Consider the following 115,343-nt stretch of genomic DNA (forward strand, 5'->3'; position numbering starts at 1 on the left):
AGTTCCTGAAGTTGCTTCAACCCAACCTAATGCTAAGATTAAGGCAGCTAACCCTTTAATCATACCTGTTGCAGCCAAAACACCCAGGATTGGAGTGAAAACGCCTGAAATCATATCAATGAATTTTGCACCCATACTAAGCTTTTCATCACTGCTTGAATCACTGTTTTCGCTAACAGCACCGAGATTGCCTACTTGCAAAACAGTCGCATATACATCAGGGACATGGTTTCCAATAACAACCTGATATTGTCCTCCACTTTTCATGACGGTTACAACACCATCCATATTTTTTAACACTTCTGTATTTGCTTTGCTTTCATCCTTTAATTTAAAACGTAGACGTGTGACACAGTGAACAACACTGGAAACGTTTTCTTTTCCGCCTACATTGGCAAGAATATCTTTAGCTAATTGCTCGTATTTCATTTTTGACCCTTCCTTCTTTTATTTGATATTTATTTTTCCAAATAAAAAACCTGAGCCAGTTAGGAACACACACAGCTAGCGATAGCGTGTTTCTAATCGGATCAGGTTATGCCCACTTAAGGTAACATTCCTTCAAGGAATTTATTAAGTTTTATTTGATACGTGTAATTTATCACGGGGATTTAGTAGGTGTCAACGCTTTCTTTTAAATTTTTTTAATATTTTTATAGATTGCCGACTATTATCTTATATATATAAAAATGCAAAAAATGTCCATCCTGGATCCCATCCGACAAGTTTTTAAAATAACGTTTACAAAGTTATTGCTTCGACAAAATATTCATGTTATAGTTAACGCAATTAAACAAACAACCTTTTTAGGATTGTTACTGGTTATGCAGGCAAAACCTAAATCACGTAAACTATGAGACTAGTGTGTCTCTTACGTGGTTTAGGTTTTTTATTTTGCCTCAGTGAAAGCGTAGCCATAAAAACATAAATGGAGGTTTTTCAAATGACAAAATATCAATTTCCAGAAGGATTTTTATGGGGCGGTGCTACAGCTGCCAACCAATTAGAAGGTGCGTATCTTGAAGGCGGAAAAGGTATGAACTTGGCAGATGTAATGCCAGGTGGAAAAGTAAGATTAAAAGTTATTGCTGAGCCTGGATTCGACTTTAAAATTGATAAAGAAAAATATGTCTACCCAAATCATGATGGTATTGATTTCTATCATCGCTATAAAGAAGATATTGCCCTATTTGCTGAAATGGGATTCAAAACATACCGAATGAGTATTGCATGGAGCCGAATTTTCCCTCAAGGTAACGAGGTAGAGCCGAACGAAGAAGGTCTGGCTTTCTATGACCGTGTATTTGATGAATTGAAAAAATACAATATTGAACCAGTTGTTACAATCTCTCACTATGAGATTCCACTATATCTAATCACGGAGTATGGTGGTTGGCGTAACCGTGAAGTGATTGGTTTCTTTGAGCGATATGCAACAACATTGTTTAAACGATATAAAGACAAAGTGAAATACTGGTTAACTTTCAATGAAATTAATGGAGCAACACATTTGCCAATTCTTGGACTAGGTTTTTCTCCTGAAACAGAAGAAACAAAATTACAGGATAGCTTCCAAGGTCTACATCACCAATTCGTGGCAAGTGCGCTTGCCGTAAAAGCAGGACACGAAATAATTCCTGGAAGTCAAATTGGTTGTATGCTTGTTTATGCACCGACTTACTCTTTTGACTCAAATCCAGAAAATGTAATGCATGCTTTACAAGAACAGCGTTTATTTAACAACTACTGTGGGGATGTACAAGTTAGAGGAGAATACCCTGCTTTCGCAAAACGTTTCTGGAAAGAAAACGGTATTAATTTAGATATCCAAGAAGGCGACTTAGAAATCATTAAAGAGGGTCCTGTTGATTTCATTTCATTAAGCTATTACATGTCACGTACAGAAAAGAAAAATAAAACTCCAGAAGAAATTGGACAAGGTAACTTGATTGGTGGCGTTAAGAATCCATTCTTACGAGCAAGTGACTGGGGCTGGGAAATTGACCCAACTGGTCTACGAATTGGGTTAAACCAATTATATGATCGTTACCGTGTACCTTTATTTATCGTAGAAAACGGACTTGGTGCGTACGATAAAGTCGAAGAAGATGGAAGCATCAACGACGACTACCGCATCAATTACCTTCGTGAGCATGTTGAAGCAATGGGTGAAGCAATTGAAGATGGAGTAGAACTAATGGGTTACACTCCATGGGGCTGTATCGACCTAGTGAGTGCATCTACTGGTGAAATGTCCAAGCGTTACGGCTTCATCTATGTAGACAAGCATGACGATGGAAGCGGTACTCTTGAACGTAGTAAGAAGAAGTCATTCTACTGGTTCAAAAACGTAATTGCTACAAACGGGCAAGAGCTATAATAAATAAGAAAGCATTGGTCCATTTTGGTGGGCCAATGCTTTTTTGTTAGGGTCGAAAGGTTTTTATGGCTGGCTACTTTGCCAATTGTTGTGGGGAATGAAGGACGGTTCTTCTGAAATCTCCACAGTTATGTCCTTCATAAGCCCGATGAAAGACGTTTCCTCGTAAATCTCCCTTGGTTTCATCCTTCATTAACCCTATGAAAGACGTTTCCTCGGGCTTCTCCCCTGGTTTTATCCTTCATTAACCCTATGAAAGACGTTTCCTCAGGCTTCTCCCATGGTTTCATCCTTCATTAACCCTATGAAAGACGTTTCCTCGGGCTTCTCCCCTGGTTTCATCCTTCATTAACCCTATGAAAGACGTTTCCTCAGGCTTATCCCCTGGTTTCATCCTTCATTAACCGATGAAAGACGTTTCCACCGAATTCATCTCTAATTTTGCTCTTCATAATCTTTATGTAAACTGCGATAAAACCAACACCAACGGTCCGACAATAAAACAATAATAAGCGAAATACTTGAGATTTCCTCTCTCCATAATCCCCATAAACCACTTAAGCGAGAAATAGGATAATATGAGAGACATCACAAACGCCACGATATAAGGAATAACCATGTCTCCCAACTGCATGTCACCTACTTTTAACACTATTGCCCCTAAGCTAACAGGAATATATAGAAGGAATGAGAATCGTAAGGCTGTTTCTCTTTTCATCCCTATTCCCATCGCAGCTACAATCGTGGCACCCGAGCGGCTAATTCCAGGAATTAATGCCACTGCTTGAGCGAATCCAACAATAAGGGCATCTCTGACCGTTAACCCTCTATCGCCCTTTGTTCCTTTAAGATTTCTAATGAGCCAAAGTGCTATCCCTGTGACAATTAGAGCTCCACCAATCGGAGCAACTCCCCTGAAATAACCAGAAATCGTATCTTCTAGCAATATCCCGATCACACCAGCAGGAATAGTACCAATGATTAAATAAATGATAAAAAGAAAATCATTCTTATCACTCGGATCCTTTTTCACCATATAGTTGCTTCCGTTTTTCACTAATCTTATGAGATCGTCTCGATAAATAAGTAATACAGCCAAAAGAGAAGCGAAATTCATTAATACTTCGAAGCTAAAATCTCCTTCAGCCACATTAATACCTAAAAATTCCTGAACAAGCACCAAGTGTCCACTAGAGGAGACTGGAATGGGTTCTGTAAAACCTTGTAGCGCTCCTAAAAAGGCATATTTTATTATGATTAATACTTCTTCCACCGACTCACTCCTTCATAAAAATTGAAAAGGACTTGGAAAGATCCAAGCCCTACATTATTATACTATTAAGCTCTCTTAATTTCCAAATATTGAATATGGTGTCCATCCTTTTTCTGGACTTTAAACACAAATCCTTCTGCTTCTAGCTCAGTACCCACCTGTGCTTCCATATCTTGAGTCATAAACCATCCACCAATAGTATCAACATCTTCATTTGATAAGGTGGTTTCCAATAGATGGTTTACATCCTCTACCAGCAACTTAGAATCTACGATATAGTGATTTTCATTTAGTTTACGAATGTCAGGTAATTCATCTTCATCGAACTCATCGCGAATTTCCCCAACAATTTCTTCTAGAATGTCTTCAACAGTAACTAATCCGGATGTTCCACCATACTCATCTATTAATATTGCAATATGTGTACGTTCTTTTTGCATTTTTACGAGTAAGTCATGAATTGGAACGGTCTCAATCACGCGGATAACCGGGTTGATAAAGGACTCAATCGTAAAGACAGCCCGTTCTTCATCTGAAATATCAGCTGTCAACAACTCTTTTACGTTAATGAATCCAACAATATTATCTTTGTCACCATTCACAACTGGGTATCGCGTATAATTTTCAGATTTAACAGTTGCTAGAATATCAGCATACGACTCATTGATAGAGATGGATACCATCTCTGTTCGAGGAACCATAATCTCTTTTGCTATTCTTTCGTCAAATTCGAAAATATTGTTCATGTATTTCAGTTCGTTTTTGTTAATTTCTCCACTCTTATAACTTTCAGATAATAAAATCCTAAGTTCTTCTTCAGAGTGAGCTACTTCGTGTTCGGAGGCAGGTTTCAGACCAAATGCGCCAACCAATAAACGAGCAGAACCATTTAAGAACCAAATAAATGGATACATGATACGGTAAAACCAGATAATTGGTACCGCGAACATCAATGTAACTGCTTCAGCTTTTTGAATTGCCACCGTCTTAGGTGCAAGCTCACCAACAACCACATGCAGGAATGTAACTAAAGCAAAGGCAATCCCGAATGATAAAATTCCAATCAACGATTCATTAAAATGAAAATGTTCAAATACTGGATGTAATATTTTTTCAACAGTCGGTTCACCTAACCACCCTAAGCCTAACGCGGTAATCGTAATCCCTAACTGACAGGCTGATAAGTATTCATCCAAATGGGTCACCACTCGCTTAGCTGATACAGCACCCTTTTTTCCTTCCGCAATCAATTGGTCAATTCTCGACACACGAACCTTTACAATAGCAAACTCTGTAGCTACGAAAAAAGCGGTTAAAGCAATTAATAAAGCAATTAAAAGTAAATTTATAGTTGTCAACGATCGGTCTTACAAAGTAAGACCTACACCTCCCAATATAGTAAAACAAAAGTTTAATTAATCAATAACAAAAGTGTCTGTATTAATGAAAGACTCTCATTGGATACATTCTTTTTTACATTCTTTAAATTCTTTTGATCCAGATGTGCCAACACATCTGTGACCTCTTTTTCCAAACCTTGAATCTTCAGTCTCAGTTCAAGAACATCGATTTCTTCTGCATCTTTTTCTACGACTATTTCTTTTATTTCTTCCAGTGACATTCCGTCTTTTTTACATTTTTCAATATAATGCAGTCGTTCGATCGCCGACTTATCATAATAGCGATAATTCGAAGTGGAACGTTCTACTTTTAACAGTCCTAGATTCGTATAATAATCAATGGTCCTCTTAGTAACATTTGCTATTTCAGCTAATTCGCCAATTTTCAATTTCTCAGTCCCAATGGAGTCCCTCCAAACCGTCACGTGATAGTTATGAAATGTATTATACATTGAGTCTAGCCTTATAACAACTAATACGCACAATATGGAATAAAGTTTCATAGAAAAACCCCCTACTAGAGGGGGCAATTCCTTATGATTGTGTAACGGAAACCTTTCGAGCACTTGCTATCGCCTTTTTCTTTTTCATACGATAAATCATGTAAAAAGTTGAGCACAATACGACCAGGAAGCTTGTAAAATAAAGCCATATCGCCCAACTCGTACTTGAATCTGAACCAAGGAATAGTCCATGAGCAAGTGAAAGGAACCAAACAAGAAACACTAAATAGTGCGTTTTCTTCCAAAGAGATCTTCCTATTACCTTCATAAAATTCGAGGTTACTATAACGATCACTAATAAATATGCGGCTATTGTGCCCATTGCACTTAAAATAGGATGATATGATGCCATAAACGGAATAAGAATTTCTTCTATAGTATAAGGCTCGTATTGGTCAAAAATGAGCAATGCCGCATGAATTCCGATGGTTACTAACGCAACTTGTCCAATCGCCTGGTGAAATTCTAATATTCTCCACTTCTTCCCTGGTATATGCTTAATAATTCCTGCCAGTATTGAAAGGGTCAACAACACATAAGCGGTTAGCCCAGTAACACGTATTAAGATCCAAATCCAAATCCAACTCATGATGATACCTCCAATTTTTCAAAAAGGGTCGTGTCTCCTCCGACCGTAACTTGGTGATTATGAAAATAAACAATATACGCCGTATAAGGAAACTTCTTAAAAACTATCTTCTTTGCCTGCTCAAAAGGTACGATACAAAATAGCTTAGAAATCGTTTCTGCTTCCATCGTTGTTCGAGCAATGGCTGTTGCTTGTAACACGTTATTAGTGGCGACCTGTCCATTTTGTCCGTTCACAATATGATGAATGGTTTGATTGCCATTCGACCATTTCCGGTAGTTTTTGCCCGACGTGGCCATCGACAAATCTGTCAGAAAAAACCGCATCATATCTTTTCCAGTAATAACCGGATGTTCAATTCCGACTTGTTGTGTACCGATGACCGCTAGATCTCCACCTGCATTCACGATAGCTTCCGTTAGTCCTTCTTTCAGCAAATACTCTTTAGCACGATCCACCGTATAGCCTTTTCCAAAGCCACCAAAATCAAGGAAGAAATCTTCATTTTTTATCATCCATTGCTTAGCTAAGAGTTCATATGGTTCATTCACAAATCCTCTTGAGGTAGAATCTTTGAAAACAGGTGAATAATCGGTAGTGTAAGAGGCAGTATAGCCAATGGACTTCATCGCATCTCCTAAAAAAGGGTTCACATAGTAATCTACCTTTCTTGACAGCTGCATGGATCTTTCAAATAAATCAGCGATTGTTTCTTCGAGGAACACTGGCACATGTAGAGGACTGTTGTTGATAAAATCGAGTTCATTTTCTGAGATGAAACGACTCGCTTTGCGTTCAAAGGTAGTAAAATCATTCATTAAGTAGTTCTGTAAAGCTTGATTCATGCCCTTCAATTTGATCGTAGAGTTCATGGCTGTAAATGTGGCTTCCATTATCTTGACGACCCCGAGCTACCTGAACCTTGTTCGTACCCACTCGAAGGAGCACTAAAGGATCGATCCTCTCGTGGTGACTGACTCCAACTTGATTCTTCCGTCGTTTCTTCGACGGTTTCACTGTCCTCTGAGGGAGAACTTGAATTTTCGTTATTTATGGCGACAGATTCTTCTGATGTAGAAGTTCCATTTGCGTTTCCAGTGACAAGGCCAACAAACGTTAAAAATGTAAGGGAAGTAGCTGAGATCACAGACCATTTAGCTTTTTTCTTCTTCATCTTTCATTCTCCTTTTCTTCGTTCTTACTATACTGTACTTGGAAATAATGAAAATTTAATGACAAAAAGAAGAAGAAAAGCGTAAGTCCTTTAGATGGACTTACGCTTTATTCACTCAAAATAGCTCTTCAATGAAATCGAGGGCGTTCTTCAACCGATTCTCATAGCTACCATGTAACGTTTTATAGTTAATTTGATGCTTCTCTAACAGCCTTTTGAGATGATGATTGTTTTCATTTCGTGCTGTGTGGTCTCCATGTATCCGCAACCCATCATCCACCCATGAGATATCTGGCTCTAAAAATAACCATAAATCATAGTCTTGTAGCTTGGCTATTTCGTCTAACACTGGCTGGTACACCTCGTTATATAGATGAGAATAAAATTGAGTCACGATTGCTTCCGTATCAATAAACACCAACTTATTTGCCACATTAATCGCTTCTATTTCTCTCATTTTATGTCCATATGCGATCTTCAAATAATCTTCCTCTATTATAATACCGTCACAGCCGCCAATCTCTTCACATACGGTCCGACCATATTCTTCTACATAGCTAGTATTATAGATTTTGGCAAGATTTTTCGTTAATGTCGACTTCCCGCAGCTCTCCGTTCCGACAATCACTACCTTTTTGACAAAGTATGGCTTCACTAAGTCTGGTAAGAAGGCCCAGTGGTGAAAAACTCCTTCTTCTCTAATTTTTGTCGCAGAGATTCCAACTTGTCTGCGAGTAGGATCGATCAGAATATGCTTAGAAGTAGGATATAACTTATCAAAAATCTTGCTGTACTCAAGTTCTGAACTAAACACAAAGTCAATCGGCTTTCCTATCTCTTCCTTGATTATCTCCGCTCCTTGAACCCAATTGTAGTCTGCATTCCCTTGATTATCTTCAATAGAAATGACTTTTACATGGGGCATATCCTTCGTTAATTGAGAAAGCCACCGCAAACGAATACGTGCGGGAATATAGCTCATTTGTGTGCCTTCACATAATTCCAGGTCCCGCTTTTCACTGTGAGATAAAACCACGTACAGTTCATCCACCATTGAGGATGCATGAATAATCGCATACACATGACCAAGATGTAAAGGAAGAAATTTGCCTCCAATGAAACCAGTTGTCAAGATTTACACCCCACTTTGCTTTCTGTAAAGCTTTCGCCAATTGATATATCCATATATGCTATTCACTAGGAACGCCGACCACATAACGAGCATCGAAAAATCATTTCCTCCTTGAGAAATAAGGGCACTTAACCAAAGGAAAATTGATAATACATTTACAGCAATCCATAACAACCATTGTTCTGCAAACCGTTTTAACATTAAAATTTGCGCTGTCACAGACAGGACATTGGTTGCTGAGTCAGTCCATACATTGTTTCCACCTAAATATTTTAAGAAAAACCCATACGCAATCGTGAATATCGTAACGGTTAGAACCGTAGTTGCCCAGCCTGACTTGGTAAGACTTTTAACCGTAACGTCTTCCCCTTTTACTCCATGCCGGGTCTTGTTTTTACTCCATAAATATATCCCGATGAATTGAACGGGAAAATAAAACAACCCATTCAACATGGCTTCCCCGTAAAGACCATAGCCGTAAGCAATATACGCGTAAGTAGCTGTCTGAACGATCCCAAAATAATAATTCGAGATCTTCCCTTTGGCAACTAACACGACACACAGCATACCACTAATCGAGGATATCAGTCCTATAAGGGAATCCTCCCAAGCAAAGAAAAGGTAAATATTGATCATCGTAAATATAGCCAACCATCCCAACTCAAAACGAGTCCAATCTTTCATTTTACTCTCCCCTTAGCCTTTTAATTTTGGGTTGTACACCGACACCATCGGTTGGAAATCTGTAAATCGATACAGCTGCGCAGGTGTTTTCGAATAACGATTTGATTTCTTAGGTTTCCCATCCTCCATCACTGCCTCAAGAAAAGGAAGGGTAGGAGCTTTTCTAAAAAAGGCAGCATCTGATGAGATTGCTGGGTCATCTAGCACCGTCAGCAACACCCCTTGCAATTCTGACAAAACAAACTCCTCTGGTAAAAAATGCTTTGCCAATATGGTCAAAGCCATATCTTTTTTAATAAACCAAAGGGCATCATCGATAATGTTTCGGTGATCAAAAGCAAGATCTAAAGCTAATGCCTCTTCTATTGAAAACAGTTGAATATCAGATGCATCCTTTGATACTTTCCTTTTTTCTAAAGATTTTTCACTCGCTATTACATAATGTGCATTTGATATAATCCAACCCCTATTGTCGCGTTCGGGGTCATCATATATTCCAAAATGCTTCATCTTTAACCCATCGATTCCTGTTTCTTCATACAGTTTTCGTTCGGCAGCTGTCATTGCTGTTTCCTTTGGTTGAACAAATCCACCCGGTAAAGCCCATTTTCCTGCCTCGATATTGTGATTACCTTCATGATTATGTTCGCTTCTTTTTATTAGTAGAATTTTTAATGTTTTTTTCGGTGGTTTATACTCTCCATTGCTTTCAGATGTGATTGTGAAAACAGCAATATCACTTGTGTATCCATCTGGGGATCTAAAGGCCATGTCTCTTCACTCCTTTTAATTAACAATTTATTAATTGTTAATTAAAATATAAACTGCATCCACTCGATAGTCAAGAACTAAAATGGAAAAAAATAGCGTAACCATCAATATGATGATTACGCCTAAAGGTAATTATATAATTTGTGCATTCATGCTTCCTCTAAAATGTCCTAAAGCCCAATCATGTCCGGCTTGATTAAAGCTAGCTACCGCTTTTTCATGTATGACGATTTTAAAGCCTTTGTTATAGGCATCCACTGCCGTATGTAGCACGCAAATATCGGTGCAAACACCAACTAAGTGAACCTCTGTAATGCCGCGCTCTCTTAGCTTAATTTCTAAATCCGTTCCAGCGAAAGCACTGTAGCGTGTTTTATCCATCCAATACACATGTTCCTTCTCCAGGTTTTGAAGATACAGTGTATTTAGCTTCCCATACAAATGCCTGCCATCCGTTCCTTCAATATTGTGAGGAGGATACAGCTCTGTTTCTGGATGATAATGATCTCCCTCTTTATGCAGGTCAATCGCGAACACCACATACTCGCCATTGTTGATAAATTCCTCAGTAATCTTGGTGATTTCTCCTTCGATGGCAATACCAGGCTCTCCACATGGCAACGCACCCACAACAAAATCATTTGTATAATCGATATTAATCAAAGCTCTTTTCGTCATCGTTTACACTCCTCAAGAATCCGTCGTACCTTCATTGTAAGGTTATTCCTCTTGTTTTGAAAGTTTGAAACCAGTTATTCCAAATATCATGGTAATGACTGGACTTAACAAACAGAAAAACGTAAAAGGAAGATAAGATAGTGTCTCTACTCCTAATACTCCCGTTAAAAAGACTCCACACACACTCCATGGAACGAGTGGATTGACTACCGTTCCCGCATCCTCTAGGATTCTAGAAAGATTTTTCCCATGTAACCCCATCTTTTTATATCTTTCTTTAAAAGAACTTCCTGTTAGAAGGATCGAGAGGTATTGTTCCCCTACTAAGAAATTAATGGTAATGGCTGTTCCTGCCGTCCAAACCACCAGACTCCATACTTTATTCAACATTCCACTAATTCCTGCAAGTAAAGCTGGAAGAATTCCAAGCTTAAAAAATAACCCACCCATAGCTAATGCTAAAAGAATAAGTGAAACAGAAAACATCATGCTGTCCATCCCACCTCTAGAAAGCATAGAATCGATTTCCTCCACTCCTGTATTGGAGGAATATCCAGAAAATAGAGTGTTCATTAGTCCCTGAAGATTGATTTCCTTTTGTACAAATAACGTAACAATAAGTGAAGTAGCAATTCCTGATGCTAAAGTGATAATCGCTGGCACTTTTTTGATCGCTAACAGTGCTAACACTACAAATGGCAATAAAGAGTACCAATGTACAAGGTCATGGTCTTTCAAACTTGCTTTCAAAAGATCTAAATTGGCAAAGTTCGCCGCCGATTCCGCCGGTGACAACAGAACAAATAATAGAAAGGACAGGATGAACGCTGGGACGGTTGTCCAAGCCATGTTTCTAATGTGGTCAAACAAGTCTACGTGAACAGTAGAAGATGCCAAAATCGTTGTATCTGATAGAGGGGACATTTTATCTCCGAAAAACGCACCAGAAATCACGGCCCCTGCTGTTATAGCATCTGAAAGTCCAAGCGCAGTGGATACACTCATGAAGGCAACGCCGATGGTTGCTGCAGTCGTTAATGAACTTCCAATACTCATGCCAATAATAGCGGTCACGGCAAACACAATCGCATAGAACCATCTGTCACTCACAACTTCAAGCGCTAAGTAGATAAAAGTAGGAATCGTTCCACTTTCCATCCAACTACTAATCAGCATCCCGATAAAGAGAAAAATAAATACAGCTCCAGCTCCAGATTTCGCTCCATTAATGATCGCCTCTTCCAATTCTTTAACAGATACCTTCTTACAAATACCGTAAACAAACAATCCCATGATCGCTAAAACAATTGGAATATGAGGAACGGCACCAGCAAATATAAGAGAATAGCTGATTCCCCCAATAACGATCAAGGAGATAATAAAAGCTTCAATTGGTTTTAATGTAAGAACGCTGTCTTGATTCATGATGTTTTCCTCCAATAAGGGTTTTGAGCAAAGAAAAAAGCCCTCACGCCAATAGGGACAAAGGAGCTCCGCATTACCACCCTAATTTATATAAGAATAGTAGATTTTCCGCCTTTCAATCATACGGAAATGCTATTTCACTTAAACGCTTTTTAGCATTAAAGTATGTTTCTAATATAATAATTTACTAGGTTTCTGTCAAGAGAAATAAATGTTGGCTTGATTTCTGTCGCTCGCTCTTTCTGTTACCGGAGAGGGCGGAATTTTTCGCCCGCGGGCACTCAACTCTCCTTTCAGTTCCCATTGAACTCAAAAACTAGGCCATAAGGTAACTAAAAACAACCACAAAAAAGCAGTGAGTCCTAAAAAAGAACCTCACTGCTTTTTACCCCATTAAACCTCTAATCGAATTCGATTTCCTGAAGGATCTGCCGTAATATATACACCGTTCTCCTTCGTAACTGCTACGCCCATTCCTTGTAACTGAGAGATAATCTGCTCTCTCTTTTCTTCACTAGGAAGCACCATTGTATAAGATTCCATGCCAACGCTGTTTTCAGCAGCAGGTGGGGCACCGACACCATTCCATGTGTTCAATCCAACATGATGATGGTATTTCCCAGTAGAAATAAATAATGCCTGGCCTCCGTATCGAGTAACAACCTCGAATCCGAGTCCCTTTGTATAAAACTCCTCTGTTTTCTGTAACTCTGATACATGAAGATGAATATGCCCCATAATCGTACCAGCTGGCATTCCGTTCCATGCCTCTCCTTCTCCCTCTGCAAGAAGGCTTTCCGCATCTAACGCAACCGTTGCCATTTCCACTTCTCCATTATTCCAGCTCCAACCAGAAGCAGGTCTGTCCGCATACACTTCTATTCCATTCCCATCTGGGTCAGCTAAATAGATCGCTTCACTTACCAAATGGTCGGATGCGCCTTGTAATGGATAACGCACCTGTAGAAAATGCTTTAGTAATCTTCCTAAATCGGCACGAGTTGGTAAAAGTAAAGCGAAGTGATACAAGCCAGTCGTTCGTCCTTGCTTAGAAACGACATCATCCGGTTGTTGCACAGAAACAAGCACGGTTTTACCATCAGCTGTTAGTTCGGCGGTACTGTTTGTTTGGTTTAACACCTGTAGTCCAATGACCTCTTGGTAAAATGTAATTGAACGTTCTAGGTTTGCTACTTTTAAGTTTACTTGGCTAACAAATGTATTTGGTTCACGATGAAATCCCATTTGTGATCTCTCCTTTGGTATGTTTCTTCATGTATACTTATCATTTACTTTTTTTCTATTAAATACCTGATCATCAAAATTGTTAGTAACTTACTTTATGTAAGTAATTATATTTTCATAACATACAAACGTCAAGTAAGTATTTTATAAAAAATAATTTAATTATGAAAAAAAGGGGTTATAATAGAAGGAGGGAGTGATTGTTATGGATAAATCCATTTGTCCTAGATTTGAAAAAGCGATGAGTATTTTAAGCCAAAGATGGACGGGTTTAATTATTTACCAGTTACTAGGTGGTCCACAGCGCTTTTGTAGCCTAGAATCATCGATTGGTGTAAGTGGTCGTGTGCTTTCAGAGAGGTTAAAAGATCTGGAGAATGAAGGCATTGTGAAGCGCGAAGTATTCCCAGAAACTCCTGTTCGAATTGAATATTCACTAACTGATAAGGGAGTAGCCTTGGAGCCTCTTATGAGAGATATAGAAAAATGGTCACAATCTTGGCTGCAAGCATAACAAAAAGGGTTGCAATTCAATGATTGCAACCCTTTTTCATTAGTTCATCACGGTTTTACTGTCTTTGCCTTTGTTTGTTAACTTACGTAAATAAGGTAATGCGTAACGATCTAGTCCGAATACACCAGCATTTGCACCAGCAGTGATAATCAGGAAGCCCATTAAAATATCTGTTGGATTATGAGAAACCGTACCTGCTAATAAGAATGAAAAGTTCATTACCATTCCGAAGAAAGAAGCAGCTGTTGTTAAGCATCCTAAAATTAAACCTAAGCCTACTAGAAATTCACCCCATGGAACCATAAAGTTAAACAGCTCCACATTCGGTAGAGCGACACTTTCTAGGAATGAAGTATAAGCACCAAACACGGTACTACCATCTGGACCTACCACCGGATTTTTAATGGCATTTCCAATAAAGCCACTTGCATCAAATGCCCCTCCGCTAATTTTCCCCCAGCCTGCTGTTAGAAAGCCGTATCCTAAATACAATCGAATCACTGTAACAATCCCTGCTGCAATTCTGTTATTTCTCCACCACTTGTTTATCATATGAATCTTCCTTTCAAGAATAAATGTATTATTTCTATGCACTTAGATTAACATTCTCAATTTCAAATATCATTGCTTCAAGGGATTGTTCAAATAATTGCTACAAAGTTATGGACTTTTTGTGAATGAATTCACAATATATGATGAAAAAGTACAGCCAACTATACGTAGCTGTACTTTTAAATTAAGCGTTCGGGTAAATCCTTTTCAGTGCTGCCTTCATCTCTGGCTTCACCTTAATTTTCGGACGAATCCCTTGCGCCATTTCTTCCGCCTTGTCGATTTCCTCAGCATGCCCTAATCCTAACAAAGTACCAATCGCTACTGTACCTGTTCGATTGCTGCCACCACCACAATGGAAATACACTTTCTTGCCTTCGTTATAGGAAGAAATCACTTCATCAATGGCCTTTTTCACAGACTCTTCTTGGTGCTCCTCATCATCAACAATTGGCTGATGAATTCGGTTATATTTAGACTCTTCTGTTGGAGCCTCTGCGCGCAAATCATAGATCACGTCAACTTTCTCATTTTCCATGACCTCTTCGACTTGATCCGCTCCACCGATAAAAATTCGATCCTTAATTAAAGCATGATAGTTTTTTTCGCTCATCTGGGGTATCCTCCTATTAGCAACAATCGCTTTCGTTTCCAACAAGCACAAAAGCGGTTCGCTCTTCGTTAAGTCCTAAAATCAGCTCTCCGATGTGATCCTCAATATGCGGATCGATTGCTACTTGTATCTCATTAATGGTAACCACTTTATCATCTTCTTCCGGCTCATCCAGAGCCAGTCCTACTTGTGGTCGTCCTCAGCCAAAGCCCGCAAAATATACGCGGAGACCATTGGCCGCTTGTTCTGCAAATACTTGCTTTAATTGATCACGTGCTTCATTCGTGATTTGCATCGTATTCATCCTCTCATATGTTTTTACTTTACCAATGCTTTTAAGTGTTCGTAACCAGATCGTTCTTCATTCATCAGTGGAACAATGGCACATTTTGCTGAAATATCTTCTACCTTCTGAATCCACTGCTCCTCTGCTATGGCTCGTCCCTTTAGCACCGGATCCTTTGTATCTGTTGCATAAAGACTTTGGTTAATCACCCACCACTGCGGAAGAATCTCTGCTCTTTTCAAATCCTCCTGCAAACGCTGTGCTTCCAAAACGGGAGTTGCTTCCGCTAACGTCACGATAACCACCGCTGTTTCTTGATTATTTCTTAGGCGTGGCAAAAGCTTTTGAACACTCTCTGGTACTTCTCTCGTTGATCGAGAAAGCTCTTTATGATACGACTGTGCCGCATCTAATAATAGCAAAGTATGTCCAGTTGGGGCTGTATCAATCACTACGATTTCATCCTTCGATCGGTCCACCACTTCAGCAAACGCTCGAAAGACGGCAATTTCCTCTGTACACGGTGAATTTAGGTCTTCTTCTAAATAAGCAAGACCCTCATCATCCAAGTTCTGACCCGCAGTTGAAAGCACTTCTTTTTTATACATCTCCACCTCATGCTTCGGATCAATTCGGCTAATAGATAAATCGGGATATTCTTGATTTTCAAACATTAGCTCCAAATGGGCGGCCGGGTCTGTTGTGGTTATATGCACTTTATGACCTTTTTCCACTAAGCCCACCGCGATGGCCGATGCAATCGTCGTTTTCCCTACTCCCCCTTTTCCCATCGTTAAAATAACCCGGGTTTGTTGAGTAGAAAAATGGGTCACTAGTTGTTCTAAGTCAGGAAGTGTGTGTCCTTTTTCAAGTTCTCCCGCCAATTGAACAGGTGGAATCGAATAATGCTTCAACAGATATCGTAAATGCTCTAACCCTGTTAAAGAATACGAAACATATGGCAAGGAGTAGATGACCGCTTGCTTTAATTCATCTGGCAACTGACTCACCGCGTTTCGTTGCTTTTTATAAAAAGCGGTAGAAATCTTATCATCTGGGAAATGCGTTTGAAGGATTCCGTTAATGATTAACGCTTGATTTTGTATGCCAATTTCCTTTAGTTCCTTTGCTGCTCGGTTGGCCTCATATAGTGATGATTCATCCGGTCGAGCGACAAGAACGAGCATTGTTTGAGCAGAATCGGATAATACCTGAACCGTTTTTGCATATAAATCCTTTTTCTCTCCTAATCCTGACAGTGGTCCTAAACAAGAGGCCCCATGAGTACTTTCCTCTAAAAAACCACTCCATGCGGATGGCAATTGAAGCAACCGAAGGGTATGTCCCGTTGGAGCCGTATCAAAAATGATGTGGTCAAAGGCATTTACTAGCGCTGGATCGGCTAAAAGACTCGTAAATTCATCGAATGCCGCTATTTCTACCGTACATGCTCCGGATAATTGCTCTTCCATCGTTGCTACGACGGAATCGGGCAGTACCCCTCGATACGGTCCAACAACCTTTTCACGGTAGGCCTTCGCTGCTTGCTCCGGGTCTAAATTACAAGCAAATAAATTTTTCACCTGTGGTATTTCTGCTGGAATATTTGTGAGTTCAAGTTCTAAAACATCTTGAAGATTAGAAGCTGGATCGGTGCTTACAAGCAGAACCTTCTTTCCTTCATCTGCAAGCGCGACAGCCGTTGCACAGGCAGTCGATGTTTTCCCTACTCCACCTTTTCCTGTGAAAAAAAGAAACGGGGTATGAATAGCAGTTTTGGGCTCAAATGGTTGGAACATCACCTTTCACCTTCCATCGGTTAAATTAGGTTGATTTTATTTGTAACCTTCTTCTTCTCTAATTCGGACATATTGATACCAAACCACTGAGCAAGTGTTTCATTTGATGGATAGCTTCCTGATTGAATGATTTCCCCATTGACTAACGTAATTGGAAGCGAATCTGGACCTTTTTCATGTAAAAATTGATTCACCTTCGAATTTTCAGCAAACTTCCCAGGGTCACTCGCCAAGTTATGCCTTGTAATATCGAAGCCCTTTTTTTCTAAAATAAAGACTGAAGTAGCCATTCTTGTTAATTCAGGATCAACACTCGGTCCACACACACCCGTTGGACAGCAAAGAGCAGGATCAAAGATTTCAACTTTGGTCATTCTGAAACACTCCCTTTTAATTTTATAAGCATATACTTATATACAAGGTAGAAAACACCCCAGAGATGGATTCATCCCCGGGTTTTATGCTTATTTTCCTGTTTCAGCAAATGTTTTGATTCGATCGCCAATTTCATCACGAACACGTTGGAAAAATGCCCATTTCTCTTCGTCTGTTCCTTCTGCTTTCGCTGGATCATCAAAGCCCCAATGCTCACGCTTCACATGTGGAGGAGTCACTGGGCAATGGTCTGCCGCGTGCCCACAAAGAGTGACCACTAAGTCCGCATTATTTAGGATTTCAGGGTCAATGGTGTCAGATGTTTGATTGGAAATATCGATTCCCGCTTCTTTCATTGCCTTCACTGCATTCGGGTTCAAACCGTGTGCCTCAAGTCCAGCACTTTTCACATCCCACTCTTCTCCTAAGTGTTTTTTCGCCCAACCTTCTGCCATTTGGCTTCTGCAAGAATTTCCAGTACATAAAAAGTAGATTGTATTTTTCGTCATGTTTTTCTTCTCCTTTTAGTGGATGATTAGTAACCAAATATATAGCCCAACCAACGTAATAAATAATGTTGGGATGGTTAGAATGATACCTGTTTTAAAATAAGTCCCCCATGAAATTTTGACTCCCTTTTGCGATAAAACATGGAGCCATAAAAGAGTCGCAAGCGATCCAATCGGAGTAATTTTCGGTCCAAGGTCTGAACCAATGACATTCGCATAAACGAGTGCTTCTCGAATAACTCCTGAAGTATTTGTATCAGCGATCGCTAACGCATCAATCATCACGGTCGGCATATTGTTCATCACAGATGATAAAATCGCAGCAATAAAGCCCATTCCTATAGTGGCTGCGAACAATCCTTGATCAGCCGTTACCTGAATTAAATCTGCTAATAGATTGGTTAAGCCTACATTTCGCAAACCATAAACGACCACATACATCCCAATCGAGAAAAACACAATCGCCCATGGTGCTCCTTTTACAACGGAGCGAGTGTTGACAGCCGGACTTCTTCGGCCCATAAATAGGAAGAAGATCGCAACCATTCCAGCGATAATGGAAACCGGAATTCCAGTAAACTCACTCGCAAAATAACCAATGAGAAGAACCGCTAAAACCAACCAAGAAAGACGGAACATCTTCTGATCTCGTATCGCATCCACCGGTTGTTTCAGCTGCCTAAAGTCATAGGTTTTTGGAATACTTACTCTAAAATAAAGATAAAGAACCAGAATGCTCGCTGCTAACGAAAAGAAGTTTGGAACAATCATCCTTGAGGCAAATTCAGCAAATCCAATGCCAAAAAAGTCAGCAGAAACAATATTCACCAGGTTACTAACGACAAGTGGTAATGAAGTAGTGTCAGCGATAAATCCACTCGCGATAATAAATGGAAACACCATACCCTCGTTGAATTGTAGGTTTCGAACCATCGCTAGGACAATAGGTGTGAGAATCAATGCTGCTCCGTCATTCGCAAAGAATGCGGCAACGATCGCACCTAAAATGGAAACATACACAAACATGAGCACACCGTTTCCCTTTGCAGCTCGTGCCATATGAAGAGCCGACCACTCAAAGAAACCAATTTCATCAAGAATCAAAGAAATGATAATAATGGCGATAAACGCTAAGGTCGCATTCCAAACGATGCTCGTTACATCAAGAACATCCTTAAAATCCACCACACCAACAAGCAGTGCCAGGATTGCTCCACCACATGCGGACCATCCAATCGACAATCCTTTAGGCTGCCAAATAACTAATACTAGTGTCAGCAAAAAAATCACTGATGCAAAAACAATAGATGTCACAAATGAACCTCCTTATTCACAACAAGAGATACGTAACCCTTGTTTTTCTAACTCATCCAGTCTGTAGCCTTGATCGGGTAAATGTTTGAGTACATCCTGCAAGAATGGATAGTATTCACTTTCCTTATTTAAGGAATAAATAATCCACTGTCCTCTTCTTGATTCCTTTACAATTCCCTTATCCTTTAGCTTCCTTACATGCTGGCTAATCGCAGGCTGACTGGTTTTAAACATTTCAACAAACTCACACACACAGCAGTCGTGTGAATCTAATATCTTCACGATCGTTAATCGTGTTTTGTCTCCTAGCAGCTTTAAGATATTAGCAACTTCTTCAATCTCAATAACAGATTCTTCTTGCATGGAAACACCTCCTAATTGGCCATTAGAATACGTTTATCTTTCCCAAATGTATGTTGCTAATAAGTATATAATCGATTACTTATATAATAATACACTTATATATCTAGCTCAACCGGTTTTTTGTAAAGCTTTTGTAAAATGTAAAATCAATTTTTTTTGATTAAACGGTTGCCAATACCTACCACTGGAAGTATAATACAGTATATCAAGTATTTTTGATTAAAGGAGAACGAAAAGTGAAACAGTTCATTCCCTTAACGGACGTCACTCGTACAAAAAATGCAACTAATGAAGAGATCCCACTGCAAAGCAAGCTTGAAACATACGAAGCAAAATTTAAAGCCCTTGCAGATCAAAAACGCCTATACATCTTACACCTTTTGGTTCAACAAAACTCGAGCTGTGTTTGTGATTTGAGTGAGTTGATTGACATGCCTCAATCCAAGCTTTCGTATCACTTAAAGATTTTGCTTGATGCCGGTTTAATCACGAAAGAAACAAAAGGTACGTGGAGCTATTACCAAGTAAACACCGAAGAAATCAATCACCTATTGTCCCCTGAGCTTTGCTGCCTATTTCGACCTAGCTGCGGTTAGGTTTTCTCTTAAACGGTTAAATCAATTTTTTTTGATTAATAAATCAATATATTTTGATTAAAGGAGACGATCACATGTTTTATCAAGACTATCATGCAATCGCAAAGCTAAAGCAACAGGAAGTAGAAAGAAATGCTAGACACGCTTGGAAGTTTTTCGAAAGAGAGGCAGCGAAAAAAATCTCCATGCCCCCTCCCCGAAAAGACCCAAATTGCTGCGTCACGCCAACTAACGCTTAAGATTAAAAGGAGGTGAATCCAATATGAGCTTTTTGAAGAACCTAATAAGAAACAATAAGAATTCAGATTGCTGTGGTGTAGAAATCAAAGAAGTCAGTGAGAAAGAAGAGAAGAATAGCGCATGCTGCGGTGGTGGTGCCGATCAGACGAAGTGTTGTTAATATAGATATATAGGGAATGGCACGAATGTTATGTTCGTGCTATTTTTTTAGATGCTGGTATTTGAACTTTTCCCTACAGATTTCCACTCCCCTTGTCCAAATCTTCACCGCATTTGGACTCACTCCTCCGTTTTCCTGCGCCTTCTGTCCAAACTTCCTTACCCCACCAATCCTTCAGTAAGTTAACAACACCCACGACTTATTAATTGACATTCTCTAAAATTCTAACTATATTTATATAGACCGATCTCTATAATTTCTAAAAGGATGACTTCATACGATGAAAAACAAAAAAGAACATACAAAAGAGATTATTTTACAGACAGCTTCTCGTTTGTTTCAACGTCAAGGATATAGCGCGACCGGAGTTAATCAAATTATTGAGGAGAGTGGTACACCCAAAGGGTCATTGTACTACCATTTTCCAAAAGGGAAAGAAGAAATTGCGTTAGAAGCGATTAACCTGATGAAGCAGCATGTTCTAGAACAAACGGCAAAAGATCTTGCTTCCACAGATAATTTGATTCAAGCCTTTCAACAGCATGTGAACAATATTGCTTTGGTTTTTGATTCACCATGCAGCTTAGATGGATTAAAAATTGGTCTACTAGCTGCAGAAACAGCGAATACACATGAAACGCTTCGACTTGCTTGTGAAAAAACCTTCAAAGAATGGCAGGATCTTTACGCAGAAAAGCTTGAACAATATGGCTACGAAACCACTAAGGCTCGAGAGCTCGCCGTAACCATTAACGCTATGCTAGAGGGTGCAACAACACTTTCATTAACTAGTAAAAATGGGGATACCTTAAGGTTGATTGCTAACCAAATTCCCACTTTACTCAGCAATAAGAACAACTAGGAGGATAAAAATATGAATATGGATACCCAAATGGGCCAAACAAAGGAAGTGGAAGCGGGAGAATACAAAGTACTTCCCATTCTTGTCTCCTTCCTGATCGCTGGCTTTATTGGTCTGTTTAGTGAAACAGCTTTAAACATGGCACTTGGTAGTTTAATAGAAGACTTTGCAATCAAGGAAACGACCGTTCAATGGTTAACGACCGGTTACCTCCTTACACTTGGAATTCTCGTTCCCGTATCTGGTCTGATCTTACAGTGGTTCACGACCCGACAATTGTTCATTGCTTCACTTACCCTCTCTATTATCGGAACGTTTATCGCAGCGATTTCCCCTACCTTCGCTTTCTTAATGTTAGCACGTGTGGTGCAAGCGATGGGAACGGCGTTAATGCTGCCTTTAATGTTTAACACGATTTTATTAATCGTTCCACCGTATAAACGTGGAAAAATCATGGGGCTGATGGGCCTTGTTATCATGTTTGCCCCTGCAGTTGGACCAACACTTTCTGGTCTTATTTTAAAAAATCTTACATGGCACTGGATTTTCTGGATCTGCCTTCCGTTATTAATCGTTGCACTTGTTTTTGGATACTTTTATATGCAAAATGTATCCACACCAACGAAGCCAAAGATTGATGTGTTATCGATTGTTTTATCAACAATTGGATTTGGCGGAGTGGTGTACGGATTTAGTCATGCAGGTGAAGGTGGCGGCTGGGGAGATCCAACCGTGATTACTGCCATTTCAGTTGGTTTAATCGGACTTCTTTTATTCTGTATCCGCCAAACAAAAATGAATCAGCCAATGCTCAATCTTCGTGCGTTTAAATACCCGATGTTTGTGGTTGGATTATTATTAGTTCTGATTTGTATGATGGTTATTTTATCGTCTATGATTCTATTGCCACTTTACTTACAAACATCCCTTGCGTTAAGTACGTTTGCTGCTGGACTTCTTCTCTTACCAGGTGGAATTGTGAATGGCTTACTCTCACCTGTCATGGGTAGCTTATTTGATAAATTTGGACCAAAGTGGTTAGTCATCCCTGGTCTTGTGATTGTCACTGGATCCCTATTCGGTTTCTCAACGATCGACTTAGAAACATCTTCTGCCTTTCTGATTGCGATGCATATTTTGATGATGGTAGGCGTTTCAATGATTATGATGCCAGCTCAAACGAATGGGTTAAACCAATTGCCACGTGAATTATATCCAGATGGAACCGCCATTATGAACACTCTACAACAGGTAGCTGGTGCGATTGGAACAGCTATCGCGATTTCGATTTTATCATCTGGAATGGAAGATTATTTGAAGAACGTGACAGATGCAACGAATCCGCTCAATCCATTACTAGCCTTCACTTCAGGAGTACAGGATGCCTTTATTTTTGCGATTATTATCGCTGTAGTTGGGGTTATCGTTAGTATGTTCATCAAAAGAGTTCATGTGGAGCATCAAGCTTCATAACCAAAGAAACAGAGCTAATTTTTCCATTAGCTCTGTTTCTTTTTCTATTCTTACAAAAATTTTGAAATTCTCTTAGCTCAAGAGTAGAATAACGAAATAGAATCCAAAAAGTAAAACGGGGAATAAGTATGAAGTTACAGCAGTTAAAATATGTGATAGAAGTGGTGGCGTGTGGTTCGATTAATGAAGCTGCGCGTCGGCTATATATCTCGCAACCTAGTTTATCAAAGGCGATAAAAGAACTTGAAAGAGAAATAGGAATTACCATTTTCACTCGTACATCTACAGGAATTACGCTGTCTACCGATGGAGCCGAGTTTCTTGGGTATGCTAGGCAGGTGGTGGAACAAGCGGAATTGCTAGAGCGCCGTTATTTTAACACGGCCCCTTCTGAACAGCTCTTTTCCGTTTCCACCCAGCATTATGCATTTGCTGTGAACGCTTTTGTTGAAATGATCAAGAAACATGGCGAGGAAAAATACCAATTTACACTAAGAGAAACGAGAACCTATGAAATCATCGAAGACGTCAAAAACCTACGAAGCGAAATTGGCATTTTGTATGTAAGTTCCTTTAATGAAAAAGTCATGATGCCATTATTAAAAGAACGAGGGTTGGATTTTGAAGTTCTTTTTCAAGCAAAGCCTCATATATTCGTCAGTACTCAAAATCCTTTAGCTAAGAAATCAATGGTCACATTAGAGGAGTTAGAAGAATTTCCACGTCTTACGTTTGAACAAGGAGAGTATAACTCGTTTTATTATTCAGAAGAGCTTTTCAGCACCATTCCTTGTAAAAAAAGCATTCAGGTGAGTGATCGCGCGACCCTATTTAATCTGTTAATTGGGTTGAATGGGTATACGATTTCTACTGGAATTTTAAGTGAAGATTTGAACGGATCCAATATTGTATCTGTTCCCTTAGAAGAAGGTGAACTGATTACGGTCGGCTGCGTCGTTAATAAAAAAACACAACTTAGCCGGATCGCTAAATTGTATTTAGAGGAACTCAAGCAAATCATTGATCTTTATTTGAAGTAACCTAGAAAAGGGGAATGATCATATTCCCCTAGCGGTTTAATCTATATTTTTCAATCAAATACTGGACGGCATACAATAGATACGCTTTATAGTGTAAGTAGAAAAAGAATTGGACACGATTTAGCCCATTTAAACTGATAATTTTAAACTTTTTCAGGACATCCATCCAAACAAATGCGAAGAGCCCATCTGCAATGACATTAAGTAAAACAAATTTCTTAAAGTTTCCGTACGAAAATTTAAGTATCCACATAGTAAGAGGCATATAAGGACCCACACTAAAAGGAAGTTCATCCTTAAAAAATGATTTATAACCATCGTAAAACTTCCACCAATTCCTTCTATGACCGTAAATATGATTAATGATTTCAAATACCACAATAAATATACCGGTGAAAGAATAGCGCTTGAAACTTTTCTTCCCGATAAACAATAATGATAACCACGGAATGACTATGATAGTTAGATTAAAAAGCAAGTGCCTCCTCTTAATCATGCAACGATTTCACCTCAACCAGTTTTAGCTATTTTTATTAAATTGTCCATATCCCTCAAAAAAATCCATCATTTAGGGAATTAAAAAAAGACAACCCATAAGGCTGCCTTCAATCGCTATTTAGAAAGGATGTTTGTGATCACCCGCAATAATAAAACAAACAATATACTACCGATTAATGCTGGTAAAATGGCAATGCCTGCAACTGCTGGTCCCCATGTTCCTAGGAGCAGCCCACCAATCCAAGCACCTATAATTCCGCAAATAATATTCCCAATGATTCCATAGGGGAGATTGTTTCCTGCAATTAAACTTGCCAACCACCCGATGATACCGCCTACGATCAAGTAAAGAAGTAATCCCATATGTATGTCCTCCTTTGTGATGGTAGTAGACTAGTACCCGGAAGATCAAAGAGTTAAACTTAAATCATTTCTAATACTCTTCCCTTAAAGCTCTCATACACGTATGACCAAAGGGTTTGGTCTTCAACATAGCTTTTTCTTAATTGGCCAAAGAGTTCTTTTTGTTTTTCAGCGAAAGACGGATCTTCTTTGTCCGGCAGGGTGGCACGAAGCTCGTCAACCATTTGTTGAACTTCAGGTGCGCGTGGTCCCCATTTTCCTACTAACTCACCTTGCTCATTTAAAATCAAAATGATTGGGATCGCACGACCGCCGTTTGTTAGGTGTCGGTCAATCAAATCGGTGTCAGCGTCACGTAAAGTCACACGCATCTCTATGTTTGCCGCTTCGGCTAATTTGCGAATGACTGGGTTGATCATCATGGCATCTCCACACCAATCTTCTGTAATGGTTAAGAAGTGAAGTGCATGTTGCTTTAATGTGTCTACCAAGCCGTCTTCAGGTAATTGAAATTGCTCATACACCGCAAAGCTTTCCTCTTTTAATGTACTCATTTCGTCCATATATGCTTGAATTGACTTACCTTCTTCGAAATATTGCTGTTCTGATTTCATTGTGGCACCTCTCTTCTATGTTATGTCCTTACTATACCAAAAAAAAGCAGTGTGATTCTTGTTAGAAGCACACTGCTTTTCGGATATTATTTAGACTGACTTGCTAGCCATTCCATAAGAGTGATTTCTTTTCCATCAATTGTTGTTTTTACGTCATTGTTGTACACGTAAATCCAAGACCAGTGGCCGTTGTACTCGTATGGAGTGCCGTCAGTATTTTTGTATAAGCCTGAAGTATCTACCACGTTATTGAATAGAGATAAATGTACATTCGGTGCACCTGCAGCCACTAAACGCTCATACGTTGGAACCGTATAATTGTTCACATTTACAACTGGATCGTTCTTAGCAGTAACAAACCAAGTTGGTACGTTTTTCATATCTTCAATTTGCTTATCTGTAATTAATGTGTCAGCTAGCGCTTCACAAGTTGGAATAGCCGCTGCGAAATATTCTGGATAGTCACGAATCATGAGCATCGTCATGTATCCACCGTTTGAGTCCCCACCGATATAAATACGGTCCGTATCAATGTCTTTATTGTTAGACACATAGTCTTCAATCAAGCTCATTAATGCATCTTCATATTTTGACGTTCCATCGCCAAAGCCCGTGAGACCGTCCATCCAGAATGTTGGTGTTTGAGGAGCTAACACATACGCTCCACCAAAGTAGGATTGAATGTCTTCAGAAGCCCAGTTCACAGCCTTGTTTCCTGAAATTGGAATCGTTGGATCTGTTCCACCTTCACCTGCACCGTGCAGCCAGATGACGAGAGGATTTTTCTTGTTATCCTTCTTCGGCTCAAAATCTGCATACGTTAGGGTTACATCGTCATATGTAGCTTCACCTGTAGAGAACTCATCCACTAGCTCTCTTACACCGCCTGAGAAATGATCAACCACAAGGTCTGAGATCGTTCCTGCTTTTGTAACAATATCTTCTTTCTGTGTGATTGTATATTCGTTTTCTGTCCAATCATTAAAACCAGTTTTCTGCCAGTCATAATTCATAGCATTGCCTAGCGGTTCATTAGGTCCAATTTTCATTTCTAGCACTACGTATTTTCCTGTGGCCACGGCTGGATTGCCATCTTTATCAGAAACATACGCTTTTGTAATTGTACGTTTATCTTCATTTAACACTGGTTGTGCTAAACGAGGATCACTGATTTTTACATTGACTTCAAAAGTATCCGTTGTTACAGAATTAACCGGAACAGGTCTTCCTAAATCAACAATCACCTTCGTAATCGCTGGTCCCCAGTCTTCAATTTCTGTGACGGTTTGATAAGAGGTTGGTTGCGTCTTCATTTCCTTTGCCATCACTCCACTACTAAAAGAAAAAGTTGTACATGCTACTAGTGATAATAGAAATGCCTTTCGTGCTTGTTTCTTCATTCTTTTTAACAATGACAATTCCTCCTACAAAATCAATTATTTAAGCGTTTACATTTTTGATTTTAGTAGGAATGAGAGTTTTCGTCTTGTCCTTTTCTAGCTAAAAAAACGTCAATTCTTGATTAGGTACTTTCGACTCCCTGCGATATTGACTAGGTGCGAGCTTATAAACCGACTTGAATACTCTATTAAATGACTTCTCATTCGGAAAGCCATTTTTTAAAGCAATCTCTAGTATAGAAAGGTCGGTATTCACAAGATCGCGGTGCGCATATTCGAGCCGAACCGCATTGATATAATGCAGAAGGGTCACACCAATATGCTTTGTAAAAAAGCGAGATAAATATTCTGTCGTAATCCCAAATTCATCGGCAATCATCGTTAAAGATAGTTTTTGATGATGGTTTTCCTTAATAAATTCAAAAATCTGCGCCAACCGGTCTAGATGCTTTTTTGAGTGAATGTTCGGCTGACTTTCCTTAGGTACTTGAAAATACTTTAATAACACGTACAGTAACTCATACGATAAAGCAGTAATTTTCACATAAGAAAAATGTTCTTTCTCCCTGTTCAAGTACGCGTCTGTCAATTGATCTAAAATCATCCGTAACTCATGAAGCTGTTGAAGTCGGTCTTCGTCTCGTTCTCCGACAGATACACAGTTAAAAGCCACTTCATCTATTTTTACACCCTTTTCTTTCAACAACTCAGGAGGGATAAAGACCGATATAGCTTTTCGCCCCGCACCTCTATCAACCGCAAAGGAATGAATGGAATTTGAATTAATAACCACAATATCTCCTTCACGGGAAGTATAGGTCCTCCCATCAACATAAATCTCCTCAATCTTTCCGGAAAGAACATAGGAGATTTCAATACTTTCATGCCAATGGTTTGGGATAAACCCTGCTTCGTCCAATGCGTGATAAATGATTTTGATTGGGAAGAGCCCTTCTGTTTCCACCCATTCATATGCGTATTCCATCTAATCCCCCCTCGATAAATACAAATAAATCTAAAAAACTTTCTTATTTAGGTTTCGCTCGAGAGCTAGGAAAACCCTTTTTTAGGAGTGTGAATTTTTACTAGTATGATAGGGAAATCTCTTTGTTAATGCCTGATGAGCGAGTTTGAGCGAAAAAAGGAATACCAGCTTCTTTCCTAGCTTATTCGTACCTCCCTCCCTTCCACCTATACAAAATAATATGATGATAGACAGGGTCAAACAATGAGTTTGAGGAAAACTCTTCTACTACTTCCACCTTACCTGTTAGATCTATTCCTTGTGATATAAATCCTTCAAGAACACTATTGGTCAACAAGATATCCTTATTTTTATAATACGATTGATCATGTAAGAACTTAGAGTATGTGTTAATTTCCTTATGAGGAAACGATGTATCTAAATACGTAAAAACCCTCGATTCCTCCCAAGCATAAAGAACAAAAGGTTCTTTATAATTCTCTAAATAAGCCCCCAATTGATAGGTTGCTGGAAGTACACTAGCCTGCTCTTTTAATAAAAGCGTTGTTTGGTATGCTTGAACAGACAATAGTAATAATGAAAAGACGATCATAAAGGTGGTTTTCCATTTCGAAAAAACCATTGAAAATAAACTGAATGTCCCAAGAGTAATCAGGGGAATAATATGCCTTGGCTTTTCTACATTCTGTGCAAATAACACCCATAAAAAATAAACAACGATCAGTAGGGTGAGAAGTTGGAATAAATCGTTTGTCTTGATTCTTTTCCAACTGATTGCCCGAAAAAAGTAAAGAAGCATGATTGCAAACATACTTAGTAGAAAAAAGGACTTTATCCCAATCCCTATCCAGCCTATATTTACGATAATTAGTTGATACACACGACTAAAAAATGATTGGTCGCCCCTGGTAGCTGTACCACCCCACTCATTGAAATGACCGCTCGTAAAAGACAGAGCGAGTTTCATAAAATCGACGAAGCCCCCCTCCGTAAATGCGACTCCACTAACCCAAAGCAACTGAAATAGAATAGCTAGAAGTCCTAGGGACAACATGTCCTTCAGAGGCAATTGTTTCTTTTTCCATAGCTTATAGAAAAGAAAGAGTACACCAATGGCAAACGGAAGGTAGGATAATCGAATCCCTAATAATATACTTAACAAGAATAACGGTATAATCTGTGACAAAAAGCTTTGTTTTTTCCAAGCAACATGGATACTCCAAACATACCACCACAATACCGCTATCGCTGCTCCTTCCGACATCGGCTGATTAACCATAAGAACAACAAACCCTGAACAATAAGTTAAGGATGCAACTAAAACACTTATCGCCCCAGAAAAATGGGTTCGCGATAGTTTATACATCGGGATAATCGCACTCGTGTATAGAAGAATATTAAATACCGTTAAGGATGCCGCTTTATCTTGTACCCAAAGGTGAACGAGATAGCCCCCTAGAATAAAATATGGATATCCAGGAAAATGAGGCTGCATAGCTAAAAGATCATAGCGCTCAAGTGCTAAAGCAAAGTCAACTTGATCATAGGAAGAAGCAAATGAATTTAGATTTGTCACCTGTGATAGAAACATCCATATGAGGAACACAAGACTCAGAGAAATAATGATACTTGGTTTCAAATTTTCCAACATTAATCACACCTTTATTTCAAGCAACTTCTAAAGAAAAAGTACAAGACATGTGCCTTGTACCCTTACCAAATTATTTTACCTGTGCATTGAAAGTAGTTACTTCCGCAGCACTTTTTGTCTTCCCTTTAGGTTGATATCCTGTTAATAGATAGATCACTACAAAGTAACCAATATAAGCAATCACTTCTTCTATTGAAGGCATGGATGAATATCCGAATAATGCTTTAAGGAAGATTCCGATATCTCCAGATAAAAGTGGTTCAGTCCCATGATCTCTAATATAATGGGCATGATCAATGGAGTGCTCCGGCAACAACCACGTAATATCGTATACATGGGGAATGACACTTCCGATCATTCCAACATCCTGCATCATAGAAATTGCTTGAACGAGTAATCCTGCCGCAATTAAAATAATAAACGCTCCCGTGACTTTAAAGAAGGTTTTTAATGAAATGTGCATCGTACCTTTAAAGAAGAAGTACGATACAATAGCCGCGATAATGACTCCTGTAAGAGCACCCCATCCTTGGAGGGCTGCTCCAATATTACCACCTGTAATAGCCGCAAAAAAGAATACTGTTTCTACTCCTTCACGGAGGACAACTAAGAAAGAATGAATCACCATCCCAACAATATTACCAGTTGAAATAAATTTGTTCATTTTTCCTTCCATGTTTCCTTTGATATCCTTACTATGTTCTGCCATCCAAAAAACCATCTGGGTCAAGAGAATGGTGGATATGAGCATAATACCTATTTTTAAATAGATTTCGTTCCCCATCGCTGCAAAACCTGTAAACACCACTTGAAATAGCATAGCAACCCCAACACTCGCTAGAACTGCTAGACCTGCACCGAGCCAAACATACTTATTGTATTGTGCGTGATCCATTCGTTTCAGATATGTTGTGATGATTCCGATAATGAGAAGTGCTTCAAGTACTTCACGAAATGTAATCAATAATGCTTGAATTTCCACAGTCTTTCACCTTCCCCAGGATGACTTTTACTTACGGTTTCTTTTTCGAATCGTAAAGACAATAACCCCTACAATCGCTGCAGATATCAGAATTAACGGAATCCAATTTCGGATATTAGAGATGTCCGTCCATTCTTTCTTTCCAGTAGACTCTGTTTCTGTTGCACTGTCAGAAAAATGTCCTACCTCCAAGCTTTTTAACTGAAATTCCTTTTGCAAATGGGATAAGATTTTTTCCTTATTTGTCTTAAAAGCCTCTAGATCTGATTCCTTCTTCCCAACCCCGAACAGCCCGGGATTACCAAGTGCATTTAACGCTTCATCAAAGCTCGCCTTTAATTCTTTGTCTATTTCAGGATTTTCCGCTTCTACTCTAGGTGACAATGCTTCATATGTAGCAAAGGCCTTCGCTAATAACTTTTTACTTGTATCATACTCGGTAAAATTGCCCTCGATACTTTCCATTCTTCTTGCAATGTTCAGTACTAAAAGTTTTTCCATATTTTCAATGGTAGCTTCTTTGTCTTTGGAATCCATTCCAGCAAGAATAATCTCCGACGGCTCAGCTCCCATATGCATATCTACTTCTTTCTTTACTGATTCATAAATCTCTCTCGCCTCAACAAAATTTGGTGGATCTTGATCCAACTTTAGGAGAATTTCTTTATAAGCTTCTGCCACCTCTTCTTTGTTTGGATCTCCGTACGTATAGGCACTAGCTGATGTTGTAAACATACTAGTAAAAGTAAGGACTACTAACAAGCTAAAAAACAAAAGCTTCTTAAACATATACCTGCCTCCTATCCTCAATGATAATGATAATCATTCTGAGTGTCAATTTGAACTTTATGTCTCTTTGTGTATAGTTTCAATGGATAAATCCCATGAACGAACTTGATTTCTAGCCTCTGATGATTGACTGATTATGTGAGCTGAGGAATTGAGCTCTACTTTTTGAACGGGTCTACTCATTTCCTTTATAATTGCTGGAAGTACCGTTGAAAGATACCCTCTGAAGGTGATGAATGACTCTCCTGTCGTTCGTACTTGATATTGAATAGGTACTTCTTGGACACGAAATCCCTTTCTCACTAAATTCAATGTAATCACTTGCGCATAATTATAATCATGAATGATCTCCGCATGCTCAAGAGCTTGTCGGGAGAAGGCTCTCATTCCGGACTGGCCATCGTATATCCACTTTTTCAATAACAGACTTTGAATGAAGGTGAAACAATAATTGCCCAATCGACGATGGATTTTCATCCCTTTAATCGAGCCTAAAAATCTTGAGCCCATCGTGTAATCCGCTTCTCCTGAAAAAATAGGTTGTAACAATTCAGGTATTTGCTTGGCAGGATATTCCCCATCTGCGTCAATCATGACTCCAATATCCGCACCGTGCTTATAGCATGCCTTGATCCCTGCTCGAACCGCGGCTCCAAGACCCTGATTTTTCTCAAAGCTTACGATATAATCAGCACCTGCTTCTTTCGCTACTTGTACAGTATCATCTGTCGAACCATCGTCTATCACTAGGACACGAACCTCGACCGCATGATGGAAGTCACGGGGAATGCCTTTTATGACTTCCCCAACCGATTCTTCCTCATTATAGGCGGGTAAAAATACGATTACCTTCTGTCTATTCATTTTTACTCTCTACTTTCCTTAATCGCTTCGTTTAGTACTTTTCCACGGCTGTGGCTAGGAAATGGTGCCCCTAAAAGATGTGCTAATGTTGGAGCCATAGAAACAAGACTATGCTTTTGCTCTACTTTCTTGCCTCTCTCAATATGTGGGCCGTGCATAAAAAATGGAACGAAGCGCTCCCCTTCATCGAGGTGACCGTGTCCGCCAATTCCATCTGCCTGCCCATGGTCCGCGCAAATAAATAATGTCGTATTCTCCATTTTCCCTTCTGAATCAAGCCACTCAACAAAGTCCTTAACCAAAGCGTCTGCTTCTTCAATTTTTTGAATGTACTCATCATACAGGACCCCTCTTGAATGACCTGTTTGATCCGTTGCAATCATTTGTACTATGAATAAGTCCGGATCCTGTTCTTTCATGATTTTTTTTGCTCTTTTCATAATGTTCGGATCTGCTTCATCATTATGCATAACAGCTGTAACGGTTTCGACATCGTCTCCCATCGAATCAACCAAATGGGCAATTCCTAATAGTCTGCCTTTTTTCCCTACCTTACGTAATGAGTCAAAAATGCTCTCTACCTTGATCCCCAGTTTCCAAACCATGTTGGACGTAATACCATGCTCAAATGGATACGTTCCTGTAAACATCGATGTAAAACAAACGACCGTTCTTGCCGGATACACTGTCTCCATATTCGTATACTCCGTCCCGTTTTCCTTCAGATAGTCGAGGAAAGGCGTATTTGCCTCATAAAACCGTTCTTTTCTCATCCCATCAATAACAATAACAACGACTTTATCAGAAAGAGCTTTCTTGGGTGGCTCCGTAGAATCCTTTGTATAGTCCGCATACATCGCCGGCTTCCAATCAAACAAGTAACGGTGTAAAACCCAAGCAAAAATAAAAATAAAACCATAGAACATGAAGATGGAAAGATACTCAACAGGCTCGCCTGAACGATGATTTTCATAAACTAGCTGCCAAATAGATAACACGAGTAAAAACTTTGGCAATTGTTCCTGCGCATTTCCACTTGTTGAATCACTATTTTTCATAACTAGCTTCCAAAAACGAGTGAAATTCAACCACGATGTTCCAATTCTTAAATGATAATAAAGAGTACCCCAGAAAAAGACGGTAAAAAAGAAATAAAGACCAATCGCAAACAGTAATAATGGAAGATGAACATTATTCCATACAATTAAATAGGCAATAAAAGGAATCCACAAATAATTTCTTAAAAATAAAGGGAAATCAAAGATAAAATACAGTGCTAATATCGGGATAATTACCAGTAATGATAGAAAGATGGAAGATAGATTCGCGGCCGAAGCCATATCCCTAAAATGAAACAAAAGAAACGTTCCTAATACAAATATCGGGGTAAAGGGCTTGCCTTCGTTAAGCAAGTTCCAACATCGGGCGGCCACTTTTTCAAATTTTGAAGCACTTTTCACTTTCTACTAACTCCTCTCGATTTTGCCAAGCTCTTAATGGTGTCTAATTTGATTGGATGTATCCATAAACAAAATGCTCCAACGATATAGGAAAAAAAGAACTTAATGGCATGATTAAATACAGCAATTGTATATCCCACTTTCAACGAAATTCCTATGAAACCTAAACCAAAGGTCATAACACTTTCGTAGTTCGCGATTCCTCCTGGGGTCACTTGAAATATTTGCCCAGCAATCGTCAAGCTGTTTACAAATGCTAACTCTAGTAAGCTCCTTTTTTCAGTAAGAATATTCACCGTACCGTATAATACCCCTGCTTCTAATATCCAACTAATCAATGTGGCAATAATAATAACGAATCCGTTCCATCCTAATAAAGCACTCTTCATTAAAACAAATTGCCTCTGTAAAAACTTACGGAAAAATTGTCTACTAATAATTAGAGCTAGCAAAACAAGCAAGATCCCACCGAGAATCAGCCATGTTGGGATACGGTAGATGATGTCTAAAGCAAGTAACCCAACAAGAGTGATACTGATTAAACAGACCATGTCCATCGCCCTTAGGACGATTACAGAATGATACGCTTCTTCTCTATTAACTAGCTTTTCTCTGTTGATCAATACTTCCGCTCGAACCAAATCTCCGACCTTAATTGGAAGGAGGTGATTAATAAATAAGCTATAAAGAATTCCTAGTAAGCAAGTGAAAATGCTTGATTTCCCTTTTAGGTAAAGCTTCCAAGCTACCGCTTTTAAACAAAAGGAAAGAAAATATAAACCAAACATGAAAAGAAGCCAAAATGGATGTTGAGCAAGTAGTTTACCTGCATTCCATACATGGCTACCATCAAAAAACATGATGGTTAGCACACCAAAGATCAAAATGCTGATCAACGAGATGCCAGTCTTAACGAATTTTTTAGAGAGAAGCTTCATACTCTTTCGCCCATTTCACCGTTTCCTCTATACCTAAAGAAAACTCGACCTTTGGTTGATAGCCTAACTGATTTGCAGCTTTTGAGATGTCTGCCCATGTTTGATGTACATCTCCTACTCGATTGCCTTCCCTTTTCACAACCATGTTCGGAAAATGGATGCGTAACTCAGATAATAAATGTTCCATCGTAATCGGTCTTCCTGAGCCAATATTAAACGTTTCACTTTCTTTGCTTTTGATCATCGTCAAGTTGATTCCTTCAACAATATCTTCAATATACGTATAGTCACGTGCACTCCCTGAACCAAACACATGAATGCTTTCACCGTTCATAAGCTTTTTAATAAAATGTCCAATCGCCATATCTGGTCTTCCCCATGGGCCATATACCGTAAAGAACCTCAGAATATTCATTTGGAATCCATATAAATGTTCGTACACATGACAGAAGGATTCAGCAGAGTATTTGGCAGCCGCATATGGAGATATAACTTTTCCGATCGCCATTTCTTCAAGGAACCGCCCTTCTTGATTTCCATAAACCGAGGAAGAGGAAGCAAAAATCACTTGTCTTGTTCCCGCTTTTCCTGCTCCTTCTAACACATTAATCGTTGCTTTGATATCATAATCCACGTATTCGAGTGGTTGATCTATGGAGTATGCAACACCAGGTAGAGCCGCAAGATGAATCACGACATCAGGAGAGATTTCCTTGAAAAGCCGAATGGTCCCCTCTCGATCAAGCAGGTCTAAATGATAAAAATGAAAGGCACCCAGTTTTTTTATTTCATTCAGATGCGTTCTTTTTCTATCTGGAGAATAATAGGAATGAAGACAATCAATGATAAACACTTCATGTTGCTCTAATAATAATCTTCTAGAAAGATGACTTCCGATAAATCCTGCTCCACCCGTTACAATAATCTTCATAACACAACACCTCTAGTTTTACACTTTACTAATCATTATATCTTAAGTAAGAATGCAAAGCAGTTTTGCTAGGAGAGGATGAATGAAAAGGAGAAAACCTTGATCATGACAAGGTTTTCTCCCTACTATTTGTTTGCATTATTTCGCGTTGTTAATGACTGAATTTAGAGTCGCTTGAATTTCAGCTAGCGTAGCATCTGCAGTCGCTTTATCTTGTGCTTTTGCTGCTTCTAAATATTTTTGTGCCTTTTCAGTTAAAGCAGTAAACTCCGCTTCACCGATCATTGTCTTAATATCTTCACCAATAACATCAATGAATAGAGCACCTTCTAATGCAGTGATAACTGATTTGTCTTCACCCCAAGTTTCCACACTCTCTTCATATTCATGTAATGCAATTTTTGAGAAACCACGTACAAACGCTTTGTTTACAGCTGTAGGATCAAGTGTTGTTACGTCTGTTTGCAGATCGAATTGGCTTAGAATGAATGCAGCATCTTCTTGAGCGTGCTTATCTAGATAAGTGAAAATTGATTGATAAAATGCCCAACCTTCAGCTTGCTCAATTTTTGCTTCTTCCGCATTTTCTTTCGCTGCAGCAGCAGCTTTTGTTGCATATCCGTTCGGAACTGCCCCAGTTGCAAAGTAGAAAGTCTTCATCAATGTTTTGTCCACTACTTGCTTTCCAAGGTTGAAGCCTAATTGATCGTCCGCTTCTACTGCTTTCTCAATCTCATCAAATCCACCTGCGATCGCATCTACCATGTTTGTACCGTAAGCAGCATCACGCTTTTCAACAGTCGATTGAATAATGGAGTAAAATTCTTTTGCTTCTTCAACTTCTTCTTTTACGGCTTCCTTATCAGCCCAGTTTTCCGTTACTTCTGTAAATTCATGCTTAATCGTTGTATAGAAAACCTTTTGCATTAATTTATCAAAAAGTTGTTTTACAACTACTTTGTCCATGGAGCCATCTTTACCAGCCGCTAATGCCGTTGTAATATGTTGGTCAATCGTATCTTCAAATTCAGCATCTCTTTCTTTTACAAGACCTTGAAGGTTTGCCGTATAAAGTTCAGTTACTTTATCGAAATCTACTTCTTTATCTTCTTTCGCTTTTTCTAATTCTGTAACTGCTTCTTGAAATGCCTGTCCATAGCTTACTTCTTCCGTTTGTACTTCTTCCTCTTTCACTTCTTCTTGTTTCTTTTCTTCTGTCTTTTCTGTAGAAGTAGTTGAGCTACATGCTGTTAAAACTGAACTAGCTAGTAAGAAACCTGCAAAAATTTTCTTTAACTCTCTCTTTTTCATGAAATAATCCCCCATTAATCATTTTTATGTTTAGTTTATTGATAATGATTTTCATTCACAATTGTGATTATAATAGAGAATGATTCTCATCGTCAATACTATATATTAGATAATTTTTAAAATTAGGTCATCGTTCATAGTTTCGACCTACTTTAAGGGGAAAAAGGCATAAAAAAACAGTAGATCCTTCCCGAATCTACTGCTACCTATTAGCAAAAAATGTTTTTCTCTATATAATTATTTTTCTCTCAAATACCAACTATAACTCTGAAAATCTCCCTTAAGCTCCACTGGAATACTCAAGCCTACATACATAAGTTCATCTCCACCAAACACTTGATCCGATCCAACCAACTGATATTGCTTGTTTGGATCGATTCCTGTTACCTTTAAAAATTTCAGCGGTGCCGCAGGTTCTGCTAAAACCGAGAAATAGAAAACGAGAGCTTCCGATTGGTCATCATTTGTAAATAACCATGCAGTTTCGTTTCCTTCGAACGGACTTAATAGGCGGTAAAACTGTCCGAATTGAACCAGTCCTCGGATCTCTTTGTATGTTTCCACCTGCTTTTTAACCACCTCTTTTTCACTTGCCGGCAGCTTGGTTAGGTCGAGTTCATATCCCAAGTTTCCTGACATCGCCACATCCCCTCTAATATCTAGCGAGGTGATTCGGTCTACTTGATGGTTCGGAACAGCCGATACATGGGACCCCATTGATACGATTGGATATACAAGACTCGTTCCATACTGAATTTTCAAGCGAGAAATGGCGTCTGTGTTGTCACTCGTCCATGTTTGTGGCATATAGTACAAGATACCAGGGTCATATCTGCCACCCCCACCGGAACAGCTCTCAAATAGCACCTCTGGGAAGGAAGAAGTAATCTTCTCCATCACCTGATACAACCCAAGCATGTATCGGTGGGCAGTCTCTCTTTGACGGTCCGGTGGAAGAAGTGCGGAGCCGATTTCGGTCATATGACGGTTCATATCCCATTTCACATAAGAGATAGGGGCGCTTGCTAGAATATCACATACCCTTTTCGTAATTTCCTCGCACACATCCTCCCTTGAAAAATCAAGGATTAATTGATTTCTGCTTTCTGAATTCGGACGATTGGGTACATGCAGGCACCAATCTGGATGTTCGCGGTACAGGTCGCTATCCACAGAAATCATTTCAGGCTCGAACCATACTCCGAACTGCATACCTAATGAATTTACTTCATTAGCTAGATGCCCTAATCCTTCAGGGAGCTTATTTTGATCAACAAACCAATCGCCTAATGACGTTTTGTCATTGTCTCTTTTTCCAAACCAACCATCATCCAATACAAAAAGCTCGATTCCTAACTCACTTCCTGCTTTGGCAATATCTATAATCTTTTCTGCATTAAAGTCAAAATAGGTTGCTTCCCAGTTGTTTACTAAAATCGGACGTTCCTTATCTCTAAATGTTCCTCTTACTAGGCGTGTGCGATAAAGGTCATGGAAAGTTCTAGACATCTCTCCTAAGCCTGAAGAGGAATACACCATAACAACTTCAGGCGCTTGAAACTCTTCCCCACCTTCAAGCTTCCAGTTGAAGTCGAATGGATTGATACCCATCGTTACTCGGGTGGTGCTAAACTGATCCACTTCTGCCTGAGCCAGGAAATTCCCACTGTATACGAAATTAAACGCGTACACTTCGCCTACATCTTCCGTTGTCCCTTTTCGTAACAAAGCGATAAACGGATTATGCTGATGAGAGCTTGCTCCTCTTGCACTTTCGATTGATTGAATGCCATGACGAAGAGGTTGTCTGGCAATATGTCTTTCCTTCACATGGGCACCGTGGAGATGTAAGAAGTCAAAGTCTGCATCCATAAAATCAACGCTCATACTTAGTGCACTCAAGAGATTCATATGTTCTGAGCTCTCATTTTTAAACCTGACCGACCTTGTAATCACATTCAGCTGTTCAAAAACCGTATAACTCAGGATAACAGTCAGTCCTGCTACTCCATCCTTCATGGTGATTTCTAGAGTTTCCGCTTCATTTTCGTCCTCCACATAGGTAGCTGGCAGACCATCAAGCTTCTTTTTCCCTTTAAATATCTCATGCGAATCATAACGCAAATCCGAGACCGTCGACCCGTTTGGCAATTGAATTTGATAAGCAGGCTTTCTAAAATCTGTATTTCCGTATTGCGGGTATTCTTGTGGCAGAGTATCTAATGAAAACGTACGATCCTCCTTTTGTTCATAGGGATTGCCTGAGAAACCACGGTCAACCTGTTGGATATAGTTCGAATAACGGTATGTCTTAATTCTCGTACCCCAGTACAAATGCAGCAAATAGCCACCTTTTGCGATTTGTATGACATAACTTGTATCTTTTGCCTGCAAATGAAAGAGGCTATCTTCCGAACGATATTGAATTCCCATGTTGAGTACAACTCCTAACTGAATAGTTTACTTGATCGCACCTTTTACCACTCCGCCAATAATCCATCTTTGTGCAAATAAATATACGAGAACCATTGGAGCTAATGCTAATAAATAGGAAGCAAATGCCAAATTATAATCCGTTCCAAATTCCGTTTGGAACACGTACTGCACGAGTGGAAGTGTCGCGTCAGCTGAATCACTTAAAATAATTAATGGGAGCAAGAAATCATTCCAAGCCCATAGGCAGGTTAAAATTCCTACTGTTGCATTAATTGGTGTCAGTAATGGGAAAATTACCTTCCAGAACACTCCCCACGTACTGCATCCATCAACAATGGCCGCCTCTTCAAGCTCTTGTGGAATGGAACGAATATAGCCTACATAAATGAAGATATTCATGGCCATTCCGTATACGACATAAAGAAGAATCAAACCAGCCGGATTATTCAAACCTAATGCAGATGTTTGTTTCACAACTGGCAGCATGATAATGGGAAACGGAATAAACAAAGCACTAACGAAATAGAAATAAAGAGTTTTAAACAGCTTACGATGCATATTTCTAGCAATCGCATATGCAACCATGGAGTTTGATAGGATCGTGAACACTAATGTAAAAATCGTAATGACCGCACTATTTTTCAAGGCACTAAAGAAGTTCGTCGCTTCGATTGCTCTCGTGAAATTTTCCCAGTGCAAGTTAAATGGGAAAGACAAGGCTGACTGTGCCAGCTCTTGAGGATTTTTCAGCGCAATGGAAATAGCCATGTACAACGGAAAAAGGATGAGTATGGAACCTAAGGCGATGAGAATCGTAACCGGCCAATTTGTTCTTTTTTCCATCACATATCCATCTCCCTTTTTTGTAGTATCTTTAACTGAAACACTGAGATTAGCATAATCACAATAAAGTAAATCACCGCATTCGCAGACTGGAAGGCAAACTCTCCTCCACTAAACCCACCTGTGTAGATTAATAAAGAGATCGACGTAGTCGAGTTCCCCGGACCTCCTCCGGTCATCGCTACAATCTGATCGAATACCATTAAGGAATTCTTCATCGATAACACCATGTTAATCGTGAAAAACGGAGCAATCATGGGGAAGGTCACCTTCCAGAATTGTTGCCATTTATTTGCTCCATCCAGACTAGAAGCTTCATAAAGCTCGGAAGGAACCGTTTGTAATCCTGATAGGTATAAAATGATATTAAATGCACAAGCCTGCCATACAAACACAAGTAAAATTCCAATCCAGGCAAAGTCTGCGCTACCAAGAATATTGGTTGTTAAAAACTCAATTTTGTATTCTTCACCTAGATCAGGAAGGATATTGGTGAAAAAGAAGTTAAAGATAAAGCCGACGATCAATACACTTAATACATTCGGTAAAAAATAAACGGCTCTAAAAAAGTTTCGTCCCTTAATTTTCGAGTTTAATCCGATGGCAACTGCCAAACTAATGATATTGACAAGAATGGCAGCAAAAATAGCGAACTTAAAGGTGAAAAGATAGGAATCAAGTACGGTTACATCTTTAAATAGATTGATATAGTTCTTCAATCCAACAAAATCATAATCTAAGCTGATTCCATTCCAATTTGTAAAAGAATAATAAATTCCTTGTAGAGCCGGGAATGTGTGAAATGCTGCAAATAGAATAACGGCTGGTAATACCATGAAGTAATAGGCCATTTCTCTAGACTTCATTTTTCGCTTTGTTTTACTAGCAACCTTAGGAGAAATATTCTGCGCTTGAATAGCAGGGTTGTCTTCTTTCATCAGTTTTTCACTCCCTATGTAAGGAAAAAGAAATTGGGAATCCCAATTTCTCCTCCTAAAAATTTATTTACGATCCTGTACTTTTTCCCAGTCTTTCTGCAGTTTTTCAAGGAACGCGTCCACATCTTTCTCAAGTACTAACGTTTGTAGCGTTTTCTCTGGGGCCACTCCTGTAGGAATATAGTGGTCAGGGAAATCCGTTAGAGCACCCTTCTCAAAGCTAGCTTTTAGATCTGCAACAGATGGGTCATCCTGTGTAATCCCGTTTAGAGCAGAAAACGAGTTTTGTTCTTGAATATACTGCTTCGCATTTTCTTCTTCTAATAGGAATTCAATGAACTTTTTCGCTTCTTCAGGATGTTTAGATGATGCCGCTAAGCCTAAGATTAAGTCCACACCAGAAATTACTTTCACTTCGTCCGCATGGTTGGTCGCAGGGAAAGGAAATACTCCTAGCTCAAGATCAGGGTTGGCTTTTTTGATTTCAGGAATCGCCCACACCCCTTGTAAGTACATGGCTGCCTCTCCGTTAGCAAAGGCGGTGTTTCCATCATTGTAGCCAACACCCTGTTGATTTTTATGACCATATTCCGTTAATTGAACCATCTTTTCTGCCGCTTCTTTGTATCTTTTTCCCGCAAGAATATTGCCCTTATTTAATTCTGAGTAGAAATCATCACCCTGAGTATTCGCAACTAGTGCATTAAATGAAGGCAAGGTTGTCCATGCATCCTTATATGTATGGAAGAAAGGAGTTTTTCCTGCTGCTTTAATACTTTCAGAAACCTCAATGAACTCATCCCATGTTTTCGGAATCTCTAGACCAAGCTCTGTGAAAACAGCTTTATTGTAAATAACGCCTACCGCATTCGTGGCAAATGGAATGGCATACACTTCCTCAAGGCCAGACACATCTTTTAGCATCTGTACGTACGCAGGCTGAACCTTTTCCAGACTTTTATCATCAGAGATATCGGCAAAAACTCCAGCTTCGGAAAGATCCTTATAAGTCATATCCCCACCAACGCCGATAATATCCGGTATATCACTCTTTGAAACTCTTGTTCTTAAAACAGTGGATGGCTCAGGCGGGCTCGCTTGCTCCACATCGATATTTGGATTTTCTTTTTCAAATTTAGCTATCAGCTTATCAATGGTTTCCATACCTTCTCGCTTATGATGGAAAAACTCAATCTTTACTTTGCCGTCAGAAGAATCCTCTTCCCCTCCACCACAACCAGCTAGAAGAGATAGTGATAATACACCAGCAGAAAGAATGGCAATTGTCTTTTTCATGAAAAAAATCCCCCTATAATCAATTTTTATTAGGAACCAACATCATGTTCATGCTTTTTTCATTCCTGTGCTTTCCCTTAGGATGAGTTCAGTCGGAAGAATCACTTTCATCGGAAGCTCTCTTCCTTTTATTCGATCTTGTAGAAGTTTCACTGCTGTTTTCCCCATTTCAAACGAATGGATCTTCACCGTTGAAAGGGCTGGTTGAAGATAAGCTGCTGCATCAATATCGTCGAAACTGATGATGGATATGTCTTCAGGCACCTTGATCCCCGCTTCATGCAAAGCTCTAAAAGCCCCTAGAGCCATAGGATCAGAAGCACAAACCACCGCGCTTGGTAACTGGCCTGACTGAATGAGTTGATTCATCAGAACATAGCCCCCATTGGGACTCCAATCTCCTACTAGCACACGTTCTTCTTGATAGAAACCTTTTTCTTTCATGATTTTTTCATACGCTAGCTTCCGAACATCCTCATCACCAACAAACTCTTGATTGTATAAGCCCTTAAAGTACACGCCTCCACCCATATAGGCAATATCTCTATGTCCCAATTCAAATAGATGTGTGAGCACTTCATCAGTTGCATTTTCTAAATCAGAAATTAGAACGTCATAGCCCTTTTGTTCTGGAACAGAGTCAACAAAAACAATTTTCTTGTTATCGAAGTAAACATCTTGCAGTTCTTCTACGTTTACTCTACCGATTACGATTAACCCGCTTAATCCAGCCAAGACCGCTGGGTTTATGTCACTTAACCCAACAGTAAACACAGAAGTAATATTTAACCCGTATTCTTCACTAGCCATTTCAACCCCATTACGGATTGACATAAAATACGGATCTCGCGCCTCCTCCTCCTTTGTTGTAGTGAGTAAAAGCCCAATATTGTGTGTTTCCGTACCCTTTTCCGCTTTCACACTTTTTTTTCTTGCAGGCTTATAATTTAATTCATGAACAACTTCCTGAACTCTTTTACGTGTGATATCAGAAACAGAAAGCGTAGGGTCATTATTTAAAATTCGTGAAACCGTTGCCGTTGAGACATTTGCTTGCACGGCAATGTCTTTGATTGTCGTCATTTTGATCACAGCCTTTTATTAAGTAAACTTTACTAAACTTCTTGTTATGAATATATCAATAAAAGCGGTTACAATCAATAGTTTTTTATAAAAAAGTTGGGTATTTATCATAAAATGTAGTAAACAGCTAGTAATTTAACCTGTTATTTTAGTTACGTTAACTAGTTATACACATAAAAATAAGATCTCCCAATGGAAGATCTCTTTTTGTTTACTAAAAACCTACCTTTTGATTAAGCTGTTTCTCCACAACAGGCTTCTTTAGCGACCACATCACCACTGGTATAAGTAGTAATGAAAGAACTCCTCCCGCAATAGAAAGTGCGGCGTAGCTTGAATACGCAACGACTACCCCAGAAAGCACTCCACCTGATGCACCTGATAATGCAACAAGAACATCGATGGTTCCTTGTGTCTTCGCACGGGTGGCAAGACTTGTTGCATCCACTAAAATCGTCGTCCCACTAATCAAACCGATATTCCAACCGAGTCCCAAAAGAATAAGAGCGACCGTTAGAACCACCATGCTATCCGTCGGAGCGAACGCCGCCGTAAACCCTGCAGCAAGTAAAATGCTCCCGGCTGCAATTGCCATGGAGGTCCGCCCTACCTTATCAACAAGCATACCCGTTAGAAGAGATGGAAGGTACATGGCACCGATATGAAAGCCGATAACCATCCCTACTTCTTGTAAGCCATGGCCATGATGCCCCATATGAATGGGAGTCATCGTCATAATCGCTACCATGACTATTTGAGTGAGCACCATGATGGTTGCAGCGGCAATAATTCCTTTTTTATTAATGGCTGTTGTGGCAGTCTCACTCTTAAGGTGATGGTTTTGACTCTCTCTCTTAGCAATCGCTTTTGCTACAATAAGAGGATCGTGACGTAGAAACATAAGAATCATGAGCCCTGCTAAGATGAAGGCCGCCGCACCTAATAGGAAGGGACCAGCTAGTGTTGGTACACCGATGGATGCAGCAAACTCTCCCATAGGACCAACCAAGTTCGGTCCCGCAACCGCTCCAAAGGTCGTGGACACTAGCGCAATACTAATAGCTGTTGCTCGCTGTTTCGCATTGGCTAAATCCGTACCCGCATAGCGGGCCTGTAAATTCGTTGCCGTTCCTGCCCCATAGATTAATAGGGAAGCAAAAAGGAGGAGAATATTGCTAGTAACCGCTGCCAGGACCACACCGATTGCTCCAAGTCCTCCCGCTAAAAATCCGGCTGCTAAACCAAAGCGGCGTCCATATTGGTCAGAAAGATAACCAACTATCAAGGCCGAACCCGCAGACCCTAATGTCAGCAATGCGACCGGCAGACCCGAGAAACTATCCGTCCCAAGCATATCCTTGGCAAGAAGCGCCCCCACGGTGATGCCCGACGCAAGCCCTGCCCCTCCAAAAATTTGAGATAACACAACGATAAGAAGCGTTCGTTTATATAACGCTTGTTGCTTTTCTGTGGAGTCGAGGTATGGCTGCACCCAGGATGGATGGTTTTCAGTTTTAGTTGACATATTTTCTAATCCCCTTTCTCCCAATGTTCTGGTTCCATTATTATACCACTGTGGGTATACACGGTCATAGTACCACTATTATATAAGACTACCATAACATACAAAATATGTATTTTTAGAGAAAGGAATTTCTTTTCACATTAAAAAACGGCTGTTTACGAAACAGCCGTTACTCCGATAACATTTACTTTATTAATAATAAGGATAAGGATAAGGCGGATAATATGGGTAAGGGTATGGATAAGGATAAGGGTATGGATAGGCATATCCATAGCCAGGACCTGGAGTTAGTAATGCACCAGCAGCTAAACCTCCTAAGAACCCTAGACCAAAACCTCCAAATCCAGGACGACCGAAACCTGGTCTACCAAATCCAAACCCTGGTCTGCCGAAACCAAATCCAGGACGAATTCTTACATCATTATTCAAGGTAATTCCTCCTCTATTGTAATGTAAATACAATAAAAGGATATGCGACGCCAGCCTATTCGGTATGGGTGAACGCCTTTATGAAGAAGATTTTGTTAGATCTGGATCTACAACAGAAAAGCTGACTCATCATAATTTAGGTGATTACGTTTTGAATGGTATTAAAGAAATAAGCGGAGATTTTCCGGCTATTCAGAGCAAAACCACGTATTTTTACGTTTTTCGAGCCAATAGGCGGAATTTCTCCGTCTATTTAAGCATTTTTTAATGATAATTTCTAATTAAGCGGAATTTCTCCGTCTATTTTCAGATAGGGTGCTTAACCTGATCTCCCACCCGATAAGAGCGAACCCTCTTAGTCCCAGATGCGGGAATCAGCATTTTTTTATCGACCAGTTGAGAAAGTATTCTTTTTACCGTCTTGTCACTTAGCTTTAAGTATTCCCCAACTTCTTTAGGGGAAATGAGTTCTCCTTTTCGAATCGCTAGCCGAAGTACTTCCTTTTCGAGAAAGGACAGAGATGACTGGTCTAGTTCATCACCCAGCAATCGGCCAATTACTTGCTGAACAATCTGTTGGCATCGACGGGGCTGCTCATTTACTTGGTCATAGGAAAAGCGGATGACAGTCCATCCATCAATCACCAGCTGGTTTTGACGTTCCAGGTTGTCAGAAAATTGCCATCTACTTATGCTCTTTAGGTGAGGGCCATACCCGTCGACTTCCAGGCAAATCCGGATGGCGGGACGAATATAAGCAAAATCCAAATACCTTTTGCCATCCTTGAAATCATCCACTTCATATTCTGGATGAAGATACTTGAAATGGTGATATAAAGGCCACCACACTTGCTTCAAAAACAACATTTCAGCCTGATTGTGACCTTCTTGTAAGCGCCGCAACCGTTCACCGTTTCTTGCTTGCAAGTGAACATTCAAAAAGGCCTGGTATTCTTCTTCAAATCCCATAGCTTCCCTCCTCCTATCTAATGGTCATATCTTTTTAAACTGATGTAGAACATCCACAACATGGGCATTTAATAATCGGTGCTACGAAAGAATTATTCAATTGAACTTCAGACAGTTATTAACAATAATGCTTGTTAATGCAAGTGAAAAAGAGATTTAATGTGACTTGAATGGGAGAATTGTAAACAACAAATAAAGACTTGCGGAGTAGCTAAGAAAGAATAACTTGGGGATAGAACTATTTTTAGATTAATAGAATTCTTACATTTGTCAATCCTTTTTTTACTTCCTACAATACGAGAGGCATTCAGCATGCAATAAAATGAGGTTATCTTGGATTTTTGTAGATTTTAAATAAATTTCTTGTCCTTAATCGAGTGACCAGCAAAAATAAGCGGAGAATTTCCGGTTAGATGCAGAATGGAGCCTCGTTTTGGGGTAAATAAGCGGAGGTTTTCCCATTAATTAAAGCAAAATCGCCTATTTTCGAAGTTTTCAAGACAATAGACGGAATCTTTCCGTTTATTTAAGCGTTTTTTCATAATAATTTCTAATTAAGCGGAATTTCTCCGTCTATTTATCAGCGCGGGTGCCGCCAACCCGATAAGTTTAGAAACGTTAATAAATAAAGAAAAGACGTATGACAAATCCCATACATCTTTTCTGAAGAAAGCACCCGAAAATACTTACGCAGTTATTTCCTTTTTATTCACCTGAGCCTCAACCTCGTGAACAGGGTTAAACTCCCCTTCTGTCTTTGAAACAACAACCGTTGCCACTCCGTTACCGATTAGATTTGTGATGGCACGCGCTTCAGACATAAAACGGTCAACCCCAAGGATGAGAGCCATTCCTTCTACTGGAATTGATGGGAATACGGCTAGTGTGGCAGCTAGCGTGACAAAACCTGAACCGGTAACACCAGCGGCCCCTTTAGATGTAAGCATCAATACCCCTAAAAGGGTCAGCTGTTCCCAAATGCTTAGGTCTACCCCATAGGCCTGAGCAATGAATAATGCAGCCATCGATAGGTAAATGGATGTTCCATCTAAATTAAAGGAGTACCCCGTTGGAAGAACGAGTCCTACTACTGGCTTGGAGCAACCATACTTCTCAAGCTTTTCCATCATTTTTGGAAGAGCCGCTTCAGAAGAGGAAGTCCCAATAACAAGAAGAATTTCTTCTTTAATGTAAGCAATAAACTTAAAGATGCTAAAACCGAACATTTTGGCAATTCCACCAAGAACAAGAACAATAAAGAGAGCCATAGTGATATAAACGGATCCCATCAGCTTTCCAAGATAAACAAGGGAGCCAATTCCGAATTCACCAATCGTATACGCCATCGCTCCAAACGCTGCGAACGGTGACACCTTCATGATGATATTAACAATTCCGAAGAACACTTCTGTAATCTTTTCAAAAAACTCAATAACCGGTTTCCCTTTCTTTCCTAAATGAGCAAGAGAAATTCCAAATAAACAAGCCAATAAAAGAACAGGTAGCAGTTCACCATTCGCAAACGCACCGATAAAGCTATCAGGAATAATAGAAACCACAAAGTCCATAAATCCGTGACTCGTTTCTTCAGCCGCCTTCGTAAATTGAGTGATATCACCGGTTCCTGCCTTCGCATCAATTCCCTTACCTGCTTTAATCACATTCGCAACGATAATTCCAATCGCTAACGCAATCGTGGAGACAATTTCAAAATACAGCAAGGCTTTTCCACCAATTTTACCAACCTTCTTTAAATCTCCCATCCCTGCAATTCCGATGACAATCGTTAGGAAAATAATTGGTGCGATGACCATCTTTACTAGCTTAATAAATATATCAGCGATTACCTTTAACTGCGATCCTATCTCTGGAAACACAAACCCGACAGTGATCCCCAAGATAATACCTAGTATTACTTGAGTAGTAAGACTCTTAAAATTAATTCTCATGTGGTCTCCTCCTAAAATAAAATTATTTTGAAAACGATTTCATTCACTTTGTTAACCACATGTTACAATTTTGCGAAAAATAAGAATAGTTAATAAAACTTATAAAACCTTTTTGTAATTAATGTAAGTAACATATTAATGAGGTTATTGAACTGAACACTCCCCTTTCCAAAACAAATTCTTTCTTTTAAAGCGATTTCATTTTATAGTGGAAAAATAACAATTTGTCCTTGTGTTGGGAGGTTATGTAGTGCGTTTACGGCAAGTTCGTTTTAAGCTTAGTACGGTGATCATTTTCTTTGTCTGTCTGGTCGTTCTCATTTCACTGATGATTACTGACCTATTAATCAGCCATTCGGTTAGTAAAAACATACAAGCCCATTCAGAAGAAAAAGCAAGGATCGTCGCGAGGACCGTATCAAAATCTCATATAGTTATAGACGCGTTAGAAAACAGAACGTACTCCAACTCCGTTCAAGACTATACAAATGATATTCAAACAGCCACAGCTATGCTGTTCATTGTGGTTATGGATATGAAGGGAATACGGAGAACACATCCAAACCCTGACGAAATTGGGAAGCCCTTTGTGGGAGGAGATGAAAAGCAGGCTCTAAAAGGAGAAGAGTATGTTTCTATCTCAAAAGGTACGTTAGGTGAATCAGTACGAGCATTTACGCCCATTTACAATAAAAATAATGAACAAATCGGAGTCGTGGCCGTGGGAATATCGCTAAAAAGCGTAGAGACTGCACTCGGACGAAGCCATCGGAGCATATTGATCGTTACGTTTTTCGGCCTATTCGTCGGTGTGATAGGAGCTATTTTACTAGCGAGATATATTAAAAGAACCCTACTTGGGCTTGAACCCTTTGCTATTGCAAAGATCACAGAGGAAAGAAGCACGATGCTTCAGTCCGTCCACGAAGGAATTATTGCCGTGGACCATCAATCAACAATCACACTCGTGAACAAGTCGGCTCTTCAAATTTTTCAAAAAGCTGGACTAGACTCCAATCCAGTCGGGAGGAACATTCACGACTATATGCCGTCTACCGGATTGGACAGAGTGTTACAGACGGGTGAGCCCGAACTAGATGAGGAACAGAACATAAACGGCGTCTCCATTCTCGTCAATCGTGTTCCACTGTTGGTTAATGGACAAGTGGTCGGAGCTATTTCCACCTTCCGCGATAAAACGGAAGTCAATCAGCTCGCCGAACAATTAACAGGCGTTCGAGCTTATGCAGATGCCCTACGTGCCCAATCACATGAATTTATGAACCGCCTTCATGTGATTCGAGGAATGATCGAGTTAAAATCTTACAAAGAACTCGCAGACTTTATTCGTACCTTGGTTAATTACCGAAACCAGGAATTCGGAAACATTACTGAACATTTCAAGGACCCTGCTCTCGGAGGCTTTATTCTAGGAAAACTGAGTTATGCTAGGGAACAAAACGTGGATCTCACGATTGAAACGGGGGCAGTCATTCCTGAACCAGCTGATCAAAAAACCACACATGAGTTGATTACGATTCTTGGCAATGTGATCGATAATGCCATCGAGGCAATGGCTGATAGCGCGGAAAAAACGCTTGAAGTGAGTTTTACTTATGATGGTGAGTGGCTAGACATGGAAGTGATGGACTCCGGACCGGGAATACTTGAAGAAACGCAGGAACGAATCTTTGAAAAAGGCTATTCCACAAAAGGAGACAATCGGGGCTACGGACTACATTTAGTAGAAAAAAGCGTCCAAGCTCTCAGTGGCGAACTCCAAATCGACTCGAAATGGATGTTAGGAACCAATGTTTATATAAAAATACCTTATAAAAGCAAAGAGGTGGAATCGTGATTAAGGTTCTAATTGTTGAAGATGACCCGATGGTTGCTGAAATTAACAAACGTTATCTCCATGATATGAAAGGATTTCGTCTTTCAGGCATGGTCCATACGGTAAAGGATGCGATTGAATTTTTGCAAAAGGAATCCGTTGAGCTTATTTTACTAGATGTATATATGCCAGGTGAGAATGGACTACTCTTGTTAAAATATATTAGAGAACATCAGCTAGAAATAGATGTAATCCTCATTACAGCAGCTGGAGAAAAGGATAAAATCCAAGCAGCTCTTAGGCTCGGTGCCGTTGATTATTTAATCAAACCATTTGAGTTTGACCGATTTCAACAAGCACTGCTGAAGTTCCAAGATAAATATCTTTTCTTTGCAAGTCATGCCGTGCTTAAACAAGAAGATCTTGATGATCGAATTTTGAGTACAGAGCAAACCCAATTCGATGAGCCGATTATTGATCTGCCTAAGGGCTTAACGAGCAGTACTCTACAAGTTGTAGTAGAAGTGATGAAAACCAAAGGAACGAACCCGTTCTCTACCGATGATATTTCTGAAAGTACGTATATCTCACGCGTATCGGTAAGGAAATACTTAAAGTTCTTAACCCAGCTTGGAGTACTGAAGGAATCGTTAACCTACGGAATTGGTAGACCGGTATATCTATATACTCTACAAATAGAAAAACTAAACCAAGTGGATATGTATCTTTAAAAAGTGCATTTCCACTTTTTTTAATTTAATAAAGTTGTATAGTTACAAAATCTATCAAACCTTGGTCATTTTCTTTACGATGTAGAAAGAATGAAAGCGATTACCAAAGGGGTAGATATCATTGATAAAAAGCAATCTTAAAGAGGAAGCAATCAAACTTCATAAAGAACATTTAGGAAAAATTGAGATTGTCAGCAAAATTGATGTAACATCTGAGGAACAACTGAGTCTCGTATACACACCTGGAGTTGCTGACGTATGTAAAGCGATTGTAGAAAATCCTGAACAAGTCGACGTGTTAACGTCCAGAGGACATATGGTTGCTATCGTGACAGACGGAACAGCCGTTTTAGGCTTAGGAGATATCGGACCAAAGGCAGCCCTTCCTGTCATGGAAGGAAAAGCTCTTCTTTTTAAAAAATTTGCCAATGTGGATGCTTTTCCACTTTGCTTAGATACGAAAAATGTGGATGAGATCGTTGGAATCGTTAAGGCACTGTCACCTAGCTTCGGAGGAATAAATCTTGAAGACATCTCTGCTCCTCGTTGCTTCGAAATTGAAGAACGATTAAAGCAAGAACTGGATATCCCCGTTTTTCATGATGATCAGCACGGCACAGCCATTGTCGTTCTTGCTGCGTTAATCAATGCGGTAAAAGTAGTTAATAAACAGCATCGATCTCTTAATATTGTAATTAACGGTGCAGGAGCAGCTGGAATTGCGATTGCCAAACTGCTGATGCAAGCAGGTTTTAAAGACATCACCCTTGTAAGCCTTGAAGGCGTAGTTAGCAAAGGTGAGAAATGGATGAATTCAGCCCAAAAAGAGATGGCAGAAGTGACCAATCTAAAAAGAGTCCGCGGAACACTAGCTGATGCGATTCATGGTGCAGATGTGTTTATTGGAGTATCTGGGCCAGCTGCTATGAAGCCAGAACACATCCAATCGATGGCGAAGAATCCGATCGTGTTTGCCATGGCAAACCCAATCCCAGAGATTTACCCAGAAGAAGCGCTTGCTGCAGGCGCCGCTGTAGTTGGAACAGGCCGCTCCGATTACCCGAACCAAGTAAATAATTTACTTGCCTTCCCTGGCATTTTCCGAGGTGCCATGGATGCTAAAGCAAAAGATATTACAACAGAAATGAAATTAGCTGCCGCTTATGCGATTGCAGAGGCTGTTTCTGATAAAGATTTAAAAGCCAACCATGTCATTCCAAGCGCACTGGATGAAAGAGTGGCAAAAATGGTGGCCAAAGCCGTTTCGCTCGCTGCTATACAGCAGAAAAAAAGCAAAGGTTCGGTATCAGTATCGTAAAACACCCTTTCTGGGTCACAGATTCCGTTACCTGTTGCAAAATCAAAAATGTAGCCCCATTTGTACTGCATGGCTCAGTATTGTGAACTGAGCCATTTTTGGTTGCCTGTTGAACTAAGCTCCCTTCCCAACCATAAAAGAGCGGATATCAAGGAGGGAATCAGCAGGGTTTGATAATTAAGCGGAGAAATTCCTCCTAATTATCTAATAGCAATGAAAATAGCATAAATAGACGGAGAGATTCCGGTTATTTGCTCAAAAAACGTAAAAATGGGTAAATTTACTTCGCTTAATCGGAAAATCTCCGCTTATATACCCTGAACAGAGCTCTACTCTGCAGTTTAACCGGAAAACCTCCGCTTATTTTTATATTTTTTGTAAGATAAATTGTATATGTTATTCCCACAATATTTTTCATATAAATGTATATTTTTTAAAAAGGTGCAAAATATATAGCTACACCAACGAAAAGGAGAGATTGAAATGGACAGAAATAACCGTGGAAATAACTCTAACCAATTATTAGTACCTGGGGCAGAACAAGCTCTTGAACAAATGAAGTACGAAATTGCTAGTGAATTTGGTGTAAATTTAGGACCTGAAACATCTGCACGTGCAAACGGATCAGTAGGTGGAGAAATCACAAAACGCCTGGTAAGAATGGCCGAACAGTCAATGGGCGGCAGCTTCCGCTAATTTTGTAATAATTTATCCTTAGAAATATGTAACGGGAGAGGTAATCTAACTTACCTCTCCCATTTATTATGTTGAGTTTCCTATTATCGTGTAAATAATTGAGGAAATAAGTCGTAATTTCCTTGGAAATATTCGACACGTTTCTTAATACAGAAAATTAGTGATGAAGTTCATTCTTTTCTCCTTTTTATTTTGTTATACAAAGCTATGATACCTGCACAAATAATAGAAACCACTAGCAATGAAATGAGGTAAAAATAGGGGGAAATCACCATACCATAAGCTACTTCATTTTGGAGCAGGTATACCTCCCCTTGCCTGCTCGGTTTATAAAACATGGTTTTTAGATAACCTATTCCAATCGTGCAAAATATATAAATGATATGTAGAATGATTGAAGCTATAACAGCTTGTAGAATTGTTTTCATAGATACCTCCTAAGTCCCAAAAAAAGTCCTTTAAGAATATTTTCTTAAAGGACTCCGGATTAGACAATATTTCCCACTAGGTTTTCAAAAAGTTTTTAAGTGCTCCTCTTATAATTTAAACTTCCCTGTCAATTCCTTCATCGTGGAAGCCATCTTAACAAGCTCTTCAATAGACTCCGTCATATGTAACACTAATTGTTCTTGTTCTAATGTAAAATCAACGGTTTTCCTTACTTCAGTTGATGCTTGCTCGGCTATATTTGCTGTCTCTTTAGCTGATGCTGTGATTTCTTCTGTTGCTGCAGACATTTCTTCAGAAGTTGCTGTCACTTCTTGGATTTTTACGTTCACTTCCTGAATAGCACCAAGGATGTTTTTAAAAACCATTCCCGTTTCTCCAACGGAACTGATTCCCTGTTTTACATCCTCTAAAACAACCTTCATTTTCTCTGCTGTTACATTCGTATCATTATTAATTTTTTCGATAATGTTTCGTATATTAACGGTTGAAATTTCGGATTGTTCAGCTAGTTTACGCACTTCATCAGCAACGACCGCAAAACCTTTACCCGCTTCACCTGCACGCGCTGCTTCAATCGCTGCATTTAATGCAAGTAAATTCGTTTGAGATGCTATACCTTGTATAATTTCTACAATTGACTCAATATCCTTTGAATGTGCTTGTAATGCCATAATTGAACTGGATGATTCATTAACTGAACGACTTATGGTATTCATTTGCTCTACTAAATCATTCACTTTTGAATTCCCTATCTCTATTTCTTCCTGTGTATGGGAAGATAGTTCAGTAACACCTGATGAATTAATGGCAATTTCGTTAATACTCTCTGACATTTCTTCTATAATTTTTGCACTTTCATCAAGACTCTTATATTGGGTGTCTACAGAAGAAGCCATTTGTTCCATAATTACCGAAATTTCATTACTAGCCCCTTTTGTTTTGTTAGCACTTACTAACAATTGAGACGTTGTTCCACTCATTCTTACCGAGCTTTGATTTATTACCCCAATCATCCTCTTTAATTCTTGAAGCATTTGATTAAATGAATCTGTTAAACTTCCAATCTCATCTTTCCTATTGGATTCAATCGTAACCGTTAAATCGCCTTTTCCAATTAATTCGACCTTCTTGGCTAAATGTTTTAGTGGATTTACAAGTGACATTGTGGCGATGAAAATTAATAATATACTCAATAATACAATTCCAACTGTCATCCATATTAACTTTATTTTGCTCGCCTGTAGAGACGAATACACCATACTAGCATCTAAATCTGCACCCAATATCCCGACTAATTCTCCAGATTCCGATTTGATAGGTATGTAGGCTGAAACTAAGGCACCGTACTCTTCCGAATAAGTCAATTCCCCAACTTGTGACTCTCCCGTTTCAAAAGCCTTAACGAGTAATGGGTAATCCTCAACTCCATCCTCAACTTCTCCTATTGATGAAGCATCATCTGTATCTAATGGCATTCCATCGACCATATAGATATATTCATACTTGTTATCCTTTTCCTTCCTACTCATTGTATATAAATAGACTAACCCATTGGTTTCTCGTATTTCATTTAGACGTTCTCTCAATTCCAAATAGTAATCAGTTTCTCCTGACTCTAGTGAGATTTCCTCATATTGATCCAAATCAATCACTTGAACCGCATTTTCAGTAATGGATAGCGCTTGGTCTCCTAATGAACTAGTAATGACATTTTCTGATGTTTGAAAAGATACATAACTAGTTACGATTCCAGATAGCAATATTAAACTTGAGAAAATAACGATCATTTTCAACTTTATACTTTTACTCATAGACGTCTCCCTCTTCGATATAAATAATAGGGCTATTATACTAGAAAAGGAAAGTAATCTAATTCTTTATTGTTCGACAAATAACGACTTTAATATCATATAAGATATCTACAATTATATTGAACAGAACCATAAAGTAAAAAAGACTACAACAAACTTTTAGTTTGTTTGTAGTCTGACACCTCTATTAAAATAGAGGTTTGAAAATTAATTTAGTTAATCTTTTCTGAAAGAGCTTTAAATCTTTCTGCAACATTCTTGGCAGTAAATCCATATTCTTCAAGCAACTGGTTTGCTGGTGCTGATTCGCCAAAGTGGTCAATAGATAAGACCTCACCATATTCTCCGATATATTCTCTCCAACCAAAGGAAGATGCTGTTTCTATTGCAAATTTTGCTAAAAGTCCTTTAGGAAGGATGCTTTCCCTATATTCCTTCGTCTGCTTCTCAAAACGATCCCAGCTTGGCATGCTCACAACGGAAACATAGATGCCTTCTTGATCGAGAAGCTTTTGTGCATCGATTGCGAGGGCTACTTCTGAACCACTAGCTAATAGTAAGCCCTCTGCTTCTTTAGCTGCCTTAGATACCACATAGGCACCTTTTTGAACACCTTTATATACTTCATCTTCAGACATTTCAAGTGTTGGTAAATCCTGACGAGTTAGTACTAGAGCAGTTGGGTTGCTCTCACTTTCCACAGCTAATCTCCAGGCTGCTGCAGTTTCCTTTGCATCAGCAGGGCGAATTAATGACAATCCTGGCATAGCACGTAATGATACTAGATGCTCAATCGGTTGATGTGTGGGCCCATCTTCACCAACTGCAATACTATCATGAGTAAATACATAGATAACAGGTAACTTCATTAATGCAGACAGACGCATTGCTGGTCTTAAGTAGTCAGAGAAGACAAAGAATGTTGCCCCAAATACTTTAACTCCTCCATGTAAAGCCATTCCGTTTAACGCCGCACCCATTCCAAATTCTCGAACTCCAAACCAAATGTTTCGTGCTTGATATCCGTCCACACCAAAGTTTCCTTCAAAGGTTAATGTTGTTTTATTTGAGCACGCGAGATCAGCCGAGCCTCCAATTAGTTGAGGGACTTTTTTTGCGATTGCATTTAGCATTTTCCCTGAAGAGGCACGAGATGCCATTTTTTCACCTTTTGAAAACTGTGGTAGATCTTGTTCCCAGCCTTCAGGCAATTCACCATTGATTGCACGCTCAAGCTGCTGTGAAAGCTCAGGGTATTGTTGTTTGTAGCTCTCGAAAAGGGAGTTCCATTGATCTTCAAATTGCTTACCAATGCTTGCAAATTGTTGGAAGTGCTCTCTCACTTCATTTGGTACATGGAATGGCTCTTTTTCTTCCCATTCATAGGCTGCTTTCGTCAGTTCCGTCTCCTTCGGACCAAGCGGAGAACCGTGAGAATCGGATTTCCCTCCTTTATTAGGAGAACCAAAGCCAATGGTTGTTTTCACTTCAATAAGTGTTGGTCTTTGATCATCAAGCTTTGCACGTTCCACAGCATTTTGGACGGCAGTTACATCATTTCCATCCTCTACTCTGAGCACTTGCCAGCCATATGCTTCAAAGCGTTGTTGGACACTCTCGGAGAATGTCAGGCTCAAGTCGCCGTCTAAAGAAATGTTATTTGAATCATAAAGTACTACTAAGCGTCCAAGCTTTAAATGACCTGCTAATGACGCAGCTTCTGCTGATACTCCTTCCATCAGATCGCCATCCCCACAGATGCAATAAGTAAAATGATCGACAATGGGATAGCCTTCACGATTGTAGGTTTCTGCCAAATGACGCTCGGCCATAGCCATCCCTGCTGCCATCGCAATCCCTTGACCAAGTGGACCCGTTGTTGCATCTACACCAGGTGTATGCCCGAATTCAGGATGACCCGGTGTTTTACTCTTATATTGGCGGAAATTTTTCAAATCATCTAGCGTGACATTATAACCAAACAAGTGCAATAAGCTGTATAAAAGCATGGATCCATGACCCGCTGATAAAACGAAGCGATCTCGGTTGAACCAATTAGGATTTTTGGGGTTATGAATCATTTCCTTTGCCCAAAGTGCGTAAGCCATTGGAGCAGCACCCATTGGCATTCCCGGATGTCCTGAATTTGCCTTTTCAATAGCGTCGATGGATAATGTGCGAATGGTGTTAATTGCTAATTCATCTACTGTTTTTTTCATTTCTATTGAACTCATAATGACACTCCTTTTGTTAGCGGTCCGTCGTAATATTTATATAGTTTTATATTTTAAAGATCTTTCTAGCTGTTCAACTAAATCGAGTCGCTCTTGGTGTCGACCACCCTGAAATTCTGCTTCGAGCCAGGTGTCAACAATTACAAGTGCAAGTGATTCCCCTACTACTCGCTCACCTAGGCAGAGCACATTGCTGTTATTGTGCTCTCTGGTTGCTCTCGCGGAAAATGTATCACTTACAACTGCTGCGCGAACACCTTGCATTTTATTAGCAGCTATGGACATTCCGATACCTGTTCCACAGCAAAGAATTCCTAATTCACATTCCAGATTAGCAACTGAATATCCCACTTTTTTGGCATATAAGGGATAATTAACACTTTCTGTAAAGTGAGTTCCGTAATCTAGGCATTCGAATCCTTTTTTCTCTAAGTGATTCTTAATAGACTCTTTTAACAAATATCCACCATGGTCACAGCCTAATGCAATTTTCATGCGGTTGCCCCCTGTTTGTTTATTACTCTAGTTAGCTGCTCTAAATTCTCTTTAACATCACCATGAAACGTGTATGAACCTGCAACGATTACATTGGCACCTGATTCTACACATAGCTGTGCTGTTTCGAGGTTAATTCCCCCATCTACCTCGATGTCTATATTCCTACCTTCTACAAGCTTTTTTGCTTCCTGAATTTTCGGTAGCACACTTGAAATGAAGCTCTGACCACCATAACCTGGATTAACGGTCATAAGTAAAATCATATCAATTTCATCTAGAACATGCTTAATCGTTTCAATGGGGGTAGCAGGATTTAGGACTACACCGGCTCTTGTATTGTTTTTCTTTATTAATTGCAGACTTCGGTGGAGATGCGTTGTTGCTTCTTGATGAATGGTAATGATATCAGCCCCTGCCTCAGCCACAATCGGAATAATCCAATCAGGATTTTGTACCATTAAATGAACATCAAAAATGAGCTTTGAACGTTGCCGAAGCATTTTGATTTGATCTGGTCCAAAGGTAATATTGGGAACAAAGTTTCCGTCCATTACATCAATATGAAGCATGCTAATATTGCTTTGTTCTAAAAGCTTCATTTGGTCCTCTAGATGGCAAAAATCTGCTGCCAGTATTGAAGGCGCTATTTTCATTTGAACCTTCTCCTTTTCTCTTTGTTCATTACTTCACAAAGAAATGTTTAGTCAACTAATACTTAAATCGTCTCTTCTTGATCAATGGCTTCTTGCCCATTAGGTAAAATTAATACCTTATTAAATGATTCTTCTCGATTTATGATCATATTGAATGCTTTTTGAGTTTCCTCTAAATTAAACCGGTGAGATATAAGATCACGTATTTGAAATCTTTTCTGTAAAAGAAACTCAATACTTTTCGTCCATTCCTCACCAGGAAATGGTGCAGAATATGAATTCCAAAAGCCCTTTAAAGTAAGTTCTCTTCGAAAAATATTCTCGAATGCTTTTTCGGAAAGTAAAACATCGGAATAAGCAATTCCTAGATAACCAACTTTCCCCTGTTTCCTTATCACAAGTAAGCATTGTTCCTGCGTAATTTTTGATCCGGCACATTCTAAGGCGATGTCCACACCAAGACCCTTTGTGTATTCTTTGATTTTTATAGCTAAATCCTCTTTTAATGGATTGATGGTACGGTTACATCCGATTGACTTTGCGTAATCTAGTTTCTCTTCCGAAATATCGATGGCAATGATTTCTTGTACACCAGATACTTTAAGCCATTCAATTACGAGTATTCCAATCGTCCCTACACCAAATACCGCCACCACATCACCTATACGTGGAGAAATATGCAAAACACCATGCAAGGCTACTGCTAAAGGCTCTATCATGGCTGCCTCTTCAAATCTCATATTTCCTACTGGAAGAACATTGGTTGCTTTTATATTGACATATTCGGCAAATGCACCTGGAGACTTAGAACCAATCATTCCGTAATTATCACATAATGAAAATTGCCCTCTTTTGCAATATTCACAAGAATGACATGGTAGAAAAGGGATACCAACTACTCTCTCCCCAAGATTTAAATGGCTAACGGCACTACCTTTTTCTACAATTACACCAGAGAATTCATGACCCATGATAGCTGGAAGATCATACTTCCATTTGCTTGTCATTTTATGTGTATCTGACCCACAAATGCCCGCAGCCATTACTTTTATTTTCACTTCATCTTCTTGACAAGGCGAAATTTCAACTTCTTCGTATACAAAATGATTTTCAGAATAAAGAACTGCTGCTTTCATCTTCGGCCTCCCAATCAGTCAACTTTTATGTCTTCGAGGCCCGTAGCACGTGTGGCATTCTGGAGCTTTCTTTTTTTCAATTTGGATACAGTTAACCGATAGACTGCAATAGCAAAAACCGCACTGTTGATAGGAAATTGATATTGCATATAATACTCACTTAAAAATCTGCCATGTGGTCCTAATGCGTAATCGATCATACTCTCTACCATACTATTCACCTTACTCCTTCAATTTTTCACACGTAAACTACGAGCTAGTCCACGGACTCGAAGACTAGCCTGTATTCCTTAATAGTTTCCCTGTGCGTATATTCATTCAACAGGTGTTAACACTACTTTAATTGCTTCGCCACTTTTGATCGTTTCATACGCTTTTTGCCATTCCGAAATCGTGAATTGATGGGTCACTAGTGCATCCGCTTTTACGCATGATTCGTTCATTAATCGGAGGGAAGGCTCCCAGTCAAATGGGTTTTGGCTTCTACAACCAATGACTTCAATTTCTTTCTGAATGATTTTTTCGAAGTCAACTACTATTTCAGGGGTAGCAAAGATACCTACTTGGACGTAACGCCCTTTCTTTCGTAGCAAATCTAATCCCATGGAAAGGGCAGGTGGTGCACCGGTACACTCTAGAACCACATCAGCACCATAGCCCTCTGTTATTTCATTTACAATTTGCTTTACATCTTTTGCTTGGATATTAATAATGTGGTCGATACCAAGCTCAGCGGCTTTTACTAAGCGGTGTTCATCTTTTTCTAGACCTGTAATTACCACTGTTGCTCCTTTGTGCTTTGCAATTTGTGCTGTAAGAAGTCCGATTGGTCCAGGACCTAACACGACAACAACTTCACCTGGTTGGATACGACCTTTTTCAATCGCATGATGCGAACATGCTAAGGGCTCAGTTAATGAGGCTGATAAATAACTAACATTTTCAGGAAGTTTATGAACACTTTCCTTCCTAGCAATTACGTATTTTGCAAATCCACCATCTTGCTGTGTACCTAATCCCTTTCGATCACTGCATAGATTATAATTCTTTGATTGACAATACTTACATTTTCCACAAATAGTAAAGGTCGTCTCTGAAGTCACACGATCTCCAACTTGAATGTCTTTAACATTCAAACCAACCTCTACTACTTCACCAGAAAACTCATGTCCTAGAGTGACTGGTGCATTCACTTTATATTTACCCTCATAGGTATGAAGGTCCGTTCCACAAACTCCAGCATATTTTACAAGTATTTTCACCTGATTTTCGCCAACTGTTGGCTCCTCAACTTCAATTAATTCAAGGTGTCCGAAGCCTTGTTCTAATTTTACAAGTGATTTCATTTCGTTTCCTCCTAAAAGGATTTCTTTTAAAAGGCTTTTTTCTAATGACTACTCTTTGTCAATAGCCAATCCTTGTCTATACGGCATACAACTGTCCGTATTACATAAAAAACTAAGGTTGAAAATAGCCAATTTTGACAAAAGGTATTAATTATAGTATTGTTAAATCAAATTATATTTTTTAGAGATTCCCGTCTCTAAGCCTCTCGAATTAAACGCCAATTTAAGTCGAGATTGTAAGAGCTAATGCTGCATTTTTGCATGTATTAGCTCTTGCTATTTATAGCCCTAATTGAATAGCGCAAAGAGCTTATAAACAACATAGTTTACTAGGTTACCACCTTGGTCAATACTAGAGATCATGTTGGTTCCTTCAGGCATATCAAAGTGTGCATCAATTGCCATTTGGGTGTGAAGCGGAGCAAGATCTGTTGCCATGTAAAGTGATAGGGCGATAACTACAGTACCTGCGATAACTGAGTGGATAATATTCCCTCTTGCAGCACCGACGATAAATGCAACGATAAATGGAATGGTCGCCAAGTCACCGAATGGTAATAGATTGTTACCAGGTAAAATAACTGCTAATGCAACGGTAATAGGCACAAGAATAAGAGCTGTTGCTATAACTGATGGATGTCCGATGGCTACAGCTGCGTCTAATCCGATGTAAATATTATCTGCACCAAACTTTTTACTTAAGAAATTACGAGCAGCTTCTGATACTGGCAGTAAACCTTCCATGAGAATTTTAACCATTCTAGGCATAAGGAACATTACCCCACCCATTGCCATTCCGACCTTTATGATGTCTCCAGCGCCATAACCAGCCAGTGCGCCAAGTCCTATACCTAAGATAAGACCCATAAAAATTGGTTCACCGAAAACACCAAATCTTTTTTGAATGGTTTCTGGATCAGCGTGAAGATTTTTTATACCAGGAATTTTCTGAATTAACCAAACTAACGGAATACCAATTGGTGCATATGATGCTGTACTTCCTGTTGGAATCGAAATTCCTGGTAGTTGAAAGTAGTTTTCTAGCATAGGCGCTGTCCAGTCAGCAATTTTAAGAATGATAATTTGGAAAATAACTGCAGCAATTAAAGCTTGAACGATACTACCTGATAATGCATAAACTACTGCTCCGGCAAATGTGAAGTGCCAGAAGTTCCAAATATCTACCATCATCGTTTTTGTCGTTTTTGTTACAAGCATGATGATATTAATGACTAACCCTAAAGGAATAATAAATGCTGCGATTGGTGATGCCCATGATATAGTTGCTGCACCTGGCCAACCAACGTCAATCACGTTTAATTCTATTCCAAACCTCTCTACCATCCCATTAGCGGCAGGTCCAAGATTATTAACTAGCAAATCTACGACCATGAAAATACCGATAAATCCAACCCCGATCGTTAAACCTGAACGAAACGCTTTCCCTGGCTTTTGACCAAAAAGCATACCTAGAAGAAAGATGGCTACTGGTAAAATAACCGTTGGTCCTAGTCCTAAAAATGCCTGTAAAGCTTCAACCATGTCCTTCATATTTCTTCCTCCTCAAACTAAGTACAATACTTATCTACTACTCTGTTTTCGGATAAGTCGTTTCACATGAGCCTATCTTTTACCCATAGTTAAGAAAGTCGCGTTTTCAAAACCTTGATTTTCGTTAAGGAAACAACTGCTTTCGAAAACAGTTATAAAAAATGACTAAATCATTTTTTAATTTCCTCTAGAATCTGCTGCTTCACATCATCTAATCCAATTCCTGTTAAGAAAGCTCTTGCGTTGATGACTGGGAATGGGTAATCCTTACCAGTTATAGTTGTTGTCACAAGTAAGTCAGCAGAATCTAAATATCCTGATACCTCAGTTATTTTGCACTGAATTAAGTTAGCCTGAATGTTATTCGCACTACACATATCTAGAATTGCCTCATTTACCACTGTAGAAGTTGCAATACCTGCACCACATGCTACTAAAATCGTCTTTTTCTTCATATTTAACCCCTGCCCCTCTAATGATTTAATTTACTTTCAAGTAAATCAATGATTATATCTTTACGATGTTCCCTTGATATTTCATTTAATGTTTCTTCATTTTGAAAGATTTGCATTAAGCTTTGAAGTAATTTTAATTGCGCATGCTGTTGATCCATTGCTAGCATAAAGACAAGCTTCACTGGAGTAACGGTTCCGATTTCCCCCATAATTCCAAAATCCACTTCATTTTTTAAAACAGCCACACTAATAGCCTTTCTATTCACATGCTCAATATCCGTATGTGGAATTGCGACAGAACATCCTAGTGTTGGTAGGCCTGTTGGAAAAGTCTTCTCTCTTTCGATCACTGCATCGATATAGCTTTCTTTGACGACACCTTGTTCGTATAAATTTCTAGCCATGTTTTGAAGAACTTCTTCGTTTGTTGTACCAGCCAAGTCTACCATTATGAGTGATTCTTCTAGACAAACGGTGTCCATTTTCATTCTTCTCCTTACTTTCGTTTATAGTGTTACTAGGTTGTATTTTTAAGCATCCCCCCTTTCAAGAAATACACTATTAGACAGCTGAGTATTTCGAAATCACCTGGAGAAGTTCATCTGACGTCTTTGATTCTATCAGCCTCTTAGTATCTTCCTGATTACTAGCCAGCTTCATGAGCTGCATCAATGCTCTTAAATGTTGGTGCTTGTCTAAAGCAGCAATTGTAATAATGATTTGGACTGAATATTCATTATATTGAACAGGTTCTTCTAACCTAAGAAGACTCATACTAACCTCGTTTACACCACTTTCAGGATCGGCATGCGGTATGGCTATATTGTTCCCGATAATAATGTATGGGTCTTCGTTGTCATACAATCGAAGCATTTCCTCTACATAAGAGGGTGTAACACTGCCACTCTCAACTAAAGGTCTTGAGCAAATTTGAAGTGCTTCCTGCCACGAATTCATTCTTTTTTCTAAGGTGATCGTTTCAGGTACAATTAGCTCATTTAATTTTCTCTTCGGTAGCTCCATAGGGTTCGCCATATGCAGTGAATGATCTTGGCGAAAATGTGATTCAAGCTCCTTTTGTAGCTGCTCTCGATTTTCAATGATCGCATGTTTTTCAATAATATCGATAACGTGATACATGTTCATAATCGATGGTGTGTAGCCGTTTAGCTCCTGCATCACCTGTTTTCGTAACCGATATTTTTCTTCTCTTTCTAAAAACGTTTTAACTAGGATTTGCTTCCTATTCGTTTGTAGAAAAGTGGTAGTAAAGACAAGATCATAATCAAGTGGATAAACTTGAAATTCTCGGACTGACAAAGCATCAATAAATACAAACTCTGGGAACAATTCTCGCAAGGTGCTTTCGAGTAATCTTGATACGCAGATACCCTTCGGACAAACAACGAGAGCTTTTATTTTCTTCTGGAGGCTATCCCCTTGCCTAGAAAGCCAACCACCGATAAGCATCGTAAAATAAGTGGATTCACTCTCCGGAATACTTCCTCCAATAAGCTGTTCTAATGGTCTCATAGATTTTCTTACAAGATGATGCAGCTCCTTAAATTCACTACTTACTGTATTTTCTAAGGGATTTGTAATCGATAGCTTATATTTAATTCTGTAATACGCTGGTTTAACATGTAGAAGGATTTTATTTAAGAGCTGATCTTTCTCTTGTAATCGTACACATGCATTTTTCTCAAATAAAGAGAGCATTAGACTAATAGAGTGATATAATTCAGGAAATGTTTTGTCTGCATTGCGTTCGGAAGAGGATACATTTGTTGTTAAAAGGTGCAATGTGATAAATAGTCTTTCTTCCATCGGGATTTCAGCTAAATCCTGTAAAAGCTCTTCTGCTGCTTGAAATTCCTTCGTATCAGACAGTTCATAATAATGAATGTGAAATGGTTCGATTAATTTCCCTTGAGTAATGCGTCTTAGAAGTAGTATGAGTATGTAGGGCATTGATTCGATTTTTTCATCAGTAAACTTCAGATTTAATTTTCTCTCAACCTCTTCCACTCGTTCATGAAAGATATCAATCTCTGATAGTGGAATAGAAGCTAACTCCTCAATCCACTTTTTCCCATTTGTCATTTCAATCGTTTTAAAAATGATGTTAATCAATAATTGTCTCTTATTAAACTCCTTACCTTCGATAAGGTAGCCATACTGCCTATAGTACTTAATAGTTAACTCAAAGATATCAAGCTGGAGTTGAGCATTTTTCAGATCGTTAATTACAGTATTACGACTTACACCAAGGCTCGAAGTAAAATGGTAAAGTGAAAGTTCTTCACTTCTGCTTAATAGCATGAGTATCAATAGATTTACTCTTTCGTTTTCAGAAAGAATGTATGCATCTGTTTCATTTAAGGTACTTTCATTCATGAGAGTTGTATAAAGCACCTTATTTAGAAGAAATAATCCAGACTTTGTTCTTTTGATCACAGGTAGACCTGACGCCGTTAACCAATCATTAATTTTGTTAATGCTATACCCAACCTGTCTTCTGCTAAGAGAAAACTGATCTTCCAGATCCTTGTTTTTTATACTCGGATTAATAAGAATTTCATGAAGTATTTGACTGCTTCTCTCGTCTAAATCCATTGTCATGTCCTCCTTGGTTACATAGTATCATTCATAAAAATAAAAATGTACACGTTTTCATTCCAATTTATTACCGCGATGATGTACATCAATGGGATGTACAATGTGTATTGTCTCACATTGTACATTCTGCCGATAGGTATCGTTAATTGGGTTTTGGCAATAGGTTGCTGACAACATAAAAAGAACGCAATGATTAATTGCGTTCTTTTTATAGGTAGTATTCTTTTGAATTTAAACTGCTAACTTATTTGTTCAAGGTATATTTTCAATTTGGCATATTCCATTTATGAACAATTACAAATCAAACCGCTTCCGTTCCCCACTTCTTCTCATCCTGAACAAACAGGATACCCAACTCATGATGATCGCCTTCGTAGAGAGCTCGCTGGACAAAACGAACCTGTCCATTGACGTCTAATACCTCAAGCTTACAGTGAGCACGGTTCCGTTGCAGTGCCTCATAGACCTCTGCTTCGTTATGCACGATTGTTCCATTTACCTTAGAAACAATCTCCCCAACGGATAGCAGCATTTTTTGTGCAGGAGAATGAGGAAGAACTCCTAAAATCATGACCCCTTGATTGCGCTTGGAAAAATAGAATGGACCGCTCTCTTCCTTCGTTTTTTGACTAAAATAGATTACCTCTCGACCAAGGATTCCGATGGCAACAACGGCTAATGATAGAATCGGCAGCCAATACGACGCGATCGCGATGGCTGTTAGAACGAAGCCATGAGCCATGATTTGCTTTCCTACATGTGTGACTGCTTGGGTTGGCAGTGCTCCTTGGATGTGCTGATAATGCCCGAGGGCAAACGGAACAAGCAATAGTCCGTAACCTTCTCCACCCACATCAAACAATGGCCACCATCCAAACGGCATCTGCTGGAGGGCATCTCCAGGGATCAACAGAAGAAGCGGCAACATCCATACTCGTTTGAGTTCGTGCACGCCTACTCGTTGGCCGCGCTTGCTCGTCATGAGCTTTGGCGAGGTCCCCTTCTTTCCATTTTTCAAAATAAGAGTGCCTTCTGCTATGACTAGTAGAGCTAGAAGGACCGTGATGGACGGATAGAGCTTGTCTTCTAGACTTCTGAAGAGCTCTGGAAAAAGCGGGATGCTCCAGTCTTTGCCCGCTGTGAAAAAAATGGCGAAGAAGGTGAGACCCACTGTGTATACCGATGATAGCAGGCGTACACGAATGCTCAGGATGATCGTGATTGCTGCGATAAACAGGATGGCCGCTAGTGGAATGACCACTCCTGCGGTGATCATGATGATCGACAGTATGGATCCGAGCATTAGTCCGAGCGGTAGTAATTGACGAAGCTCATAATAAGCATTTTCGGCGCGAACGTGAAAATGACTTCGCTCCCTCTTTACTCGAGAAACTCCTAAAAATGCCGCGAGTAGGAATGTGAAGTAGAACACTGGATGAATTAATAGTTTTGCGAATCCCCAAGCCATTTCTAATAGCCACTCTAGAACCAATCTAGCCACCAACCTTATCAATCTATTTCCGAACTTTCCTATTAATCTTTATTTTACCAAATGAAAGGAGAATTCGATATTAGAAATATTTTGGATAATACTGGAGATGAGGTTTTTAGAGGAGAATCGGTCTTGGAATGTACAGAAAATACCCCCTCACCTACCAGGCAAGGGGGCACTCTTCCATTATTTCGCCAGCAACCGGAGTCCAGTCTGCAACTGCGTGTCATTGCTATCCTTCTTCATTTCTTCAACCACCGCACTCTGGAGAGCACTGGCTGTTTTGCTGTCAATTTTCCCCGTCATCTCTAGATCGTGTTGACGTTGGAAAGCCATGACGGAGGTCTCGGTACGGTCGTTGAAATAGCCGTCCTCTCGACCCGGATCAAGTCCAAGTGCCTTCAGCATTTGCTGGGCATTTTTAATTTGCTCGTTGTTCATATCCTTCTCTAGCGCTTCGGTGATCTGAAGCGGATGCGTGTGATACAAGTCTGATTGGGCAATCTTCACATCAGGTTCAATCCCCTTTTTGTGAATCCAGTTTCCATCAGGAGTTAACCACTTAAACAGTGTGAGCTTAATATTGCTGCCATCCCCCATCGGCACGGCTTGCTGAACGGTTCCTTTTCCGAACGTGGTCTCACCGATAAGTTGGAATCCTTCCGCTTCCTGCAAAGCACCAGCAAGAATTTCTGAAGCTGAGGCGCTACCTTTATCAATCAGTACCGCAACAGGATAGTCTTTGTCCTTCGTTAGGTTTGAAAAATAACGCATCTTTTCGCCATTTCGTTTCTCGATCTGAACGAACGGCTTTTCCTTTGACACGAATTCTTTCAAGATTTCCTCTACACTCGATAAAAGTCCACCCGGATTGCCACGCACATCAATCAATAATCCGTCAATGCCCTTATCTTCAAGGGCCTTTAACTCCTTCTTAAACTCTTTAGCCGTTTCTTCTGAGAAAGAGGTGATCTCAAGATACCCGATTTCCTTCCCATTCTGTTTTTTCACATCACTATGCACCGTGATCTGAGGAATCTCATCACGCTTAACATTGACAACAAGCGGCTTGGTTAGGCCACTACGAGCGATTTCCAACTTCACCTTTGTTCCTTTTTTTCCACGGATTTTGAGGGTTGCTTCATATAGGTCCACCCCGTCCAAGCGTTCTCCATCCACCGATAGTATTTGGTCATTTGGACGCAAGCCCGCTTTTTCCGCTGGAGAATCTTTAAATGGAGACACGATGACAATTTTGCCATCGACTAAACCTACTTCTGCACCGATCCCTTCAAACGAGGATTCTAACGTGCTGCTAAATTGCTTGGCTGTCTCTTTATCCATGTACACCGAATACGGATCGTCAAGTGTGGTGAGCATGCCTTGAATCGCACCCTCAATAAGCTTTTCTTGATCCACACTTTCTACATAACTATTCAAAATTAATTCGTAGGCTTTTTCGACTTTGTCCAATTCTTCTAGATTAATAGTCTGAGGCGTTCCCTCGTCGTTGCTTTCGGTATGTAACTCTACCTTGGACTCCGCCGCTAATGCACCAGCAAAATGCAAATACCCATATGTTCCTCCAGCACCTGTTAGCAATGACCCCGTCATTAGCAAGGCGACCCATTTTCGTCTCATGAAAAAAATCCTCCTCTGAAGTAGCTTGCGTGTATGTATAGGGTGCTATCTCTCCTTCCGAGAGCTGGGATCACTTTGCGACAAAGGCTCACTCCAGAAGAAATAACCCCTATATTTTACTAGATTTATACAAAAAACACCCCACAAAGGTGTGAGATGTCTTTGTATAATCACTATATGTGTGTGATGGACGAGTTATGAATTATTTCCGGACAACGAGTGTGGCGAGCTGTTCGGTTAAGTTTTCTAATTCTTTGAATGACTCGACTACTTGGGTGATTTGGTGGGATTGCTCTTCAACGCTTGCTAGTACTTCTTCGACTGCCGCACTGGACTGCTCGGACACACTAGATAGCGACGAAATTTCGTCGATCACTGCTTCTGAGTTTTTAGAGAAATGAACGAGACTTTTTTCCACTTCTTCTGCTTGCTGTAGTCCTTGCTTTGAAGAGGTGAGCATCGACTGGAACGTTTGGCTTGTTTGCTGGGTCATTTCTAATCCTTTTTCAACCGCAAGCTGGCCACCTTGTACTTGGCCCGTGACTTGCATCGTCTTTCTTTGGATTCCGTCTAGAATGGCTTCGATTTCATGGGTTGAAGCCTGAGAGGTTTCTGCCAGCTTACGAACTTCCCCTGCTACCACTGCAAAGCCTTTACCTGCCTCCCCCGCACGCGCTGCTTCAATCGCTGCGTTTAATGCAAGTAAATTCGTTTGGTCGGTTACTTCTCTAATCTTTAAAACAATCGCCCCGATTTGCTGAGTTTGGTCGTTTAATTCTTTCATTAATTGACTGGTATTTTCGACCGATTCATATACATCCTTCATTTCCGTTTCAAGCGTGTGAATCTTTTCTGTGCCTACCTGAGATGTGTGCTCTGTTTCTAGCGAGATTTGGTGAAGCGTTTGGGCAGATGTGACGACCCTACGAATCATATCTCCTGACAATTGCATCGTCTCATTCATCCCGGTCACGGAGCTTGCTTGTGTCTCTATTCCTTTTGATATTTCGGAAAAAGCAGAGGTCAACTCAACAGAAATTTGATTGGTTTTCTCGATATTTCTTTTAAAAGAATGACTAAAGTTCTGCAGCACACCTACAGATTCCTTTACTTTTTCTAGCAACTCATCCACCTGATCTTTTCCTTGCTTTAACTGTACTCCGTCATCTTCCATCATTTGAGTTAGCTTTGAAGTGAGTCGTGCCTGAGTGAGGAACATCATTAGCGTCACAATATTAATGACATTCAGTGAGATTAAGATCGAAACGTCCGCTCCGTAAAACATTTGCTCATTAAATTTAAAAAAGAAATAATTGCTCAGAGCTAATCCGATCACTCCCGTAATAGCCATAGATCCTACTTGGTTATAAATCATAACAACCGCTAAAGCAAAATAGATCATTAAATAACTTGATAGCTTCGGAGAACTTGAGACCATAAAGAAAATAAGAATCGCGATCCCAACAGCCACTATGTAATGAATATGTAGCGTAAATTTTTTCGTTACAGTTAATGTCGTAATTATCGCAACAAGTATAAATCCAACAATCGCAAACGTAAGAATTCCCTGTGTGCTAACGTTTGCAGCAAAGTTACTAGCAAGACCTAAGGCGAAGCAAATCCATAGTAAAATCGTAACTAGCTTGTTTCTATCCTGCATGTACTGAATTCTGTCCATATCATTTTCCCCCCATAGTTAATATGAAACAACATCCTGTAATGAACGAGTGACGTCATAGCGTAAATCCACATAATGATTATTCCCAAGATACACAAGTGGACAATGTGGCATATCCTCATAGACCGTAATGATTGTCCCTTGCTCCCCTGTATTTAACACGACTTTTTTCCCAATAAACTGATCCATTAGGTATTTGGTAAAAGGTATCGTAATTGTAGGGTTGAACTTTCCCTTTTCTGTTTCCTCCATTAAAATCATGACAGCAACAATCGGTGACTGCTCCCCCTTATAAGGACGGACAGCTGTGATGGCGTCATACGTATCAGCAACTGAGATGATTTGGGCATGCAAAGGGATCACATCCTCTCGAACACCATAAGGATAACCAGATCCGTCTAATCTTTCATGATGCATAAGCGTTCCCATAATCACCTTTGAGCGAATTTCACCCATACTTTTTAAAATCTGTACCCCTTCAACCGTATGGTTTCGGATCAGCTCCCATTCTTCTGGATTTAGTTTTCCCTTCTTTTTTAAAACCGAAAGTGGGATGGCTAGCTTTCCGATATCATGCAGTATCCCAGTTTCGCCAAGAAGGAGGATTTCTGCTTTATCCATCGCTAATAGCTTTCCGATAATTGAAGAGATGACGGCTACATTTAAGGAATGAACATAGGTGAATTCATCATCTTTCCTAAGGAGCTTAAGTAACTCAAAATGCTCATCTTCCGCTACAATCGTATTCAGCATGGGTGTGTACATATGCTCGAGCTTTTGTAGCGGCTGTTTGGAAGCGTTACCATTAATTGTTGCTTCCAAATCTTCGAAAATCGTTTTTAACTGCCCAAGAGATTCCTTGTAATTCTGTTCTAGTTTTTCAACACTAATAGACGGTTGGTTAATTGAACAAGTTTCCAATCGTAAATTGTCCTGATTCATGTGACTTTGTAAAACAAAGATATGTCTTTCATTTAATACCGTACCTTTTCGTAGTAGCGGAATGGATTTGTTCTTTGCATATACATCTTCCGCTAGCACCGATCCTACTAATTGTAAGGAAAGACTCCCCTCTGTTAACATTTCAACACCCCTGTAGTCCGAATTACCTGTGCAATTATTACTATTATAATGCCAAATATTAGTTTTGAGTATAGGAATAGAGGAGGATTTATTTCGTAATGCTCAAAATATTTCTACAAATTTCTACATTAAGATTTTAGAAAAGGATATGATGTTCCAAAACATAAAAAAAACCAAAGGGAGCATGCATATCATGTCATATCCTTTGGTTTTTTTATTCTGTTATTATATAAGCGCTTTTTAACTACTTCTTAAATAATGATTTTCTATTTGGTGAACGAATTTCACCCCGACTGTCAAGAGCTTCCCGCTTTTATATGTTTGAATAATCTTTCCTGTTACATTTAGCTGTAAATTAGGTATATTTATTACCAAATCATTATTATAAGGAATTTCCTTCATGTTCTTAAGTACCAATTTACAGCCATTCATGCTAAGATCGATAATTTCTCCTTCACAATAAGGGATGTCTTTTGATAAGACTACACCTTTATTATAATTTGTAGTAGCTGCGGTTTCTTCCATTACTTCTTTACCAACTGAGTAGATTTTACAATCGAGTTTTACGTTGACTCTTGGTGATGTTCTTTTTCTTTCCATAGGTTTTATTCGATATGATCTAATATACTTAACAATTACACTGAAAAAACCTGTTTTTTTATCATATTGAAATTCCTCTTCATGAGTTTCAACGCCATAAATCTCGAGCACCCATTTTTGCATCTGTTCTAATGATGTCTCGTTAAACTGGAAACTTGCTCTAAAACGATTAAGTATTTTATCATAATCATAATAAACTAATTTAGCCTTAAATTTATGTCTCTCATTGCCGTAAATAATCAATTCAACTTCTGAATTAAGATTCTCTAAACTTTCAAATCCAATACTACAACCATTATCTGATATATCAATGGATTTTGCTTTAATTTGGCTCAAACCTGATTTTACGTTGACATTATATTCTCGTTTAAAACGCTCGGAAGTCCTATAACGAGGGCGTTCATATGCAATCATTAAAGAACTCAGTAACATAATTAAGTTGAAAATTGACCAAAATAAATTAATTAATAGTCCAGATGTATTTTCTGATGAATTATATAAATCCCAACCACCTTTTATGGTTGCTAACACTGATAATATAGTTAGGATTAACACCGGTTTTATAAGACCTATACTTAATGATGCTTTATTGGACTGTACACCTTTTGGGGTAACATTAAACTTAATTGGTTTCTTTAAGAATGTTTCAACAAGAGCTCCCCATGCTAAAGAGGGTGCCATTAGAGTTTCATGGAGATTATTCCAAAAGAATGACTGTTTCTTGTTGCTTATTAAGCTACTAGTCAAGTTTGTTAGCAGAAAGTAGGGCAACCAAAACGCTAGTATACCTTCTAAGGATGCATTTAAAAAGGGGACTCCTAGTAATAAATAGATGATAGGGGCAAGCATAAATACCATTTTAAAAACACCAAAATACCAATAAACTGCAGAACTTGTATACAGTATGCGTTGCATAATAGATAATCCTTTAATTGATAAAGGATTCCATATCCTCATAGTTTGAATAGTTCCTCTCGCCCACCTGACCCGCTGTTTAATAAGGTCAGATAATGATTCAGAAGCTAAACCTTGAGCTAGTACTTCACTGTAAGCAATTGTCCTATAGCCTTTTGCCTGCATCAACATACCTGTTGCCATATCTTCTGTAATCGTTCCAGTAGCAAACCCACCAATTGCCTCCAAAGCTTTTCGATTAAAAATAGTATTACTCCCTACATATATAGCTGCGTTATACCGGTCTCTACCCGATTGTATTTCTTGCATAAACATATCTTGCTCATTTGGAATTTTTTTACTTTGATAACTGTTATACTGAAATAAATCCTCATTATAGAATGACTGAGGAGTTTGTATAAAGCCCACATTTACATCTGTAAAGAAACCTACCGTTTTTTGAAGAAACGTTGGTTTTGGAAGCATATCAGCATCCAATGTGACAATTAGCTCACCTTTTGTTTTTTTCAACGCATTGTTTAAATTTCCAGCCTTGGCATGACTATTGTCCGTACGATCCAAATAATTAATGCCAAGGTGACTAGCTAATCTCTGTACTTCCTTTCTCCGGCCATCATCACATAACCAAATTTCTACTCTGTTCTCATCATATATGACATTTTTACACGCTAGTATTGTTCTCTGTAAAATATCTGTTGACTCATTATAAGTTGCAATTAGTATATCTACAGTTGGTAAATCCTTAGGAAGTTCAGGAACTTTATACTTAACTGGTTTATACAAGATAATATAGTAAATCGTATTTTGTATAATTTGAACTAACTCTACTAAAAATAAAATAATACCAGCAAAATAAGCAAAACCACTTGGAATAGTATATACAACTCTCCAACTTAAATAAGTCCACATGGCTATAAGTGACAAAAAAATACAAGTTTTCCTTAAAACATTCTTTATAGTCATACTAATTTCCTTTCTAGGGCTCTTTTTAACTATAGTTAAAAAATATAATATCTAGTATTATAATAGGAATTTATGACTATATCTATACTTTTTAAGAATATATCTCTAGTACATATTTACTTTTAAATTTATTGTATATATAATTTTAAAAAACAGAAAAGGCAAACCATGAGAAATTATGGGACGCAAAGCTAGAGGGGCTTCCTTTATTGCTAAAGAAGCTAGCCAGTTGCCGATAAGATACGTCATGTGAACCAAGACGCTACTTTTCGGGTAGGGTCTTTTTTATTTCACCAAAGAGGGAGATAGGTTTATATGAAAATCAGTATTAATTTAATCACATTTTTACTAATTCTTGTCTTACCATTTTCATTTGTAAGTACTGCCTTCGCAAATGAAATTCAAACTGGGGCTTGGTTAGGAGAGTGGCCTTCTGTTACTAAAAAAAATATAGAATCATTTGATTCGCTAACAAATACTAATCACAAATATGTCCATACTTTTGTAAATTCAAATCAAAACCTTACCCAATGGCAAGGATTTCTAGATTATGTAGATAGTACAGGAAAGATAAATATCTTAACATTAGAGCTTAAAAATAAAAATGGGGTTGAGTATACTACTGCAGACATTAATAAAGGGACACTTGACAAACAACTTGCTCTAATAGCAACCCAGTTAAAATCATGGAAAAACGGTAAAGAAGTCTGGATACAAATGATGCATGAAGTAAATGGAAATTGGTATGGTTGGAGTGTAGGTAAAAATAAAGTCAATACAAATCAATCCTATATAAATGCTTACCAACGTATAGTAACAATTTTTAGACAAGCTGGAGCAACAAATATTAAGTTTTTGTATAACGTTAATGCTGAAAATGTTGGCCCAAACACATCCTTTATGGGTGCTTATCCAGGAGATACTTACGTAGATTATGTGTCTATGAACGGTTATAACTGGGGCAATACAAGATTAGGTAGTTCATGGATGTCCTTTCGATCTATATTTGATAAACCCTACTCTGAACTAACAAAGTTCTCTAGTCGGCCGGTAATTATAACTGAGTTTTCATCTGCGGAAAGTGGTGGAAATAAAGCGAATTGGATACTAGATGCATCTCAACAGATAAAGTCAGGTGCTTACCCTAGATTAGAAGCTGCAATTTGGTTTAATGAGAACAAAGAAACGGATTGGAGAGTAAATTCATCTGTATCTTCTTTAAACGCATATACATTGTTCAGATAATATTTATTAAAAGTAAAACATTAATAAAAGGTAAACTAATTAAATAAATAGGAAAATTGAAAGCATGAGACTGAAGCCTACAGTTTCATGCTTTTTTACTTAATATTTACTTCAATTATCTTAACACCAGTTCCTTCGCTACTAATTGTTGAATAAACTGATGTCCACTTTTCACAATTAAGTCTTTGTCATAATCCATGGATGCCACATGGAAGGAATTTGGCAATACAAGCCTCTCCTTAATAGTAGAGTGTACAGTTTGAAGAATATGAGTGGTATTTTCAGGTGGAACCACATGGTCCACATTTGAGTGCACTCCTAAAACTGGATTCTCAATCTCTGGTAGGATGTTTAACGTGTTCTCCATGACCTTTTGTAATTCATGAACCGCTTTTAACGGTACCTTTGGATAAGTGATTTCATGAACACCTTTTGCATGGATATCTGGATCTGACTCATGTAGAAACCTCGGCTCAACCTGATTTCTTAAATATTCATAGGAAGGTACTTCTAAAGCGGCATTTATTAAAATAAGCCCGTTTATTTCTTTGTGACGATGAGCTAAACGAAGAGATAGTGTTCCACCCATTGACTGACCGATAACATATATATGAGAACAATGTTGTTTTAGTTGTAAATATGCTTTTTCTAATGAAGAGAACCAGTCTTGATAAGAGCATGCTTCCATATCTTTATAGTGAGTTCCGTGTCCCTTTAATCTAGGAGCTAACACCGAATACCCTAATCTCGCAAACTCTTCCCCAATATACCGTACACTCTGAGGTGTCCCAAGAAACCCATGAGAAATAAGAACTCCTACTTCACTTCCCTTGAAGAAAAATTCTTCCGCTCCCTCGATAACCGGATATGTTTCTACCATCTGTTTCGCCTCCATTAGTAAGCTTTTTATCTGTTACTCTACTATAAATCATATTATACCCATCTGTAAACTAGGAATTAAAAAATATATAAAAAAGTGCAACTTGTATCTACTTATAGAGTAGGCACAAGCTGCGCTTAGCTTTTTCTTATAGTGGAACAATTCCAACTGGATTAATCGCATTGGACTTAGAGGCGTTCCATCCACCACGATGAAGCTCAAAGTGTAAATGTTGGCCATAGGAATCACCTGTGTTACCCATGTTTCCAATGAACTGACCTTTTGATACAACTTGTCCTTCACCCACGGAACGGCTGCTTAAGTGAGCATATACCGTTGTATAGGTTTGTCCGTTAATGGAGTGTGCAATAAAAATCGCGTTTCCGTAGCTTGAAGAATAGTACGAACGAATAACTACCCCATCAGCTGCTGATACAACAGGAACTGTCCCTTTTGCTGCAAGATCGACCCCTGCATGTAATTTACCCCAACGAACACCAAATCCTGAAGAGAGGTAACCCGCTGACGGTCTTGTGAAAGATCCCCCGGATACAGCTGGTGCTGAAACGGTACTGCCGCCGCCACTTTCTGTACTACCGCCACCTGACGAATTGTTTGCTGCGGCCGCTGCGGCCGCCGCTGCAGCTTCAGCAGCAGCTTTTGCCTGACGTTCTTGCTCCATTTGAATAGCTTTTTGCATGGCAGCTGCCTGATTAGCTAGAATCGACTGCTCTTCTGCTAGCGCCATTTTATGTTCATGAAGTTCCGTCTCTTCTCTCTGAAGAGTAGCCATTAACTTGTCCTTTTCAGCCTTTTGTGATTCAAGGCTCTGCTTCATTCCTTCAAGGTCAGCAAGCATTTTTTCTAATCCAGCAAGCTTGTCCTCTACTTCTTTTTTCTTCGCTTCAAGTTCTTCTTTATCTGCTTGATGCTCTCTTAAAATATCTTGATCGGCTTCTACAATGGTAGCCACCGCACTCATGCGATCGATAAAGTCTGAAAAGCTTTTTGCCCCCATCAATACATCAATATAGCTAACCATACTTCCGTTCTCCTGGAAGTTACGAGCACGGTCCTTTAGTAATTCATTTCGCTTTGCAATACGCTCTTCTAGAACAACGATTTCTGCTTTTAGGGTTTCAATTTCAGCCTTTGTGTTCTCGATTTCCACATTTTTTTCAGCAATCTTATTTTCCGTATCTGTTACCTTCATATCAATCTCTTTAATTTGAGCTTGGATACTAGACTGTTGGGCTTGATTTTCAGAAAGCTTTTGTTCTGCTTCATCAATCTTCGTTTCTACTTCTGATTTTTCCTCTTGAATTTGACTCTTTTCTTCTTTAAGGTCCTGAAGTGTGTTCGCCTTTACTGGAGGTACAAGAACACTTCCGAAACCTATTGCAGCAGCAAGTGTGACATATGTTATCTGTTTTTTCACTCCGATTTCTCCTTCCAAATGCTAAGTTAGTCGTTCGATAGACAGATAGATTCTAGTCTATTAATCTAGTCATTTTTTATGTAGAAAAGGAACCTCGTGCATTCCTTTTCCTTATATTTTCAAGAATTTACGTACGGACATTAAGCTTCCCCAGATTCCAATGAAGGCTCCCATAATCACAAGGATTCCAGCCACTTGGAAAATAAATGGATTGACATCTAATATTTGAATAAAATTCCCCTCTAATCGCGGTGCAATATACTCATGTGCTTTTGTATATAACACGGAAATCATCGCGATTGGAATAATTGAACCCAGTATTCCTAGCATTAGTCCTTCTAGGAAAAACGGCCAACGAATAAACGAATTTGTCGCTCCCACTAGGCGCATAATTTCAATTTCACGTCTACGAGCAATAATCGTGATTTTAATCGTATTTGAAATAAGGAACATCGCTGTAAAAAGCAAACCAACGATGAGTACAAGACCCACGTTGCGGCTGACAGATAAAAAGCTAAATAGCTTTTCAACAGAGCCTTGTCCATATTTCACCTTTGTGGTGTATTCAAATTTATCAATTTGTTTCGCTACATTCATCGTATCAGTCGGATTCTTTGCTTTTACGATAAAGACATCATTTAAAGGATTGTCTTGCTCAAAAAGGTTAAATACTTCTCCTTCTTCCCCAAGACTCGAAATCAAGTTATCCAGTTCTTCCTCTTTGGCTGAGAAGGTGACACTTTCTACTTTAGAGAGACTCTTAATCTGCTCTTCTAGTACTGCTTGGTCTTCTTTCGTTGCTGCAATATCTATATGAACGCGGATTTCCACGTCTTCTTCAATCGAATCGGCTACCTTATTCAGGTTCATCATAATTACTAAAAACACGCCAACAAGAATCAATGTGACCGTTACGGCACTTACAGAAGCAAATGTCATCCAACCGTTACGACCAAGATTTTTGACGCTTTCTTTCATGTGACGACGGATTGTTCTAGCTTTCATAGCCGTAGTCACCTCTCAATTCATCTCTAACAATTTTTCCACTCTCAATCGCAATTACGCGATGCTTGATGGTGTTAACAATATCCCTATTGTGTGTCGCCATGATGATCGTTGTTCCTCTTGTGTTAATTTCTTCAAAAATATTCATAATTTCCCATGAAGTCTCAGGGTCAAGGTTCCCTGTCGGCTCATCAGCAATCACTAGCTTGGGTGCATTAACGATCGAACGGGCAATAGAAATACGCTGTTGCTCTCCACCAGATAGCTCAGTTGGTAGCATTCTCGCTTTATGCTTTAAGCCAACGAGATCCAATGTCTCCATGACTCGCTTCTTAATATATTTCGGCTGTTCTTCGATAACTTCAAGTGCAAATGCAACATTTTCATAAACATTTAACGTCGGAAGCAACTTAAAATCTTGGAAAACCACGCCAATATTTCTTCGTAACAGTGGAACTTTTGAGGGTCTGAGAGTGGCAAGATTGATTCCATTAATCATAATCGAACCTTTTGTGGGCTTTTCCTCGCGGTACATCATTTTAATAAAAGTGGATTTCCCCGCACCACTCGGCCCAACCACGTACACAAACTCACCTTGCTGAATTTCTACATCTATACCATTAGCGGCTGTTACACCGTTTGGATACTTTTTATATACTTCTTTCATTTCTATCATTTAACTATCACCTAAATTGTTTTTGTCATATCTATCAATTGTCCATTGGATGTTGGTTACATTACATGGATGGTGCACAAATGAATTATCGTCGAAATTCGACAAAAGTTGACCGCTACATTAGACAGTATTCATCATAAATCACATACAATAAACATTATAGCACTATCCTAATACAAAAAGCCTTATAAAAATATTACATTTTCTTTTCAAGTATTGTCATATTATGGTGAGAGTTGGTAATAGTCATTTAAATGATTCGACAGGATTGGTGAAATTCCTCTAATTGATGAGGGGGATTTGTTGTGGAATGTATTTTTGTGGTGGTTTTTGATAAGCAATATGATAATCAGGCATATATCGGCGACATTTCAAATATATCGGCAACTTTCTCTACTTTATCAGGCCTCCCCATTCTACACTTTAAAACAAAAAACGCCCACCAGGACGTTTTTCATATTCCATTATTTCTTTCCAGCTAACCATTCTGCAACAGTGGAAGCATCTTCGCCTTGTAGAAGTCCCTTCGGCATGGCGCCCTGGCCATTTGCGATTACATGTTCAATATCTTCTTTTGATAGACTAGCACCGATAGCATCAAGCTTTGGCCCTACTCCACCTTCGAGGTTTCCACCATGACAGCTTGAGCATTTTTGCCCGTAAAGCTTTTCAGCATCTCCGCCACTAGCTGTTGCGCTTTCATCGCTAGCTTGCTCTCCGCCGCCACATGCAGCTAATACAAATAATGATCCCATCAATAGTGCAAGAAGCTTCTTTTTCATCCAAACTCCCCCCTAAGGAAAAAAATACATAGTCGGTAATATTATACCAAGACTAGGCTCGTTTGAAACCCTCACCAAGCACCTCGGAAGCATCCATAACGATGACAAATGCAGACGGGTCAATGGTTTTCACTAGTTGTTTCAATTTCGTGAACTCTGTTTGGTCCACCACACACATAAGAATCGGCCGCTCGTGGTCTGTATAACCACCGTATGCTGATAGTTTTGTCACACCGCGGTCGATTTTATTCAGAATGCATTCGCGCACTTCCACCTGCTTGTTGGTAATAATCATCGCCATCTTCGAACGACCAAGACCAATTTGCACCAAGTCAATCGTTTTCGTTGTGACATATAAAGCAATCAATGCATACAAGCCGCGTTCAATATCAAACACAATCGCAGCAGACAAAACAATTAGTCCATCGATAATCGCCACACAGGTTCCCAGTGTAAGACCCGTGTATTTGTTAATAATCTGAGCCGCCAAATCCGTTCCACCTGTTGACGCCTTTCCGCGGAACACGATTCCTAAACCAAGACCCACTCCAATTCCTCCGAATAATGCTCCGAGAAGTGGATCATTCGTCCAAGGCTCATAATCATTCGTGAAAAATACAACTAATGGAAGGAAAATCGTTCCTACCAACGTTTTTACACCAAAATTCTTCCCAAGTAAAACAACACCAGCAATAAATAAAGGAATATTAAAAGTCCACTGAACAATAGCTGGTTCAAATCCAAATAGAGAATAGAGAATGGTGGAAATCCCACTTACCCCACCAGAAGCAATTTGATTGGGTAATAAAAATAAGTTAAAGGCAACCGCCACAATAGCTGATCCGATTAGTACATATATGTATTCTAAAAATACTTCTACCTTCGGAGGAACGCCAGATGTCTTTTTTCGATTCATAAAAAGTGTCTCCTTTACCAACCTCTTTTTCAAAGGCTCTTTTCTAAAACATTGTTGCTATATACACACTTTTCAGGAAATTAACTATTTGTTTCAAAAGCCAATCAGAATATTTTCTTCCTTAGAAAAGAGCTACTTTACAAATAGATTAATAACCCCAGCATTATGCGGGGAAAAATCCAGCATTTAGGGTTTTTCCAAAACAACAAACTTTACGAAATCAACCTTATAAATAACTAGGCGAGTATAGCATGGAGGAAAAATGTTGTAAATGCCACTGTACCACCGTGTTAAAGGGCTAAAAAACCTTCTTTTTAATATACACAAAATAAGACCGGGCATTCACCATGCTCGGTCTTATTACTGTTTATTCACGATTCCAACCGCGATCGTTTCAAGAAACGGACGAACGCTCGTCGATCGAATTTTTGCATATCGGATCATCATAATGACATCATGTAGCTCTTGTGGGGTTAAAAGCTCAATTGCCCAATCCACAAATTCCTCGTTAGAGATAGTGTAATTTTCGGTAGGTACTTTAATTTGTTTATATGTACGGAGTTCATCACGTAAAAGTCGTTTATAATATTCATATTTTAGCTCCACCAGTTCATCCTCTTTGCGGAGTTTCTCGGTTAAATAGAGCATTGATTGCTCACTAATCATAACTATTTTTTCACCTCTGTCCAGCACGTTCGCATTCCCAACATAATGATAAACAAAAAACTTGCGTTGTGCACGAAATTCTTGATACTTTATCTATTATTTTTGAAAACCCTTTATCCTTCAAGGGCATTTCGTATTAATTTCACCGCTTTTTTTCCATCCATTCCTAATTCCTTGACAAACGCATGATTTAATAGAAAGATTGTATACTAACTGTGAATGAACCCTAGGAAGGATGATTATGTGAAGGAGAAAAAACTAGGTTCGGTTTTTTACATATCTGTTGTCATTATAAGTTTATTTGTATTATGGGGATTACTTGCACCAGAAAACTTGGCAACGTCTGCAAATGCAGCACTCGCCTTTACAACAGGGACGTTTGGATGGTTTTATCTTGTGGCAGCCTTTATCTTTTTAGTATTTGCAGCGTACTTGGCATTTGGACCATATGGAAAAATTAAGCTCGGGAAAGATGATGATGAGCCCGAATACTCGTACTTTTCATGGTTTGCAATGCTATTTTCTGCAGGTATGGGGATTGGATTGGTCTTTTGGGGAGTTGCTGAACCTATCACTCATTATATCGATCCCCCGCTTGATTTGGCAGAAGGTCAATCACCAGAAGCCGCTCGTTATTCGTTACGATACTCCTTTTTCCATTGGGGGCTGCATCCTTGGGCGATTTATTGCATCATTGCCCTTGGACTTGGTTATTCTCAGTTTAGAAAAGGGGAATCTGGACTGATTAGTTCCACCTTTCGTCCTTTGCTTGGAAAAAGGGTCGAGGGACCGATTGGAAAAGGAATTGATACATTTTCTACGATCGCAACTACGTTTGGTGTTGCAACTTCACTAGGATTAGGAACACTTCAAATTAACAGTGGTCTTTCCCATGTTATTGGAATTCCAAACAACACGACGATACAAATGATTATCATCTTTATAGTCACCATCCTTTATATGATATCCGCTACCACAGGACTTGATAAAGGAATTCGATACTTAAGTAATTTGAACTTAGGACTGGCTGTCGGACTCTTACTATTTGTAATCATCGTTGGACCGACCTCCTTTATTTTTGATGCCCTCACTACTACAATTGGGGGCTATTTAGGAAACATCATTCAGATGAGCTTCCGTTTATCTCCTTTTACTCAAGGAACATGGGTTGGCGCATGGACCTTGTTTTACTGGGCATGGTGGATTTCATGGGCACCATTTGTTGGAACGTTTATCGCTCGTGTGTCTAAAGGGAGAACCATCAAGGAATTTGTACTAGGAGTCTTGCTTGTCCCAACTTTGTTCGGTACCATTTGGTTTTCAGCTTTTGGAGGCTCTGCGCTTTTCCTCGAGCTTTTTGAAAACAAAGGAATTGTCGATGCGGTGAGCAACGACGTGACAACTGCCCTTTTTATCACCTTAGAGCAATTCCCTCTAGGAACCATTTTAGCAGGATTAGCGACCTTGTTAATTATTACGTTCTTCATTACCTCTGCTGACTCCGCTACATTAGTGCTTGGAATGCTCACATCCAAAGGAGTGTTAAATCCCGCAGTTTCTACTAAAATCATTTGGGGAATCTTGCAATCAAGCATCGCTGCGGTGTTATTGTGGAGTGGCGGGTTGAACGGACTTCAAACTGCCTCGATTGTCGCTGCCTTACCATTTGCGGTGATTATGGTATTGATGGTTGTCTCTTTGAGTAAGTCATTAAATGAGGAAGTACGAGAGCAGAAAAAAATAGAAAAACGTCGGAATAAAAAGTTAGATCAGCTTTTACGAGAAAGTGATTTATAGAAAAAAGCCTTCTAAGCTTAGGTGCTTAGAAGGCTTTTCTATTTTATAAGCTTAGTTTTGAACGCAAGTAGGCGTTGATGAAGATATCAAGATCTCCATCCATAACCGCTTGCACATTTCCTGTTTCCGTGCTGGTACGGTGGTCTTTTACCATTGAGTACGGATGGAACACGTAGGATCGAATTTGTGATCCCCAGCCAATTTCCTTCTGCTCGCCACGAATTTCCAAAAGCTCTGCTTCTTGCTCTTCAATCTTTTTCTGATAAAGCTTGGCTTGAAGCATTTTCATCGCACGCTCACGGTTTTTAATTTGCGAACGCTCAGTTTGACACGTTACCACAACATTCGTTGGTAAGTGAGTGATACGGACGGCAGAGTCAGTCGTGTTAATATGCTGTCCACCGGCTCCACTCGCACGGTACGTATCGATTTTCAGATCTTCTGTACGAATGTCGATTTCGATTTCATCGTTGAATTCCGGCATGACTTCACATGAAACGAAAGAAGTATGACGACGACCTGATGAATCAAACGGAGAAATACGAACGAGACGATGAACCCCTTTTTCTGCCTTTAGGTAGCCGTAGGCATTATGGCCTTTGATGGCTAGTGTAACACTTTTAATTCCAGCCTCGTCACCTGGTAGGTAATCAAGCGTCTCCACCTTGAAGCCCTTCTTCTCTGCCCAGCGTGTGTACATACGAAGAAGCATCGAACCCCAGTCCTGTGACTCGGTTCCACCTGCACCTGGATGAAGTTCAAGGATCGCATTGTTTTTATCATATTCTTCACTTAATAGAAGCTGTAGTTCGAATTGAGCCAGACGCTCGGAAAATTCCTTCAGCTCAGTTGCCAGATCGTTTTGCATTTCTTCATCTGCTTCTTCACGAACAAGTTCATAGGTTAGATCTAAGTTTTCGTACACTTCGTACAGGTCATGAAATTCATGCACCTGGTCCTTTAATGCATTGGATTCTGAAATCACCGCTTGCGCTGCTTGCTGGTCATTCCAAAATTCGGGTTGAAGCATGACATCGTCAAGCTCCGCAATACGTGCCTCTTTGTTTTCTAAGTCAAAGAGACCCCCTAAAGTCCGCTAATTTCTTAGCTGTTTTTTCAAGCTCATTACGAATATCTGCTAATTCCATGATTGTGCCACCTCTATAAGAATTTTAAATGAATCGTTTTCCATAAAAAGAGGACGGTAGATTCTGTTGCTACCGACCCTCTATTTTATTATATTTGTGTAGATTTGGAACTTGAGTTGGGTATTCACCCAAATGCCAAACATCCAGCCACTTTTATTGCCTCTAGTCTAAGCTTCCGCAGCAGTTTTTATACTTTTTGCCGCTTCCGCAAATACATGGGTCGTTACGGCCAACATCCATTGCTTTGGTTACTGGCTTTTTCTTGACTGCCTTTTCTCCGTCTTCCTTCGGGTTCACCGCTTGGCCCTTTGCTACTTCTTGGCGCTCTAGGTTGTTACGGATCTCCGCCTTCATGACGTATTTCGCTACATCCTCTTCAATGGCTCCGATCATGCTCTCGAACATTGCAAAGCCTTCGTGGTTGTATTCGCGAAGCGGGTCGATTTGACCATATGCACGTAGGTGAATTCCTTGACGAAGCTGATCCATTGCATCAATGTGGTCAATCCACTTCGAGTCAACGGCACGAAGCACGACAACCTTTTCGAATTCACGCATTTGCTCGAATGAAAGCTGCTCTTCTTTTTCGTCGTAGCGCTCCTTCACTTTGGCAAGAATCAATTCTGTCATGGCCTCTGGCTCTTTATTTTTCAAGTCTTCAACCGTTACGTCACCTTCGTGAAGAAGATTTCCGTTCACGTAGTCAATGATTCCTTGTAGGTTCCATTTGTCACGGTCCTCAAAGCTTGGTGTGTGAACTTCAACGCTACGGCTTATGACTGTTTCAATCATTTTCTCTACGATTTCACGCAGGTTCTCAGACTCAAGAACTTCATTTCTTTGAGTATATAAAATTTCACGTTGCTGACGAAGAACATCGTCGTAAGAAAGAAGCTGCTTACGCGCATCGAAGTTGTTTCCTTCTACACGTTTTTGTGCCGATTCTACCGCTCTTGATACCATTTTACTTTGGATCGGCTGAGAATCATCCATTCCAAGACGTGTCATCATCGCCTTCATATTATCAGAACCGAAGCGGCGCATCAGCTCATCTTCCATAGAAAGATAGAACTGAGTGACCCCTGGATCTCCTTGACGACCCGAACGTCCACGAAGCTGGTTATCAATACGACGGCTCTCATGGCGCTCCGTACCAATAACGGCTAACCCGCCAACCTCTTTTACACCTTCGCCAAGTTTAATATCTGTACCACGACCAGCCATGTTCGTAGCGATAGTTACCGCTCCTCTATGACCCGCTTCCGCAATGATCTCTGCCTCGCGCTCGTGATTTTTTGCGTTTAATACATTATGACGAATACCCTTTTTCGTTAGGTATCTAGAAATTAATTCTGATGTTTCGATCGCAACAGTACCAACAAGTACCGGTTGACCCTTACTGTTTCGCTCTGCAATATCCTCCACAACCGCACGGAATTTCCCGTCCATCGTTGCGTAGATTAAATCGGCACGATCATCACGAGCGATCGGACGATTCGTTGGAATCACAACCACATTCATATTGTAAATATTGCGGAATTCCTCTTCCTCTGTTTTCGCTGTACCCGTCATTCCTGACAATTTTTCATACATACGGAAGTAGTTCTGGAATGTAATCGTTGCAAGCGTCATGCTCTCGTTTTGAACCTCAAGACCTTCCTTCGCTTCAATCGCTTGGTGAAGTCCATCGCTATAGCGACGCCCTTTCATCAGACGACCCGTAAATTGGTCAACGATCACAATTTCGCCGTCCTGCACCACATAGTCCACATCTAAATGCATGCTTGCGTGTGCCTTCAGCGCTTGTCCGATATGATGATTCAACGCGACGTGACGAATGTCGAATAAGTTTTCAATCCCAAACGCACGCTCCGCTTTGTTGATTCCATCTTCCGTTAGCTGAACACCCTTTGTCTTTTCATCGTACGTATAGTCTTCCTCTTTTTTCAGCGTACGAACAAACGCATTTGCTTGAATATAAAGAGCTGTCGACTTTTGAGCCGAACCAGAAATGATCAATGGTGTACGCGCTTCGTCAATTAGGATGGAGTCCACTTCGTCAATGACCGCGTAATAAAGCGGACGCTGTACTTTTTGCTCTTTGTACAGAACCATGTTATCGCGAAGATAATCGAATCCAAGTTCGTTATTCGTGGAATACGTAATATCACAAGCATATGCGGCTTGCTTTTCTTCTTTTGAAAGGCCGTTTGTATTTAAACCAACCGTTAAGCCTAAGAACGTATAAAGCTGACCCATTTCAGTCGCGTCACGGCTTGCTAAGTATTCGTTCACCGTTACGACGTGAACGCCTCTTCCAGACAAAGCATTTAAGTATACAGGCATGGTAGACGTTAACGTTTTCCCTTCCCCCGTCTTCATCTCGGAAATATTCCCTTCATGAAGAGACGCGCCCCCCATGAGCTGAACAGGATATGGGTATAATCCAAGAACACGTTTCGCCCCTTCGCGAACAACAGCAAACGCTTCAACAAGCAAATCATCAAGCGACTCGCCATCTTGATAACGAGACTTGAATTCTTCTGTCTTTGCACGAAGCTCATCATCGCTCAACGCTTCCATTCTTGGTGCCAATTTTTCAATTTCTTCACTCAGTTTGGTTAGGCGTTTTAATTCTCTTTTATTCGGATCAAACACTTTATTTAACATTCCAAGCATTTAGAACGCTCCTTTTTGGTAATGGCTATTATGAAAAAAATTCGCCAAGTTGCACGGCGAAACTTCGTTATTTGAATGTTTACCTATTATTTTATCACTTTTGGGACATTAGTGCCAATAAGAGCCAGAAAGTGTTTACTTTAAATACTCGTCCTCTTCTAGTTCAATCTGGAGGTCTTCTAAAATCAACGATCGTAGCTCCCGTAACTCCGGAGCTAGCGTGGTCTTTAAATCCTTGACGGTTCTTCCAAGACTAGTAGCCGATACGCCCGTTTCTAAGGCAAACTCATTAATCGTCAGGTCCACTAACGGGTGAACCTCCATCGCCACATACTGAACAGCAGCCACATACACAGACTTATTTTTCACCTGCTTTGGCTTGATTTGACAATAACGATTCCAGAGCGCGATTCCCGTTCCTGTTAATTCTGGTGGAGAACCATAGCTCTTAAACTCTTGTACTAACAGGTCCGCTATCACCTTGTGTACAGGAAGTGGCCAGCTGAAGTTGTCGATGTTCACTTCAGCAGATAAAAACTGAATTTCGTTCATCACATAGAGTAGCTGATTTTTCAAAAACTCGATTGGATCATCGTACTTACTTTCAGCAAACTCCTGCTTGATAAACTCCTCATCCCTTTGATCGGACTCCCCTTCAAGATCAAAGAAGGTCGGGAAAAAGATCCACTCCTTACGGTAAGGAACAATAAATCCGAAGATGAAGGAATTTGGCTCGGCCGCTGATGGCTGAAGAAGCTTAATATGAAGCTGCTCATCGGTCAGCGTGTCCTTCATCTTTACACTTGTTGGGGTAAGCTCCAGCATTCTCCCTGCTACCGGGCGTGGATTGTGCCAGGAAGCGACGATGTCTCGTAAACTCGCTCTTGTGACCGTTTTATCACGATGATGGATAAAGTCTTGTAAAAACGTCTGGTTTTGGTCCACTAGTTTGAAAAGAGCAAACCACACCGTGTGGATAAAACCAAAAAATTCAATTTCCTTTTCGTCGTCCACTAGCGCAGGAAGGACATATGTATCAAAATCCTCGTCAATTTCATCACCGTACATATAATCCACATCGCTGATGATCTTTGCCTGAATTTGCTCAATCTCACGTTCAATGAGTGAGTTAATAGAAATGGCTTCCTTTAAGCCACAACATTTTTTATATTTTTTCCCGCTCCCACATGTACATGGTGCATTTCGGTTAAATGATGCTGCCATTCGGTTCTCCTTCTTTATCAAGGCTCTTTTCTTAAACTTTGTTGTTTGGAGATAAAAAACCTTAACCTGAGCTACAATACATAGCAAAATAGACTCCAATTGTAAGAAAAGAGCTTGCATTCTTAATTTCAAGCACAAAATAGCTTGTTTCCACGTTAAAATCGGCTTTTAGATTTTAACAACAATCTATGTGAACATAGCCTTTAGCTCAATCTCTTACCCTTTAGTGTAAACGATTCTGCTAGAATACAAAAGCGGTTCGGTAGAAAATGGTTCGCGTTTTTCCAAATAAAAAGCACTTCTTCGTTTTGAAGAAGTGCTGGGCTATTACTTTACTAGTTCTAACTCAATTGGGATAAACTCCTCTACAGTCTCACCATTTGCTACTTTAATAGCAGTAGTGATTCCGTTCTGACCAATAAGAGCTGGTTTTTGTGCAACAGTTGCTGTCATTCTTCCGTCTTCTACAGCCTTAACTGCATCATCCGTTGCATCAAATCCAACAACAACTACATCTGTTAGACCTGCTGCTTCAATTGCTTGAAGAGCACCGAGTGCCATTTCATCATTATGAGCAAATACTGCTTGAATGTCTTTGTTTCCTTGAAGAATATTCTCCATAACAGATAATCCTTTTGCCCGATCAAAATCTGCTGTTTGTTTAGCTGCAACTTCTAACGTACTAACTGCGTCAACTGCTTCATGGAAGCCAGCACCTCGTTCACGTGCAGCTGATGAACCTGGTATTCCCTCAATTTCTACCACTTTTCCTTCATTTCCGATTTGCTCAAGAATAAATTCACCAGCCATCTTTCCTCCAGCAGCATTGTCAGAAGCAATGTGTGAAATGACTTCCCCACCTTCAGCACTTCGATCTAACGTAATTACTGGGACACCTGCACTATTTGCAGATTCAATGGCTGCCACTACAGCTGCTGAATCTGTTGGGTTAACAAGCAATACGTCTACCCCTTGTTGCAGTAAATCTTCGATGTCATTTACTTGCTTTGCTGAATCATTTTGTGCATCTACCACTACGATCTCAATTCCTTGTGCCTTCGCTTCTTTTTCAGCACCTTCTTTTAATGTCACAAAGAACGGATTGTTTAAGGTTGAGATAGAAAGACCGACTTTAACGGTTTCACTTTTCGTTCCACTTGCTTCTTTTGCCTCTTTAGTTGAACCTGGAGGCTCTGTTGAACAGCCAGCTAACAATATCATAAACATCGCAAGAAATACGAAACCTTTAAACATATTCTTCATATAAAAGACCCCCTAATAATAGTTGAATGGTTTATGCTGCTTTTTTTCGATCTAGTAAAACGGCAAGTAAAATGACACCTCCTTTAACCACTTGTTGATAAAAGGAGCTCACATTCATGATGTTTAATCCATTATTTAATACTCCAATAATTAGAGCACCTATTAACGTTCCAAAAATCCAACCTCTTCCGCCTGAAAGACTTGTTCCTCCTAGTACAACTGCTGCAATGGCATCTAATTCATAGGAAGCCCCTGCTGTCGGTTGAGAAGAATTCAATCGTGAAGCTAGAATAATCCCTGCTAATGCGGATAAAAAGCCAGTGATTGAGTAAATCCAGATCTTCACTCGATCGACACGAATACCAGAAAGTATTGTTGCTTCTTCATTCCCACCAATCGCATACACTCTACGTCCAAATGTCGTTTTCTTTAAAATAAAGTATAAAATGAAGTATGCCGCCATCATATAAATCACAGGTACAGGAATCCAAGACACATACCCTTTTCCCATCATTTCAAATAATGCATTATCAGATAGTCCTGTAATCGGACGTCCATCTGAATACACCAACGTTAAACCTCTATAAATAGTCATGGTTGCAAGTGTTGCAATAAATGGAGCAACCTTCCCTTTTGTAATGATGAATCCATTAATCGCACCCATGATTGCTCCTGCCAATAACCCAATTAATATGGCTAAGATTGGATCCATTCCTCCAGCTAGTAAACTAGCAGTTATCGCAGAAGATAAGGCCAAGATCGAACCAACGGAAAGGTCAATTCCACCAGTTAAAATAACAAAGGTCATACCAAACGCAATAAGTGCATTAATCGATACCTGTCGCATAACATTTAGGATATTATCAACCGTCATAAAATTATCGCTAACTATAGCTAAAACAAACGTGATGATAAATAAACCGATTAACGGTCCCAATTTTTGAAGATTTGATATCTTTAATGAGGACGCTTTCATTTTACTTCCCTCCAGTTGCTGCTTGCATGATTTTTTCCTGATCTGCTTCGTTTCTCGATAAGGTTGCTGATACCTTTCCTTCATGAATAACTAGAATTCGGTCACTCATCCCTAATATTTCAGGCAACTCCGAAGAAACCATAATAATCGCAACACCTTGTTTTGTAAGTTCGTTCATTAATTGATAAATCTCTTTCTTCGCCCCAACGTCAACTCCTCGCGTTGGTTCATCTAAAATTAAGATCTTCGGTTGAATTCCTAACCATTTTCCAATTACGATTTTCTGTTGATTTCCACCGCTTAGTGATTTAACAGATAAATGCTGGCTTGCTGTTTTTACGTGCAGCTTTTGGATGAGGTCCTCCACAAAGTCTTCTTCTTTTTTGGCAGAAATGACACCCTTATTAGATACCCTCGAGAAGTTGGTTAGCGTAAAGTTTTCTCGAACAGAAAGCCCAAGAACAAGTCCCTCATTCTTCCGGTCCTCTGTTATAAAGCCAATTCCATGCTGTATGGCCTCGTAAGGAGATTTGATATTTGTTTCCTTTCCATCAATGAACACTTTCCCACTTGAAAGAGAGCGGTATCCGAAAATGGCCTCCATAATTTCTGTTCTGCCTGCTCCCATCAGACCTGCTACACCAAGAATTTCCCCTTGTTTAACAGAAAAGCTAATTCCTTCAAAACTTCCTTTGCTCGTTAAATTCTCGACTTGCAATCTAGTAGAACCCAGCTCCGAAACCCTTTCTGGGAAACGTTCACCTAACTGTCGCCCTACCATCATTTTGACAATCTCATCAAAGTTGGTTTCTGGAATCGCCTTCGTTCCTATAAACTGACCATCCCGGAGAACAGAAATACGATCACAAATTTCAAAGATTTCATCCATCCGGTGAGAGATATAAACAATCCCGACACCTTGCTCTCTTAAGGAATTAATTACTTGAAAAAGAGCGTGTATCTCTCTGTCTGTCAAGGCAGCGGTTGGCTCATCCATAATTAGTACCTCTGTGTGAGCTGCAACAGCTCTAGCAATCTCGATCATTTGCTGTTGACCGACTGAAAGAGTACCTGCTTCCACATCTGGATCGATATCAATTCCAAGGCGATTTAAGTATTCCTTCGTTTTTGTCTTCATTTCTTTATACTTTATAATCCCAGTCTTCCCGATCGTTAATTCTTTTCCTAGAAACATATTTTCTGTAACAGATAGATAAGGGATAATATTTAGCTCCTGATGAATAACAGCAATTCCTGTATGTTCAGCTTCTTTCGTATTTTTAAATTGGACCTCTTTTCCTCTAACCAAAACCGTTCCAGCATCTCTTTCGTAAATCCCTGTTAAAATTTTCATTAACGTTGATTTACCCGCTCCGTTCTCACCCATTAACGCGTGAACTTCCCCTGGTAAAATCTCAAATTCGACATTTTCTAACACCCTATTACCCGAAAACGCTTTACTAATTCCGCGCATCTGAACTAAAGGTTGTTGTGTCATTTAGAAAGTCACTCCTGCATGTAGAATAATGTTGGCATAAGGTGTGATTTCCCCTGTACGAATCACGGCTTTTGCTTGTTTCGTTTGTTTTTTAAATTCTTCATGGGACACATATGTAATTGTTTGATGTTGGAGTAAATCAACAAGATTTTGTTTCACACTAGGGTTTTTTTCGTGTATTTCTTCAGCTAATGTGATTTTTTCAACCACCATATCCTCCAAAATAACCTTTAATGTATCAATAAAAGTAGGAGTACCTTGTTTTAATGAAAGATCGATACGAATCGTTTCATCAGGGATTGGTAATCCACAATCGGCGATCACAATCGTATCTGTATGACCCAATCTAGATAAAACCTCTGAAATATGGCTGTTTAACATTCCTTGTTTTTTCATTTGTCTCCACCCTTTCTTACGTTAAGAAACTCCTCTACCTCTGCTTTTGTAGGCATTCCACCTTGAGCTCCAAGCTTTGTGACAGATAATGCCCCTACAGCATTAGCAAATGTACAAGCTTCCTCTAGTGACATTCCTTCACTTAGTGACAATGCAAGTGCCCCATTAAAGGAATCTCCTGCTCCCGTTGTATCTACCACATCTACTTTGAAACTAGGAATCTCTTTTTCTACTCCATCTTGAAATAGCATGATTCCTTTGGACCCCTTTGTAACGATACACTTTGCTTTAATCGCTTTCAGTTCTTCCTCCGTCAATTCCGGTGAGCTCAACAATAACTCTTGCTCATGCTCATTTGGGGTTATGTAATCGATCTGTTCTAATAGCTCCTTCGGTAAGGCCTGAATCGGTGCTGGATTTAAAATGACTTTTACCTGATGCTTTTTGGCAATTTTTACTGCCTTAACGACACTTTCTAATGGTATTTCTAGTTGGAGAAGCAGGATATCACTTTCGGCTATTACCTGCTCAAAGCTTTGAACATACTCAGGGGTGACAGCGAAATTCGCTCCTGGTACAACAATGATACTATTATCACCGTTTGATAATGTGATGGATGCCGTTCCAGTTGTCGTATGTGTAACCGGTTTCACATACGACGTAATGACTCCTTCAGTTGTTAAACCTTCCTTCAGTTGGCTTCCAAAAGCATCTTCACCTACACAACCTATCAACGTAACCTCTGCTCCAAGTCTCGTTGCAGCAACCGCTTGATTGGCTCCTTTTCCACCTGGAATGGTGAAAAAGGATTCCCCCATTAACGTCTCGCCTAGTTTTGGTACTTGGCTTGTTTTCGTGACAAGATCCATATTAATACTACCTATAACTAGTACCTTCTTTTTCAATTCACTCACCTCTTGTTTTAGTTGATTGACCTTTATTTATAGTCACTTCTAACTGATGATGCTTCTTCTCAATGACCCTACCCTCAATTAAATCTAGTAGCGTTTGAGCAGCTACCGAGCCAATTTCATAGATCGGTTGAGCAATTGTTGTAATTTCTGGATTGGTCATCTTACAGAGACTGATTCCATCAAAACCTATAACTGAGAGATCTTCAGGAATCTTTTTCCCTAGCTGCATGGCCGCTTTAATGACTCCAACAGCCATTAGATCATTTCCGGCAAAAATTCCATCAATATCTGGGTTCTCGTTTAACAACTTTCTCGTCTCCTCAGTCGTTTGTTCAATATTAAAGTTTCCACATCGGACGTAGTCTGTTTCAAACCATGACTCACTTTCTACTTCATTCAGGTAACCAAGGTAACGATCTTCCGCACTTGTGATATTTTTAGGTCCGCGAATATGGGCAATTTTCTTACATCCAGTTGATTTTAAGTATTGAACAGCTCTCTTGGCACCCTCTATATTATTTACCGATACACAAGGGATGGCAGGATCAATAAATCGGTCGACCGCAACAATGGGTATACCCTTTTCTTCTATGTATTGAGGAGTTAATGTTGAAGTCACGACGATTACGCCATCCACATACTTTTGCTTCATGACCTCAAAGTATTTCTTTTCTTTCTCTGAGTTATCATCAGAGTTACACAAGATTAATGTGTAATCTTTACTACTCAGAACATCCTCTATCGCTCTTGCCACCTCTGGAAAGAAAGGATTCGTTATATTTGGGACAATTAAAGCAATTGTCATCGATTGTTTTTTAAAAAGGCTGCGGGCAACCGAATTTGGTTTATAATCTAATTCCTTTATGACCTTTAAAACTTTTTTTCTTGTTTCTTCGTTTACATAGCCCGTACTATTTAACACTCTTGATACAGTTGCAACTGAGACCTTCGCTTCTTCTGCAACCTTCTTAATTGTACTCAATTACTTCACCTCAAGTTTCCAACTGTGTAATAGATGTGTAACCGGTTACACATTAGGTAAAAAAATAATTTATTGTTGATTAGATTTGTATGTAACCCGTTACACATATTGTAAACGCTTACTGTTTGAGTTGTCAATCATAAATATAATACTTTTTACACTTAAGCAAACCAATTAAAAAATCACTTAGGAACTTATTGCTAATTAGACTTTCTTATCTTTATAAAAAGGACTTCTCTCACAAGAAGTCCTTTCCGCAACACTTTATTTCTTCACAATAGCTGTCGCTTTTCCAACCACTAAATACGTTCCTACATATCCTCGTAATTCTAGCTGTACTTCTCCTGGAGTCCAAGTAAAGTCTGAACGTTCGAACTTGAAATGTCCTTTTTCAGCTTGCTTATATAAACCGTTATTATCTGTAACAGGAGATACACCATCTAATGTTACCGATGAGACATCAAATGTGGAGGCTTGAAATTCTTTTGGTAGCGTTGCTTTTACTGTAAAGATTCCTTTGTTTCCGTTAATCACTCGAGGTAATACCTCAAGAGAAACGGGAATATAGACAACCATTGTTTTCTGTACGACTGTTGACCAACCAGCAGCATCTGTTACTTTTACACTTAACTTGTATTCACCTGGCTGATTTAACGTCACTTGGTCTCCTTTTTTATACGTTTGACCGTTAAACGTTACCTCTTCTACTGCAATTCCAGATAGCTCATCTTTAGCTAGGTAGTCTAATGTAATTGTTTCCCCTAACTCGTACTGCCCTTGTACACCAAGTAATAGAGTTGGAGCTGTTTGATCAATCTTTACTTCAACTGATTTCACATCTTCTACATTACCTACAGAGTCAACAGAGTAGTAAGAAATGGAGTTAGCCCCTTCTTTATCTACAGTAAATGTAGTTCCCTCTACATAATCAGAGCCATTAACAGAATAATAGGTTGTTTTTACTCCACTATTCTCATCAGAAGCTACTAATTTAACATTTACCGCTTCCTTCACCCAAGTAGTCGGCAGGTCTGCTGTAGTAGTTGGAGCTGTTTGATCAATATTCACTGTGACCGTTTTTACTGCTTCTTTATTACCTGCAGCATCAACTGAGTAATAAGAGATCTTGTTTATCCCTTCTTCAGTCACTTCAATAGAAGTACCTTCTACATATTCTGAACCATTAAGTGAATAATAGATTTTTGACACACCACTTAATTCATCACTTGCCGTTAACTCTAGTGTAAATGATTGTGCTACTGTAGGGATTTCATTTACTTGCGTTGCTGGTGCTGTTTTATCCATTTTCACTAGTGCTGTTTTTACTTCCTCCATGTTGCCCACTTTATCAATAGAGTTGTAAACAATCTTGTTAATGCCTTCTTGAGTAACTAATACCACTGTTCCTTCAACGATAGGTCCATCATTTAATGAATAATACGTATGAGCTACACCCACTTCGTTATCCGTTGCGGTGAATTCTACTAACTCATCTTGGTTGACCCATTCAGTTGGAGCATTCACGGTTGTGACAGGTGCCTCTTCATCGATGATCAGCTTGGCTAACACGGTTTCAGAAGGCTTAGATTCTCCAAAAGAGTTACTGTAAGATGTTACATAATATAAATGATTAGCGTACGTTAGATTATTAATAGTGTAAGATAGATTATTAATTTTCTCAGCAACTAATACAGGCTCTCCATTAATCACTTCATAGATGTTATAGCCATTTGCGTAAGTAACGAAATCCCAAGTGATTCTTGCACTCGTATCGCTTAGAAGCTTTAAGCTTGCGGTAGGAACTCCCATTACAGGAAACACTACCTTCTCCGTAATCATATTTGACGGTACTGATTCTCCAAAGCGAGTACTGAAAGCAGTTACCTCATATGAATGAACACCTTCTGCTAAGTTATATATCTTATGGTTTAGTGCAGTTCCTTTATAAACCAATTCTTTTTCTGAACCCTTTACTTTGTACAAGCGGTATTCATTTGCCCAAGTAACAGCTGGCCAAGAGAACGTAAAATTATTTACAGTTTCCACCCTGTTGTTCACAACTGGAGCTTGTACAACTGGCCAAGTAAGATTAAAAGTAAGATTTCTTCCTTCAGGTGAGTCTCCAAAACGAGTGCTATAGGAATGTACGACGTATACATAGTCACCCTCTGGCATATTCGTAAACGTAGTTGATGTAGATGTAAGTGTTTTAATAAATTCTAATTTCCCATCAACTTTTTGATAGAGTTTGTAACTTGTCGCATACGTTGAAGCATCCCAGCTTAACTTAATATCATTTCCGTTCTCTATCGTTTTCGTTAATTTCGCTGGGGCTTGCATGATTGGATGTACCAGTGTGAAATCAAGCTCGCTTCCCTCGGGTGACTCTCCGAAACGATTACTGTAAGAACGAACAACATACTCATATTCACCCTCTGGCATATCTACAAATGTCGTGGTTGTTCCTGTTAATGTCTTTTGTAAAGTTCGTTCTCCATCTTTCACTAGGTAGACACGATATTCTGTTGCAAACGCCGAAACTGACCAAGTTAACTTAATATCATTTCCATTCAAAATTGTTTTTGCGAGGTTCGCTGGGGCCTGCATGATTGGATGAACCAAGTCTAAAGAGAGTTCGCTTCCCTCAGTTGATTCGCCAAAACGATTGCTATTTGAATGAACAACATATTCATAATTACCTTCTGGCATATTAAAAAATGTGGTTGATGTTCCTGTTACGGTTCTTTGGAAAACGAGTTTTTCATTTACCACCTGATACACCTTGTAATCTGTTGCAAACGTAGAAGCTGACCAAGTTAATTTTATGTCATTTCCATTCAAAATCGTTTTAGTGAGATTTGCTGGAGCTTGCATGATCGGGTAAACCAATTCAAAAGAAAGTTGACCAGACTGTACAGATTCACCAAAACGGTCACTATAGGAATGAATTTCGTATACATAATTACCTTCTGGCATGGTCGAAAATGCGGCTGATGTACCATTTACTTTACGAACAAACTGCTTTTCTCCATCTACCACTTGGTAGATTTGGTATGCAGTTGCGTACTGAACAGCATTCCATTTCAAAGTAATATCATTACCATTCATGATCGTGTAGCTAGCATTTTCAGGCTTAGCCATATCAGGATGTACTAACGTCCCCTCAACTGATGCTCCTTCAGGCGACTCACCGAATAAAGTAGAGTTAGCCTTAATACTGTAACTGAATTCTCCTTCTGCCACATTGGTTAAAGTTGTACTAGTCCCCGTAACCGTTCGTAGTAACACTTCTTCACCATCAACCAACTGATAGATCTTATAGTTATTTGCGTACTGAACAGTATTCCATTTCAGGTTAATATCGTTTCCATTGCTAATGGTATAGCCTGGATTTCCAGGAGTCGCTAGTGTTTGTCCACTTAACGTGAATTTGATAGCAGTTCCTACTTTTGATTCCCCGAAACGAGAGGAATAGGAATAGACCTCATATTGATAGTCACCTGGTGTCATATTTGTGTAGTTCAGACTTGTTCCAGTGATAGTATTCTTTAACGTTTTCTGGCCATTAATCACTTGATAAATCTTATAGCTAGTTGCATAATCGACCGTATCCCATTTTAGTGTGTATGAAGCTGCTCCAGTGATGGTATAACTTCCGTTTGCAGGTGATTTCATCTCTGGATGTACTAATGTTAGCTCGACAACAGCTCCTAAAGGAGATTCGCCAAATCTATTACTCAAAGCATGGATTTCGTATCTATAATCTCCAGCAGGAAGATTAGGAAGAGTTGCAGACAAAGAAGATGCCGTTGCTTTTAAAACTTTCTTCCCATCAATAATTTGATAAACTTTATAACTGTTAGCAAATTCAACTGAATCCCATTGAAAGCTAAGGTCATTACCATTCTTTATCTCATATTTCGCATTCTCTGGTGCCGCTAACACTACTTGATCTAAATTGAAGGAAATAACAGCACTTTCCCCTGATTCACCAAATCGAGTGCTATTGGTGTGAACTTCATACTTGTAATTTCCAGCTGGCATATTCGTATAGGTAACTGAAGTTCCTGTCACCGTGCTCTTTAATACTTTTTGGTCTCCAACTACTTGATAGACTTTATAATTCGTCGCATTTTCAGCCGCTTTCCAGCTTAATACGATATCATTACCATTTAATACTTTATACGCAAGTTCAGTAGGCGGGTTTACTTTTACTGTCTCGATAGTAAAAGTAACTTGTGTGCCCTTTTCAGATTCTCCAAATCGATCACTTGTTGAATGAACCTCATACCTATATTCTCCACTAGGTAGCATAGTAGCTGAAAAAGAAGTTCCAGTTACTGTTCCCTTTAATACTTTCTCACCATCCACCACCTGATACACTTTATACCCTGTTGCATAGGGTGCTGCGTTCCAACTAACCACTACATCATTTGTGTTTTGGATTTTCGCACTTACATTTTCCGGAGGAGCCATCTCGATAGATTGAACGGAGAAAGTAACCTCGCTACCTTCTACAGAACTTCCAAAACGTGAACTATTTGAATACACCTGATAGATGTAGTCCCCTGCAGGTAAATTCTTTAGTGTAATATTTGTGCTCGTTACTGTATCTACTAATTCTAACTGTCCATTTTTTACTGAATATACACTATAACTATTTGCAAACTCTGCTGCCTGCCACTTCAACGTAACATCGGTTACATTTGAAATCGTAAAAGATAGATTTGTTGGAGCTTTCATTTCTGGCTTTATCACTTCAACACTTATTGGGGATGAAGTCACTGATTCCCCGTAAAGTGGGTGGGATGAAGAAATCATGTAAGAGTAAGTACCTTCATCTACATTAGAAAAACTATACATTCTTGTATTAGTTGAGACAACAAGTGACTTTTCACCGTTATCTAATACCTTATATATGTTATATGACTCTGCATATTGGGAAGCTCCCCAGCTTAATACAACATCATTTCCATTTTGAATCGTTGCTGCAAAGGTTACTGGTGTTTGCATCTCAGGATATCTAATTTCTGTGCTTACCGGTGCTGATGGACCAGACTCCCCTTGACTAGATAATGTAGAAACTACGTATCTATAAGAGCCTTCTGGCAAATCTTTTAGATCATATGATGTGCCCGTTGTTGTTCCAAGCACCGTAAGCTGTCCGTCTTTAATTTCATAAACTTGATATCCACTTGCTCCAAATACGGGACTCCAAGTTAGCTTTCCATCGTCTGGAGTAACTGACTGATAAGCTAGATTACTAGGAGGAAGCATGGTTCCGGTATTGGCAGAAGCTCTTATACTAGCGATTGGGACAATCAATTGATAGATAAGCATAAGAACGACTAGAAGAACCGGAAGATTAAATATTCTTTTCAACATAAATTTACCCTACCTTTCATGTTAAAAAAGGCAAATAAAAAAGAACCCCATAAGAAAGGTTCATAGAAAAGACAATCTATGACTTCTTGTGGTAACTGGCTGCCATTCGCATTTCTGCGGGTAAGGCCCTCTTAGTTTTGCGTCTCACAGTTTCCCGTGATTTGCCCTTTTCACTTCATTAAGTACACTCATTTTTGTAACCGTACTATTACTATTATTTCACCTCCATTCATTTACGTTATAAATCTATTATCGGCAGTTAATGGGAGTTATTTAGGATTAACTACCTAAATTTAGTTCGATTATACCATTTTATTTTCACAAATAGATAGGTATTTGTATACAAACCTTTGGTATTTTGCATTGTTCAGCTTTATCTCAAAGAGAATCACTTAAGCTTTACATACCTATAACAGTATAAACTTCCCCACTAAAAAACCCCCATTACTGGGGGCTATACACAACTATTTCTTTTTCATATAATCAAGCACGTCCAAATCCATTTTTCCACGCTCTAACTCGCGCGCTTCAAAGTTCTCGGTATGTATATAACGAGTCAGTGCCTTGTGAACACTCTCCTCATCCACGTACAAATCCAAATATCCATGGCGTCTTAAGCATGCAATCAACTCTTCCTTCACATGCCCTTCAATCACTGCAATACGTTCTTCCTTAGGGGGAGCAAAGTATAGCTGTCGCAAACCAAATACGCGAATTAGTTCTTTTATCGGCTCCGGATGGTCGTCAACACGAAGATCAATGAATCGATCATTGTATCCACCATAACCTCCCGCTTCCTTCACCACCAATAGGGCCGCTGATTGCTGACCACGACTATCTCCACCAGCCTCTTGCCCTGCGTTCAAAGCAGCAAGTAAGCGCTCAGCAAGTGTTCCGCCTGTCTCTTGAAACATTTTAGCCATCGCTTGTACCGTCTGTTCGTCGACTAAAATATTCCCCTGTGCAGCAAAATTCTCTCCAGTAATTCCACCCGCCCATTCATAGCATTTTTCACCGGTAAAAGTAGCAGCATTTCCGTTTGCATCGATCACTCCAACCTGGCGAAGATCTCTGTCCTCATCCCGTGAGGTAATGATTTCGACCACCTCTTCGGCTGACTTTCCTTCTGAAAACAGCTGCAATGCCTCTGGACCATAAGATGTATTCGCGTAAGACTGTGTCGCAACAGCACCTACTCCAGCCTTCGCGAACGGCACCACGGCTCCCACTCCAAGAAACTTCGACTGTACCGCAATTCCCCATTCTTTTTCCTTTGGATCATAGCCTACGATTGAAAACGTCATGTTTCTTCCTCCCTCATCCTAAGTAGGTATAGTTTCACCTGAAGGAAGCCTTTGTTGCGCCAGCAACACCAGCTTCCGGAAGGAGAAACTATAACTTTACCCTAGGAAAATTCCCCCATAAACAAGCGCACCCGCTATCACATAGGCAGGGTGAACCTTTAGTCTTTCCATCAAAACAAAGGCAATGACACCAATTCCAATCGTCTGCCAAATACCCAATCCTTCGTATGAAGAGAAAAAGAAATCATACGTCATGACTCCTAATAAAACTGCAATGACCGGTCGCACCAATACGGTGAGTCGCTTAACCTTTGGTGATTCTTTATATTTCATCAACAAACCGAGTAAAGTGACCATTAAAATTAACGAAGGTGCCACCGTAGCAAATACGGCAACCACCGCTCCGAAAACCCCACCCACTTCATAGCCAATATAACCAGCCATTTTTGTTGCGATAGGGCCCGGCAAGGCATTCCCTAACGCGAGTACTTCACTAAATTCATTAACAGACAACCATTCATAACGATCCACCACTTCATTTTCAACCAGTGGAATCGAAGCTGGTCCTCCACCATAACCGAGAATTCCCGGAATAAAAAACGCCAAAAACAATTGCCAATAGATCATGCCGACGTCTTCTCCTTTTCCTTTGAATTCCCTTGATCTTTTTTCAATAATGCACTTAGTAATAAAGCGAAAATTATGATTGCAGGATGCACGTTTAAAAATTGGAGCAAAACAAGGCTAGCTACGACAAATATGAGTGTCCAGATCCAACCGAGACTAGAGCTAGATGATTTTTTCAAAAAATCCCAAGTTAATGTAGCAAGCATAACCGCAACGACCGGCACCACCGCCATGGACATGCCTCGCACCCATGCTTGATCCTTGTATGTATTCAATACATTTAGCAGGATAATCATTAAAAAAATACTTGGTAAGATTGATGCAAAAAGTGCATTTAGAAGTCCTAATACCCCGCCTACTCGATACCCAATATAACCGGCCATCTTCGTATTAATGGGCCCTGGCAAGGCATTGGCAAGTGCTAGAATATCTCCAAATTCATCCGAATCCATCCATTTGAACGTATCGACAACTTCCTTTTTCACAAGAGGAATTGATGATGGCCCCCCACCGTAGCCCAGAATCCCTGAGCGGAAGAAGGCGATAAATAACTGTCTGTGCTTCATAACATTCCTCCTAAATTATAAAAATTCAGATAGCTTTATCATACCAAATTTATGTGTTTTCGTTAACCGTTTATTTCGGGATTCGAGATATTTACAAAATCGAAACAAACACTAAACACTGTCGTTTTTTGTCCGATACATATGAGGTATGTACAACTATGGGGAGGACAGCAACATGCTAAAAAGAATATTTTTATTGTTCCTAGTCGTAAACGTTTTAAGCGCTTGTTCACTCGGAGCACAGCAAACAAAGACAGAAAAAGAATACAAAATTGGGATTCTTTTATCAGATAGTGGTCTTGGAGATGAATCCTTTAACGATTCCGCCTTCCGTGGCCTAGAACGCGCTCGTGACGAGTTTGGAATCTTATTTGATTATAAAGAAGCTCCAGATGGGAACTTCGAAGAAAAATTAAAAGAGCTTGTCGAGGAAGAAAATGACCTAATTATCGGTCTTGGTTTTTCTGTCAAAGAAGCCGTTGAAGCAGTAGCCAAAGAGAATCCAAAACAGCAATTCATGCTGATTGATGAAGTATCCGAGCTGGATAATGTTGTTTCTCTTACGTTTAAAGAATACGAAGGTAGCTTCCTCGTAGGAATGGTTGCCGCGATGAAGAGCACCACTGGAAAAATAGGATTTATTGGTGGCTTTGATGTGCCTGTCGTGAATCACTTTAAAGCAGGCTATATACAAGGCGCAAAATACGTGAATCCGAATGTAGAAGTAATAGTTGAGTACGCCAATTCCTTTGGTGATGCAACACTTGGTGGAAGTATTGCAGAAAAACAAATCGCTGCGGGTGCAGACTTTATCTATCCGGCTGCTGGATTCACTGGGTTCGGAGCACTACAGACCGCTCAAAAGCTAGGTAAATTGGCTGCGGGCGTGGATTCTGACCAATTTTTCGTAGCAGAAAAAGCCGTTACCACTTCCATGCTAAAAAATATTGATGTTGCCGTATACGATATTGCCAAAGAATTAAAGGAAACCGGGAAAATCGGTTCTTCCACATATGTACTTGGTCTTAGTGAGAACGGCGTTGGCCTAGCAGACATCCGTGTTGTTGAACTTTCTGAAGCAGAAAATCGTCAACTCGAGGAAGCAAAAGAGAAAATCATTTCGGGTGACATCACCGTCGAGATGGAATAAGGAGGGAATGACATGAAACTTAGATCTCGCTTACTCATCATCGCTATCATTCCACTTTTATTATCAACATTGATTATTGGATTTATGATTTCTCAGCTAGTTAGCATGCAAAGCTCAGCTAAAGATGATGTAGAAGTTTTACTACTAGTAGAAGATATTCAAGGTGAACTGGTTGTAGCGAAACAAGCACTCTCTAACTACACTTTTAATCAAAGTGAAGCAAACAAATCAGAAGCACTCTCGCAATTACAAAACATCGATGAGCAAATGGCAGCACTAACAAAAGTTATTAGAGTCGCTGAGCAGAAAGAGACTCTAGGGAAGGTGCAAGAGAAGTTTGATGCCCTAACTTCTGAGGTCGATGCGGGGTTTGGAAATCAGGATCCCTCTGCGATTAAAAGACAATCGATTCGTATTTCGGGTGTCTTAAATGATATGTACTTATTGGATAAGCTTACTGGAGAATGGTATGACGAAATGCTTCAGCAAACAGAGAAGAAAATTCAGTTTGTAGTCGTGTTTTCTATCATTGCAATTGTGATATTAATTGTATTATCTAGCCTTTCGACTTGGTTCTTGGCTAGACGGATAGCAAAACCGTTACGTGAAGTAGTAAACCATGCGATTAAAGTGGCAGACGGAGACCTCACGGTTGAAGTGGATGAGGTGAAGGAAGATAGTTCATATGAGTTGGACCAATTAAAATCTGCTTTTGCCCTTATGATTTCGAATGTCAGACAAACCGTTCAATCGATCGAGCAGGTTGGTGAACGTGTGACCGGCTTTACCTCTGAAGTGTCTGGTCATATGGTAAGCTTGCGTGAAATCAGCAACCAGGTGGCGGTTTCAACCGAAGAGCTCGCTCGCGGTAGCCAATCGGTTTCAGAAGATATTCAATCAACAGCTGGTTCTATGAGTGCAATGAACGAAGAGTTCTCTCGTGTTCAGAATAAAACCGAGCAATCATCACAGGCTGGTTCAGCTGCGTTGGATTCTGTTCAAACCGGCAGAGTGTCTTTAGAAAAGCAAGTCGAACTAGCCTCACAGCTCTCACAATCAACCGATCATATTAAAACATCCGTCGAAGGCTTCACACAGTTTGCAGGACAAATTGAGGAAGCAGCACGTTCGGTACGTGAAATCGCTGATCAAACGAATTTGTTGGCATTAAATGCAGCGATCGAAGCAGCACGAGCAGGAGAAGCTGGAAAAGGCTTTGCTGTTGTAGCAGACGAAGTTCGTAAGCTTGCAGATGATTCGACTAAGGCAACCGAACACATCACAACGATGGTGAGCCATATGAAAAAAGGAATTGCTACGATTGTGGAAGCAACGGAGCTTGGGTATGAGTTATCCAATCAACAGCAATCTTCTATGAAGGAAACAGAATCTTCATTTGAAGTGATTTCTATGAATGTGATGGCAATCAATGAGCAATTAGATGCGTTAGTTGAGGGAATGAAAACATCTAGCAGCATGAGTGCTTCGGTTATTTCTGCGATTGAGAATATTTCTGCGGTAACCGAGGAAACAGCGGCTGGAACGGAAGAGATTAGTGCTTCCACGGATGCGCAGCTTCAGGCGTTTGAGCAGGTGAATGAGAAGATGGAGCAGCTGCAGGAGTTGACGGTTGAGATGAAGAAGGAATTGGCGAAGTTTCGGTTGTAATGGGTAAAGAAAAGCTAACTCACGAGTCACCTTTCAATGACCTTTTGAGTTAGCTTTTTAATTTTTAGATGCTTGTTCATAATCGTTTGACTATCTAGTCCTCTACCTAACATGATTGGGAAGTATCTATTAATTAGATAGATAACAGGTAATAAAATGATGACAGTAAAAATCGTTACAGCAAATCCAAAAGTATTTAAATTTTCGATCGTGACACCAAGTTTGCCTCTTATCCACATATGATAAAGGTTAAATCCTAACGGAATATGCAATGCCATTAGAATTAAAGAATTTCTCCCTATATAATTAAGTAAGGAAATGAAAGACAAAAACTGTGATACAAAGATAACAAACGAAATACCGAATAAAGCAAACAGAAACTGGTGTAAGTACATTGCTATAGAAGGAATACCGATAAGTCCTATAACCTTCAGAAAAACAGATGGGTAAAATACAAAAATAACAAAAGCTAATGATAAAGATAAAATAACAGGAGATTTTTTTAAGTCTTTATCTAACATTCCAACAGTACGAAGTAGGTGTCCAATGCCAAAGAAAACTAGGTAAAATAGTGATTGGTCAATACTCCAAGGAAAAATCACACCAGAGGAAAGTGCTCCAAATTTCTGAACAACCAAAATGGAGCTGACCAAAGTCACAATCAGGATGAAATAATTGTTTCTCAACAATTTCGAAAGCCCAAAGTAAATCATTTCTATCACAAAAAGACTGGTCAGAAACCATAGTGGTTGATTAAAAAAGATATGATTTCGAGATGATAGAATCATGTCTTTACCTGCTCTAACAAGATCTACAGGCTGATTAAAAATGAATATTAAAAGAAAAAGACTTACGAAAGAAAAAAACAAATATGGTATGAGCAATGATCTTATCTTAGTAATTGTAAAAGATAAAAAGTCACCTTTTTTCATGGAGAAAAAATATCCTGATAAAAGGAAAAACAACGGCATATGAAAGCCATATATAATTCCCCGTATGGAAGGATCAAGGGGGGTGTGCCCCGCTATTACTAAAATAATTCCGATACCCTTACAGGCATCTAGCCACTTAATTCTTGTGTTGTTTGACATGATTCGACCTCTTTTGACAATTTTCAACACAAGAATTATACAATACAAAAGGGTTTTCGTAACTAGTTTAACTATATTGAAATAATTTACCAAAACTAAGAAATAAAAAAGACTCAACAGTAAGTAAGCTGTTGAGTCTTTATACTTGAAATTATTGAGCTTCAATCAAGCCATAACGGCCGTCTTTACGCTTGTAAACAACATTTGTACGATTTGTTTCAGCATTGGTAAACACGTAGAAGCTGTGACCAAGTAGGTTCATTTGAAGGATCGCTTCTTCGCTGTCCATTGGCTTTAAATCAAAGCTCTTTTGACGAACAAGCTCTAAATCAGTCTCATCCTCTTCTACTGCTACACCGCCACCTTGATTTTCGACTGGAGAAGCAAACAATTCATTTAGGTTCCCTTTTTCACGGAATTTGCGGTTCACTTTTGTTTTATGCTTACGGATTTGACGCTCTAATTTATCAGTAATCAGATCAATCGCCGCATACATATCATCATGAACTTCCTCTGCACGAAGTACCAAATTCGCCATCGGAATCGTTACCTCTACTTTGGAGCGCTTGTCATTGTACAGCTTCAAATTCACATGAACATTTGCATTAGGAGTCTCAGTAAAATATCTTTCCAACTTGGCAATCTTCTTTTCCACGTACTCTCTAATTGCTGGAGTTACCTCAATGTTTTCACCACGAACGTTGTAATTCATAAGTGAACTCCTCCTTCATCATTATACATTTTCAGTTATCTTTACTGATATGCTCAGTTCAGCTTGTCCTAAGACACTTTTTCCAAGCATGTCATAAAAATAACCACCGTCTTAATATGAGAATTAAGACTATGTATTTATACTTCTATTTTACCCTCGGAAACTCCTGCTAAAACTTCAAAAAGGTTTGAAAAATGTGTCGAATTGGTGACGTTAACCAGTTTGACACATTTCTTCCAAAAGAAAAGAGACTAGCCTTTTGGCTGATCCCTATTTCTTACGGTCGTAAAACATACCATCCGGATTGAAGTTCTCGTATGGGTTTACGTATTTATTGGTGGATTCTTTTTTAACCTTAAGATCTTTCATATCCTTTTGTATATTTTGCTTTTCCTGTAACATTAACCCATTCAAATGATCATTTAACTTCTTGGATTTTCGCAATAGTTCACGCTCCACATCAGAAGAAGGAGGAACTGCGTTTTTCATTGCCTCATCACGAAGTGCAAGCAACCTCTCTGTTTCTTGTATTCGCTCATCACGGTCACCATCAGTCTGATAGAGCTTAATTAATTGCACAGTGAGGTCAAGAAACAGCTGTAGTCCATTCACTACGCTTGGCCACCTTGAGCGAATTGTTTTTGACGGTTTATTTGAATGACTTGTTTCCATGTATCACGATACTCCGTGACAAATCCAGATACCTCATCTAGAATTTTTACATCGTTTTTAATATTAGCTTCTACTAAACGGCGATATATATAATCATACATTGCCATTAAGTCCTTGGATAAAGGGACATCCATATTTAAAGTAATCATAAACTCTTGAATAATTTTTTGAGCTTTAATTAGATTTGTATTCTTTTCTTGCATATCATTGGTCTGTAACGCAACTTTTGCTTGATTTATAAATTTAAGACACCCATTGTACAACATTAGAGTTAGTTCCCCTGGTGATGCTGTATTTAATGAGTTTTGTTGATACGCCTGGTACGGATTATTAATTGCCATTTTCTTATCACTCCTCTTTTATTCAATTAATTAACCGGAGAAATTTAATAACTGATTCATTTGTTCATTCGAACGTTGTATTGCTTTTTCCATTGCAGTGAATTGGGTCCAATAACGGTCTTCTACCTTAATCAAACGTGCTTCAAACTTACTAATTCGAGTATTAACATCATCAATTTGCTTCCCGATGGCAAATTGCTTATTTGTGGTAAAGGAATTTCCTGCCTTAGTTCTCAATTTATTTAACGCATCATTTACCGTGTCAGTTAAGCGATTTAGAATCCCTTTTTGGCCATCTGTTCCACCGGTTGCATTAAATAACTTTTCTACAGAAATAGGGTCTTGCTCAAGCGCTTTTGTTAATTTCGCCTCATCAATCTCTAATTTCCCACCCTCAAGATAATTAGCAGTTGTCTTAATTCCAATACTCGCCAACTGATTATACATGGAACTAATTTCTTGACTCGCAACTGGGTTTGAAAAGTTAAACCTCATTTTTGTTAAAACTGAGGAAAGTATTGGATCCCTTCTTAGCATTCCACTTTTCGCCTTTTCTTCCCATTGTTCCTGTTGAGTATCTGATAAAGATTCACGCTGTTCATCTGTTAACGGAGTGTAAGATTTATATCGATCTTCTTGAACTTCCCCTTGGATTTTTCCAATTAACTCATTATATTTTGCAATAAACCCTTTAATATTTTCTAGGGTTTTAGATGTATTATTATTAATGTTTACTGAAACCCCGCCTTCAGCTACAGTAAATTGTTTTTTTAGAGTGAACGTAACTCCACTAATTTCAAATGTATTCGATGGTCTTTCTGTCCTTAAACCGTTAATAGTAAATACTGCATTCTCTCCACCAGTCTCAGAAGCAGTCTCAAATCTCAATACTTTATTAATTAAATCACCTGATGTGACTATTTCGTCACCACCCGTATTGAAATCTCCTGTTGTTTTACTTGTTAAGGTCATACGATCTGCTACCGAATCATAGAACATGGTTACTCCAACACTTGACGTATTCACTTTGTTTATAACTGAACTTAATGATTCTGTTGCAGAAATATTAAAGTTCTCAGAGATTGTAGTATTATTTGCTCCATATGTCTGCAAACTAAAGGAAGTATACTGCTCTTTGTAACTAATGTTTATCTCAGTTCCAGCAGCGAGCTTAGTATCATTAAGAAGTGTGACTTTACCGTTGGAGTCCATACTTCCCACCACTTCTCCTGCCTTTAGCAACTGATTCCCATCTAGTGTGTATGCTTCCCCGCCAATGGTTATACCTGTTATGTTACTGCTCGAGGCTATCGCATTTTTGGTAATAGTAAAGCTATCTGTTTCTGCTGAGGTTTTGATTTCTTGAACAGAATTTGATGCAATATAGTCTACCTTGATAGAACTACCTTTTGCGATTGAATTACTAAATGTAAAATTACCTTCATCATCAATGAATACTTGTTTTTTAGATGAATCTAATGATTCAGAGTCCCCAACTACCTCATATGAAACTCCATTTACTTTAATATTTATAGGTGCTGTAGTATCAACCGACACACCTTCCTTTAGACTGATCTTAATTGGCGTACCACTTTCAGGTGCCACAATGGTTTGTGATGTAACACTCCCCGTCTTCCAACTAAATGTTTGGTTTGAAAACTTAGTAGTTTCATCGTATAAAGAGGCATTTACATTAACTTTTGATCCAGAAGTAGATATTTTTCCTGTTGAAGCATCTGTTACCTTTACTGCTGCAGAAGCCAATTTTTCCACACTTGAAATAGAATAAGAAGCTAATGAGGCAGTACTAGTCGCTGTTGCCGTTACTTTAGTATCATCAGTAGATGTCGTACTCCTAGCACGGTAATTAGAAGTTAACTTGATGTTTGTAAGATCACTTCTGAAGTTTAACAACAATGTATTAATGGCACGAAAATCATCTCTTTGCCACTCAAGTAACTGTTTCTTTTGTTTTAATTTATCTAGTGGAATTCTTTCAGCTTTCATAAGATCCTTGACCATAGTGTCAATATCCATTCCACTCGCTAATCCACCTATTCTCATAGTTTCACCTCACGTTTATTAAATCTTCTTATCTATCATTAACCCAATAAATTCAGTCATAGCAGCATAGAAGTCTAGCATTTTTTTTGAAGGAATTTCTCGAATTGTTTGCTGTGTTTTATCATCAATAAGGGTTACATAATATTCATTTAGTTTTTCGTGAAATTCAAATTTCAAAGATGTTTGTGTTGGAGTTAAAAAGTCATTCAGACTTTTAACAATCTCTTCTACCCGTTCCTTTTTTAAAGAAATCTCTTGCTTTGGTTCTTCAACAGTTTCTAATGGATTCACTATTTCAACCTTTTCAACCCTATTTTGATTGGAGTGTATAATAGGAGAAGATATACGATCAATCATTTAAATGCCTCCAAAGTCTTTATTTTTATATCGGATGGTTTTAATTAATATTAAGCTTTCTCGCAATAAAAAAGCGATCATCGCTATTTACGATTGACCGCTTTATTCTAGCTATTATAAAAATCACGTAATAAATCACAAATTCCAATAACCTGATTTACTTCAATATCACCATAAAAAGGTAAAGATAATACTTGTTTTATAATTTTATTAGCAACTGGAAGGTTCTCCTTTTGCGCTGATGGATACTCTTTATACCAATCAAACTCACTACATAGAGGGTAAAAATACCTTCTTGAAAAAACATTATACTTTTCAAGTTCTTTATGTACCCAATCTCTTGTTTTTCCATATACTTCTTCATTAATTTCAATAACAAAATATTGATAACTACTCTCCTCATTGTTATGGTTAGTAACAATTCTTATACCAGGAATATCGTTAAGATACTTTTGATACAAATCCTTTATATATTTTCGATTTTCCCTTTCTCTTTCTATAAGCTTAAAAACTTCTAAACCAATGCCGGCTTGTATCTCATTCATTTTCGCATTTATTCCTGGTAACTGAACAGTAACAGGGTCTGACAATCCAAAGTTTTTAAGAAGTGATAACTGATCACCAATGCGCCTATCAGTAAACGTAATTGCTCCCCCTTCAATTGTATTAAATAGTTTTGTCGCATGAAAGGAAAACATTGTAATGTCCCCGAAGTGAGTTATAGGAGTACCGTTTATTTTTGCACCAAATGCATGTGCCCCATCATAGATAACCCTCAAGTTATACTTTTTTGCAATTTGTTCAATTTTTTCCACGTTACAAGGATTGCCGAAAACATGTACTCCTAAGATAGCGGAGGTTTTCTCTGTAATTAAATCCTCAATTTTGTCAGGGTTTATATTTAAGTCTTCCGAGTTAATATCGCAGAATACTGGATCTAAATTATTCCAATGTAGTGCATGTGTAGTTGCAGGGAAAGTAAAAGGAGTGGTAATTACTTCTCCCGATAAGTTCAATGCCTTCAATCCAAGTATTAAAGCTAGTGTTCCATTGCTAAACAAAGAAACTTCTGTTTGAAGATAATCATTAAGAATTTTTTCTAGTTCCGAATGTTGCGGTCCATTATTTGTAACCCACCTTTTTTCCCAAACCTCTTCAAGCCTACCCTGAACATCTTTAATACTCGGGAGGAGTGGCCTTGTTACATATATAGGTTCCTTGAATATTCTTTCCATTTGCGTCACTCCATAATTACATCTCGACTTGTAATGATTCCATTATAAATAGAGGTCTGTTCAGAAACTCCCCTAAAGAATCTTGTCTAACTATGTTATCTTTATTGAGATCCTGATATTCAATGTTATCAAGAAAGTTTTTTATAGGAATTCCAATATGTTTGATATCCCAATATCCATCTGTACCTTCTTTTATAAAGTCAATTAACTCCTGCTTTGTGCCATTCTCAAACAAACCCAAATGTCTATCACCCTTCCAGTTAAAACCTAATTGAAACACAATTACTTTTGTTATCGATGCCATATTATTTAACTGTTTAAGGATTGTTAGTTTAGCTTTTTCAATTGCAATCCCTTCATCTCCATAATCATCACCAATATGGTGTAATACATTTAAAAGCAACACTACATCATATTTATCCCTTAATTGTTCTGTTTCAAATGAGAAATATAGATCATTTACCCTAATAAGATTTCCTAGACCGACAACTTCTGCTGCCATTTTTACAAACTCAGCATGATTGCTATTGCCTTCATAATAATCGACACTTTTAGCCCCATTATCTAACATTTCAAATGAAAAATATCCAGAGTTACCACCTATGTCCAGCAAAGCTTTTCCCTTAACATCAATTTTTTCTAATATGTATTTCATTCGTTCATCTTCATATCTCGTATTAACTTTAAGCTCTTTATTATTTAATATACCCCTAAGTTTTGTAGGTAATATTTGGTAGTTAGAATGTTTACTCGTTACTGAATAAAGTTCTATTAATTTATCTCTACTCATGCATTCCGGTCTCCTTCAAAAAAATAGCCATTGTATCTTCTCTCCTATAAACATCATTCTCAATCCAAGCATCTAAATCCTGCGCTAAACTGGAAGCTGTATAATTATGGAATGTTAATTGTTGATTTTTCCTTAATGTTTCGTACATTCCTCCATACCAGAAATATGATGCTTCCCTGTTATTATTTTGGGCAGAATTCCCAGAGGTAATATATCCAAAATCGTCCAGGAGGGCCTCAAAAAAGTTAATCCCAGCATCAACAAATAATTGAGAAGGCCCCCAAAACCTTGGGTTAGCTTCAATCATATAATGTTCTCCTTGAGACTCTTTTATTTCCAGCATAATAAGTCCGTAATAATTCAATTGAAGTAAAAGTTCTTCATATTTATTCGATTCACTGCCGTTATGAAAAGAAGAAGTTCTAGCGGCTATCATTGATTTCCCCATAGGTTGTTGAATAAAATTCTCTTGAGAAAGTTTAACGACTCTGCCATCCCTGTAGAAATAATACAGCAAATAGTAACTTTTCCCATGAATAAACTGTTGGAAATAAAATTCTCCGGATTTATGTGTGGACTCAAAAAAGTTTAAATCCTTCGAATTATTAATTATAACTGGAGAGAATACTTCATGAGTGTCTGCTGTATAGTATTGCTTTGGCTTAGCAACGATTGGGTAGGCAATCTCACCGAAAATATCTAATTCCTTTGGTGTTAGAATACCATGGGTCTTACATAACTCACCAAAACTATATTTATTAGAGATCATTTCATATAGTTCAATATCCACCAACGGGATAGTACATTTTAAGTGATTAAAGTTTTGTTGATTAGTAAGTAAGAAACGATTTAACGCCTCAGATGTTGGTGCAATTAAATACTCACTAGAATGCATCTTTTTTTGTACTTCTTTAATAGAGTAATTAATATCCTTAAGGTTTAAAGCTAGTGACTTGCGAGTCGAATATACCTTCTTATTGTATTTAGTAAGAAAAATTGGATCCTCTTTTGATTTCGCAATAATTCCGTATTCTATCGTATTTTTTTCCAGTGTTCTTATAAAAGAAATAACTGCTCTCTGATTATAGCCAGAGAAAATAATAATTCCTTTGCAATTATCTCTTTTTGAAGAAATGTTCTTTTTTATTTGCACATTTACCCAACTTTCCTCAAAGTCAAAAAATTCTATTTGATTTGGAAGTAATTGTTTAACTCTGGATATCTTATCGTTACATCTTTTAATAATTTGATTGCTACAGGTTTCTGATCTAATTTAATCAATGTTGAAATTCTCCAACCAAAATAGAAGTACAATCTTGTGAGTAACCATTTATTTAATTCAAAGGTTTTATAGCTTTTAAAAACAGCTAAATTCCTTAACTTTTCTAACTCATCTACTGTTGTATAGTCATACTCAACAGGCATATTATAGCTAATACTATTTTGATGCTCTCTGTAAACTGCCACTTTATCCTTAACAAAAGCAACATCTCCTATTAACATTAGCTTTAACGAAAGAAACAGATCTTTAGACTTTGTTTCTTCTGTCATACAATTTAATGCCAATGCCTTATCTCTATCAAAGACAGAAGTTAGCACTCCAGTAATGTGTTTAAAATCCCCTGTTTCATAATTAATAAAATATTCCCGTCCGTCTGTTATTTCTGGGAGTTGGTAATTAGTTTCTCTAAACTCACCAGTAATTTCATTTTTTATATAGCAATTAGCCCATACAAGAGAAACTGACTTGTTTCTTTTAAAAATGTCTATCACCATTGAGATATAATCACTTTTAACCAAATAATCATCATGGTTTAGAATCATTACATATTTTGCCTGACAATGATTATATAATGCATCTTGAGAATTGATACCAGGGCCCATATTCTCTTCTCTTCTAATATATCTAAGTTTAGAATGTTGCGAGTATGCCTTCATCATTTCGTCTGTTCCGTCTGTCGAATTGTCATCAGTAACAATTATTTCCAAATTGGAGTAATCTTGACATAGTACACTATCTATCGTTTCTTTTAAATAGTCCTTTTGATTATAAGTTGGAATAATTATGCTCACTAGAGGGTTATCATCTAGAAAGCCATTATTTGCAGAGTGAAAAATTCTGTTATAAACATCCAGAGTTTTATATTTAGCACTAATTTCACCCCTGAACTCCTCATCTCTTGAATAGGAAAAAGCATATCCATCATTTAAAGCTTCATCTATTTTATTCCCGAGTTTTCCAAAACAATAGGCCAAGTTATAGTAATAATCTGCATTTTCCTTGTCTCTATCCAAAGCTTGTTCAAAACATCCTTTTGCAGCAGAGAACTCTCCAATCTTCGAACAAAGTATTCCCCTCAAATTCCAAAATTCAGCAAAATCAATAAGGTCTTCTTCATTTGAAACTATTAGGTTATACGCCTCTTCTATGTTTTCCTCTAATATATAGCCTTCAATTTGTTTAAGAACATACATGCTAGAAATTCCCTCTCTCTACTCTTTGGTGATTATATAAAATACTATTTAAATAACTGAGATAATCTATACGTTGCAGGAGCATATCCATCATGCTCAGCTATTTGATAATAATACGATGCTTTTTCTGTTTCACCTATAACCTCATAAAAAACTCCCAGATTAAATGCAGCAAGAAAGCTACTGGTACCCTGTAAGTATTCAATATGATCCCTAGACCCTATTGTTAGACATGTTTGAAAGCATCTTTCAATTTCACGAATATACTGAGGAAGGATTTGTGGATTTTTCAAACAGAAGTCAAGGTAAAACAATCCTTTAGCAAAATGGAAATCACTTACATTCTGAAGAAGCAAGTCATTTTCTCCAATGATTTTTAGAACCGTATCACCCATGACTTCCTTACCACTGTAAAGTAATTCAACAACCAACTCGCCATAATAAGGACTGCTTGAGTTAACAAACTTGTAAGCTTTTAATAGACATACGTAAGATGCCTTGAAGTCCTTT

General features: G+C 39.0%; 107 protein-coding genes and 2 riboswitches (2 of these 109 cut by a window edge). Of the genes, 16 read left to right on the forward strand and 91 right to left on the reverse strand.

Annotation, left to right across the window (positions count from 1 at the left end; all coding sequences use genetic code 11):
• Window positions 1-429 carry the 5' end (the start) of a beta-glucoside-specific PTS transporter subunit IIABC gene (locus M3175_RS17575; protein WP_251521806.1) on the reverse strand. 1,494 nt of this gene lie to the left of the window's left edge, so 429 of the gene's 1,923 nt are visible here — the first part of the coding sequence; the start codon lies at window positions 427-429; the stop codon falls past the left edge of the window.
• Between the two features lie 514 nt (window positions 430-943).
• On the opposite strand from M3175_RS17575, the gene M3175_RS17580 reads away from it, so the two are divergent.
• Window positions 944-2,380, forward strand: a complete 1,437-nt coding sequence (locus M3175_RS17580) for a glycoside hydrolase family 1 protein (protein ID WP_251521809.1) — start codon at window positions 944-946, stop codon at window positions 2,378-2,380.
• A gap of 457 nt (window positions 2,381-2,837) precedes the next feature.
• Here the strand turns inward: M3175_RS17580 and M3175_RS17585 are convergent, their stop codons facing one another.
• The 12 genes from M3175_RS17585 to M3175_RS17640 all read right to left on the reverse strand — a co-directional run bounded on the left by M3175_RS17585 (window position 2,838) and on the right by M3175_RS17640 (window position 13,254).
• Window positions 2,838-3,653, reverse strand: a complete 816-nt coding sequence (locus tag M3175_RS17585) for an undecaprenyl-diphosphate phosphatase (RefSeq protein WP_251521812.1) — start codon at window positions 3,651-3,653, stop codon at window positions 2,838-2,840.
• A gap of 65 nt (window positions 3,654-3,718) precedes the next feature.
• Window positions 3,719-5,011 (reverse strand): hemolysin family protein, encoded by a 1,293-nt coding sequence (locus M3175_RS17590; RefSeq protein WP_251521815.1) that lies wholly within the window; start codon window positions 5,009-5,011, stop codon window positions 3,719-3,721.
• Between the two features lie 53 nt (window positions 5,012-5,064).
• The gene (locus tag M3175_RS17595; RefSeq protein ID WP_251522203.1) at window positions 5,065-5,505 is read right to left on the reverse strand and encodes a MerR family transcriptional regulator; all 441 of its coding nucleotides are present in this window, start codon (window positions 5,503-5,505) and stop codon (window positions 5,065-5,067) included.
• Between the two features lie 82 nt (window positions 5,506-5,587).
• A complete protein-coding gene (locus M3175_RS17600; RefSeq protein ID WP_251521818.1) occupies window positions 5,588-6,145 on the reverse strand; it encodes a ferric reductase-like transmembrane domain-containing protein in 558 nt (185 codons plus the stop codon).
• Window positions 6,142-7,017 carry an FAD:protein FMN transferase gene (locus tag M3175_RS17605; protein ID WP_251521821.1) on the reverse strand — a complete coding sequence of 292 codons (876 nt, stop codon included), beginning with the start codon at window positions 7,015-7,017 and terminating at the stop codon, window positions 6,142-6,144. The genes M3175_RS17600 and M3175_RS17605 overlap by 4 nt, the downstream gene beginning before the upstream one ends.
• A gap of 20 nt (window positions 7,018-7,037) precedes the next feature.
• A complete protein-coding gene (locus M3175_RS17610; protein ID WP_251521824.1) occupies window positions 7,038-7,319 on the reverse strand; it encodes a hypothetical protein in 282 nt (93 codons plus the stop codon).
• Between the two features lie 115 nt (window positions 7,320-7,434).
• Window positions 7,435-8,451 carry a multifunctional transcriptional regulator/nicotinamide-nucleotide adenylyltransferase/ribosylnicotinamide kinase NadR gene (gene nadR, locus M3175_RS17615; RefSeq protein ID WP_285852333.1) on the reverse strand — a complete coding sequence of 339 codons (1,017 nt, stop codon included), beginning with the start codon at window positions 8,449-8,451 and terminating at the stop codon, window positions 7,435-7,437.
• A 3-nt stretch (window positions 8,452-8,454) separates the two neighbouring features.
• Window positions 8,455-9,135, reverse strand: coding sequence for a nicotinamide riboside transporter PnuC (gene pnuC / locus M3175_RS17620; RefSeq protein ID WP_251521827.1), 681 nt, complete (start codon window positions 9,133-9,135; stop codon window positions 8,455-8,457).
• A gap of 12 nt (window positions 9,136-9,147) precedes the next feature.
• Window positions 9,148-9,906, reverse strand: a complete 759-nt coding sequence (locus tag M3175_RS17625) for an NUDIX domain-containing protein (RefSeq protein WP_251521830.1) — start codon at window positions 9,904-9,906, stop codon at window positions 9,148-9,150.
• 132 nt (window positions 9,907-10,038) lie between these two features.
• Window positions 10,039-10,584 carry a cysteine hydrolase family protein gene (locus M3175_RS17630; RefSeq protein ID WP_251521833.1) on the reverse strand — a complete coding sequence of 182 codons (546 nt, stop codon included), beginning with the start codon at window positions 10,582-10,584 and terminating at the stop codon, window positions 10,039-10,041.
• A gap of 42 nt (window positions 10,585-10,626) precedes the next feature.
• Window positions 10,627-12,009 (reverse strand): Na+/H+ antiporter NhaC, encoded by a 1,383-nt coding sequence (gene nhaC / locus M3175_RS17635; protein WP_251521836.1) that lies wholly within the window; start codon window positions 12,007-12,009, stop codon window positions 10,627-10,629.
• A gap of 393 nt (window positions 12,010-12,402) precedes the next feature.
• Window positions 12,403-13,254, reverse strand: coding sequence for a VOC family protein (locus tag M3175_RS17640; RefSeq protein ID WP_251521839.1), 852 nt, complete (start codon window positions 13,252-13,254; stop codon window positions 12,403-12,405).
• Between the two features lie 205 nt (window positions 13,255-13,459).
• Here M3175_RS17640 and M3175_RS17645 point away from each other — a divergent pair, with 205 nt between their 5' ends.
• Entirely contained in the window at window positions 13,460-13,768 is a 309-nt protein-coding gene (locus M3175_RS17645; RefSeq protein WP_251521842.1) for a winged helix-turn-helix transcriptional regulator, read from the forward strand.
• Between the two features lie 39 nt (window positions 13,769-13,807).
• Here the strand turns inward: M3175_RS17645 and M3175_RS17650 are convergent, their stop codons facing one another.
• From M3175_RS17650 to M3175_RS17680, 8 genes are all read right to left on the reverse strand, one after another.
• Window positions 13,808-14,320, reverse strand: coding sequence for a DoxX family membrane protein (locus M3175_RS17650; RefSeq protein WP_251521845.1), 513 nt, complete (start codon window positions 14,318-14,320; stop codon window positions 13,808-13,810).
• Window positions 14,321-14,504: 184 nt separating this feature from the next.
• On the reverse strand, window positions 14,505-14,933 hold the full coding sequence (locus tag M3175_RS17655) for a protein-tyrosine phosphatase family protein (protein WP_251521848.1): 429 nt from the start codon (window positions 14,931-14,933) through the stop codon (window positions 14,505-14,507).
• Between the two features lie 16 nt (window positions 14,934-14,949).
• The gene (locus M3175_RS24970) at window positions 14,950-15,081 is read right to left on the reverse strand and encodes a hypothetical protein (protein WP_285852334.1); all 132 of its coding nucleotides are present in this window, start codon (window positions 15,079-15,081) and stop codon (window positions 14,950-14,952) included.
• 170 nt (window positions 15,082-15,251) lie between these two features.
• On the reverse strand, window positions 15,252-17,018 hold the full coding sequence (gene arsA / locus M3175_RS17660; RefSeq protein ID WP_251521851.1) for an arsenical pump-driving ATPase: 1,767 nt from the start codon (window positions 17,016-17,018) through the stop codon (window positions 15,252-15,254).
• A gap of 20 nt (window positions 17,019-17,038) precedes the next feature.
• Window positions 17,039-17,392 carry an arsenite efflux transporter metallochaperone ArsD gene (gene arsD, locus M3175_RS17665; protein WP_251521865.1) on the reverse strand — a complete coding sequence of 118 codons (354 nt, stop codon included), beginning with the start codon at window positions 17,390-17,392 and terminating at the stop codon, window positions 17,039-17,041.
• A 90-nt stretch (window positions 17,393-17,482) separates the two neighbouring features.
• Window positions 17,483-17,902 carry an arsenate reductase (thioredoxin) gene (gene arsC / locus M3175_RS17670; protein ID WP_251521868.1) on the reverse strand — a complete coding sequence of 140 codons (420 nt, stop codon included), beginning with the start codon at window positions 17,900-17,902 and terminating at the stop codon, window positions 17,483-17,485.
• A gap of 15 nt (window positions 17,903-17,917) precedes the next feature.
• Window positions 17,918-19,216, reverse strand: a complete 1,299-nt coding sequence (locus M3175_RS17675; protein ID WP_371321707.1) for an arsenic transporter — start codon at window positions 19,214-19,216, stop codon at window positions 17,918-17,920.
• A 12-nt stretch (window positions 19,217-19,228) separates the two neighbouring features.
• Window positions 19,229-19,579: an ArsR/SmtB family transcription factor gene (locus M3175_RS17680; protein WP_251521871.1), complete on the reverse strand. Its 351-nt coding sequence runs from the start codon at window positions 19,577-19,579 to the stop codon at window positions 19,229-19,231.
• A 296-nt stretch (window positions 19,580-19,875) separates the two neighbouring features.
• On the opposite strand from M3175_RS17680, the gene M3175_RS17685 reads away from it, so the two are divergent.
• The 6 genes from M3175_RS17685 (at window position 19,876) to M3175_RS17710 (ending at window position 23,950) form a co-directional block, all read left to right on the forward strand.
• Complete coding sequence (locus tag M3175_RS17685; protein WP_371321710.1) at window positions 19,876-20,175, forward strand: ArsR/SmtB family transcription factor; 300 nt, start codon at window positions 19,876-19,878, stop codon at window positions 20,173-20,175.
• Window positions 20,176-20,249: 74 nt separating this feature from the next.
• Window positions 20,250-20,414 carry a hypothetical protein gene (locus M3175_RS17690; protein WP_251521874.1) on the forward strand — a complete coding sequence of 55 codons (165 nt, stop codon included), beginning with the start codon at window positions 20,250-20,252 and terminating at the stop codon, window positions 20,412-20,414.
• A 23-nt stretch (window positions 20,415-20,437) separates the two neighbouring features.
• Window positions 20,438-20,575, forward strand: coding sequence for a hypothetical protein (locus M3175_RS17695; protein WP_251521902.1), 138 nt, complete (start codon window positions 20,438-20,440; stop codon window positions 20,573-20,575).
• 280 nt (window positions 20,576-20,855) lie between these two features.
• Window positions 20,856-21,437, forward strand: coding sequence for a TetR/AcrR family transcriptional regulator (locus M3175_RS17700; RefSeq protein ID WP_251521913.1), 582 nt, complete (start codon window positions 20,856-20,858; stop codon window positions 21,435-21,437).
• 30 nt (window positions 21,438-21,467) lie between these two features.
• Window positions 21,468-22,910 (forward strand): DHA2 family efflux MFS transporter permease subunit, encoded by a 1,443-nt coding sequence (locus M3175_RS17705; protein ID WP_251522212.1) that lies wholly within the window; start codon window positions 21,468-21,470, stop codon window positions 22,908-22,910.
• Between the two features lie 128 nt (window positions 22,911-23,038).
• A complete protein-coding gene (locus tag M3175_RS17710; protein WP_251521914.1) occupies window positions 23,039-23,950 on the forward strand; it encodes a LysR family transcriptional regulator in 912 nt (303 codons plus the stop codon).
• Window positions 23,951-23,978: 28 nt separating this feature from the next.
• Here the strand turns inward: M3175_RS17710 and M3175_RS17715 are convergent, their stop codons facing one another.
• From M3175_RS17715 to M3175_RS17820, 22 genes are all read right to left on the reverse strand, one after another.
• Window positions 23,979-24,446 carry a hypothetical protein gene (locus M3175_RS17715; protein ID WP_251521915.1) on the reverse strand — a complete coding sequence of 156 codons (468 nt, stop codon included), beginning with the start codon at window positions 24,444-24,446 and terminating at the stop codon, window positions 23,979-23,981.
• 116 nt (window positions 24,447-24,562) lie between these two features.
• Entirely contained in the window at window positions 24,563-24,811 is a 249-nt protein-coding gene (locus M3175_RS17720) for a GlsB/YeaQ/YmgE family stress response membrane protein (protein ID WP_251521916.1), read from the reverse strand.
• A gap of 59 nt (window positions 24,812-24,870) precedes the next feature.
• On the reverse strand, window positions 24,871-25,425 hold the full coding sequence (locus M3175_RS17725) for a thioredoxin family protein (protein WP_251521917.1): 555 nt from the start codon (window positions 25,423-25,425) through the stop codon (window positions 24,871-24,873).
• Between the two features lie 86 nt (window positions 25,426-25,511).
• Window positions 25,512-26,837 (reverse strand): prolyl oligopeptidase family serine peptidase, encoded by a 1,326-nt coding sequence (locus tag M3175_RS17730; RefSeq protein ID WP_251521918.1) that lies wholly within the window; start codon window positions 26,835-26,837, stop codon window positions 25,512-25,514.
• 88 nt (window positions 26,838-26,925) lie between these two features.
• Entirely contained in the window at window positions 26,926-27,810 is an 885-nt protein-coding gene (locus M3175_RS17735; protein WP_251521919.1) for an AraC family transcriptional regulator, read from the reverse strand.
• 181 nt (window positions 27,811-27,991) lie between these two features.
• Window positions 27,992-29,449 (reverse strand): hypothetical protein, encoded by a 1,458-nt coding sequence (locus M3175_RS17740; protein ID WP_251521921.1) that lies wholly within the window; start codon window positions 29,447-29,449, stop codon window positions 27,992-27,994.
• Window positions 29,450-29,531: 82 nt separating this feature from the next.
• Complete coding sequence (locus M3175_RS17745) at window positions 29,532-30,443, reverse strand: FTR1 family iron permease (protein ID WP_251521926.1); 912 nt, start codon at window positions 30,441-30,443, stop codon at window positions 29,532-29,534.
• 27 nt (window positions 30,444-30,470) lie between these two features.
• Window positions 30,471-31,232 carry an MCP four helix bundle domain-containing protein gene (locus tag M3175_RS17750; protein ID WP_251521930.1) on the reverse strand — a complete coding sequence of 254 codons (762 nt, stop codon included), beginning with the start codon at window positions 31,230-31,232 and terminating at the stop codon, window positions 30,471-30,473.
• A gap of 57 nt (window positions 31,233-31,289) precedes the next feature.
• A complete protein-coding gene (locus M3175_RS17755; protein ID WP_251521933.1) occupies window positions 31,290-32,096 on the reverse strand; it encodes a glycosyltransferase family 2 protein in 807 nt (268 codons plus the stop codon).
• Between the two features lie 2 nt (window positions 32,097-32,098).
• Window positions 32,099-33,556 (reverse strand): alkaline phosphatase family protein, encoded by a 1,458-nt coding sequence (locus M3175_RS17760; protein WP_251521936.1) that lies wholly within the window; start codon window positions 33,554-33,556, stop codon window positions 32,099-32,101.
• Window positions 33,553-34,494 carry a lysylphosphatidylglycerol synthase transmembrane domain-containing protein gene (locus M3175_RS17765; RefSeq protein WP_251521939.1) on the reverse strand — a complete coding sequence of 314 codons (942 nt, stop codon included), beginning with the start codon at window positions 34,492-34,494 and terminating at the stop codon, window positions 33,553-33,555. Before M3175_RS17765 ends, M3175_RS17760 begins: the two co-directional genes overlap by 4 nt.
• Entirely contained in the window at window positions 34,478-35,425 is a 948-nt protein-coding gene (locus M3175_RS17770) for an NAD-dependent epimerase/dehydratase family protein (protein ID WP_251521942.1), read from the reverse strand. The genes M3175_RS17765 and M3175_RS17770 overlap by 17 nt, the downstream gene beginning before the upstream one ends.
• Window positions 35,426-35,563: 138 nt before the next feature.
• Window positions 35,564-36,736 (reverse strand): hypothetical protein, encoded by a 1,173-nt coding sequence (locus M3175_RS17775; protein ID WP_251521945.1) that lies wholly within the window; start codon window positions 36,734-36,736, stop codon window positions 35,564-35,566.
• 237 nt (window positions 36,737-36,973) lie between these two features.
• Window positions 36,974-39,169 carry an alpha-galactosidase gene (locus M3175_RS17780; protein ID WP_251521948.1) on the reverse strand — a complete coding sequence of 732 codons (2,196 nt, stop codon included), beginning with the start codon at window positions 39,167-39,169 and terminating at the stop codon, window positions 36,974-36,976.
• Window positions 39,170-39,196: 27 nt separating this feature from the next.
• Window positions 39,197-40,015: a carbohydrate ABC transporter permease gene (locus M3175_RS17785; protein ID WP_251521951.1), complete on the reverse strand. Its 819-nt coding sequence runs from the start codon at window positions 40,013-40,015 to the stop codon at window positions 39,197-39,199.
• Window positions 40,015-40,881 (reverse strand): carbohydrate ABC transporter permease, encoded by an 867-nt coding sequence (locus M3175_RS17790; protein ID WP_251522215.1) that lies wholly within the window; start codon window positions 40,879-40,881, stop codon window positions 40,015-40,017. Before M3175_RS17790 ends, M3175_RS17785 begins: the two co-directional genes overlap by 1 nt.
• Window positions 40,882-41,016: 135 nt before the next feature.
• Window positions 41,017-42,249 (reverse strand): ABC transporter substrate-binding protein, encoded by a 1,233-nt coding sequence (locus M3175_RS17795; RefSeq protein ID WP_251521953.1) that lies wholly within the window; start codon window positions 42,247-42,249, stop codon window positions 41,017-41,019.
• Between the two features lie 48 nt (window positions 42,250-42,297).
• Window positions 42,298-43,332 (reverse strand): LacI family DNA-binding transcriptional regulator, encoded by a 1,035-nt coding sequence (locus M3175_RS17800; RefSeq protein WP_251521956.1) that lies wholly within the window; start codon window positions 43,330-43,332, stop codon window positions 42,298-42,300.
• Window positions 43,333-43,546: 214 nt separating this feature from the next.
• The gene (locus M3175_RS17805) at window positions 43,547-44,857 is read right to left on the reverse strand and encodes an MFS transporter (RefSeq protein WP_251521958.1); all 1,311 of its coding nucleotides are present in this window, start codon (window positions 44,855-44,857) and stop codon (window positions 43,547-43,549) included.
• Window positions 44,858-45,049: 192 nt separating this feature from the next.
• Window positions 45,050-45,286 carry a hypothetical protein gene (locus M3175_RS17810; RefSeq protein ID WP_251521960.1) on the reverse strand — a complete coding sequence of 79 codons (237 nt, stop codon included), beginning with the start codon at window positions 45,284-45,286 and terminating at the stop codon, window positions 45,050-45,052.
• A gap of 306 nt (window positions 45,287-45,592) precedes the next feature.
• Window positions 45,593-46,255, reverse strand: a complete 663-nt coding sequence (locus tag M3175_RS17815) for a putative endonuclease domain-containing protein (protein ID WP_251521962.1) — start codon at window positions 46,253-46,255, stop codon at window positions 45,593-45,595.
• 686 nt (window positions 46,256-46,941) lie between these two features.
• Window positions 46,942-48,204 carry a dicarboxylate/amino acid:cation symporter gene (locus M3175_RS17820; RefSeq protein WP_251521965.1) on the reverse strand — a complete coding sequence of 421 codons (1,263 nt, stop codon included), beginning with the start codon at window positions 48,202-48,204 and terminating at the stop codon, window positions 46,942-46,944.
• A gap of 250 nt (window positions 48,205-48,454) precedes the next feature.
• On the opposite strand from M3175_RS17820, the gene dcuS reads away from it, so the two are divergent.
• The 4 genes from dcuS (at window position 48,455) to M3175_RS17840 (ending at window position 52,786) form a co-directional block, all read left to right on the forward strand.
• Window positions 48,455-50,062 (forward strand): DcuS/MalK family sensor histidine kinase, encoded by a 1,608-nt coding sequence (dcuS, locus tag M3175_RS17825; RefSeq protein WP_251521968.1) that lies wholly within the window; start codon window positions 48,455-48,457, stop codon window positions 50,060-50,062.
• On the forward strand, window positions 50,059-50,772 hold the full coding sequence (locus M3175_RS17830) for a response regulator (RefSeq protein ID WP_251521971.1): 714 nt from the start codon (window positions 50,059-50,061) through the stop codon (window positions 50,770-50,772). The genes dcuS and M3175_RS17830 overlap by 4 nt, the downstream gene beginning before the upstream one ends.
• Before the next feature lie 121 nt (window positions 50,773-50,893).
• Entirely contained in the window at window positions 50,894-52,090 is a 1,197-nt protein-coding gene (locus M3175_RS17835) for an NAD(P)-dependent malic enzyme (RefSeq protein WP_251521974.1), read from the forward strand.
• 483 nt (window positions 52,091-52,573) lie between these two features.
• Window positions 52,574-52,786 carry an alpha/beta-type small acid-soluble spore protein gene (locus tag M3175_RS17840; protein ID WP_251521977.1) on the forward strand — a complete coding sequence of 71 codons (213 nt, stop codon included), beginning with the start codon at window positions 52,574-52,576 and terminating at the stop codon, window positions 52,784-52,786.
• 170 nt (window positions 52,787-52,956) lie between these two features.
• Here the strand turns inward: M3175_RS17840 and M3175_RS17845 are convergent, their stop codons facing one another.
• The 17 genes from M3175_RS17845 to M3175_RS17925 form a co-directional block, all read right to left on the reverse strand.
• Entirely contained in the window at window positions 52,957-53,214 is a 258-nt protein-coding gene (locus tag M3175_RS17845; protein WP_251521980.1) for a hypothetical protein, read from the reverse strand.
• Between the two features lie 108 nt (window positions 53,215-53,322).
• Window positions 53,323-55,047 carry a methyl-accepting chemotaxis protein gene (locus M3175_RS17850; protein WP_251521983.1) on the reverse strand — a complete coding sequence of 575 codons (1,725 nt, stop codon included), beginning with the start codon at window positions 55,045-55,047 and terminating at the stop codon, window positions 53,323-53,325.
• 212 nt (window positions 55,048-55,259) lie between these two features.
• A complete protein-coding gene (gene tkt, locus M3175_RS17855; RefSeq protein ID WP_251521986.1) occupies window positions 55,260-57,281 on the reverse strand; it encodes a transketolase in 2,022 nt (673 codons plus the stop codon).
• A 36-nt stretch (window positions 57,282-57,317) separates the two neighbouring features.
• The gene (rpiB, locus tag M3175_RS17860; protein WP_251521988.1) at window positions 57,318-57,776 is read right to left on the reverse strand and encodes a ribose 5-phosphate isomerase B; all 459 of its coding nucleotides are present in this window, start codon (window positions 57,774-57,776) and stop codon (window positions 57,318-57,320) included.
• Entirely contained in the window at window positions 57,773-58,432 is a 660-nt protein-coding gene (rpe, locus tag M3175_RS17865; RefSeq protein ID WP_251521991.1) for a ribulose-phosphate 3-epimerase, read from the reverse strand. Before rpe ends, rpiB begins: the two co-directional genes overlap by 4 nt.
• A gap of 62 nt (window positions 58,433-58,494) precedes the next feature.
• A complete protein-coding gene (locus M3175_RS17870; RefSeq protein ID WP_251521994.1) occupies window positions 58,495-59,568 on the reverse strand; it encodes a galactitol-1-phosphate 5-dehydrogenase in 1,074 nt (357 codons plus the stop codon).
• A gap of 14 nt (window positions 59,569-59,582) precedes the next feature.
• Window positions 59,583-59,780: a hypothetical protein gene (locus tag M3175_RS17875; protein ID WP_251521997.1), complete on the reverse strand. Its 198-nt coding sequence runs from the start codon at window positions 59,778-59,780 to the stop codon at window positions 59,583-59,585.
• A gap of 102 nt (window positions 59,781-59,882) precedes the next feature.
• Entirely contained in the window at window positions 59,883-60,914 is a 1,032-nt protein-coding gene (locus M3175_RS17880; protein ID WP_251522000.1) for a zinc-binding dehydrogenase, read from the reverse strand.
• A gap of 288 nt (window positions 60,915-61,202) precedes the next feature.
• Window positions 61,203-62,465 carry a PTS galactitol transporter subunit IIC gene (locus M3175_RS17885; RefSeq protein WP_251522002.1) on the reverse strand — a complete coding sequence of 421 codons (1,263 nt, stop codon included), beginning with the start codon at window positions 62,463-62,465 and terminating at the stop codon, window positions 61,203-61,205.
• A gap of 170 nt (window positions 62,466-62,635) precedes the next feature.
• Window positions 62,636-62,920, reverse strand: a complete 285-nt coding sequence (locus tag M3175_RS17890; RefSeq protein ID WP_251522004.1) for a PTS sugar transporter subunit IIB — start codon at window positions 62,918-62,920, stop codon at window positions 62,636-62,638.
• Window positions 62,921-62,937: 17 nt separating this feature from the next.
• Window positions 62,938-63,402, reverse strand: a complete 465-nt coding sequence (locus M3175_RS17895; RefSeq protein ID WP_251522006.1) for a PTS sugar transporter subunit IIA — start codon at window positions 63,400-63,402, stop codon at window positions 62,938-62,940.
• Between the two features lie 79 nt (window positions 63,403-63,481).
• Window positions 63,482-65,536 (reverse strand): BglG family transcription antiterminator, encoded by a 2,055-nt coding sequence (locus tag M3175_RS17900; protein WP_251522007.1) that lies wholly within the window; start codon window positions 65,534-65,536, stop codon window positions 63,482-63,484.
• Window positions 65,537-65,840: 304 nt separating this feature from the next.
• Window positions 65,841-67,031, reverse strand: coding sequence for a PDZ domain-containing protein (locus M3175_RS17905; RefSeq protein WP_251522009.1), 1,191 nt, complete (start codon window positions 67,029-67,031; stop codon window positions 65,841-65,843).
• A gap of 186 nt (window positions 67,032-67,217) precedes the next feature.
• Window positions 67,218-68,672: a S41 family peptidase gene (locus M3175_RS17910; protein ID WP_251522011.1), complete on the reverse strand. Its 1,455-nt coding sequence runs from the start codon at window positions 68,670-68,672 to the stop codon at window positions 67,218-67,220.
• Window positions 68,673-68,874: 202 nt separating this feature from the next.
• On the reverse strand, window positions 68,875-70,350 hold the full coding sequence (locus M3175_RS17915; RefSeq protein ID WP_251522013.1) for a methyl-accepting chemotaxis protein: 1,476 nt from the start codon (window positions 70,348-70,350) through the stop codon (window positions 68,875-68,877).
• A gap of 18 nt (window positions 70,351-70,368) precedes the next feature.
• Window positions 70,369-71,433: an HD-GYP domain-containing protein gene (locus M3175_RS17920; RefSeq protein WP_251522016.1), complete on the reverse strand. Its 1,065-nt coding sequence runs from the start codon at window positions 71,431-71,433 to the stop codon at window positions 70,369-70,371.
• A gap of 240 nt (window positions 71,434-71,673) precedes the next feature.
• Window positions 71,674-73,911, reverse strand: coding sequence for a glycosyltransferase family 2 protein (locus M3175_RS17925; RefSeq protein ID WP_251522019.1), 2,238 nt, complete (start codon window positions 73,909-73,911; stop codon window positions 71,674-71,676).
• A gap of 150 nt (window positions 73,912-74,061) precedes the next feature.
• Window positions 74,062-74,148: riboswitch (cyclic di-GMP riboswitch) on the forward strand.
• Window positions 74,149-74,226: 78 nt separating this feature from the next.
• On the opposite strand from M3175_RS17925, the gene M3175_RS17930 reads away from it, so the two are divergent.
• On the forward strand, window positions 74,227-75,156 hold the full coding sequence (locus M3175_RS17930; RefSeq protein ID WP_251522023.1) for a glycoside hydrolase family 26 protein: 930 nt from the start codon (window positions 74,227-74,229) through the stop codon (window positions 75,154-75,156).
• A 115-nt stretch (window positions 75,157-75,271) separates the two neighbouring features.
• On the opposite strand, the gene M3175_RS17935 is transcribed toward M3175_RS17930, so the two are convergent.
• The 7 genes from M3175_RS17935 to M3175_RS17965 all read right to left on the reverse strand — a co-directional run bounded on the left by M3175_RS17935 (window position 75,272) and on the right by M3175_RS17965 (window position 81,519).
• On the reverse strand, window positions 75,272-76,036 hold the full coding sequence (locus tag M3175_RS17935) for an alpha/beta hydrolase (RefSeq protein ID WP_251522025.1): 765 nt from the start codon (window positions 76,034-76,036) through the stop codon (window positions 75,272-75,274).
• A 148-nt stretch (window positions 76,037-76,184) separates the two neighbouring features.
• The gene (locus M3175_RS17940; protein ID WP_251522028.1) at window positions 76,185-77,474 is read right to left on the reverse strand and encodes a murein hydrolase activator EnvC family protein; all 1,290 of its coding nucleotides are present in this window, start codon (window positions 77,472-77,474) and stop codon (window positions 76,185-76,187) included.
• Between the two features lie 111 nt (window positions 77,475-77,585).
• Window positions 77,586-78,479, reverse strand: coding sequence for a permease-like cell division protein FtsX (ftsX, locus tag M3175_RS17945; RefSeq protein WP_251522031.1), 894 nt, complete (start codon window positions 78,477-78,479; stop codon window positions 77,586-77,588).
• Window positions 78,469-79,155: a cell division ATP-binding protein FtsE gene (gene ftsE / locus M3175_RS17950; protein ID WP_251522034.1), complete on the reverse strand. Its 687-nt coding sequence runs from the start codon at window positions 79,153-79,155 to the stop codon at window positions 78,469-78,471. The genes ftsX and ftsE overlap by 11 nt, the downstream gene beginning before the upstream one ends.
• A 464-nt stretch (window positions 79,156-79,619) precedes the next feature.
• Window positions 79,620-79,937, reverse strand: a complete 318-nt coding sequence (gene cccB / locus M3175_RS17955) for a cytochrome c551 (RefSeq protein WP_251522037.1) — start codon at window positions 79,935-79,937, stop codon at window positions 79,620-79,622.
• A 52-nt stretch (window positions 79,938-79,989) separates the two neighbouring features.
• A complete protein-coding gene (locus tag M3175_RS17960; RefSeq protein ID WP_251522040.1) occupies window positions 79,990-80,853 on the reverse strand; it encodes a YitT family protein in 864 nt (287 codons plus the stop codon).
• 360 nt (window positions 80,854-81,213) lie between these two features.
• The gene (locus M3175_RS17965; RefSeq protein ID WP_251522043.1) at window positions 81,214-81,519 is read right to left on the reverse strand and encodes a hypothetical protein; all 306 of its coding nucleotides are present in this window, start codon (window positions 81,517-81,519) and stop codon (window positions 81,214-81,216) included.
• Window positions 81,520-81,762: 243 nt separating this feature from the next.
• Between M3175_RS17965 and M3175_RS17970 the strand changes: the two genes are divergently transcribed.
• Window positions 81,763-83,316, forward strand: a complete 1,554-nt coding sequence (locus M3175_RS17970; RefSeq protein WP_251522046.1) for a glycine betaine uptake BCCT transporter — start codon at window positions 81,763-81,765, stop codon at window positions 83,314-83,316.
• Window positions 83,317-83,359: 43 nt separating this feature from the next.
• Here the strand turns inward: M3175_RS17970 and prfB are convergent.
• The 13 genes from prfB to M3175_RS18035 all read right to left on the reverse strand — a co-directional run bounded on the left by prfB (window position 83,360) and on the right by M3175_RS18035 (window position 102,278).
• Window positions 83,360-84,464 (reverse strand): peptide chain release factor 2 gene (prfB, locus tag M3175_RS17975; RefSeq protein ID WP_119710085.1). Its coding sequence is split into 2 segments (ribosomal slippage): window positions 83,360-84,391 and window positions 84,393-84,464, totalling 1,104 coding nucleotides; the frame shifts between segments, so codons are not numbered across the junction.
• Window positions 84,465-84,626: 162 nt separating this feature from the next.
• The gene (gene secA, locus M3175_RS17980; protein ID WP_251522049.1) at window positions 84,627-87,143 is read right to left on the reverse strand and encodes a preprotein translocase subunit SecA; all 2,517 of its coding nucleotides are present in this window, start codon (window positions 87,141-87,143) and stop codon (window positions 84,627-84,629) included.
• A gap of 135 nt (window positions 87,144-87,278) precedes the next feature.
• Window positions 87,279-88,367: an SEC-C metal-binding domain-containing protein gene (locus M3175_RS17985; RefSeq protein WP_251522052.1), complete on the reverse strand. Its 1,089-nt coding sequence runs from the start codon at window positions 88,365-88,367 to the stop codon at window positions 87,279-87,281.
• 327 nt (window positions 88,368-88,694) lie between these two features.
• On the reverse strand, window positions 88,695-89,630 hold the full coding sequence (gene rbsB, locus M3175_RS17990) for a ribose ABC transporter substrate-binding protein RbsB (RefSeq protein WP_251522055.1): 936 nt from the start codon (window positions 89,628-89,630) through the stop codon (window positions 88,695-88,697).
• A gap of 31 nt (window positions 89,631-89,661) precedes the next feature.
• Window positions 89,662-90,606, reverse strand: coding sequence for an ABC transporter permease subunit (locus M3175_RS17995; RefSeq protein WP_251522058.1), 945 nt, complete (start codon window positions 90,604-90,606; stop codon window positions 89,662-89,664).
• A gap of 1 nt (window position 90,607) precedes the next feature.
• Window positions 90,608-92,104, reverse strand: a complete 1,497-nt coding sequence (locus M3175_RS18000; protein WP_251522061.1) for a sugar ABC transporter ATP-binding protein — start codon at window positions 92,102-92,104, stop codon at window positions 90,608-90,610.
• A complete protein-coding gene (gene rbsD / locus M3175_RS18005; protein WP_251522064.1) occupies window positions 92,105-92,500 on the reverse strand; it encodes a D-ribose pyranase in 396 nt (131 codons plus the stop codon).
• The gene (gene rbsK, locus M3175_RS18010) at window positions 92,497-93,405 is read right to left on the reverse strand and encodes a ribokinase (RefSeq protein WP_285852340.1); all 909 of its coding nucleotides are present in this window, start codon (window positions 93,403-93,405) and stop codon (window positions 92,497-92,499) included. Before rbsK ends, rbsD begins: the two co-directional genes overlap by 4 nt.
• A 1-nt stretch (window position 93,406) precedes the next feature.
• Complete coding sequence (locus M3175_RS18015) at window positions 93,407-94,396, reverse strand: LacI family DNA-binding transcriptional regulator (RefSeq protein WP_251522068.1); 990 nt, start codon at window positions 94,394-94,396, stop codon at window positions 93,407-93,409.
• A gap of 264 nt (window positions 94,397-94,660) precedes the next feature.
• The gene (locus M3175_RS18020) at window positions 94,661-99,781 is read right to left on the reverse strand and encodes an OmpL47-type beta-barrel domain-containing protein (RefSeq protein ID WP_251522070.1); all 5,121 of its coding nucleotides are present in this window, start codon (window positions 99,779-99,781) and stop codon (window positions 94,661-94,663) included.
• 87 nt (window positions 99,782-99,868) lie between these two features.
• Window positions 99,869-99,957, reverse strand: a riboswitch (cyclic di-GMP riboswitch).
• A 288-nt stretch (window positions 99,958-100,245) separates the two neighbouring features.
• On the reverse strand, window positions 100,246-101,085 hold the full coding sequence (locus tag M3175_RS18025; RefSeq protein ID WP_251522072.1) for a DUF1028 domain-containing protein: 840 nt from the start codon (window positions 101,083-101,085) through the stop codon (window positions 100,246-100,248).
• Window positions 101,086-101,181: 96 nt separating this feature from the next.
• A complete protein-coding gene (locus M3175_RS18030; protein WP_251522074.1) occupies window positions 101,182-101,712 on the reverse strand; it encodes a chromate transporter in 531 nt (176 codons plus the stop codon).
• Entirely contained in the window at window positions 101,709-102,278 is a 570-nt protein-coding gene (locus M3175_RS18035) for a chromate transporter (protein ID WP_251522076.1), read from the reverse strand. Before M3175_RS18035 ends, M3175_RS18030 begins: the two co-directional genes overlap by 4 nt.
• A gap of 175 nt (window positions 102,279-102,453) precedes the next feature.
• Between M3175_RS18035 and M3175_RS18040 the strand changes: the two genes are divergently transcribed.
• Complete coding sequence (locus tag M3175_RS18040) at window positions 102,454-103,428, forward strand: BMP family lipoprotein (RefSeq protein WP_251522078.1); 975 nt, start codon at window positions 102,454-102,456, stop codon at window positions 103,426-103,428.
• A 12-nt stretch (window positions 103,429-103,440) separates the two neighbouring features.
• Complete coding sequence (locus M3175_RS18045) at window positions 103,441-105,096, forward strand: methyl-accepting chemotaxis protein (RefSeq protein WP_251522081.1); 1,656 nt, start codon at window positions 103,441-103,443, stop codon at window positions 105,094-105,096.
• Between the two features lie 26 nt (window positions 105,097-105,122).
• Here the strand turns inward: M3175_RS18045 and M3175_RS18050 are convergent, their stop codons facing one another.
• The 11 genes from M3175_RS18050 to M3175_RS18100 form a co-directional block, all read right to left on the reverse strand.
• On the reverse strand, window positions 105,123-106,187 hold the full coding sequence (locus M3175_RS18050; RefSeq protein ID WP_251522085.1) for an acyltransferase family protein: 1,065 nt from the start codon (window positions 106,185-106,187) through the stop codon (window positions 105,123-105,125).
• A gap of 151 nt (window positions 106,188-106,338) precedes the next feature.
• Window positions 106,339-106,899 carry a ribosome hibernation-promoting factor, HPF/YfiA family gene (gene hpf, locus M3175_RS18055; protein WP_119710101.1) on the reverse strand — a complete coding sequence of 187 codons (561 nt, stop codon included), beginning with the start codon at window positions 106,897-106,899 and terminating at the stop codon, window positions 106,339-106,341.
• A gap of 270 nt (window positions 106,900-107,169) precedes the next feature.
• Window positions 107,170-107,511 carry a flagellar protein FliT gene (fliT, locus tag M3175_RS18060; RefSeq protein WP_251522088.1) on the reverse strand — a complete coding sequence of 114 codons (342 nt, stop codon included), beginning with the start codon at window positions 107,509-107,511 and terminating at the stop codon, window positions 107,170-107,172.
• Complete coding sequence (fliS, locus tag M3175_RS18065; protein WP_251522091.1) at window positions 107,511-107,912, reverse strand: flagellar export chaperone FliS; 402 nt, start codon at window positions 107,910-107,912, stop codon at window positions 107,511-107,513. Before fliS ends, fliT begins: the two co-directional genes overlap by 1 nt.
• 30 nt (window positions 107,913-107,942) lie before the next feature.
• Entirely contained in the window at window positions 107,943-109,976 is a 2,034-nt protein-coding gene (gene fliD / locus M3175_RS18070) for a flagellar filament capping protein FliD (RefSeq protein ID WP_251522094.1), read from the reverse strand.
• A gap of 18 nt (window positions 109,977-109,994) precedes the next feature.
• Window positions 109,995-110,333 carry a flagellar protein FlaG gene (gene flaG, locus M3175_RS18075; protein WP_251522097.1) on the reverse strand — a complete coding sequence of 113 codons (339 nt, stop codon included), beginning with the start codon at window positions 110,331-110,333 and terminating at the stop codon, window positions 109,995-109,997.
• A 107-nt stretch (window positions 110,334-110,440) separates the two neighbouring features.
• On the reverse strand, window positions 110,441-111,568 hold the full coding sequence (locus tag M3175_RS18080; RefSeq protein ID WP_251522100.1) for a DegT/DnrJ/EryC1/StrS family aminotransferase: 1,128 nt from the start codon (window positions 111,566-111,568) through the stop codon (window positions 110,441-110,443).
• Between the two features lie 16 nt (window positions 111,569-111,584).
• The gene (locus M3175_RS18085; RefSeq protein ID WP_251522103.1) at window positions 111,585-112,358 is read right to left on the reverse strand and encodes a class I SAM-dependent methyltransferase; all 774 of its coding nucleotides are present in this window, start codon (window positions 112,356-112,358) and stop codon (window positions 111,585-111,587) included.
• Complete coding sequence (locus tag M3175_RS18090) at window positions 112,351-113,511, reverse strand: ATP-grasp domain-containing protein (RefSeq protein ID WP_251522106.1); 1,161 nt, start codon at window positions 113,509-113,511, stop codon at window positions 112,351-112,353. Before M3175_RS18090 ends, M3175_RS18085 begins: the two co-directional genes overlap by 8 nt.
• Window positions 113,512-113,543: 32 nt before the next feature.
• A complete protein-coding gene (locus tag M3175_RS18095; protein ID WP_251522109.1) occupies window positions 113,544-114,833 on the reverse strand; it encodes a glycosyltransferase in 1,290 nt (429 codons plus the stop codon).
• Between the two features lie 44 nt (window positions 114,834-114,877).
• A protein-coding gene (locus M3175_RS18100; protein WP_251522112.1) for a glycosyltransferase family 2 protein crosses the window boundary here: on the reverse strand, window positions 114,878-115,343 show its 3' end. It continues 593 nt past the right edge of the window; only the last 466 of its 1,059 coding nucleotides appear in the window; its start codon lies beyond the right edge, outside the window; its stop codon occupies window positions 114,878-114,880.

The sequence above is a fragment of the Robertmurraya korlensis genome, assembly GCF_023715225.1.
Taxonomy (GTDB): Bacteria; Bacillota; Bacilli; order Bacillales; family Cytobacillaceae; genus Robertmurraya_A.

What these genes read in the sequence shown, in the direction of transcription:
- M3175_RS17580 (WP_251521809.1), top strand. Translation starts at nt 944, where the DNA reads ATGACAAAATATCAATTTCCAGAAGGATTTTTATGGGGCGGTGCTACA.
- M3175_RS17595 (WP_251522203.1), bottom strand. Translation starts at nt 5,505, where the DNA reads ATGTATAATACATTTCATAACTATCACGTGACGGTTTGGAGGGACTCC.
- M3175_RS17600 (WP_251521818.1), bottom strand. Translation starts at nt 6,145, where the DNA reads ATGAGTTGGATTTGGATTTGGATCTTAATACGTGTTACTGGGCTAACC.
- M3175_RS17605 (WP_251521821.1), bottom strand. Translation starts at nt 7,017, where the DNA reads ATGAACTCTACGATCAAATTGAAGGGCATGAATCAAGCTTTACAGAAC.
- M3175_RS17610 (WP_251521824.1), bottom strand. Translation starts at nt 7,319, where the DNA reads ATGAAGAAGAAAAAAGCTAAATGGTCTGTGATCTCAGCTACTTCCCTT.
- pnuC (WP_251521827.1), bottom strand. Translation starts at nt 9,135, where the DNA reads ATGAAAGATTGGACTCGTTTTGAGTTGGGATGGTTGGCTATATTTACG.
- M3175_RS17625 (WP_251521830.1), bottom strand. Translation starts at nt 9,906, where the DNA reads ATGGCCTTTAGATCCCCAGATGGATACACAAGTGATATTGCTGTTTTC.
- M3175_RS17630 (WP_251521833.1), bottom strand. Translation starts at nt 10,584, where the DNA reads ATGACGAAAAGAGCTTTGATTAATATCGATTATACAAATGATTTTGTT.
- nhaC (WP_251521836.1), bottom strand. Translation starts at nt 12,009, where the DNA reads ATGAATCAAGACAGCGTTCTTACATTAAAACCAATTGAAGCTTTTATT.
- M3175_RS17640 (WP_251521839.1), bottom strand. Translation starts at nt 13,254, where the DNA reads ATGGGATTTCATCGTGAACCAAATACATTTGTTAGCCAAGTAAACTTA.
- M3175_RS17645 (WP_251521842.1), top strand. Translation starts at nt 13,460, where the DNA reads ATGGATAAATCCATTTGTCCTAGATTTGAAAAAGCGATGAGTATTTTA.
- M3175_RS17650 (WP_251521845.1), bottom strand. Translation starts at nt 14,320, where the DNA reads ATGATAAACAAGTGGTGGAGAAATAACAGAATTGCAGCAGGGATTGTT.
- M3175_RS17655 (WP_251521848.1), bottom strand. Translation starts at nt 14,933, where the DNA reads ATGAGCGAAAAAAACTATCATGCTTTAATTAAGGATCGAATTTTTATC.
- arsA (WP_251521851.1), bottom strand. Translation starts at nt 17,018, where the DNA reads ATGTTCCAACCATTTGAGCCCAAAACTGCTATTCATACCCCGTTTCTT.
- arsD (WP_251521865.1), bottom strand. Translation starts at nt 17,392, where the DNA reads ATGACCAAAGTTGAAATCTTTGATCCTGCTCTTTGCTGTCCAACGGGT.
- arsC (WP_251521868.1), bottom strand. Translation starts at nt 17,902, where the DNA reads ATGACGAAAAATACAATCTACTTTTTATGTACTGGAAATTCTTGCAGA.
- M3175_RS17680 (WP_251521871.1), bottom strand. Translation starts at nt 19,579, where the DNA reads ATGCAAGAAGAATCTGTTATTGAGATTGAAGAAGTTGCTAATATCTTA.
- M3175_RS17690 (WP_251521874.1), top strand. Translation starts at nt 20,250, where the DNA reads ATGTTTTATCAAGACTATCATGCAATCGCAAAGCTAAAGCAACAGGAA.
- M3175_RS17695 (WP_251521902.1), top strand. Translation starts at nt 20,438, where the DNA reads ATGAGCTTTTTGAAGAACCTAATAAGAAACAATAAGAATTCAGATTGC.
- M3175_RS17700 (WP_251521913.1), top strand. Translation starts at nt 20,856, where the DNA reads ATGAAAAACAAAAAAGAACATACAAAAGAGATTATTTTACAGACAGCT.
- M3175_RS17705 (WP_251522212.1), top strand. Translation starts at nt 21,468, where the DNA reads ATGGGCCAAACAAAGGAAGTGGAAGCGGGAGAATACAAAGTACTTCCC.
- M3175_RS17710 (WP_251521914.1), top strand. Translation starts at nt 23,039, where the DNA reads ATGAAGTTACAGCAGTTAAAATATGTGATAGAAGTGGTGGCGTGTGGT.
- M3175_RS17715 (WP_251521915.1), bottom strand. Translation starts at nt 24,446, where the DNA reads ATGATTAAGAGGAGGCACTTGCTTTTTAATCTAACTATCATAGTCATT.
- M3175_RS17720 (WP_251521916.1), bottom strand. Translation starts at nt 24,811, where the DNA reads ATGGGATTACTTCTTTACTTGATCGTAGGCGGTATCATCGGGTGGTTG.
- M3175_RS17725 (WP_251521917.1), bottom strand. Translation starts at nt 25,425, where the DNA reads ATGAAATCAGAACAGCAATATTTCGAAGAAGGTAAGTCAATTCAAGCA.
- M3175_RS17735 (WP_251521919.1), bottom strand. Translation starts at nt 27,810, where the DNA reads ATGGAATACGCATATGAATGGGTGGAAACAGAAGGGCTCTTCCCAATC.
- M3175_RS17750 (WP_251521930.1), bottom strand. Translation starts at nt 31,232, where the DNA reads ATGTTTAAGAAGCTTTTGTTTTTTAGCTTGTTAGTAGTCCTTACTTTT.
- M3175_RS17755 (WP_251521933.1), bottom strand. Translation starts at nt 32,096, where the DNA reads ATGAATAGACAGAAGGTAATCGTATTTTTACCCGCCTATAATGAGGAA.
- M3175_RS17765 (WP_251521939.1), bottom strand. Translation starts at nt 34,494, where the DNA reads ATGAAGCTTCTCTCTAAAAAATTCGTTAAGACTGGCATCTCGTTGATC.
- M3175_RS17770 (WP_251521942.1), bottom strand. Translation starts at nt 35,425, where the DNA reads ATGAAGATTATTGTAACGGGTGGAGCAGGATTTATCGGAAGTCATCTT.
- M3175_RS17775 (WP_251521945.1), bottom strand. Translation starts at nt 36,736, where the DNA reads ATGAAAAAGAGAGAGTTAAAGAAAATTTTTGCAGGTTTCTTACTAGCT.
- M3175_RS17780 (WP_251521948.1), bottom strand. Translation starts at nt 39,169, where the DNA reads ATGGGAATTCAATATCGTTCGGAAGATAGCCTCTTTCATTTGCAGGCA.
- M3175_RS17785 (WP_251521951.1), bottom strand. Translation starts at nt 40,015, where the DNA reads ATGGAAAAAAGAACAAATTGGCCGGTTACGATTCTCATCGCCTTAGGT.
- M3175_RS17790 (WP_251522215.1), bottom strand. Translation starts at nt 40,881, where the DNA reads ATGAAGTCTAGAGAAATGGCCTATTACTTCATGGTATTACCAGCCGTT.
- M3175_RS17795 (WP_251521953.1), bottom strand. Translation starts at nt 42,249, where the DNA reads ATGAAAAAGACAATTGCCATTCTTTCTGCTGGTGTATTATCACTATCT.
- M3175_RS17800 (WP_251521956.1), bottom strand. Translation starts at nt 43,332, where the DNA reads ATGACGACAATCAAAGACATTGCCGTGCAAGCAAATGTCTCAACGGCA.
- M3175_RS17805 (WP_251521958.1), bottom strand. Translation starts at nt 44,857, where the DNA reads ATGTCAACTAAAACTGAAAACCATCCATCCTGGGTGCAGCCATACCTC.
- M3175_RS17815 (WP_251521962.1), bottom strand. Translation starts at nt 46,255, where the DNA reads ATGGGATTTGAAGAAGAATACCAGGCCTTTTTGAATGTTCACTTGCAA.
- M3175_RS17820 (WP_251521965.1), bottom strand. Translation starts at nt 48,204, where the DNA reads ATGAGAATTAATTTTAAGAGTCTTACTACTCAAGTAATACTAGGTATT.
- M3175_RS17840 (WP_251521977.1), top strand. Translation starts at nt 52,574, where the DNA reads ATGGACAGAAATAACCGTGGAAATAACTCTAACCAATTATTAGTACCT.
- M3175_RS17845 (WP_251521980.1), bottom strand. Translation starts at nt 53,214, where the DNA reads ATGAAAACAATTCTACAAGCTGTTATAGCTTCAATCATTCTACATATC.
- M3175_RS17850 (WP_251521983.1), bottom strand. Translation starts at nt 55,047, where the DNA reads ATGAGTAAAAGTATAAAGTTGAAAATGATCGTTATTTTCTCAAGTTTA.
- tkt (WP_251521986.1), bottom strand. Translation starts at nt 57,281, where the DNA reads ATGAGTTCAATAGAAATGAAAAAAACAGTAGATGAATTAGCAATTAAC.
- rpiB (WP_251521988.1), bottom strand. Translation starts at nt 57,776, where the DNA reads ATGAAAATTGCATTAGGCTGTGACCATGGTGGATATTTGTTAAAAGAG.
- rpe (WP_251521991.1), bottom strand. Translation starts at nt 58,432, where the DNA reads ATGAAAATAGCGCCTTCAATACTGGCAGCAGATTTTTGCCATCTAGAG.
- M3175_RS17870 (WP_251521994.1), bottom strand. Translation starts at nt 59,568, where the DNA reads ATGAAAGCAGCAGTTCTTTATTCTGAAAATCATTTTGTATACGAAGAA.
- M3175_RS17875 (WP_251521997.1), bottom strand. Translation starts at nt 59,780, where the DNA reads ATGGTAGAGAGTATGATCGATTACGCATTAGGACCACATGGCAGATTT.
- M3175_RS17880 (WP_251522000.1), bottom strand. Translation starts at nt 60,914, where the DNA reads ATGAAATCACTTGTAAAATTAGAACAAGGCTTCGGACACCTTGAATTA.
- M3175_RS17885 (WP_251522002.1), bottom strand. Translation starts at nt 62,465, where the DNA reads ATGAAGGACATGGTTGAAGCTTTACAGGCATTTTTAGGACTAGGACCA.
- M3175_RS17890 (WP_251522004.1), bottom strand. Translation starts at nt 62,920, where the DNA reads ATGAAGAAAAAGACGATTTTAGTAGCATGTGGTGCAGGTATTGCAACT.
- M3175_RS17895 (WP_251522006.1), bottom strand. Translation starts at nt 63,402, where the DNA reads ATGGACACCGTTTGTCTAGAAGAATCACTCATAATGGTAGACTTGGCT.
- M3175_RS17900 (WP_251522007.1), bottom strand. Translation starts at nt 65,536, where the DNA reads ATGGATTTAGACGAGAGAAGCAGTCAAATACTTCATGAAATTCTTATT.
- M3175_RS17910 (WP_251522011.1), bottom strand. Translation starts at nt 68,672, where the DNA reads ATGAGACGAAAATGGGTCGCCTTGCTAATGACGGGGTCATTGCTAACA.
- M3175_RS17915 (WP_251522013.1), bottom strand. Translation starts at nt 70,350, where the DNA reads ATGGACAGAATTCAGTACATGCAGGATAGAAACAAGCTAGTTACGATT.
- M3175_RS17920 (WP_251522016.1), bottom strand. Translation starts at nt 71,433, where the DNA reads ATGTTAACAGAGGGGAGTCTTTCCTTACAATTAGTAGGATCGGTGCTA.
- M3175_RS17925 (WP_251522019.1), bottom strand. Translation starts at nt 73,911, where the DNA reads ATGACTATAAAGAATGTTTTAAGGAAAACTTGTATTTTTTTGTCACTT.
- M3175_RS17930 (WP_251522023.1), top strand. Translation starts at nt 74,227, where the DNA reads ATGAAAATCAGTATTAATTTAATCACATTTTTACTAATTCTTGTCTTA.
- M3175_RS17935 (WP_251522025.1), bottom strand. Translation starts at nt 76,036, where the DNA reads ATGGTAGAAACATATCCGGTTATCGAGGGAGCGGAAGAATTTTTCTTC.
- ftsX (WP_251522031.1), bottom strand. Translation starts at nt 78,479, where the DNA reads ATGAAAGCTAGAACAATCCGTCGTCACATGAAAGAAAGCGTCAAAAAT.
- ftsE (WP_251522034.1), bottom strand. Translation starts at nt 79,155, where the DNA reads ATGATAGAAATGAAAGAAGTATATAAAAAGTATCCAAACGGTGTAACA.
- cccB (WP_251522037.1), bottom strand. Translation starts at nt 79,937, where the DNA reads ATGAAAAAGAAGCTTCTTGCACTATTGATGGGATCATTATTTGTATTA.
- M3175_RS17960 (WP_251522040.1), bottom strand. Translation starts at nt 80,853, where the DNA reads ATGAATCGAAAAAAGACATCTGGCGTTCCTCCGAAGGTAGAAGTATTT.
- M3175_RS17965 (WP_251522043.1), bottom strand. Translation starts at nt 81,519, where the DNA reads ATGATTAGTGAGCAATCAATGCTCTATTTAACCGAGAAACTCCGCAAA.
- secA (WP_251522049.1), bottom strand. Translation starts at nt 87,143, where the DNA reads ATGCTTGGAATGTTAAATAAAGTGTTTGATCCGAATAAAAGAGAATTA.
- M3175_RS17985 (WP_251522052.1), bottom strand. Translation starts at nt 88,367, where the DNA reads ATGGCAGCATCATTTAACCGAAATGCACCATGTACATGTGGGAGCGGG.
- rbsB (WP_251522055.1), bottom strand. Translation starts at nt 89,630, where the DNA reads ATGAAGAATATGTTTAAAGGTTTCGTATTTCTTGCGATGTTTATGATA.
- M3175_RS17995 (WP_251522058.1), bottom strand. Translation starts at nt 90,606, where the DNA reads ATGAAAGCGTCCTCATTAAAGATATCAAATCTTCAAAAATTGGGACCG.
- M3175_RS18000 (WP_251522061.1), bottom strand. Translation starts at nt 92,104, where the DNA reads ATGACACAACAACCTTTAGTTCAGATGCGCGGAATTAGTAAAGCGTTT.
- rbsD (WP_251522064.1), bottom strand. Translation starts at nt 92,500, where the DNA reads ATGAAAAAACAAGGAATGTTAAACAGCCATATTTCAGAGGTTTTATCT.
- M3175_RS18020 (WP_251522070.1), bottom strand. Translation starts at nt 99,781, where the DNA reads ATGTTGAAAAGAATATTTAATCTTCCGGTTCTTCTAGTCGTTCTTATG.
- M3175_RS18025 (WP_251522072.1), bottom strand. Translation starts at nt 101,085, where the DNA reads ATGACGTTTTCAATCGTAGGCTATGATCCAAAGGAAAAAGAATGGGGA.
- M3175_RS18030 (WP_251522074.1), bottom strand. Translation starts at nt 101,712, where the DNA reads ATGATCTATTGGCAATTGTTTTTGGCGTTTTTTATTCCGGGAATTCTC.
- M3175_RS18035 (WP_251522076.1), bottom strand. Translation starts at nt 102,278, where the DNA reads ATGAAGCACAGACAGTTATTTATCGCCTTCTTCCGCTCAGGGATTCTG.
- M3175_RS18040 (WP_251522078.1), top strand. Translation starts at nt 102,454, where the DNA reads ATGCTAAAAAGAATATTTTTATTGTTCCTAGTCGTAAACGTTTTAAGC.
- M3175_RS18045 (WP_251522081.1), top strand. Translation starts at nt 103,441, where the DNA reads ATGAAACTTAGATCTCGCTTACTCATCATCGCTATCATTCCACTTTTA.
- M3175_RS18050 (WP_251522085.1), bottom strand. Translation starts at nt 106,187, where the DNA reads ATGTCAAACAACACAAGAATTAAGTGGCTAGATGCCTGTAAGGGTATC.
- hpf (WP_119710101.1), bottom strand. Translation starts at nt 106,899, where the DNA reads ATGAATTACAACGTTCGTGGTGAAAACATTGAGGTAACTCCAGCAATT.
- fliS (WP_251522091.1), bottom strand. Translation starts at nt 107,912, where the DNA reads ATGGCAATTAATAATCCGTACCAGGCGTATCAACAAAACTCATTAAAT.
- fliD (WP_251522094.1), bottom strand. Translation starts at nt 109,976, where the DNA reads ATGAGAATAGGTGGATTAGCGAGTGGAATGGATATTGACACTATGGTC.
- flaG (WP_251522097.1), bottom strand. Translation starts at nt 110,333, where the DNA reads ATGATTGATCGTATATCTTCTCCTATTATACACTCCAATCAAAATAGG.
- M3175_RS18080 (WP_251522100.1), bottom strand. Translation starts at nt 111,568, where the DNA reads ATGGAAAGAATATTCAAGGAACCTATATATGTAACAAGGCCACTCCTC.
- M3175_RS18085 (WP_251522103.1), bottom strand. Translation starts at nt 112,358, where the DNA reads ATGAGTAGAGATAAATTAATAGAACTTTATTCAGTAACGAGTAAACAT.
- M3175_RS18095 (WP_251522109.1), bottom strand. Translation starts at nt 114,833, where the DNA reads ATGTATGTTCTTAAACAAATTGAAGGCTATATATTAGAGGAAAACATA.